A 115,343-nucleotide genomic window follows, 5' to 3' on the forward strand; every position below is an offset into this window, starting at 1 on the left:
CGCTCAATCAATTAGAGTGGGGTAAAAATAAAAACGACCTCAACCTTATTTTTATAGCTGGTAATGAACCTTTTGACCAAGGCCCAATACGTTATCAAGATGCAGCCAGCAATGCTTGTGGAAAGGATGTGACAATAAACACAATTTTTTGCGGTAATTACAATGAAGGATTGCAAACCAAATGGAAGGATGGCGCATCCCTTACACAAGGAGATTATATTGCTATAAATAGCGACAAAACAACAGTGCACATCCCGTCGCCTTATGATGAGATGATACTAAAGAAAAATAAAGAACTTAATAAGACCTATGTAGGTTATGGAAGCCTAGCCTCTTCTAAAATGGCCTTACAAAATAGTCAAGACAGTAATGCACAATCTTATGGAAATGCAAATGCTGTAAAAAGAGCAGTAAGCAAGAGCTCTAGGCTGTATAAGAATACCAGCTGGGACCTTGTAGATGCCATGGAAGAAAATGAAGAAATAATAGTAGAACTTGAGGAAACTAGCTTACCTGAAGAACTCAAAGGAAAAAACGAAAAAGAGATTAAGAAATATGTTTCTGAGAAAAAGATACAGCGAACAAGAATACAAGAGGAAATCGCTAAGCTCAACATAAAGCGTAAAGAATTTCTTGAATCTAAAACCAATACTAAAGACAATGAATTGCGCAATGCACTAGTAGATGCTATAAAAAAGCAAGGTCATGCAAAAAACTATAGCTGGGAATAATTACCGCAAAATACTCATTATAAACACCTTGCACAGCACATCGTCTGCAAGGTGTTTGACTTTGTGATATTCTTAACGTCTATATAAAAACCTCCCACCGTATAACTAAGAAGTAAACACTAAACTAAACACTTATGATTATTTCAAGAGTTACAAAGAATACCCTACTTATTGCAATGACTGCTGGAGCACTTACCTCTTGCGTCTCAAAAAAGAAATACACTCAGCTTCAGTCTGAGTACGACACTACAAAAGTTACTTTGACTAAAACTAAAGTAGAAAAAGAAGAAATAGAAGCAAAATATGCGGCTATAGAGCAACGTGTAGATGATTACAATACTAAAATTAATTCTTTACGTGATTCTAACGTTGATTTACAAGCATCTAATGACGCTAAATTTGAAATTACTGCTAAGGGTACAGTAATGTCAGAAAACACAAAGCAAAAGCTACGTGCTGCACTGGCAAATGTAGATCCAAGTGAGCTTGCTCTAGCTCAAACGCTAGAAGACTCAATGAATCTTGCCGTTTCTCATAAACTTAAACGTAACCTTGATAAAGATGTTTACGGAGCAAATGCACTAGATGACATTAATATAGATATAGATGATACTGTAGTACAGATTTCTATTTCAGACAAGATGTTATTTCGCTCTGGAAGCTATAGAGTAAGTAAGGAAGCAGATGCTCTTTTAAGACGTATTGCTGCCGTAGTAAATTCTGAACCCGCTGTAGAAGTTATGGTAGAAGGTCATACAGATAGTCGTACTGTAAAGAAAGGCTCATACCTTAAAGACAACTGGGATCTAAGTGTACAACGCGCTACAGCAATTGTACGTGAGCTACAAAATAATCATAATGTAGATCCATCTAAACTTATTGCTTCTGGACGTAGTAGTTATGTTCCTTTAGTAGAAAATGATACTAAAGAGAATATGTCAAGAAATAGAAGAACTAGAATTTTAATTCTACCTAATCTTGATAAATTTTTAGCCCTAATGGCATCAAATGAATAAGAGCTATAATCCCTTATATTTATAAAACTAAAAATCCCTCGCCAGTTAAGGCGAGGGATTTTTTATATTTTAAACTAAGTATCTAACCGAATGCTAGTTGATAGCAGGGCAGTTACAGTCATAAGGTTCTTTATTTTTACCTAGGTTGATACCAAGTGTAATCTGATGAAAACCTCCGTTAGTTAGCACCACTGAATTGCTTTGGTATGAATAGGTATATCCTATCATAAAACGATCATACATACCACCTACAAACGGTGTTACATACTGTAGCTTTTGAGACTCAATAGATTCTCCGTTTGTGGTAAACTCTGCTCCATCAAAACTTCTCCTATAAGAAAGTCCTCCCCATAGTCTTCCCCAATCTGTTTTGTAATATGCCTTACCGTTTACATCAAAAGTAGACTCGCCTGTGGTATCAGTTGCTTGAAATAACACAGATGGCTCAAAACTCCAATTAGAAAAATTAGGAGAGATTGTATAAGCCATAGATATTAAATAACGTCGTTGATTGCTAGACTCAAAATCTTCACTAAAGATGTCACGCTTTACTGGAATAGCATTTTTTACAGCAAAATGAGCAGAGAAGTCTAAAAAGTTATAAGACACTCCGAAGTCAATGTTTACATAAGAATCGCTTTGCTCAATGCCAGCTATAATAGGGTCAAAATCTGTAAGATCAAAGCTAGTTTCGTCAAGTTTTCCTTGAATTATACCTGCACTTATACCAAAGGACAATTGATTTAAATCTATATAATTTCTACCTAATAATAAATGATATGCAAAAGTTGCATAAGCTCCTTGTTGAGAAAAGTAACCATTACTATCGTTAAATAATATCCCTCCTACTCCTATATTATCTCCTAAGCGACCATTAATACTTATAGTTTGTAATGCTGGCGCATCCTCTAGTCCGGCCCATTGTGAGCGAGCTGTTCCTCTCAATTTAGTAGTTTGTGAAGCACCTGCCATCGATGGATGTAATAAATACAAATTGTCTTGTAGATAATCAAGATATACCGGAATACCTTCTTGAGCTATGGCAAACTGCGTAAAAAACAACGCTATTAGAAAGTAGGATTTCTTTAGACTCATGGACTTTTCTTTTTCTATACGGCTACAAATCGAAGGATTATTGCCCCATACGACTGTATACTTTTAACTTGAGTAAGATCTATAAAAGACAATACTTCCATAGCTCTCAAATATAGGACTTTTTACAATACATCACGCCATATAACTACCCAACTACAATAGACATTCCTTTAATAGCAACGATTATTTGTTAGTGTTTTAGCTATATAATGAAGTACATTAACAATAAAAATCTATAAACCCATTACCCGCACTTTATATACCAAGTACGCTCTATCTTCCCTACCTTTGTAAAAAAAATTATCAATGTCAACATATAGTATATCTGTAGAAGGAACTTCTAACCCTGCTATTAAAAAATTTCAGGCAGATCAATTTCTAGTTAATCATAACAGCTACGAATTTAAAAATATAGATGAAGCTGCAAATTCGCCGCTTGCTCAACAGTTGTTTTATCTTCCATTTGTAAAAACAGTATATATTACTCAGAACTTTGTTGCTATAGAAAAGTACAACATTGTAGAGTGGATTGATGTTCAACAAGAAGTTGCAAATCAAATAGAAGATTATCTTAACGATAATGGACTTGTTATCATAGAAGATGTTGCCGCAAAGAAAATACCGGTAACAGTTTATGCCGAGTCCACACCTAACCCATCAACACTTAAGTTTGTAGCAAATAAAAAGCTGGTTACTACAGCTTTTGAGTTTAAAAGTATAGATGACACGGCAAATGCTCCTATGGCAAAGGCTTTGTTTCACCTTCCTTATGTAAAGGAAGTTTTCTTTGATGAAAACTACATATCTGTTCAAAAGTATGATGTTGCAGAGTGGGATGAAGTTGTAACTGAAACTAGAGAGTTTATACGTGACTACATTCAAGATGGAAAAGAAATTGTAACAGCGGCTCAACTTAAAACGCCACAGCAAGCAGAAGCAATCGCCGAAGAAAAGTTTGAGAGCCTCGATGATATCTCTAAGGAAATAGTAAACATTATTGAAGAGTATGTAAAACCAGCAGTTGCAAGTGACGGTGGAAATATCATGTTCAAGGGATATGATCCAAAAACACAAAATGTTTCTGTAATTCTTCAAGGAGCTTGTAGTGGTTGTCCTTCTAGTACGTTTACACTTAAAAACGGAATAGAAAATATGCTTAAGCAAATGCTACCAGGTAAGATTAATATGGTAGAAGCTATTAACGGCTAGATTTATAATCTCACAAAATTAAAAAAGCCTCATTACATAAAAATGTAATGAGGCTTTTTCTGTTAGAGTAACGTTTACTATTTAAAAGCATTCTCTCCTGTAATATCAAGCCCTGTTATAAGCAAGTGTATGTCGTGCGTACCTTCATACGTGATTACACTCTCTAGGTTCATCATATGGCGCATTATACTATACTCTCCTGTAATACCCATACCACCTAGCATCTGGCGTGCCTCACGAGCAATTTTTATAGCCATCTCAACATTATTACGCTTTGCCATAGATATTTGTGCAGACGTAGCTCTATCTTCATTTTTGAGCTGTCCTAGTCTAAAAGCTAATAATTGTGCCTTTGTAATCTCTGTAATCATTTCTGCAAGCTTCTTTTGCTGCAATTGGAAAGCAGCAATAGGCTTTCCAAATTGGATACGCTCTTTTGCATAACGCAATGCAGTATCATAACAGTCCATTGCAGCTCCTATCGCTCCCCAAGCAATACCAAATCGTGCCGAATCAAGACAACCTAATGGCGCTCCTAATCCAGATTTGTTTGGCAATAAATTTTCTTTAGGCACTTTTACATCTTGAAAGATGAGCTCTCCTGTGGCACTTGCTCTAAGTGACCATTTATTGTGAGTCTCTGGAGTAGAAAATCCTTCCATTCCTCTTTCTACTATAAGACCGTGTATACGTCCTTCTTCATTTTTTGCCCACACAACAGCCACATCACAAAATGGGCTATTTGAGATCCAAAGTTTTGCCCCGTTTAAAAGATAATGGTCTCCCATATCTTTAAAGTTTGTGACCATCCCACTAGGATTAGACCCGTGATCTGGTTCTGTAAGTCCAAAAGACCCCATAAACTCACCAGAGGCTAGTTTTGGTAAAAACTTGCTACGTTGCTCTTCAGAGCCATATTTCCATATAGGATACATCACTAGTGAAGATTGTACAGAGGCAGTAGATCGCACACCAGAGTCACCACGCTCTATCTCTTGCATTATAAGTCCGTAAGAAATTTGATCTAAGCCGGCTCCGCCATATTGCTCAGGGATATATGGTCCAAAAGCACCTATTTCTGCTAGGCCTGGAATGATAGACTTTGGAAACTTTGCATCTTGCGCTGCTTGCTCTATTATAGGTGATACGTCACGCTTTACCCAAGCACGGGCAGCATCACGTATTAATTTATGTTCTTCGGTAAGAAGGTCGTCTAGATTATAATAATCTGGAGCCTCAAAAAGATCTGGTTTCATAGCTTAGTTTTTTGCATCGTAAAAGTAGCGAAAACGTTTTCAATGCCCAAAACCCAGCTTACATTTTGATATAGAAGTCTTTAACTAGTGAGACATATGCGTCAGTATAATCGTGACGTGACTTTTCGATAATAAGCGTTGTTATCTCTGCGGGACTTTGCGGGGTTACGCTTTCGCGAAAGCGGTCTTCTCCATCTACCACTTCTTCATCTTGAACAGCAAATGAGAAAGACATAAGACTGCGCTTTACTGGTGCGTCTGGGGTTCCTTTTACTCTGGTAATTCTTGTAGGCACAAGTTGTGCTCTAGAACATAGCAAAATAAAATCCTCTTCACGCTCATAAGGGATTATCACGTTAAATGTACCTTCTGGCGAAAGCAGCTTTGCTACCGCTCCCACAAGTAATTCAAAAGGCATCGCAGACTCAAACCTTGCTTGTTCTCTTGCATCTTGGGCTGCACCATCATTTTGCGACTTTTCTTTTAATGCGTCTTGCGAGGCTTGTGTGAGATCTTCTGTATAAAATGGCGGGTTACAAACTATAAGGTCATACTCATCATCTACCTCTGCCGCAAACTCGTATAAATGTGCGTGGTAACAAAACAAACGATCGCCCCAGTCACTGTTTTCAAAATTTTCGGTAGCCTGCTCATAGGCATTATCATCTAGCTCTACAGCATCTATAGTTTGTGCATCGCAGCGTTGTGCAAGCATAAGTGCTATCACACCTGTGCCTGTCCCTATATCAAGTATACTATCTGGGTAAGCCTCTGTAGACGTCCAAGCACCTAGCAAGACACCATCTGTGCCTATTTTCATCGCACAGCGATCTTGAGCGATGGTAAACTGTTTGAATTTAAAGGGTTTTGATGACATTATATGTATAAATCTATCAAGCCTTCAGGTAGTTCAAAATGCATTTGCTTGTTCTCGCGGTCTAGCTTTTTGATAAAGTCATCTACCATAGGGATGAGTACTTGAGAGCCATCACGATCTATCTCAAAAATAGCCTGTGTGTTACTATCATTTACATAAGTGATGGTACCTATCTCACCAAAAGCTTTGTCTACCGCAGTAAAGCCTACTACCTCGTGGAAGTAAAATTGATCTCCCTTTAACTCAGGAAGCAAATCTAGAGGCAAATATAAACCTGCGCCTATCATATCATCTGCATCTTCTTCCGTATCTATATCTTCAAATTTCACACGAAGCAAACTAGATTTATGTAACTGTGAGGTCTCTACAAAATAAGGTACAAGACTAGGCCCAAAATCAATAAACACGGAGTCCATGTCTACATACATTTCTGGTTCGTCAGTATCAAGTTTAGCCAGAAGTTCACCTTTAAAACTATACTTTCTAACTATTTTTCCGAGGTAGAAACAATCTTCTTTTTTCATAGGGTGTAAAAATACGGGATATCTTATAAAAAGTCTTAAAAGTTAATTGATAAGCAATATCAAGCATCGCGTTTGACCTCAATAGAGCAGCAATAAATTTAAGCCATAAAAAAAGCCCCAATAATTAAATCAGGGCATTTTCAAAATGTTGCGAAAGCATAACTGCTTCCACGAGTTTTTTACTCTTCAGAATCTGAAGCTGCTGCTTCACCTTCTGCAGGTGCATCTTCAGCGTCTGCAACCACTTCTGGTTGAGCTGCTGCGATACGAGCCTCGTTTACAGCTTTTTCAGCTGCAAGAGCTTCTGCTTTTGCTTTTTCTTCTGCTTGAGAAAGACTTCCTTTCTTAGCTTCTACTTTACTAGCTTTCTCCGCTACCCAAGCATTAAATTTCTCTTCTGCTTGCTCTTCAGTAAGTGCACCTTTACGCACACCACCAGCTAGGTGATTTTTAAGCATTGCTCCTTTATAAGAAAGAAGACGCTTTGCAGTTTCTGTAGGCTGCGCTCCGTTTTGTAACCATGTTACAGCAAGATCAACATCAAGGTCGATGATTGCTGGGTTACTGTTAGGATTGTAAGTACCTATTTTTTCTAAGTATTTACCATCTCTCTTTGCGCGAGCATCTGCTGCTACAACCCAGTAAAAAGGTTTACCTTTCTTACCGTGTCTTTGTAATCTAATTTTAACTGACATAAAAGTTAATTTGTGGGGTACCCGACCCCGTTTTTTAAATAAGTGTGCAAATATACTATAATTTTTCTGGCACTCATCACGTTATATCTTTAATATAAAGTACTTTTGCCCTCTATTATTGATTTTTTATTATGCGTAATTTACTGTTTGCTCTCATCTCTATTGTCACTTTTATTTCTTGTAGTACTATAGAAGATAATACACCTGCACTTCAAGGTGTGCGTGATACTGTATTACTACGCACTACAGACAGTAGAGCTATTCTTGATGAAAATGGTGATTTATTTTTAAAAGGAGAGCGCGGTGAAGAGGTAATAAGCTTCCAAATACAAAATCAAGCGCAGACTCAAATCACCTTCGGTGGTCAGAACAATCCTAACATTGCAACATATATTGATAAAGACGGAAAGGTATTTACAACCGAATCTTCAAAAGCCAGCGGCTTACTAGACTTCTCATTTAACGGGAGTAGTTCGATTTCTGGTGATTTTAAGTTTACTGCGTTTACACCTTTTCTTGCAGATACTGTCGTATTTAGCAGAGGTGTCGTTTATAGAGTTCCTATACTTACTCCTACAGTAATTGAACCAGAAATTGAAGATGTAGATGACAATTTTGAAGCTCTCATTAATACTACGGTTTTCAATTCTATAGTCATTAATCACATTATCTCTGGTAATGTTATCACGGTTCTAGGCCGTACATCTTCTACCAATATAGCTATAAGCTTCCCTATAAACAGCACAGCTGGAACATACACTATTGGTTCAAATCCTGACTTCTCTGCCGCTTACACCACTCCTTCAGGAATCTCAAATGCCATATCTGGTGAGATTACGATAATTGCTAATGATCAAGAAAATAACATAGCCTTAGGTACATTTAACTTTATGACTGCGCAAGGTTTTTCAATTACTGATGGTGCGTTCACCATTAATTACTAGTGAACTTAACATTACACTTCCCATTTAATGCATCACTAAGTTTATAGGCATCAGCATTGACCTCTTAACCTCTCGTTTAAAAAATTTACAAACGACATTCTCAAATAGGTAGTTCTCACAATTACCTAGCAACTACCCTTGTCTTAGGTTAAGATACTTGATCTATCAAGAAAAGTTGTTTATTGACTTTTAACCGCTCTGTTTTACCAGTACTATCTTCCATTGCCTCCCGTCTTATCATACTATTAAGACAATTAACATCCTTTTACGTTAAAAGAAGCCAATTATAATCACTTTGGGTTAAAGGTAGTTAAACCCTTTATGTATAGTGTTTTAAGCCCATATCTTTACACCAATACTAACAACAAAAACAGACATTATGAACTATACAGAGGAAGTAGCAGATAAATTAAACAACCTATTAACGAAGTCATATGATGCAGAGGCTGGCTACAAGAAAGCAGCTGAAAATGTAAAAAATACTGGCTTAAAAAACTTTTTTCAGAACCGTGCACAAGACAGATACAACTTTGGGCATGAAATTAAAGAAGAGGTAAGAAGTTTTGGACAAGAAGTAGATAAGGGAACAAGTTTCCAAGCAGATATGCACAGAGCATGGATGGACGTTAAAACAGCATTCTCTACAGATGATGATGAGTCAACACTAGAAGAAGCAATTCGTGGAGAGAAAGCATCAGTAGAAGCATATAATGAAGTACTCGCAGAGACATCACTTCCAAGTTCTACAAGAAATGTATTAGAGAAACAACGCAATAGCATCCAGAATGCATTGAATGAAGTAAAGACTTTAGAAGAGTGGGCATAAGCACATTAAGCACACCAGATAAAATTAAAAATCCAGCCATAATGGCTGGATTTTTTTTGTGCATAAAAGTTGATAACTCATAGCTGTAATTTCATGTAAAAAGCACTAAAATGTAGTACTTTTCATATCCACTTTTTCTACGCCTATGTACCTTATTTTTGATACCGAAACCACCGGACTTCCTAAAAACTGGAACGCTCCACTTACAGACTCAGATAACTGGCCTAGAGCGATACAGATCGCATGGCAGTTGCATGATGAGATGGGTAACGTCATAGAGCATCAGGATTATCTTATCAAGCCAGATGGATTTGACATTCCTTATGATGCAGAGCGCATACACGGTATCTCTACAGCACTTGCCGAAAGAGATGGGATTGAACTCTCTGAAGTACTCTCAAAATTTAATATTGCACTTTCAAAATCAAAGTATGTTGTAGGTCAGAATGTGGGCTTTGATACTAATATTATGGGTGCCGAGTTCCACAGACTCAATGTAGGTAATAACCTTCAAGAACTACCCGTACTAGATACCTGTACAGAAAAGACCGCCACTCTATGCCAGCTACCTGGAGGACGTGGTGGCAAGTTTAAACTACCTACGCTTACAGAGCTTCACAATCATCTTTTTGGCGAAGGTTTTGGCGAGGCGCACAATGCCACGGCAGATGTGGAGGCAACTACTCGTTGCTTTTTAGAACTGATACGCCAGCGTGTTTACACAAAAGAGGAACTTGATGTTGCACCAGATTATTTTGATAGATTCTCTCAATCTAATCCACAGCCTATTGAGTTCATTGGACTCAAACACATAAATCTCAAAAAGGCTTCGGCAAAAATTGCCCAAGCACTAGCTGCCCAAGATGATACTCCAGAGATTTCTAAGGCAGAGATAGAGGAAAATAAAGAACAACTTTCTGATGTAAAGTTTGCTCACCTTCATAACCACTCACAATTCTCCATATTACAATCTACCGCAAGCGTTCAAGATATTGTAAAAGCTGCCACACTACACAAAATGCCCGCTGTTGCTATGACAGATATGGGTAATATGATGGGTGCTTTTCACTTTACAAAAGCGGTAAAGTCACATAACGCAGGCGTAAAAAAAGCAAATGCCGCAGCCGTAGAGGCGGGAGAAGAACCGGAGGGAGTACCTCTTAAAGCCATTATTGGTTGTGAGTTTAACGTATGTGTAGACCACAAAAACAAAAGCCAGAAGGACAATGGGTACCAAATAGTGATACTCGCCAAAAACAAAAACGGATATCAAAATCTCTGTAAAATGGCCTCTATAGCCTATACAGATGGGTTTTACTACGTTCCTAGAATAGACAAACAAGTAATTGAGCAATACAAAGAAGATCTCATTGTACTCACGGGAAATTTATATGGTGAAGTGCCAAGTAAGATTCTTAATGTAGGAGAAAAACAAGCCGAGGAATCTCTTATTTGGTGGAAAGAACAATTTGGTGACGACCTCTATGTCGAGCTCATGCGTCACGGTCAAGAAGATGAAGATCGTGTGATGCCTGTTTTAATTACGCTTTCGCGAAAGCATAACGTAAAACTTATTGCTTCTAATAACACCTTCTACATTGATAAATCTGATGCAGATGCGCATGATGTTTTACTTTGTGTAAAAGATGGTGAGAAAGTAGCAACACCAAAGGGTCGAGGTAGAGGATATCGTTTTGGTTTACCAAACGACGAATACTACTTTAAGAGTGCAGATGAGATGAAAACGCTTTTTGCAGATGTGCCAGAAGCTATCTTAAATGTACAAGAGGTTGTTGATAAAATTGAACCTTACGAACTAGCAAGAGATGTATTACTTCCAGCATTTGACATACCACAAGAATTTGTATCTCCAGAAGATGCCATAGATGGTGGAAAACGCGGTGAAAATGCTTTCTTAAAACATCTTGTTTACGAGGGAGCAAAAAAACGATACGGACAGGATCTCTCTGAAGAAGTTATAGAACGCTTAGACTTTGAGCTAGATGTAATTGAAAAAACAGGTTACCCAGGATACTTCTTGATTGTAGAAGACTTTATAAGAGAAGCTCGTAACATGGACGTTTCGGTAGGTCCCGGACGTGGATCTGCAGCGGGATCTGTTGCAGCATACTGTTTATGGATTACAAACATAGACCCGATGAAGTATGATTTGCTTTTTGAGCGTTTCTTAAATCCGGATCGTGTGAGTATGCCCGATATTGATATTGACTTTGATGATGAAGGTCGTGGGCGTGTAATGCAATATGTGATTGATAAGTATGGTGCAAATCAAGTAGCACAAATCATCACTTACGGTACAATGGCTGCAAAGTCATCCATAAGAGACACTTCTAGAGCGCTAGATTTATCACTAGGAGATGCAGACCGTATTGCAAAGCTCATACCTACTATGAGTAAGCTACGCAAGATCTTTGGTAAGACAGATGCAGAGTTGCGTAGTTCTTTTAGATCTGATGATTTGCCTAAGGTACAAGAGCTTATAAATATAGAGACTCAAGACAACCTGGAAGGGCAAATGCTACGTCAAGCAAGACAGTTAGAAGGATCTGTACGTAATACAGGAATACATGCTTGTGGTGTGATTATCACACCTAGTGACATTACAAACTTTGTACCTGTTGCACTAGCCAAAGATTCTGATCTTTACGTAACCCAATTTGATAACTCTGTAGTAGAGGAAGCTGGGCTACTTAAAATGGATTTCTTGGGTCTGAAGACCCTTACACTTATAAAAGATACTGTTAAGCTTGTTAAGTATCGTCATGATATAGATCTCGACCCAGAGAACTTCCCCCTTGATGACGAAAAAACGTATGAGTTATTCCAGCGCGGTGATACCGTAGGGATATTTCAGTATGAATCTCCAGGAATGCAAAAGCACATGCAATCGCTCAAACCTACCGTGTTTGAAGATCTTATTGCAATGAATGCCTTGTATCGCCCTGGACCGATGGAATACATACCGTCATTCGTAAGAAGAAAACACGGAGAAGAAGAGATAGAATATGACCTTCCAGCCATGGAAGAATACCTTAAGGAAACGTACGGTATTACTGTCTACCAGGAGCAAGTAATGCTTCTTTCTCAAAAGCTTGCAGATTTTACAAAAGGTGAGGCCGATGTACTTCGTAAGGCAATGGGTAAAAAGCAAATTGCCGTTCTTGATAAAATGAAGCCTAAGTTTATAGAGCAGGCTTCTGCCAAAGGACATGACCCAGAAAAACTAGAGAAAATCTGGAAAGACTGGGAAGCATTTGCCGCATATGCATTTAACAAGTCACACTCTACATGTTACGCATGGATTGCTTACCAAACAGCATATTTAAAAGCACACTACCCAGCAGAGTATCTTGCCGCTGTACTGTCTAACAACATGAATGACATAAAGCAAGTAACATTCTTTATGGAAGAGGCAAAACGTATGGGACTAGAAGTACTAGGGCCAGATGTAAATGAATCTTTTAGAAAATTTACGGTAAATGATAATGGCGCTGTACGTTTTGGTATGGGTGCGGTAAAAGGCGTAGGTACAGGAGCTGTTGCCACTATTGTAGAAAATAGAAAAGAAGGAAAATACAAATCTGTTTTTGACTTTGCTCGTCGTGTAGACTTACGTGCAGCAAACAAAAAAGCTTTTGAAAGTCTTGCTCTAGCGGGTGGGTTTGATGAACTAGATGGTGATACTCATCGCGCTCAATTTTTTAATCATGACGGAGATGGTATTACTTTCTTAGAAAAAGCCGTAAAATATGGTGCTCGTTATCAAGAAAATGAAAACAGCTCACAGGTAAGTCTCTTTGGAGAGTCTAGCGAAGTCCAAATACCAGAACCAGAAGTTCCTCCATGTGAAGAATGGGGAACTATGGAAAAACTCAAACGCGAGAAGGAGGTTGTAGGAGTATATATCTCTGGCCATCCGCTAGATGATTTTAAGACAGAAATGGAAACATTTTGTAATGCAACGGTGTCTAATTTTCACCAGATGGAGGCTTACGTCAATAGAGAGCTCACCTTTGGTGGCGTAATATCTGACGTACAACATCGCGTATCAAAAAATGGAAAAGGATGGGCAGCTTTTACTGTTGAAGATTTTACAGATTCCTTTGAGTTTAGAATGTTTGGAGAGGAGTATCTCAAGATGCGTCACTTTTTGATCCCTAATAGCTTCATACATGCAAAAGTGTTTATTAAGGATGGGTTTACAAACAGAGAAACAGGTAGAAAAGGTGATCCAAGAACGCAGTTTAATAGTATCCAGCAATTGCAGGATGTGATGGAAACAAACGCAAAGAAACTCACCATAAATATTGACATCAACGAGGTTGCGGAAGCCCGCATAGAAGAAATAAAGAATATTCTTGATCTCCATGTAGGCGATGCAAAGCTCCACTTTCAAGTATTTGAACCACTTGAAAAACTCTTTGTAAAAATGCCTAGTAAACGCATGAAAGTAAGAATTTGTCAAGAACTTCTAGACACCTTAGAAGAGAACAGTGTTCACTATAAATTAAACTAGCTACGCCACATTACGAGGATTTAACAACTTCCTTCGCACTAAGATAGTTACTTCTTCCATGTAACTATCTGTCTCTAGTGTGTAGGTGAATTTTTGTGAATGCTCGTTACTTTTTACACTCTGTATACTAGCCTGATGCAAAATGAATGCTCCATAATTTGGGTAACCTAGGTATTTGCAAAGCTTTTCTATCATCCTCGCATTAGGCGATAATTCTTTTGCTTCTACATCTTCTATATAATTATTATAGTAATTGAGAAGTGTTCTTCTTGAAATTTGGTAATTAAACTCACACCAGAGACTATTTGCTAGGTGATCTGCCCATTGTGTTTTTGTGTTTCCGGGGGTTTCTGTTTGCGCTTTCGCGAAAGCGGACAAAACAATTTTTCTAAACATCATAATGGTCGTTTTTGTTTCTAAATCATTCCTACATTTTTTCTATTAAGGACTGGAAAGTATTTTCCATCGGTTTTCCATCTAGCGCTCTTAATAAGCTAGATATTTACGTATCTAAAAGATAATCAGCACACAAAGAACGATAAATAGCACTTAGTTCTATAAAGGAAATCCGTAAAACGAGCTATTTTTATTTGTTAAGTATGATTTTTCTTACATGAAATTCAACCCTAAACCATTTAAATTATGAAAGCAACAACTTACATTTTAGCATTTTTATTTATTGGAGTTACATTTACTGCCTGTACTCCAGACATCGTTATTGAAGAAAGTGATCGCATAGAAAGCACTTGGGGAGAGGATGACAACAATGAGGAAGAAAAAAAAGGAGAAGATGAGGAAGACGAGAGTAATTAGACTATCTGCATCTTAATATTTTTTCCTTATTCGTATCTTAGAGGGATGAAACAGCTTGTTCTGTCATCCCTCTTTTTACTGTATAGCTTTACTGTTTACAGCGCCTTACCACCTCAAAAAAATAAAGCTGAGGATAGTTTACTGTACTACAAAAAATTAAGTCGCCAAAAGAAAAATACTTACGAGGATAGACTGATTGCAAATGAAAAAGCCATTTACTGGGCAAAACAAGTATCAGACTCTGTATATCTTGGTCAGCTAGACTATAGATGTGACTTGTATTACTACGACGATCAATACGACCAAGCTATAACCCAAAGCAAAAAGCTATTATATGAAGCTAGACGGTTAAAAAACAAAAGATTTATTGGTAAAGCCTATTTTCAAACAGGAGATTTCTTTCAAAAAAAGAAAAACTCATCCGATGCTTTTTCTAACTATGTACGGGCAATAGAATCTTATAGTGAGATAAACGATAGCTTACAGGTTATACGTATTTCAAAAAAGGCAAGCTACATACAAGCCAGTCTGGGGGATATAGACGGAGCAGAATATACTATCGTAAATGCTCTTGATTACAGTGATGCATTAAAAGATCTTTCTCAAATTTCTTGGTTTTATGACATTTTAGGTAGAGTATATAGAGAGCGTGGCTTGTGGCTAGAAGCTATACGATATCATAGGAAGGCATTACAAATTGCAAATAACACAAGCAGCAAGGCTTCACTTATTAATAATTATGCCATTACCCTTCTAAAATCTGGTGATAATGATGGCGCTATACAGCAACTAGAAGTAGGTCTTGCTTATAAAGACAGCCTGTCACTTAAAACATTATATAGACTAAAAGATAATTATGGCTTTGCAAAATCTCGGGCTGGGCATAAAGACGCCATATTTTTACTAGAAGAAGCTTTATCATTGAGAAGTGATATAAATGACATACCTGGAGCATATGCAAGCCACATACATCTTGCTGAGGCTTACATGACATTAGAAAACACTAAAAAAACTGCATATCACGCCCAGCAAGCTTATAATATTTCTTCTAAAGCTAAAAATACAGAAGCTGTTATAAAGGCCTTGGACTATTTAATACCTGTAACTATAGAATCCAATGTACTTTTTGAAGAATATACTTCTTTATCTGATTCGCTGACTAAAGCTCAAAATAATGCTAAGTTTGAGTTTGCAAAACTGCGTTACGATGTAGAAAAAGCTGAAGAACGAGAGAGTAGAGCCTTAGAACAAATTACAGCCTCACAACTGCGAGAAGATATAGCACGCAGAAAGATAAACTGGGCCCTTGCAGGCATAGGAACTCTTGTAGTAATTGCTGTCATATTTATATTGTACCAACGTGAGCGATCAAAAAAACAGCGACTACTAGACCGTTATGAAACAGAAAAGCGCATTGCAAAAAAACTTCATGATGAGCTAGCAAACGAAATATACTTAGTTATGAATGAGGTTGAAAATGAAGCCTATTCTCCAGCAGTAGCAGATAGGCTTGAAGATATTTACAAACTAAGTAGAGATCTTTCAAGAGACACAAAACCTATACAAACAGATGGGAACTTTCCAACAGAGCTTGCAATGAATTTACAAACATACACCTCATCAGAACGCAAACTCATATTGAGAGGCCTTGAATCTATAGACTGGAACGTTGTTAAACCAGAAGTAAAAATTGAGATTTACAGAGTACTACAAGAGTTAATGACAAATATGAGAAAGCACAGTAAAGCTTCACTTGTTGCACTTGTTTTTAAAACTGCAGATAAACTCTTGGAAATAAATTACAGTGATAACGGTAAAGGAGTATCACTATCCAAAGGTAATCGCGGCAGCGGTTTATTAAATACACAAAATCGAATCAAAAGCTTAGGAGGACACATACAATTTGAATCTGCAGTAGATGAAGGCTTTAGAGCAGAATTATCCATTCCAATTTAATTTACGGCAACATGTTTAAAAAAATACTAGCAGCGGAAGACATAGATAATATTAAACTAGGAGTCTCTTCTATTCTCAAACAACTCAAGATACCAGAAATCGTACACGTCGAATACTGTGATGAGGCTTTTTTAGAGTTCAAAATGGCAATTCAAGATAATGCTCCCTTTGATCTTTTAATAACAGATCTTTCTTTTAAAGAATCATATCGAAAAGAGCGCCTTACCTCTGGAGAGCATCTTTTTAGAGCATTAAAAGAAGTAGACCCCACTATTAAAGTAATCGTTTACACCATGGAAGATCACCCTCAACGCTTTGATAGTATCTGGAAATCGGGTTTACTAGATGGTTATGTATGTAAAGATAGAAGAGGTCTAGAAAATCTCAAAGAAGCAATAGAACAAGTCGCAAAAGGCGAGAAATACATCTCTCAACATCTTGCAGATAATGTTAAGCAAAAAAATCTAGTAGAACTTAACAACTACGACATCGAATTATTGAGTCTACTAGCAGATGGTGCAACACAAGATGAAATACAGCACTATTTCAAATCTAAAAATATCAAACCCTATAGTAGAAGTAGTATTGAGAAGCGACTGCGCGAATTACGTACAGAGTTTGGCGCAAAAACGACCATACATCTCATACGACTACTAGCTGATTTACGTCTAATTTGAAATAAATTTTAAATAAAAACACGTAAATAAAGGAAATACGTAAAATTTTACCTCAATCCACTCCTATCTTTATAATACTTTATTAAGTTCTTGTAAATTATTTTTTTGAAGAAACTTCATAGCATATTATACACAGTGTAATAGTGCCATGATCAATATTCTACGGTCCCCCAACCTAAAAACACCTTATCGAAGTACCGATGGGTGTTTTTTTTGTAAAACAAAAAAGTCTGCTCGAGAGCAGACTTTTTTTAGAATTAAGATAAATATCAAATTACATTTCTAATGCTTTCTTGATATCTCCATCCATAAGAATGTTAATAGGATCTTCTAGTGCTTCTTTTACAGCTACTAAGAATCCTACAGACTCTTTACCATCGATAATTCTGTGATCATAAGATAATGCTACAAACATTATAGGTGCGATTACAATCTCACCATCTTTTACGATAGGGCGCTCTACGATATTGTGCATTCCTAAGATACCAGATTGAGGTGGGTTTATGATAGGTGTAGATAACATAGATCCAAATACACCTCCATTTGAGATTGTAAAGGTTCCTCCTGTCATCTCATCTACCGTAATTTTACCATCTCTAGCTCTTATTGCAAGGCGTTTTACCTCGCTCTCAACCCCTCTAAAAGAAAGGTTTTCTGCATTTCTAATAACTGGTACCATAAGTCCTTTAGGACCTGATACAGCAATTGAGATATCTTTATAATCAAAAGTAAGCATCTCCTTACCATCTATCATACTGTTTACAGCAGGATACATCTCAAGAGCTCTCACTACAGCTAATGTAAAGAAAGACATAAAACCTAGACCTACACCGTGCTTTGCCTTAAAGTCCTCTTTGTATTGCTTACGCAAGTCAAATATAGGCTGCATATTTACCTCGTTAAAGGTAGTAAGCATTGCTGTTGTGTTTTTTGCTTCTACTAGACGTTCTGCAACTTTACGACGTAGCATAGATAACTTAGTACGTGAGTCACCTCTAGAACCTGGTCCTGGAGTTCCCATAGAAGGTGTTGCTTTTACAGCATCTTCTTTAGTCACGCGACCAGCTCTACCTGTACCCGTAACCTGGCTAGCAGTCATTCCTTTTTCATCAAGAATTTTTCTTGCTGCTGGGCTTGGAGTTCCAGATGCGTATGTCTTTTCAGTTTCGGCAGGAGCTTTTTCTCCTGTGTTAGGAGTTGCTGCCTGCTCTTTTTTAAGGTTTTCTTCTACTTTACCATCTCCACCACCTTCATCTCCACCTTCATAGGTGTCTGTAGCTGGCGCCTCTGCAGCAGTATCAATAAGGCACACAACTGCACCTACCTCAACAGCATCACCTTCTTCTGCTTTAAGTGTAATGACTCCACTCATCTCTGCTGGAAGCTCGAGCGTTGCTTTATCACTGTCTACCTCGGCAATGGCCTGGTCTTTTTCTACATAATCGCCGTCTTCAACGAGCCATTGTGCGATTTCAACTTCTGTGATGGATTCTCCCGGTGAAGGGACTTTCATTTCTAAAACCATAATGTTTCTGGTTACGCCAGTATTACTAAACCTACTTAGATGAAGGACGCTGGCGGCTATTAATTGTTACTATTTTACAGGCGCTTCAAAAACGCTATCTATTACTTTTTTGTGTCTTGCTTTTGATCTTGTACTACTTCCCGCAGCTGGAGATGCATAAACACGTCGCGATGCTACTCTAAGTTTTACTTGATCAAAATTCATAAGCATATAACCCCAAGCTCCCATATTTCTAGGCTCTTCTTGTGCCCAGACATAATCTGTTACATTAGGATAAGTTGCTATAATATCTTCTAACTGCTTTTGTGGCAGCGGGAATAATTGTTCTATACGTACAAGGGCTACATCATCACGTCCATTTTCCTTACGACGCTCTAAGAGATCATAATAAAATTTACCTGTACAGAATACAAGTGATGTAACTTTCTTCTTATCTACCTCAGTGTCATCAAGAACTTCTAGAAAAGACCCTGTGGTAAGCTCCTCTTTAGTACTCACTACAAGAGGGTGCCTTAATAAGGATTTAGGTGTAAAAACTACAAGCGGCTTTCTGAAATTCCACTTCATCTGGCGACGTAGTAGGTGAAAGAAGTTTGCTGGCGTCGTTACATCTGCCATTATAAGGTTATCTGTAGCACAAAGCTGCAGGTAACGTTCCATACGTGCACTAGAGTGCTCAGAACCTTGACCTTCATACCCGTGAGGTAATAACATCACAAGTCCGTTTTGTGTTTTCCACTTAGACTCTGCTGCGCTTATGTATTGGTCTAACATTATCTGTGCACCATTTGAAAAATCTCCAAATTGAGCCTCCCAGATAGTAAGTGTCTTAGGAGCAGCCATCGCATACCCGTAGTCAAAACCTACCACTCCATACTCAGAAAGTAGTGAGTTATAGATATCCATCTTACCAGCTACGTCTAAACGGTTGTGTAGATTGATCTCTTCTACATCATCTTCTGTTTTGATAATGGCGTGACGGTGAGAAAATGTTCCTCTCTCTACGTCTTGTCCAGATATACGTACATTAAATCCTTCTTCCATAAGAGAACCGTAAGCAAGAAGCTCACCCATTCCCCAGTCTAATTGGTTCTTTTCTGTATACTGCTTATTTCTATCTGCAACAATACGCTGTATCTTGCGTATGAACTTTTTATCTTCTGGTAACTTCGTAATACCATCTGCTATAACATCTAGCTTACTTATATCATAGGTAGTATCTACAGGAGTAAGAATATCTTCTCTACTTCCTATCTCATACCCTTCCCAGTCATCTGCAAGAATCTCGGTAATTACCGTTTTATCTCTCTTACGAGATTCTTCAAGATCTTCTTCAAGATCATCTTTATATTCTTTTTCGAGCTGCTTAACGTATCCCTTTTCTATAATTCCTTCCTTAAGAAGTCTTTCTGCATAGATATCACGTGGGTTTGCGTGTTTTGAGATTGCTTTATATAGTAAAGGCTGTGTAAACCTAGGCTCATCACCTTCATTATGTCCATACTTTCTATAACCTAGTATATCTATAAATACATCACGACCAAATTGCATTCTAAAATCAAGTGCAAAAGCAAATGCGTGACATACAGACTCTACATCATCTGCATTTACGTGTAGTACTGGAGACAAGGTAACCTTACCCACATCTGTACTATAAGTAGATGATCTCGCGTCGAGATAGTTTGTAGTAAAACCTACTTGGTTATTTGCTACGATATGTATCGTACCACCCGTGCGATATCCTTCTAACTGTGCCATTTGCACAATTTCATATACAATACCTTGACCAGCTACGGCAGCATCTCCGTGTATAGCAATAGGAAGAATTTTCTTCTCATCTCCTCCTAACTGATTATCAATTTTTGCACGAGACATCCCCTCTATTACTGCTCCTACAGTCTCGAGGTGCGATGGGTTAGGTGCTAGGTCCATACGTATTTTGTGTCCCTTATCGCTTTCGCGAAAGCTAGTCCACCCCATATGGTATTTTACATCTCCATCAAAAAGTTCATCCTCATCATACTCTTTTCCATCAAACTCAGAAAAGATTGCCTCTGGTGATTTTCCGAAGATATTTGCTAGAACATTAAGACGACCACGGTGTGCCATCCCTACTACAAATTGCTCAACACCTTTATCAGACCCTCTCTCGATAAGCGTATCAAGTCCCGGAATCATAGCGTCAAGACCTTCTACAGAAAAACGTTTTTGCCCTACATACTTAGAGTGCAAGAAACCTTCAAAAGAAGCTGTTTGATTTAATTTTTTGAGAATATGCCTTTTTTCCTCTTTTGAAAAAGAAGGATGGTTATCATTTTTATTGAGCCAGTTCTGTATCCAAGCAATCTCTTCTGGATTACGAATGTACATATACTCAATACCTATGTGGTCACAATATATGGCCTCAAGGTGATTTACAATCTCTTGTAACGTCTTCTTCCCAATACCTAAAATTGAACCAGCTTCAAACTCTGTACTAAGATCAGACTTAGAGAGTCCAAAGTTTTCTATCTCTAGTGTAGGTGCATATTTACGACGTGCACGTACAGGGTTAGTCTTTGTAAAGAGGTGACCTCTGTTACGGTATCCGTCTATTAATTTTACTATTTGAAATTCTTTTTGAATTCCTTCAGGAATAACCACAGTCTCTCCCCCTACATCACCAGTAACCTCTTCTGCACTTTCTAGTCCAAAGTCAAAACCTTGAAAAAAAGCGCGCCAGCTAGCTTCTACACTATCTGGGTTAAGTAAATATTGATCGTAAAGCTCAGCAAAGTAAGCGGTATGTGCGGCATTCAGAAATGAAAATCTATCCATTTGATATTTAAGTTCTGCGTCTTGCGACTTTAGAAAAGCAAAAATACGATAATTAACATTTTTGGACATATAATACCTATATTTATAACAGAGAATTAAGACACTACAGCTATGAAATGCAATTTTTTAGGGATTATACTACTTACAGGCCTCTTTTTTACAATGACAACAACAACTCAAGCGCAAGAGATTGCTACAAAACCTAAAAGTGAGTTTTGGAGCAAGGTGCGTTTTGGTGGTGGATTAGGCTTAAATTTTGGCCGAAACAATACTAACATCACGGTTGCACCAAGTGCATTGTACCAACCCAATCAATATGTCGCATTTGGTCCAGGGCTTAATTACACTTATCAAAAATTTGGAGATTTTAAAACAACTCTTGTAGGGGCAAGTGCTATTGTCATTTCAAATCCGCTTGATTTCTTACAGCTATCTGGAGAGTTTGAGCAACTTCGCGTTTTTCAATCGGTTTCTGGACTACCAGACATTCCAAATTCTTGGAACACTGCACTCTTTCTGGGCGCGGGATACCGTCTCAACGTAGGAGGCAATAGCCTAGGCGCAATCGGGATACGTTACAATGTACTCTTTGACGATAATGATTCTGTTTATGCAGATGCGTGGCAGCCTTTTGTGAGGGTTTATTTTTAAGGAAACATTTATAACAAGTGGTTTTTGTTAAGTTTGCTAGACATCTTATCAAGCCTTACAATGACACAAAAACTTCGTTATCTACTTATATTAGTAGCATTATGCACTCTTAATTCTTGTGGTTTCTCATCAGAAACAAAAAGTCCAATTATAGAACTGAGTGACACAAATGAACCTTTTGTGGGAAAAATTGTTCTTGAAAATATTGAGGACAATACTAAAACCGAAGTTACTTTTCATGTAGATGTAAATAGTATACGTAGAGAGCAAACTCATCAAGGAGGTGAAGGCCTTCTAGGCGATAAAGCTGGTATAATTGTAAACTATGACAAGGATCAAGTTATCTTATACAACACATCTGGAGGAGCAAAATGGACAGAATATACTATAGAAGAGTATAAAAACACACTGGCCAAAGTCACCTTTCCATACGCATCTATTGTAACGCCGTATGATTACACTTATAGTTTCTTAAACGATTATACTGCTATAGTGGCAAAAGAAAATGCTCTAGAGATTGAATCTCTCCAACTCGATTATAAACTCTATAGCAATCTTAGCTTACGTCAAGAAAATTTTGACACGGATGAGATTAAAGTAAAGCGAGAAATGATAGCACTCGTCTTTCCAAATATGCCAAAAGATGTACATTTTCCATTACTTTTTAAAATCTCAAAAAACACAGGAGATAACAACTTAAAAAACGAAACTAATCTATCAGAAAAGGGATGGAAAGACAAGATAACTCAAGTGCTTAATGAACTAACCACCAAAGAAAACAAAGTAAAAAGTATCCAACGTGGTGAGGTACACCCTTCCTTATTTGAGTTTAAAGAGGAAGATTTTATCAAAACGCGTCCAGAGTACCTTTTCAACTCCTACAATAATGGAAGCTCTTGGGGTGATGATTAATAAAGATTACACCTCCAGCATACTTCCTAAAACCACATTCCACTCTTTAATTTCCCAAGAAGAAACAATACCGTTTTTCACATAAGGGTCTTGTGCCGCAAATGTCTCAACTTGCGATTTGTCTTTTACTTGAAAGATTAACACACCTGTTTCACCAGGACCTTCTGTAGCACCACCTAGTAGAAGACTGCCCGCAGCTACAGCTGTTTTTGCAACCTCAAAATGATCTTTGCGATAGGGCGTTCTTTTCTCTAAATAATTTTCTACAAAAGTATATGTAAGGATATAATATTTCATCTAGTCCATCATAATCTCTAGAAGACCTATCGCCGCCTCACTTATTTTTGTTCCAGGCCCAAAAACTGCTGCGGCTCCAGCCTCAAATAAAAATTGATAATCTTGCTGTGGAATCACTCCTCCTACAATCACCATAATATCTGGTCTTCCTAGCGCCTTTAGTTCTTCAATTACTTGAGGAACTAATGTTTTGTGACCAGCAGCAAGTGATGAGACTCCTAGTATATGCACATCATTTTCTACTGCTTGTTTTGCTGCCTCTTTAGGTGTTTGAAATAGCGGCCCTATATCCACATCAAAACCTATATCTGCGTAGCCAGTTGCTACTACTTTGGCTCCACGGTCGTGACCGTCTTGCCCCATTTTGGCAATCATAATTCTAGGACGACGCCCGTCTTGCGTTGCAAATTGGTTTGCGAGTTGTTGCGCTTTCGCGAAAGCGGAATCTTCTTTCATCTCTTTGCTATATACACCACTAAAGGATTGTATCTGCGCTTTGTGACGCCCATAAACCTCCTCTAGTGCATCTGAAATTTCTCCTAGGGTTGCTCTTTCTCTAGCTGCTATAACCGCAAGTGATAATAAATTACCATTGCCCTCTCTAGCTGCGTTTGTAAGCGCCTCTAAAGCTTGAGAAACTTTAGCTGAGTCTCTGTCATTTTTGATTTGATCCAGACGCTTAAGCTGGCCATCACGCACCTTTGTATTATCTACATCAAGTATATCTAGGTGCTCATCTTCTGTAGGTCTGTATTTATTTACTCCCACAATAATATCTTGACCACTATCTATGCGGGCTTGCTTTCTAGCAGCTGCCTCTTCAATACGCAATTTAGGAATACCAGCTTCTATAGCTTTAGTCATTCCGCCTAGCTCCTCTACTTCTTGAATAAGCTCCCAGGCTTTATGAGCAATATCATTTGTGAGAGACTCTACATAATAACTACCCGCCCACGGGTCTACAGTTTTTGTAATATGTGTTTCTTGCTGTAAGAAAATTTGTGTGTTACGAGCAATACGAGCAGAAAAATCTGTAGGTAAGGCAATGGCCTCATCTAGTGCGTTTGTGTGCAAACTCTGCGTCCCTCCAAAAGCCGCTGCAGCGGCTTCTATGGTAGTACGAGCTACATTATTAAATGGATCTTGCTCTGTAAGACTCCAACCACTAGTCTGGCAGTGGGTTCTCAAGGCAAGAGACTTTGGGTTTTTAGGGTTAAATTGTTTTACAATTTTTGCCCAAAGCATACGTGCTGCACGCATTTTGGCAACTTCCATAAAGTGATTCATCCCTATTGCCCAAAAGAAAGATAATCTTGGCGCAAAGCTGTCTATATCCATCCCGGCAGCAAGCCCAGTTTTTATGTACTCCAGTCCATCTGCTAGGGTGTATGCGAGTTCTATATCGCAAGTTGCTCCAGCTTCTTGCATATGATATCCAGAGATTGAGATACTATTAAATTTAGGCATCTCCTTTGCTGTATATTCAAAGATATCTGAGATAATTCTCATAGACGGTGTAGGAGGATATATGTACGTGTTACGCACCATGAATTCCTTAAGAATATCATTTTGGATTGTACCCGAAAGTAGCGCCGTATCTACTCCTTGCTCTTGTGCTGCGACTATATAAAATGCCATAATAGGCAGTACAGCACCATTCATAGTCATAGAGACAGACATCTTATCTAGCGGTATCTGGTCAAAAAGGATTTTCATATCCTCTACCGAGTCTATCGCCACACCTGCCTTACCCACATCTCCCACTACGCGTTCGTGATCACTATCATAACCACGGTGTGTTGCGAGATCAAAAGCTACCGAGAGTCCCTTTTGGCCTGCAGCAAGGTTTCTACGATAGAATGCGTTACTATCTTCTGCAGTAGAAAAACCTGCATACTGGCGTATCGTCCAAGGCCTTCTTACGTACATTGTGCTGTAAGGCCCGCGTAAGTTAGGAGCTATACCTGCGATAAAATCAAGATGCTCCAGACCTTCTAGGTCATCCTTTGTATAATACGACTTTACGTCAATCTTTTCTGCAGTAGTAGTCACCTTAGCTTCTACCACTGACGATGTGTTTTCTTCTAGAGAGGAAAGTGTGATATGTTGAATATTTCTTCTACTCATTACTTTCTTGTATAGGAAGCTCAGTCATTGTAAGCTGTTGATAATATGTATCTAAAGCGACATACAAAGCTGTGTATCTGCTTTTTGAAGCTTTACGGCCAAAATTGCGCATTCTAGTGCTAAATAATTTTGGATCCATTGTATTTGAATCAACAAGCGCTTCTATCATAAGAGCAAGCTGCGGATCCTCTATATTTTTGAGAATACATGAAATATTACTGTATGCTAGATTACTTTTAAACCCGCCATCTTTAATAATTCCCGCTTTTACGAGTTCTTTTCTTATTGCTAAAGTGTGAGGTGTAGCTAGTCGCTCATATTCCGCTTCTCCTGAAAAACCAACGTATAAAAAATTTGCATATGCCTTATTAACCAATTGAGATTCTGGATCATATGCATTTGTAATATCCTGCTCAAATTGATATAAAGCCTCATTAAGCAATGTATTATTTGCATTTACACAATTAATTACTTGTTCCTTATCTGCGTGTTTAAACTCAAGTGAAGCTTCATTATCACATGAAATAACCCCAATTACAATAGATACAGCAACAATAAGATTATAGACTTTTTTCATAGGACTATTTTTCTGTTTTGATACGTTCTTGTTCTATGGCCTCAGCTAGGCGTTTTGATATTATAGGCTCCAGTAATGTTTTACGTGGATTAATTTTTACAAAAGGATAAATTTCTAACTCACCCTTCATCAAATCTTTCGGGTTAGGATGCTTATTTGTTCCTAACAGAACCAACTCACCCTCATCAAATTTGGCTTGCTCCTTTGCAGCGCTTTCTTTTATTTTACGCTGGATTGTACCTTCTTTAAGTTGCTTTAAAAAACCTCCTTGTGCCTCTATATCTTTATAAAGTGTAAGCGCTTTTTCTGCAAGTTGAGAGGTAAGTTCCTCTACATAATAAGAACCATCTGCTGGATTTTGAACCACGTCAAAATAGCTTTCTTCTTTAAGTACAATAAGCTGATTACGAGATATACGCTGTCCAAAATTATTGGTTTTGTGATATAACGCATCATATGGCATGTTTACTACCCAGTTTGCCCCACCTAATACGGCACTCATACACTCCGTAGTGGTACGTAGCATATTTGTATTATAATCGTAAATAGTTTTATTTCTGCGTGATGGATGAGCTATTATATTAATGACTGTGTCCTCAAAATCAAATGCAAAGAGCACTACAGTCGCAAGCTTTCTAAGGGCTCTTAACTTTGCAATTTCAAAAAAATAGTTTGTTCCTACTGCGACTTCAAAAGTGACCTGATTAAGGCTAAGCTCTTCTTTCTCGCAATGATTTAAGTACTCTGTAAGATGAGCGATACCGTAAGCCAACTGCTGCACCATAGTAGCGCCAGCATTTTGATATAACGTGGTATCAACGGTAAGCTTATTCTCCCTTCCTTGCAGTAAGCCACTTACAATACTATGATCTTTTTGTAGGTTGTGATACCAGTTACCATCAAGTGCAAGATGATTAATGATATCGAGCTTTATGGTGATATGATACGCTTTCGCGAAAGCGTGAAAACCATTATAAAATTCTTCATCAAGAAAATTAAGCTCAAAATAAAGAGGAATATCTTTGCTCTTTAAATCTTGAAATAACAGCTCTATATCAAAAGGAGTGTTTGCTTGAAAGTAAATAGCTTCTACACCGCTTTCTATAGCTTTATTTGCTGTTTGTGCAGATTGCGCCGCATCTACAATAAAAATTTTCTCACCTATGAACCACTGTTCAGGAGCTTGAACAGCTACAGTTTCTTTTATTTCATCACTGTGATAAAAGGGTTTTACATGTATTCCTTCTAGACTTTGCCATACAAGCGTCTCATTATAGTCTGCACCCTTGAGGTCAAACTGTATTTTTTGCTTGAAAGCCTTTGCAGAAACTGCGTCAAATTCTGAAAATAAATTAGTCTTCATTCTCTGTAGATAAACTATCTTGATATTCAATTATATAAATTTCCTCGTTGTCCTTTTTCATAAGGTATTCTTCACGAGCAAATCTTTCTAAACCTGCACTATCCTTAAGTTGTAAGATTTGTGCATTATCCTTTGCTATTTCTTTTTTAAAGTATGCTCTATTACCTTCCAACTTATCGTATTCCTGATTAAGCTCTCTATGTAATAGATAAGAACTACCATCAAAAAACAACATCCACACTAGAAAAATGAAAAAAATGAGCAAGTATTTATTGCTCATTATTCTAAACCATTTTTTCTGTTTTAGTTCCTTGATGTTCATCATTGTAAATATAGCAAAACCTTAATGTAATCGTTCATTTATGATACTACGAACGATATCTACAGCCACTGTATTGTATCTGTTATTAGGTATAATAATATCTGCAAATTCCTTTGTAGGCTCTATAAACTGCTGGTGCATAGGCTTCAATGTAGTTTGATATCTATTCAACACTTCATCTAGATCGCGACCACGCTCTGCGATATCTCTCTTGAGACGACGTATTAAGCGCTCATCACTATCTGCATGCACAAATACTTTAATATCAAAGAGATTGCGAATATTAGGATCTGTCAAGATAAGAATTCCCTCTACCACAAGCACATTTGTAGGACTCGTAAGCACAGTCTCATCAATACGGTTATGCGCAACAAATGAGTACATAGGTTGCAAAATATTTCTACCCTCTTTAAGCTCAACAAGATGCTGGCATAGCAAAGGAAAATCTATTGCATTAGGGTGATCAAAGTTCACCTTCTTACGATCTTCCATCGATAATGCAGAGAGATCTTTATAATATGAATCTTGAGAAATTACTGTTACTTGTCCTTCTGGCAGATCTGACACAATCTGATCTACAACGGTTGTCTTACCACTTCCAGTACCACCACCTATTCCTATAATAAGCATAAATTAAAGCTATTAAATTTTACATCACTTATTCCAGTGATAATTAGATTATTCTTCTTCGCTATTTCCTACTTGCCCTTCGTATTCTGGGTACAAAAAAGCATTATAAGGAAATCTTGTAACGTGAATTTCTCTTACACGCTCGTACACTTTCTTTCTAAACTCTTCAAAATTATTCTTATTAAGAGCAGATATAAAGATAGCATCACCATTTGTACGTGACATCCAGGTTTCTTTCCACTCATCTAGAGAATAATGAACTCCTGTACGCTCCACCATAAGGTCATCATCATCGTAAGCTTCGGCTTTATAAGCATCAATCTTATTAAAAACCATAAGCGTAGGCTTATCCATACTTTTTATCTCATCCAGAATTTTATTTACAGCATTGATATGATCTTCAAATTGTGGATGAGAAATATCTACTACATGCAGTAACAAGTCTGCCTCGCGAACTTCATCTAGCGTACTTTTAAAAGAATCTACAAGTTGTGTAGGCAATTTACGTATAAACCCTACTGTGTCTGAGAGTAGAAAAGGAAGGTTACCTATAACAACTTTACGTACCGTTGTATCTAAGGTTGCAAAAAGTTTATTTTCGGCAAAAACTTTACTCTTACTTATCACATTCATGAGCGTACTTTTACCCACATTTGTATATCCTACAAGAGCAACTCTCACAAGAGCACCACGATTGCCACGTTGTGTAGCCATTTGCTTATCTATACTAAGCATCTTTTTCTTAAGCAAGGTAATACGGTCACGCACAATACGTCTATCTGTCTCAATCTCTGTCTCACCAGGACCGCGCATACCTATACCTCCACGCTGGCGCTCCAAGTGTGTCCATAAACCTGTAAGTCTAGGTAGTAAGTACTCATATTGAGCAAGCTCCACTTGCGTGCGCGCATAACTCGTTTGAGCTCTCTGAGCAAAAATATCGAGGATTAAATAAGTGCGATCTACAATCTTACATTTTAAGATTGCTTCAATATTACGTTGTTGTCCAGGAGTAAGCTCGTCATCAAAGATAACAGTACCTACCTCATGCTGCTCTACATATGCAGCCACATCTTCCATCTTCCCGGTCCCTATAAAAGTTTTAGGATTAGGACGTTCTAATTTTTGAGAGAAACGCTTTAACACTTCGCCTCCTGCCGTATAAGCAAGAAACTCAAGTTCGTCAAGGTACTCTGTCATTTTATCGTGCGTTTGCTTTTGGGTAACTAGCCCAATCAGTACACACTTTTCGTAATCTATTTTTTCTGTTTCGAGCATATTAACAAAGGTAGCAAATGGATTGCAGTCTTTTTGACTAAATTGTAACACTCATAGACACTATTCAATATGGAGGATGATTACGCTTTCGCGAAAGCGCAACAAGAAAAAATACAATGTGCAGTAGGCTTTTATAACCTAGAAAATCTTTTTGACACGACAAACAACCCAGAAACGCTAGATGACGACTTTACTCCGAACGGTTTTAAGGAGTGGAATAGCTATAAGTATAATAAGAAAATAGCCAAACTATCCAAAGTCATATCAAACATAGGGAAGGATGACACAAATACTTCGCCATCCCTACTAGGTGTTGCCGAGGTAGAAAATAGAGATGTACTAGAAGCTCTTATTGCCACAGACCATCTCAAAAATGAAGGTTATGATATTGTTCATTATGACTCTCCAGATGAGCGAGGTATTGATGTTGCTTTATTATACAAAAAAGCAGATTTCAAAGTTACTGCAAGTAAGCCCATCACGCTCTACCTAGAAGCCGACGAAGGTGGGAGGGACTATACACGTGACATTCTTTATGTACAAGGAGAACTTTTAGGAAATCCAATGCACATCTTAGTGAATCACTGGCCTTCCCGAAGATCTGGTGAGAATGAAACTTCTCAAAAACGCATAGCAGCAGCTAGTCGCAACAGGGAGATTATAGACAAACTCATGAATGATGATCCTAAAGTGAAGATTATCATCATGGGTGACTTTAACGACGGCCCACACAGTGAAAGCGTAAAAAACAACCTCGTTAAAACTGAGTTTTACAACCCAATGCTCTATTTAGGAACAAGGTATGAAGGAAGCTTAAATTATAGATTTGAGTGGTTCATTTTTGACCAGATTATCTTTTCAAACAATTTTGTACAGCTACACGAAAACACACTTCTTTATGAGAAGTCAGATATTTACAATGACTTTTTTCTTACCGAGTATGAAGGTAAATTTAAAGGCACACCCTTTCGCACCTATGCAGGAAAAAGATATTTAGGCGGCTATAGCGACCACTTTCCTGTGTATAGCATTCTATCTACAAGACCTGAATAAAAAGATTTTTAATTTGCTTTAATTTCAATCTCATCGAGCTCATATGTACCGTCAAAGTTGGAATTTCCAGAGCCATTGTATTTAAAACCTATATAACCCGTATCTGTAACACAAGAGAGATCTACAATACCAGAGTCAATCCAGCTTCCGAAGAAGTCATTATCTGCAACAACATCTGCTGCGGCTAGCACATCCCAAGTAGAAGCAGCAATTGTTGTGACATCGCCATCCCAGTCGTTAGAAAAAAGTATGGTCAACCTACTACCATCTGCAAAACTGTTTGAGGTTCTAAAACGTAAGGTTTCTCCTGTATTTGATGTAAAATCTATGGGAGGAGTGATTAACCAAGATACCGTTCTTGCATCTCCAGAAAAAGCAGAAGCAATTCTCGCAGATCTACCTAATGACGCATTCTGACCAGTACTCCTGTATGCTTCCCAAGCTTGAGTGCCTTCCTGCTGGTAATTAGTCCAACCATTACCCACAATAGGATCATTATTAGTTTGCGTCTCAAAAAACTCTTCAAATAATATATTTTCTCCCATTCCACTAGCTGGACCACAATCTATTTCTACAGGATCACAACGGTCTGTCTCCTCAAAAATGACGGCTTCTGGATTATTAATAGCAAGATTATAGGTGTCTCCAAAAAAGTTACGGGTGAGTACTCCCGATATACTGCCAACTCCATCTGGCAGCAATATAGATTTAAAATTTGCAAACGTACTTGTACTTACAAGGGTGGATTGCCCAGTGGTGCAATGTACTAGTTCACGTTCTCCATCAAATTCATCAAGAGGCTCTCCGGCATAGGTAACACTCCCATCAATGACATCCTCCTTTATAAACTGAACATCCGAGAGCTTGACGAATATATTTTCTAACTCATTACTAAAATCTTCTATTATAACCTCAAGCGGTACTATTTCTTCAATAATGGATGACCTCTGCATAAAGCTAAACTGAGCTGGCGCTGGAATTTTATCTAGATTTTCTGTCATGCCTAGCGTTAATATTCCGTTGCTATCTCCTATCCACAAACCTCCTATAGCTTGATTGTCTAGTGTTGCATTACCTAGCTTTACAAAAACCTTGCGACCCACTTCATAATACGTATACAGCGGACTCTCATCTATAAGCACACGTACACCTGCTGTAGGATTACTTGCTGCATCTTGTATGATGATCTCCTCAAACCAGTTTCCAGAGGCATCACTACTTATCACAAAACCTTCTACATAACGATTAGTGTCAGAAAGATCAAGTCTAAATGTGCTGCGCAGGGCTGTGACATCTGTTTGGCTAGTAGCATTGATGCCAAGATTATCTGCCTCGATTAGAACGGCCTGTTCATAGAGGTTTGCTAGCTGTGCGATGGTGATGATTTCTCCGTCTAGAGCTGGCTCAGTGATTTCAAGCAGTGGTGTTGTGAACTCATCATCATTCACACAGCTCATAGCTAATACAAGCATGGCAGCGATTGATAGTTTCTGGATTAATTTCATCATCTTAATATTAAAGTTTAAAATCGAACGTAAGCATTTGCGTAGTATGTAGTTCCTCTCCCAAAGAATAACTTATCTCCAAAAATGGGAGTCGCACGCTCAGATTCCTCAAGTTTAGATCTATAATTTACTCTACGAGAATCCTCAAAGCCTCCTGTAATATAATTTTCATTGAGTACATTATTTACTGTTGCAAAAAAGCCCACAAAGTACCTTCCTATTCTCCATGACTTTCCCCCTATAATATTTACGAGATGGTAATCATCTATTTGTGTTTGTCTTAGTAAACCCTTAGCTACATCCACATCAAAGTCGTTAAAGGGTTGGCCATCTATATCTTGATTGAAATTTGGTGTACGCGCTAGGTTACTAAAATCTATGTAAGCATTAGAAAAGCGATTTACCGTAATTCCAAAATTCCAGAATTCTGGGTCTCTATATTCAAGGCCTAGTTGATAGGCTCTTTCTGGCCCGCCAGCAACATGCAAATTATTGAGTACAACTTTACCATCTCCAAAAGTCTGAGGACCATCAAAATCATCTGAGGTATAGTAGATATCTGGATTATTTGCATACGTATATTGACCTACAGATGCAGCCGCTTTTAACTTAAGCGTAGGTAATACCTGCGCCTCTATTCCTACTTCTACGCCTATATTTTGTCGCGCAATATTAGTAAGTACTTCTTGTACAAAAGACGCCTCTGTTTGCGCTATCGAGTTTTGAGTAAAGAAGAATCCCAAATCAGTCCCGTTTTGAAACCCAGTATAAAATCCTGTGAGACGTCCTTTTACAATAGGAGATCTATAAATATAGCTAGCATCCACACTTTGTATTTGTTCTGAAGTTAAGTTATTAACTACATCATTATTTTGTCGAGCATTACTAAAACTATTTCTAATAGAAGGAGCAGTAGTATAGTAAGCTCCGTTTACTGTAACTATATGTCTACCGGTAAATTTATATGTCGCGCCCGCTTTTAGACCTACATCTGTAAATGAAAGTTTCTCACTAAGCCCAAAGGAATTTTCACCTACAAAATTTCCGTTCTCATATAATCCCTCACGCTGATAACTTGTAGTACTTGCCGTGCCAGAAATAAAAAACTCTGAATTCTTAAAAATAAATTGTCCTTGAGCAAATCCGCTTATTGTACTTGAATTGATATTATAGTTATACTTATATCGATCTCCTACTTGAACAATGCGGTTAGGATTACGCACATCGCTTTGTGCAAGATCGCCTTCTTGACCATCTTGACTCTCGCTTACGGAGAAGTTATCTATATCAAGAAATCCCTCTCCTCCTAGCAAATCCCTAACTTGCGCATAATTTTCACTTCTCAAATCTCTGTAAGATAAATTTCCATTTATAGTAATTGCATCAGTAAGCTGTGAGTTCAAAATAATATTTGCAGTTAATTGTGTATCTGCCACCACATCATCTTGAAGGATTACTTTTGAGTTCCCTCCATCTGCATTCGCCTGATAGATAGACTCCCAATCTAGCTGACCATCACTAATAAAGTCTTGCTGCAGCAGATAAGCTCTTTGAAAATCTCCCGCAGTTGGACTTGGGTCTTGAAGTGCAAAACTGGGCAAGAGTTGATAATAGTTTGGCGCCGGATTCCTCAAACTTCCATTATCTATCCTACCACTTTTTATGGCACCCATTTGATATCCCAAGTTTATATTAACACTAGTATTATCACTTATATCCCAATAATGATTGATCATGAATACTGGCTCTTGAATCTCGCGTAATCTAGCATTGCGCTGTTGCCCGTTTTGAAAACCCCAATATGGATTATAGGTACGTCCTTTGAGATCAACCTGTTCTTGAGTTAAAGCAGAAGCACGACCGCGACGATTAGGCGTATAAAAAGCAGAAAAATTAAGACTGCTGTTACTATTTATTTTCTTTTCTATAGATAAATATATCGAGTTAGCATCGTATAAGGTGCCATCTTGAAAACCCTCTTTACCAAAACGACGAGACAACAACACACTGTAAGCCCACCCTTTCTGAGATAATCCACTATTATAGCTACCCATTATTCTGCCTTGGTAAGAAGCACTAGCTGCGGCATATGAAACCCTACCGCCTTTTCGCTCCTGGGATGCTCGCATGATAATATTTGTTACACCAGCTAGTCCTCCAAAGCTATATTCACTCGCTTTTAATCCTTGTGTAAACTCACGATTGCGCTGTGCATCGTTAAGTCCGCCCCAACTTCCCCACTGCGGCCGACCGTTAAACTGCATATTCATTTCTATCCCGTTGATGAGAAGCTTGCCATTTGCATTATCTAACCCTCTTGGTCTAAAAAAAGTAGCACTCCAATCAAATGCTGCTGCACTCAAAAAAGCATCTCGTCCAGCAGACAATAATCCAGAGGTATTAAAACTTTCTTGAGTATCGCCGCTATTCAAATCATTTTCTGATAATGAGATTAACCCCATCTGTCGTTGTTCTTCTGAGATATCAATATCAATGGTTATGATTGGAAGTTCTAATATTTCATTGACTGTTATAATGACGGGCAGCCTCTTGGTAATGAAGCCATTTTTTTCTACAATTAGAATTTGATCTCCATACGACTCGATACTAGTCAACACAAATACACCAAGTGCATCTGTTTTTACAGTGTCATTATCACCTTGAATTTTAATACTCACATCTGGAATCGGCTGTGAAGTGACGGCATCTATAACCGTTCCTTTAAGTTGCGCTTGAGACCACAATACACCGCCAAATAATAAGAAAGCGTAACGTAATAAATTTTTGTTCATAGCTCCTAGTTCATGTGATATCTCAGTTTTAAATATTAACACACGAAAGTTTTAAAATCGCAAAGCGCTGAAATTCATTACATTTGACTTGCATATTACGAAAAATCTTACATAAAACACACATACATTCTATAAATCACAAAACCATGAGATCTACAATACTTGCGATATTGTTATTTTTTTACGCTTTCGCGAAAGCGCAACAAACCGATAAATATAGAGCTCACACTATAGCATTTTATAACGTAGAAAATCTATTTGACACCATCAATGACCCCATCACTTATGATGATGATCGCACACCTGAGGGAAAGGATCATTGGACCGAGACGATATATCAAGACAAGGTGAGAAACATCGCCAGAGTAATTGCCGATATAGGAAAGGACTTCACAAAAAACAGCCCAGCAATTGTAGGCCTCGCCGAAATCGAAAACCGAAAAACTGTAGAAGCACTAGCAAATGACCCCCTATTATTGTCTAATGATTATGGCATTGTCCATTACGATTCTCCAGACAGGAGAGGTATAGACGTAGCGCTGTTGTATCAAAAGAGGTTATTTAAGCCAGTATCTACTAGCAAGCATGAGTTGCTCATTTATGAGATTGACAATCCATCAAAACGCAAGTTTACAAGAGATCAGCTTCTTGTATCTGGCTTACTCGATGGCGATATGGTTCACATCATTGTAAACCACTGGCCATCTAGATCTGGAGGAGAAGCAAAGAGCAGAAAAAAGCGTATGGACGCAGCTTCACTGACGAAGAAAATTACAGACAGCTTACAAAGTAATGACCCTTATGCCAAGATTATTATCATGGGAGACCTCAATGATGACCCTACAAATGTTAGTGTAAAAAAAGTGTTACAAACGCAGCGCAAGATTAAAAAAGTAAGAGATAAGAAACTTTACAACCCCATGGAATCCATGTTTAAAAAAGGCATAGGCACGCTAGCATATCGCGATGGATGGAACCTCTTTGACCAGATAATTATAAGTGCACCACTACTAGATAATGACTACACCTCTTTCAGATATTATAAAGCCGGTATTTACAACAAAAGCTACTTGAGTAACCCTAAGGGTCGTTATAAAGGATATCCTTACAGAAGCTTTGCAAATGGTATATATACAGGTGGCTATAGCGACCACTTTCCGGTTTATATTTATGTGATTAAGAAAGAACACGTAGATTAATAATACAAAATCAATAAAAAACCCAAAATCAAAACTGATTCTGAGCTTTATGTTTTCTAGTACGCTTTCGCGCAAGCATACTAATAAGCTTTACAAATATTTAATCAATGGATATTAAAACCATTGATTCCATGGTATAATGGCGAGCACTGCGATAAGTGCAAGCGTATAAAAGATGGCTATCTTCTTAAATTTAGGCGTAGATAGGCGTTGTTTTTTATGTTTAGAATAACCAATAGTTACAAGTACTACTGCGATAATCATTAAAAATGGATGCTCTACCGCAAGTTGTCTTGCTTGGCTAGAGAGTCCTCCCATTCCATTTGCTTTTATAGCTTGCAAACCATTAGGTGATACAACCCACAGTACAAGACCTATAAGCAGTTGTATGTGCATCGTTATAAGGGTGAATAAAGCTAAGCTCATATCCTTCCCGCCATATTCTTTTTTTCCAAAGAATTTTACAAGTGCATTAAATGTGGCTACCACAAGAACAATAACTACAAGGTAAGCCCAGTACGAATGGACAAATTGAACAACTGAGTACATAAATAAATGGTTTAATAAGTTTGAGTTTCAAAGATAATCCATAAAAACAAAAGCCGCTACTGTTTCCAGTAGCGGCTTTATTATTGCGATTGCAATTATGTGATAATAGTTCTTAGTTAAAGATATAACGAAGACCTATTTGCATTTGCCATCTTGAAGAGTTAAATCCTGCATCATCAATCTGATCAAGACCTCTTTCTACACCATCGTTAAATGTGAATTCTGGAGTAGTACCATCATCAGCAAATCCTTCAAAGTTAACAAGAGTAGCAGTATCAAATCCACTTGTAAAGTATCTTCTTCCCCAATCCTTGTTGATTAAGTTTGTGAAGTTAAATACATCTGCAGATAATTGGAAAGCATGTTTCTTCTCACCGAACTGAAGTGCAAAATCTTGAGTAAACTTTAAATCTACTACGTGACTCCATCTTGCTCTGTTTCTGTTACGTTGAGCAAATTCTCCTCTACGTGTGCTTAAGTAATCATCGCCTTCGATAAAAGCATTAAGTGCTACCCACTGCTCCTCTGCAGTTGCAGTTACGTTACCATCTCTATCTGTATCATCAATTAAGTTTGCATCTGCAAAATTAGCTGGTACAAATGGTAATGGAGTAAATCCTTCACCTGTATCGTTAATTAAGCGGTTACTGTTACCTCCACCTACAACATAGCTATATGGAGTTCCTTCTGCTCCTTCATAGAAAAGACCAATAGATGTTTTTACGTTTTCTGACCATTTAATATCAACAACTGCGTTTGCAAGCGTTCTATGTCCTTGGCTAAAGTCAGAAACTGAAGTTCCAAGTTGGTTAGACCCATTTACACTTTCATTAAACGCCCAGTTAGATATATTCTGAGAAGACGTACCTTCAAATACAGTAGTAGAACGACCATAAGAATAAGTTGCACTAGCTCTTACGTCTACCATTGTAGAGTAAAAATTCTTAGATAACGTAGCAGAAGTATTAAATGCTTCTCCATCATTAGTATTAGATATCAAGAAGATTCCTCCATAAGTACCATCAACATCTTGTCCTCCATAGTTTGCACGGCTTCCAGCCCCTGTTGTCATAAACTGTGGTCCTTCTAGGTTTAAGTTTTCAAGTTGAAGACCTGTAATTACACTACTGTGAGAAACCTCAGCAGATACAGTAAATCCATTTCCTAATTTCTGATCAACCGCTAAACTCTTTTTAAACACCTGTGGTAATTTAAGATCTTCGGCAAGTAAATCTATATTTCCTTGGAATTCTCCATCTTGTCTGAATTGACTGTTTACATCAGGGTTGAAATCTGGAACTCCGTCTCCAAATATTCTTGTGTTTGCTACAACAGTACCTGTATTGTTGTAAGCTCCACCTGGCCACACTAATGGTATTCTAGAAGTAAATAAACCTAGACCTCCACGTATTTGTGTTGTCTTATCTCCTTTTACATCCCAGTTAAATCCTAAACGCGGAGAGATGTGTGCAGTTGTTTTAGGTCCTTGACCTACACGTGCACCTTGTAAATCTTTTCCAGCAGCTTCTAATAAACCAACAGTTCTTGTGTTGAAGTCAGAGTTTCCTCTTCCATCATCCCAAACCGGTAAATCTACTCTTAAACCAGCAGTCATTTTAAAAGTCTCAGACATTTGTACTTCGTCTTGAGCATAAAATCCTAATTGGAATAAATCAAATTCAGCAGCTCCAACAGAATCATCACCTACTCCACCTAGAAGTGAGTAACTACTACGGAATTCATTTGCATCATCATTATAGAAATCCTCTAATGAGTTATAAGTGTACTCTCCAAAGTTACGTCCAAAAAACACATTCTTAACTTTACTGTACTCGTTGTGAGTTCCTAAAGTAACTGTATGACGTCCAGAGAAAATCTGGAAGTTGTTTGTAAGTGTGAAGATATCTTGTTCAAGTAAGTTAGCTGTTGAGAAAGGCTCTGAACCAGCAAATATTCTTGCATCCCCATCGTTGATTTCAATTCTTGGGAAAGGATCTCCATTAACACCTCTATCATCACGTACTCTTGTGTATCCAAGGATAAATCTGTTTGCATACTTATTACCAAACGTAGAGTTAAGTTCTAAAGATGCTGTGTTTGTATTAGACTCAAAGTTCTGAGCACCTCCAGTAAAGTTAATTGTTCTTGAACTAGAACGACCTATTCCAAAGAAATCTGCCTTTACTAAGTTGTTACGGAAAGATAATTTGTGATTCTCGTTAATATTCCAATCTAATTTGAAAAGGATTTTATTACTTTCTAAAGTTCTAGTATTGTTATCAAAAGTTCCTGGGTTGTAACCATACTCATCAATCAAGAACTGTCTGAATGTAGACACACCGTCTAAACCTGAATCTCCAGCATAGTTACCATCAAATGGCTGAGGAGTTTCATCGTTTTGACCTTCATAATTTACAAAGAAGAATAATTTATCCTTGATAATAGGACCTCCTACACGTACACCAAAAGTCTTTGCAGAGAAATCAGCAAGCTTTTCTCTATCACTATCATCTTCGAAATCACCAGGAGTTTTTCCTGCAAGCGACTCGTTTCTGAATAGGTAATAAGCAGAACCTTCAACCTCGTTAGTTCCAGATTTTGTTACGGCACTAATCGCACCACCAGCAAAACCTCCAATAGTTACATCATAAGGAGCAACATTAACTTGGAAAGATTCAATTGCATCAATAGAGATTGGGTTTACACCAGTCTGACCTCCATTTGTTCCTGATCCAGAAAGACCAAAAGCATCATTATTTACAGCTCCATCAACATAAAGAGCGTTATAGCGATTGTTTTGACCACCAATAGATAATTGATTATCACCTCTCACCTGTGCTTCAGGAGTAAGACGTGCAAAATCTGAAATAGATCTAGAAATATTAGGCAACGCTTCTACTTGACGTTGACTAATAGCCGTTTCAGATCCCGTTTTGTTTGCATCAAAAACACTGTTAGGTTGAGCAGTAATTACAATCTCGTCAAGCGCATTTGCGTTCTCAGCCATTGTTGTACTAACTCTCTTAGTCTCTCCAAGAGTAAGTGAAAAACCATTAAGTGCATAATCCTCAAATCCTACGTAAGTAATCGTAACATTGTAAGGTCCACCTGGTCTTAAGTTTGTTAGACGGTAAAAACCATCAAAATCTGTTACTGCTCCATACACAGAACCTGTAGGTACGTGTGTTGCAACAATGTTTGCTCCAGGCAATGGACCTTCTGTGTTGTCTAACACACGTCCAGAGATAGAACTTGTCGTTACCCCTTGTGCTAATGACGATACCGTCACTAGAAACATGGCGATCAATGATAAAAATGTAATTTTCTTCATGATATTTGTTAATAATTAGCGTTGCAAAATTACTCTAAATTTGTGGAGTGCCAATATTAACTTAACGTTAACTTATCCAAGCAAGTTCATTCACTAGCGGACGCACAAAAAAACCTTTCAAACATTAGCCTGAAAGGTTTCTTAATAAAATACTAATAATCAACTACTTGTTATATTTCCTTATAGTAGTTCATCAAGTTTTTAGTAGAACCATCATGATTTTCACTTGTACCTGAACTAAACTCATTAAGCACTTTTTTTGCAAGTTGCTTCCCTAACTCAACTCCCCATTGATCATAAGAGTATATATTCCATACCACTCCTTGTACAAAAATTTTATGTTCATACATTGCCACCAGTGACCCTAAGCTCTCTGGAGTGAGTTTTTCACCTAGAATTGTTGTTGTAGGCTTATTTCCTTCAAAAACTTTAAAAGGTATGAGTTCTTCTATACGCTTTCGCGAAAGCGTACTTCCCTCAAAATCTTGCTCCACTTGAGATACAGTCTTACCATTCATGAGTGCTTCTGTTTGTGCAAAGAAATTTGCCATAAGCTTATCATGGTGGTCTTGATTACCGTGAAGTGACTTTTTGAAACCAATAAAATCTGCCGGAATTAATTTTGTTCCTTGATGAATCAATTGGAAAAATGCGTGTTGTGAGTTGGTTCCTGGTTCGCCCCAAATAATATTTCCAGTTTCATACGAAACGCGGTCACCGTTGCGATCTACGCTTTTTCCGTTACTTTCCATAATTGCTTGTTGCAAGTATGCTGGAAGTCTATGTAAATATTGAGAATAAGGAATTACAGCTTCTGTCTCTGCTCCATAAAAATTATTATACCACACACTTAAAAGTGCCGTAATCACTGGAATGTTTTGATCAAACGACGTGTTTTTAAAATGTTCATCCATCTTAAAAGCTCCGTGAAGTAAGCCTTCAAAGTTTTTATAACCCACAGCTAGCGCTATAGATAAACCTACTGAGCTCCAAAGAGAAAAGCGCCCTCCCACCCAGTTCCACATGGGGAATACATTATCTGAAGAAATACCAAAGTTAGCTATAGCCTCCTCGTTAGTAGAAACTGCAACAAAATGGCTACCCACCGCCTCTTCTCCTAGTTGATTTACAAACCACTTTCTTACTGTTGTGGCGTTACTCAATGTCTCTTGAGTTGTAAATGTCTTTGATACTATTACAAAAAGCGTTGTTTCTGGATTAAGATCTTTAATAGTCTCCATTACATGGTCACCATCTACATTTGATATAAAATGAGTAGTCAGGTGGTTTTTGTAATACTGTAATGCCTCAACAACCATCACTGGCCCAAGATCTGATCCACCTATACCTATATTTACAACATCTGTAATCTCTTTACCGGTAGCGCCTTTATGCTTACCAGAAATAACTTTTTCAGTAAAAATTTCGATTGACTTTTTTACATCATCTACTTCTTCCTTTGCAAAAGCGTCACTCTTTTCATCACGCAATGCGGTATGCATCACTGCTCTATCTTCTGTAGCGTTTATTGCATCCCCACCAAAATAACTGTCAATTGCCTCTTTTAATCCAACCTCTTCTGCTAGTTGTATAAGAAGATCACGAGTTTCGGTTGTGATTCTATTTTTACTATAATCTACATATAATGAATCCCAAATAATTGTAAAATCGCTTGCACGAGTGCTATCCTTAAAAAGATCTACCAGCAAGGTATCTTTAGTTTCCTTGTAATGCGTTTCTAATGCTTTCCAAGCTGCCGTTGTGGTTGGGTTAATATTTTTCATTAGGTAGGTTCTTAAGATTGTTGTTGTTTTTCTTCTGCTTGCTGTTGTGCAAACTCCATTTCAGCTTCAGACATAAACGGAATGTTATCTAATTGAAGTCTTAGAGGTTTGCGTATACTATCATAAATGGGTCTTAATCGCTCATCTAATGGTTTTGATGCTGGCAGGTCCTCTTTAAAAGGGTCAACTTGTTTTCCATTTTTCCAAAAACGATAACACACATGAGGTCCACCAGAATTTCCAGTCATACCTATAGTTCCTATTACATCTCCTTGACGTACAGACTGACCTACCTTTACAGCTCGTCTTTGCATGTGTAGATATTGCGTATCATAAGTAGCATTGTGGCGTATTTTTACATAATTACCGTTACCTCCACGACGCTCTGACTTTGTAACTACTCCATCTGCCGTAGCAAGGATAGGTGTGCCTATAGCTCCTGCAAAATCAGTTCCTTTATGTGGGCGCAACTTGTAACCATAGTACTTTATACGTCTTTTAAGGTTATACCTTGACGATATTCTATTAAACTTGAGTGGTCCTTTTAAAAAAGCACGACGTAAGTTATCTCCATTTTCATCAAAGTAATCAAAACCACCAGCCAGAGAGTCATTTGCAAATCTAAATGCATATATCTCACGCCCGGCATGTTCAAAAAGAACTGCCTTAATTTTACCTATACCAGCAGGGATTGTATCATTTACAAAGCGCTCTTCATAAATCGCCTTGAAGCGATCACCTTTTTGAAGTTTAAAAAAATCAATAGTCCATGCGTAAATATCTGCCATTTTATAAGCGACATTTACACTCACCCCAAGATCGTCAAAAGTAGAAGATAGGTTACTATTTATTACTCCAGAGATTTCGCGTTCATAAGTGGTTGTAGGATGCTTTTTTGCTGCAGCTTTTACATTTTCTTCAAAATCAACTACAACATAATCTTCTCTGTTTTGCTCATAAATAAATACTTGCGCAGCTTCTATAGAGTCTTTAGACTTAAGTAAGACATAAGGTTTTCCTTTTCTTATACGGCGCGTATCAAAAACTGATTTTACAGAATCAGAAATCTCTTCTATCGTTGCATAATCTACATTTGCATCAAAAAGAATCTTTCCAAAGCTATCCCCAGATTGCACGGTATCTCGTTCTACAATATAATCATCAAGCACGTATCCGTACTCTTTGACTACCTCAGGTGGCGCAGTATAAATTTCTTCGGCATCTGTCTCGTCTGAGCTGGTGTTTCCGCAGGCATAAATAAAAAGGCTTAAAAAAACTAAAAGATATAGGTGGTTATATTTCACAAAAAGTAAGTTGTAATTCATTATACATCATGCCCCCAGTTTGCTAGCTCTTCTGCCGTCCAGACATCTGGAAAGAAAATACGTCGCTGGTATTTAGGGTGCATATATTTTGTCCATTCGCTTCCGCCTGTTGCCTCCACTACTTTCTCACCATTATTTAAATAATGATTTGCAGCATGATAATGAGACATAACCCAAGTGACATTTACTGTGTAATCGTAGTGACGCATGGCATCACGTAACTTTTGATTCTCACGGACTTCTTGAGGTAAACTTTTAAAGCGGGCGTACAAATTTATAGTATTATATTCTTTTGTAAACGCTACAAAGTCGTTTTTATACTTCTCTTCAAAGGCTGTGAGCAAATAAGATTTTTTACCAGTATGATAATCCTTGCCGGCGGCTTGCCAATATAGATGTTCTAACGCATGTTCGTACGGAGTATTGCGGTCTATGCTTTCGCGAAAGCGATTATCTATAAGATTTATTAAATCTGTACTTGCAAACTCGATTTTTCTGTATTGCGCACTTTGAAAACCACTAGCTGGAGTCAGCGTTTTTCTGAATTTCATATACTGCTCAACATCCATTCCTTCCTGCATAATCGAGAAAGAACTTGTGAGCATATCAAAATACCGACTTATACGTCCTAAGCGAGAGCTAAAAAAGTCTACGGTAAGCTCAGGGTGGTGTGCTACTTGCTCAATCTCCCATAATACCATTTTAAAAAGCAGCTCATTAACCTGATGATACATGATAAACACATTTTCATCTGGCATGCTCGTGCGTGGCAACTGCAAACTTAATAATGCATCTGTATGGATATAGTCCCAATAAGTAATAGGCTTACTTTGCAGTAATCCTTCAAGATGATCATCAAGATCTTGATCTATCTTCTCATACTTATCATCAAGCTGATTGATGATTTTTTCTATGTCTGGTTGAATGGGCTTTTTCATGAGTAGTTATTGGACCGTCGATAATGCGTTTATCAAACACTTCGTATTTCACAAACATCAACGCTGTGTTGCCTAATTTATTAAGTGGCAATTTACAAAATCCTTAATCAAACACGATCTCAAAAGGATGCTTAAGTCCTTTATATGCATCTAGATCTGCTTTAAGCGAACCTACTGACAAATCAGCCTTAATACGAAGCGGTATTTTATTATCATCGTCACTCACCCATATCGTAAGACTTTCTTTTTCTTGAAAAACACGACCAGACTGTACGAGTGGTCTAAATACTAATGTCTTTACCTTTCCAAACTTAGTGCGAATGGTTTCTCTTTCCAGAAAACGCATTTTAAATGGATAGTTTTCTCCATCAAAAAACATGGTAAGCTTAATTTCGTCTCCAGCCTTTAACTCGTCTGTAGTAAGATTATTACGCAAGTAATACATTGCAGAGACCATATCTTGAATACCTGGCTCTGTATCAATGGTGGTTTTCTTATTACGCTTTATATCGTTTATATGCGCTTTATTTGACACTTGATCAAATTCTATCACCTTGTTTTTAGTGTGACCACCTTCGTCTATCTTTCGAAGAAATTTATAAGGTAAATCGGTCTTTTTATCTACCCAACTCTCATAATAATCCTCTACCCCAAAGGCCAGACCCACAATACCTGTAGTCTCTCCAAAACCTTTAATGTGATGCACTGGCTTTCCTTTATAAGTAGCATCTTTAATATCTATAGTAGCATAACCCCCAGTAAGCAGCCCGTAATGCACTCTAAATTTAAGCCACTCTCCAGCCTGATAAGTATCCCTATGTTTCATCACACCATTACTTACTGGCGCCTGCATGAAGGCAGTACTTACAAGAAGCACTATCATTATTAATAAGGCAGGTATGTATTTGTTATGTGACTTCATCTTAGGTCGTTATTTGGTTGTATAAAGCATATAATACAATTGTTATTCCAAAAATATAATAACAAAAAACTCCGTCCTATTTCTAAGACGAAGTTTTAGTTAAATAATTGTAATTGTGCAAATAACAGCGTTACGCTTTCGCGAAAGCGCACTTGGAACCCTACAGAGTACCTCTCTGTGCTTGCTCTCTTTCTATGGACTCAAAAAGTGCCTTAAAGTTTCCTGCTCCAAATCCTTTTGCCCCCATACGTTGTATGATTTCAAAAAATAAGGTTGGTCTATCTTCTAGTGGCTTAGTAAATATCTGAAGTAAATATCCATCTTCATCTGCATCTACAAGAATAGAAAGCTCTTGCAAACGTTCTATGTCTTCCTTCATCACTTTCATGTGCTCACCCAGTCTTTGTGGGATATCGTCATAATACGTTTGTGGCGGTGGTGGTAAAAACTCGATACCACGAGCCTTAAGCTGTGCTACCGTCTTAATAATATCATCTGTTGCAAGGGCGAGGTGCTGTACACCAGCTCCTTCATAAAAATCTAAATATTCTTCTATTTGAGATTTCTTTGCTGCCTCTGCTGGTTCGTTTATCGGGAATTTAATGCGACCGTTCCCGTTACTCATTACCTTACTCATAAGTGCCGAGTATTCTGTGTGAATTTGTTTATCATCAAAAGACAAGAAGTTTACAAACCCCATTACCTCTTCATAAAACTTCACCCATGTATTCATCTGGTTCCAGCCCACATTACCCACCATGTGATCTACATATTTTAAACCTGTAGGTTCTGGATTATAATCAGACTCCCATTTTCTAAAACCTGGCAAGAACACTCCTTTATAATTTTTACGCTCTACAAACATGTGTACTGTCTCTCCATAGGTGTAAATCCCTGCGCGCACAGTCTCTCCATGCTCATCTGTTTCTACAAAAGGCTCGCAATATGATTTTGCACCACGTTTTGTAGTTTCCTCATAAGCACTTCTTGCATCTTCTACCCATAATGCAACCACCTTTACACCATCACCATGCTTTACAATGTGATCGTTTATAGGTGACTTACTGTTAAGCGGTGTAGTAAGTACAATGCGTATTTTATCTTGCTTAAGCACATAACTTACCTCATCTCGAGATCCAGTCTCAAGACCTTTATAAGCATATGATTGAAAACCAAAAGCAGTTTTATAAAAGTGTGCTGCTTGTTTTGCATTACCCACATAAAACTCCACATAATCTGTCCCTAGAAGCGGAAGAAAATCTTGCGCTCCTTCAAATATTTTTTCTAATCCGTAGTCTACAGATTTTAAGTCCTTGCTCATAGTTGTTACTTTTCAGCGAAGTTAGTTTAAGCTATTACTTCACTATTAATACTAATTTATAAGTCTTCTGCTTGCGCAGATTGTTATGTTGTTTTTGTTACGCTTTCGCGAAAGCGTAATTAATCAATACTATCTCTTTCTGGAAACACCTCGTTTAAGAAAATAGAATCTGTACTTATAGAGTCTACTTCCTCCTCCATAAAAACATCATCATTAAAATCATCTTCGTACTCCCAGTTGTTATCTGTGCTATACGCATCATTTGTAAGATCATCAAATGCTCCAGTCATACCAGCAACTCCTAAAAACGCAAGCGCTCCTATCACGATAAGTAAGAATAATCCATTTAAAATGATGGAAATAATATTAAGAGTTCGTGCTATGGAAACGTTGCTCCTGCTTGACTCAGAAAACTCATCTGGGTTTAAGCGATAGAGTTTCATGCTCTTATTTGCCATCACAAGTCCTGCGATACTCAGTCCTAGTGGAATGATTGCTGTAAATCCATAACAGCAGCAACCAGCAACACCTATCACGAGGCCAACGATTCCTAATATTAATGCAGACGGATCTGCGGGTAATTTATTTTGCATATTGATGTTTAGTGGTCTAGCCAGCTTTGATAATAACTCTCGTCTGCAATTGCCATGGCGTCTTTACAAACCATAAGTGGTTTAAAAGTATCTACCATCACTGCAAGCTCTTCTGTTCCCTCTTTCCCTATACTTTTCTCTGCAGTTCCTGGGTGCGGACCGTGAGGAATACCTGCTGGGTGTAAAGAAATATGTCCAGCCTCTACATCTGTACGGCTCATAAAATCACCATCTACATAATACAACACCTCATCACTATCTATATTACTATGATTGTATGGTGCTGGAATACTGAGCGGGTGATAATCGTATTTTCTAGGCACAAAACTACAGATTACAAAAGCATCTGTTTCAAATGTTTGGTGCACTGGTGGCGGCTGGTGGATGCGACCAGTTATAGGTTCAAAATCATGAATTGAGAATGCGTATGGATAGTTATAGCCGTCATATCCTACCACATCAAAAGGATGAGAAGCATATACCATCTCAAAAATATCGTCTTGCTTTTTAACCTTGATTAGAAACTCTCCTTTCTCATCGTTAGTTTCTAGCTCATACGGCTGTCTTAAGTCACGCTCACAAAATGGAGAGTGCTCCAGCAGTTGACCAAAATAATTTCGGTAACGCTTAGGAGTATAAATAGGTCTGCGCGACTCTACGATAAAGAGTCTATTATCATCCGTATCAAAATCTATCTTGTAGATAACTCCTCTAGGAATGAGTAAGTAATCTCCATATTTAAAATCAAGATTTCCTAAGTGTGTACGCAGTTTTCCAGTGCCTTTATGAACAAATATAAGTTCATCTGCATCTGTGTTTTTGTAAAAATAATCTTGTGTGCGTTCTTGAGGAGCTGCAAGTATGATGGTACAATCACTATTAGTAAGTACGGCTTTCCTACTTTCTAAATAATCCTTTTCTGGTTTTATTTGAAAACCACGAAAACGATACGATTGCATGTTATTTTCCTTTGCAATTTCTGGTTTTACAGAGTATTGCTTACGTATTTCCTTTACTTGCGTAGGTCTGTGTACGTGATAGCTATTTGTGCTCATCCCGTCAAAACCTATGGTACCAAACAATTGTTCGGAATATAAGGAACCATCTGGTTTACGAAACTGAGTGTGACGCTTATGAGGGATATCTCCCAACTTATGATAAAAAGGCATTGTTGTGTTTTTAGATTGTCTTAAAGTTACTCAAAATCAAGTAAAGCAATCTATTCTGGGTTCCTCTTTATGAGGAAATTAAGAAGTATAGGTAAGTTTATCCAGCCTTGTGCGTTCATGAGCGTAAATATAGGGGATTTTTACCGTGTTGTAAAAATGGAATTTAGAAAGTTCTATCTGGATGAAACATAGCCATATCCATACTAGGTGTTACCTCATCTACAATTTCTTGCACTAGTTTACCTGTACTAGGTCCTAACGTCCACCCCATCATTGCGTGACCCGTAGCGATAGTGAGGTTTTTACATTTTGAGCTTTTACCTATATATGGCATCCCATCTGCAGATACTGGTCGCAAGCCACAGGTAGCACCAGCTTTTTCTTCTGCTGTAATATGTACTTCTGAAAAATACTTATTGACACCATCTGCAATAGCGTCTACTCGAGCCTTACTAATTGTGTGATTTATTCCAGCAATTTCCATCGTTCCTGCAAAACGTGTAAATCCATTCATTGGAGTTATCGCCACTTTTGCTTCTGCAAGTATAGATGGGTAGGTAATTCCTGTCTCTTTTGTGGTCTGGATGCGATATCCTTTTCCAGCTTGAAGGAGTAGGTTTATGTTTAGCTTTCGCGAAAGCGTACTTGTCCAACTTCCAGCTGCCATCACAACCTCATCTGTTTTAAGAACTTCTTTATCTGTCTTTACACTGGTGATTTTACCATTATTAATCTCTAAATCAATCACTTTCTCCTCTTGTCGAATGACAACACCTTTTGATAAAAGATGCGCTTTCATTTCTGCCATGAATTCGCCAGGAGTGCTGTGATGATCACACTCAAAATACGAGGCGCCCACGATATCAAGCGTAGCATCTGGCATCATCTTCTTAACATCTTGCGCAGTAATGACTCTTGCACTTAGCCCTTCTTTTATTGCAATTTGCACAAGTTCGTCCTCGTGATGAAGTGTTTCTTCTGTCTGGCAAAGCATAAGCAAACCCTTTTTTTCTAAGTGAAAAGAAAATCCTTCTTCTTGCTTGATCTGATGATATAAATCTCGGCCCAATACCGCAATTTCTTTCATTACGGGAACAGCTCTATTTACGTGTTTCTGAGTACACGACTTATTAAAAGCTAGCGACCATTTTAAGAAATCTGCTTCAAGACGTGGCTTAATATACAGCGGACTCTTTTTATTAAACATCCACTTTATCCCTTGCCTCATGACTCCGGGAGCTGCCAGTGGTACGAGATGACTAGGAGACATATACCCAGCATTTACATAACTCGCGCCGCCATCCATTTTAGATTGATCTATAACCGTGACTTGATGTCCAGACTTTTGTAGAAAGTATGCACAACTTAACCCTATAATCCCTCCACCTATGATGATAACATTTTTTGCCATAAATACTTCTTTTATCCAATGCTATATTACAGAAAACCCTAAAGCATAGGGATCTTCCTCGTCTATGGTAATGGTATTATGTCCATATATTCTTGCCCATCCTTGTATGCTAGGTACAATGGCTTTTTGATCACCTATCATTGTTTCTTTTGTTACACGACCTATAAATTTTGAACCTATAAAACTTTCGTGTACAAAAGGTTCTCCTACTTTCAATTTCCCTTTTGCATATAATTGTGCAAGCCGAGCCGAAGTTCCCGTACCACAAGGGCTGCGATCAATTGCTTTATCTCCATAAAAAACAGCATTGCGCCCATCAGATGTTGCATCTATAGGATTACCTGTCCATAACATATGGGTTACATCCCTTATGGTATCATTTTCTGGATGGATAAACTGATTAGGATATTTCTCATTAATACGCTCACGCACTACTTGACTCATTTGTATAATCTGACCAGCCGTAAACTCGTGTACGCCAGCAAAATTCTTTTGTGAATCTACAATTGCGTAGTAATTCCCTCCATAAGCAACGTCAAACGAAATTTCGCCGAGATCTGGGCAATCGACGGTTAGATTTTCGGCAGCTAGAAAAGAGGCTACATTAGTGAGACGTACCCAATCTACTTTATCACCAGTTTGTTGGTATTCAATTTCAACTAATCCTGCTGGGGCTTCCATTTTAATAATACCAGGCACTCTAGGTGTGATGATTCCTTCTTCTATTGCGATTGTTATCGTCCCGATAGTTCCGTGACCACACATAGGCAGACATCCTGAAGTCTCTATAAAAAGAATAGAAAAATCATTTTCAGGATCATGCGGAGGAAACAAGATGCTCCCGCTCATCATATCATGACCGCGTGGTTCAAACATCAATCCTTTGCGTATCCAGTCATACTCTTTAAGAAAATGCTGTCGCTTCTCGCTCATAGTTGCTCCCTTTAGATCTGGCCCACCATGAGCGACGAGTCTTACGGGATTTCCGCAGGTGTGTGCGTCTATACAACTAAAAGTGTGCTTCATATTAAACAGGTGCTAACTATTTTTCTCAATCCAGTGTTTCACTCGTCTATCAAGTATAGCGAGTGTCACCGTTCCTTGCTCTAAGATAATCTCATGGAATTCTCTAATATCAAACTTAGCACCTAGCTCTTTTTCTGCTAGCGTTCTCAATTCTCTTATTTTGAGTTCGCCCATTTTATAAGCAAGCGCTTGTCCCGGCCATGAGATATATCTATCGGTCTCCGTATTAATTTCATGTATGGAAAGCGCTGTGTTTTCAGACATATAATCTACCACTTGCTCCCTTGTCCAGCCTTTTGCGTGTAATCCAGTATCTACTACAAGTCTGCAAGCACGCCACATTTCATAGGTCAATTGTCCAAAACGTTCGTACGGTGTTGTATACATTCCCATTTCGGCAGCGAGGTATTCGCAGTATAATCCCCATCCCTCACCATATGCATTTACATACATATTTTTTCTAAATGTTGGAATACTATCTCCCAACTCTTGATTAAGCGATCCTTGTAAGTGATGCCCAGGAACGGCCTCATGAACTGTAAGTGATGGCAGCACATACACCGGACGACTAGGTAAATCATAGGTGTTTACCCAGTAGTATCCAGGATTTGTACTTCCCTTTGCACTACCTACATATCGCCCTGTCGTGTATTTAGGAGCAATAGCATCTGGTACTGGAGCCACTCCGTATGGTTTGCGAGGTAAAGTCTTAAAAAATCGAGGTAACTGAGCATCTGCTCTTTTTGCCATGTCGCGAGCAATCATAAGTAATTGCTCTGGAGAAGTGGCGTAAAACTGTTTGTCTGTGCGCAAAAATTGTAAAAAGTCTGCAAAAGAGCCTTCAAAGTTTATTTCCTTAATAATTTTCTGCATTTCGGCTTTGATGCGGGCAACTTCAGCGAGTCCTTTATTATGCACCTCGTCTGCGGTGATATCTAGGGTAGTGTAATAGTTTATTCTGTTTTGATAATATGCTTTTCCATTTGGTGTTTCTGAAACTCCAAGGGTAGTGCGAGTTTTCGGGAGATATTCTGTTTCAAAGAATGTTTTTACACGCTCAAAAGACGGAACAACCTGTTGTTCTATTGCGCTTCTAGCAGCTACCAATAGTGAATCTCTTTGCGCTCCCGATATTGAACTTGGTAAGTTTAAGAATGGCTCATAATAGAAGCTGTCTTTATAATCGCCTACAATTTGTGAATCATACGTACTCTCATATCCATTAAAAATCACATGCGGCTGCGAGACACCTTTTTTTACTCCTTCTCTCAATAATGGTAAATATTGATCTACTACGTCTGGTAACGCTTTCAGCTTATTGAGGTATGAAACAGCTTGCTTATACGTACTTATGGGACGCACCATATAATTCCAACTACTGTGGAAACCCGAGTCTGACAACAGCGGATTTAGATAGCGTTCGTATTCATAATAATCTACCGTTTCTTGATGCTTAAACATGAGTAACTCTAGAGATATGAGCTCCGTTTCAGACAACGTTGATGGTGTTATAGCCTGTAGTTTTTTAAGTTGCGCTTTCGCGAAAGCGGACTCCTTTTCAAACCGTTCTTTTGAAAACACACCCATAGGATGCTCATCTGCCAAATCATCTTGCCACTTGAACTCCTGACTATCTTCTATAATTTTTGCAAGCTGCGCCGAAGAATTCTGAGCGCAAACATTCATTGAAATACAGAAAACGAGCAGTATAATTATATGCTTCATAAGGTTCTATTTTAGATAATCTGGCAACAGCGCCGAAGGAAAGTCTTGGAAACTAAAAGGCCTTACCCAACGCAAAATACTATGATTCCCTACCGCCGTAAAGCGACTATCTGTACTTGCTGGATATGGTCCTCCGTGTGTCATGCCATCTTCTACCGCAACTCCTGTGGGAACTCCGTTATAAATGATGCGACCTACCTTGTCTTGTAAAGCTAGTGTAATATCTTGTAATGTGGCAACCTCTTCATCTTGAGCGATAAGAGTTGCCGTAAGCTGCCCTTCTAGATTTTTTATAATCGCTAACTGTTCTGCTTCATCTTTTGCAAGCACAACCATAGAAAAGGGACCAAAAACTTCTTTGTGCAACTGAGAATTATTGATAAAATCTACACCTTTTACAACTGCTAGTGTGGGAGCTGCATGGTTTTCTTTACTGCTATTAGTACTCATCACAAAAGTAACTTCAGGTACTTTTGCCATTTCTTTCCCTCCGCTAGTAAATCCAGATTGTATACGTGGATGCAACATGCATCCTTCCTCTACCTTGCTCAGATTATTTGCTAGATCATTTACAAAAGCTTGAGCTTCATCACTAGCAACGGTAATAATTAGTCCTGGATTTGTACAAAACTGCCCTACACCTTGAGTGATAGAACCTGCATATGTTTCGGCTATTTGAGAGCCTCTATTACTTAAAGCCTCCTGCGTTATAATCACAGGATTTATACTTCCCATCTCTGCAAAAACTGGAATAGGAGTATCTCTTTGTGCAGCGAGATTATACAGTGCACGACCACCAGTATGACTACCCGTAAATCCAACGGCTTTTATTACCGTGTGTTTTACGAGTTGCTCTCCTACATCAATACCTGCACTATTAAGATTAGAAAAAACACCCTCTGGCATTCCTGTTTTTTGTGCAGCTTTTATAATTGCTGTTGCCACCATCTCTCCCGTACCTGAATGCATAGGATGTGACTTTACAATAACAGGACAACCGGCTGCAAGCGCACTAGCGGTATCACCACCAGCCGTAGAAAAAGCCAGCGGAAAATTACTTGCCCCATAAACAACTACAGGCCCTATAGCAATCAATGCTTTTTTAAGTCCGCTGGTGTTACCAACTCCTATAGGATTACGCCACTTGTCTTGTGACACTAACTCTGCAAACATTCTAAGCTGTCCTAATGTTCGACCTAGTTCTCCTTGTGCTCTACCTTCTGGCAAACCACTCTCTTGCGTGTACATATCCGTAAGATCTGAGCCAAGAGCCTCTATCTCGTCTGCAATATTATTTAAAAAGCTTGCGCGTTTACTTCCTTTTATTTGACTGTAGGGATGAAAAGCGTTGTGAGCAAGCGCGCAAGCTGTGTCTATTTCTTGTTGAGTAGCCTCGTAAAATGCGGTTGGATTTTCCTTATTTAATTGAGGATTTATAGTTTTATAGGTAACGGCGCCCTTAGCACTCTGTGTAAAACCTATTTGATTCTTTCCTGTAATCATAATGCTTTAATTTTTTGCTGATGCAATGCTACGTTTACTGGTTTATGCACTGTAATTGTAGATGCCGGATACTTTTGTAATAGATGTTCTGGTCGTATTGGTCTCTTCTCAAAACCACCTCCGCAGTTAGGACATACTTTTAATAATATATCATCTACACATTCTTTGCAAAAGGTACATTCAAAAGTGCATATCATTGCATCACTAGCATTATACGGCAATTGCTTATTGCAATGTTCACATGATGGTCTTATCTGTAACATTATAAGTTTTTATAGGCAGGTAAACTAGGTCTGCTAGCCAATCCACTTTTAATTATTTGTAAGACATGTTCTCTCTCATCTCCAGAAAGTGGCAGTCTAGGTTTACGCACATCTTCTGTCCCTATACCAGTATGTACTTCTGCAAGTTTTATGTTTTGTACCAGTTTAGGATTTATATCTAATTCTAGTAGTGGTAAGAACCAGCGATAAATCTCAATTGCTTCTTTAATTCTACCAGCCTTTTGTAGCTCGTATATTGCTACAGTCTCTGCTGGAAAAGCACATACTAAACCTGCGACCCAGCCATCTGCTCCCATCACCAATGACTCTAGCGCTAGAGTATCAACACCAGTCATTATTTTAAGTCTATCTCCAAAGTTGTTTTTAATGCGTGTCACATTAGAAATGTCACGAGTACTTTCTTTTACAGCTTCAATATTATCCTGTTTTAACAAGGTCTCAAACATATTGAGCGTGACCTCTATTTTATAATCTATAGGGTTATTATAAATCATAATAGGTAAGCTAGTACTACTGGCTACGTCTTGAAAATAAGTAACCACCTCTGCGTCTCCTGCATTATATCGCATAGGAGGAAGCATCATAAGACCACTTGCTCCGTCTTCTTCGGCTTTGTGTGCAGCAGCTATAGCGCCTTTTGTAGATTGCTCGGCGATGTTTATCATGACGGGTACACTACCTTTTACAAGTTTTACCGTCTCCGTAGTAAGTGTGCGCTTTTCATGATCTTCCAGAGTGCTCGCCTCCCCTAGCGTTCCACCTAGCACAATACCATGAACTCCCGCATCAAGTTGGGCTTTGATGTTTACAGCAAACATGTCAAGATCTAGCTCATCTTTTTTTGTGAATTTTGTCGTTACCGCAGGCATGACACCTTTCCATTCTATGCTCATAATGATGTTATTTTGGTCAAAGATAATGGCGCCATAAGCTTAAGATTAAATACTGTTTTATCCATCTATAATAGTATATTATCCAAATTAACGTGACTTGCTAATTAATTAAAACAAAAAAGTACCTTTATGCATGCGTGTACTTCCTTTTAAAATTCCGAAGCCTAGCAATGCTGCTATTCTATTTCAAGTAGATCAAGGTGTATTATACAATGCACTCCATCATCATGAGGAAATCCAAATAAGCTACATTAAGAAAGGAACGGGAACTCTAGTGGCAGGAGACACTGTTCATTCATTTTCGGCTGGAGAGGTAATTGTTTTAGGTAGCTTTCAGCCCCATGTATTTAATAGTGACACCGCAGATTGCTTGATGTATTCTGTGTTCTTTAGTGCAGCATCTTTTGGCGATATATTTTTACAACTAGAAGAAGGGAAAGGTATTGCAGATTTTAACGCTTTCGCGAAAGCGGGATTTAAAACATCCGTAACTCCTGAAATTGACTCTTTGTTCCAACATATAAACACGGCTCAAGGAATGCATAGACTAGGGCATTTTATAGACCTAATTACTGTCTTGAAAATCAAGAAAAGCATCTCGCTCTCGACGTTTATCTATAAACGTCATATTTCTGAAAAAGATGGAAAACGCATGAGTGCAATCTTTGACTTTACACTAGCAAACTACAAGCAAGAGGTGCATTTAAATGATCTCGCATCACTCACATCTATGACGCCTCATAGCTTTTGCAAATACTTTAAACAGCGCACAAACAAGTCATATTTTAGTTTTCTTACTGAAGTTCGCATTGCACATGCCTGCTCCTTACTAGAAGCCCAACAAGAAATTTCTATAGCAGATGTTGCAGATCGCTGCGGTTATAAGACTTTATCGCATTTTAATAAAAACTTTAAGAAATTGAAGAAAATCACTCCAAGCGCCTTTAGAGACAAGGATAGGACGTAATTATTTAAGTTTTTCTTTTCTTAGATTTTTATAAAAATGTTAAGAAAGCTACGATATAATATCTCATATCTTTACATAAACAACCTAGACTAACCAAAATGATTGATACTCCACTACGCATACTTATTGTAGAAGACCTAGTATCTGATGCTTTTCTCGTACAAAAACAGATTAAACGTTTTTGTAATAATGTTGAGATCAGCATTTCAGACAAAGAGCTTTCACTTGCTGTGGCTCTCAAACAGTTTTTACCAGATATCGTGGTAAGTGACTTCAACCTTGAAGGATTTACCGGATTTGACGTTATTAAACAAGTCAAGGAATTTAATAGTGAGATCCCGGTAATTATTATTACAGGAAACCTCAACAATGAAGAGAAAGCAGCAGAGCTTATCTTACAAGGAGCCTCTGGATTTTTCTTGAAAGAAAACCTTCAAAATTTACAACAAAAACTACAACCTCTTTTTGAAAAATTTATTTCAGAAAAGCAGGAACTTATCACACGTTTAGAAAGACAACGTGAAAAAGATGCTAGAGAGCGAGAGCTTACAGATTACTTGCGCCATCATGACTTTGAAGCTTACGAGCACAAAGAAGCGATTGAATCTCTTAAAGACAAAGTGCTCAAATTTTTATCCATAAAATAACCCATGGATACTACCGAATCTAAAAATATAGTCAGGTCACTTTACTTAAGTTTTTTTTCGACGCTTACTGTAATAGTTTTAGTTACACTGTTATATCTAGCATCACAATACTCTCAAAAGTGGATTGTTCATACTAATGAAACAACTACTCAAATTCATAATGTATCTGAGACTCTATTAAAAGCTGAGAGCATGCTACGGGGTTACTTAATAAGTAAAGACCCTGAATATCGCATTGATTATAAAGTCCAAATAGCAAAATTGAGGGGTGAGATCAATCAGCTTAAAACAAAAACTCAAGATAACCCCTCACAACAAGAAAACTTAAGAAAGTTTGAAGCGCTAGTAAATGAGCGTATACAGGGCATGGATAATAACATGGAGAACTACGTCCTACGTACTCCAGAAGAAAATAGAAAACGTACCGGAAGAGTAGAAACCTTGCGCCTCATAGATGCTATTGATAATATGCGAGACATCATGCTTATTGAGGAAAACGCACTACTACTAGAGCGTAAATCTACCTACGACACGATTTATGTTTTAAGTCTTATTGCATTATCAATAGCCTTATTATTGATGCTTTTTAATGTGTATGCCGTTAGAAAAAGACTTATTCCGCTCTTTACAAAACTTGCAGAAAATAATGATGCTCTTATTGAGCTAGTACACTCTCGAGATCAAGAAATTGCTCTTAAAGAAGCACAAATGGAAATGAATGAAGATCTCATTCACCAGATGGAAGATAAGAACAAACAGCTTAACCAGTTTGCTTACATAGCTTCTCACGATTTGCAAGAACCTCTGCGCACGGTAGATAACTTTATTGCACTCTTTGAAGAAGATTATGGAGAAAAATTAGACGGTGAGGCTGGCACTTATTTTGACTTTATAAAAGGAGCTACAGCACGTATGAAAAGTCTGATTACCGGCTTACTCAATTACAGTAGATTGGGCCGCTCTGGAACGCGTTCAAAAATTGATCTCAACAAACTTTTAAACGATATAAATGTAGACCTAGGCACTCGCATAGAAGAGAGCGGGACAGTTATCACTAAGGACACACTTCCTACTGTATCTGGTTATCCAGTAGAATTACGACAGCTTTTTGTAAACTTAATTACAAATGCCATCAAGTTTACTCCACCGGAACGAGCTCCAAAGATCCATATAGGTGTAAGCGACTCGAGACTTTACTACACGTTTAAAGTTTCTGATAATGGATTAGGAATTAAAAAAGAACACCTAGACAAAGTCTTTAACATGTTTACACGCCTTCACAGTGCAAAGGAATATGAAGGTACAGGTATAGGTCTTGCCTTCTGTCAAAAAATAGTTGAATTACATAAGGGAAAAATAAGTGTTGCATCTACCGTAGGTGAAGGCAGCACATTCACATTTACTTTAAAAAAATAAGAGCATGCAACCACTAAGAGAGATATTACTGATAGATGATTCTGAGTCTGATAACTTTGTACATTCACGTGTAATTAAAAAGGCACAGGTAACTGCAAAAGTAACCATCAAGTATTCTGGCGAGGAGGGGCTTACCTATCTCAAAACTCTCATTAATGAAGATTATCCACGCCCTGACCTAATTTTCTTAGACATCAACATGCCTGGAATGGATGGATTTGAGTTTTTAGAGCATTATGAAGAATTAGAAGATGTGCAAAAAGCAGGAGTGGTGATTGCGATGCTTACGACCTCTACATCTCCAGTAGATAAAAAGAAGGCCGAAAAGTATGACTTATTGCAGCATTTTGATAACAAACCGCTTACTCAAGAAAATCTTTTTAAAATTCTAAAAGAGCAATTTCCAGGACGTTTTGATGATTAATTGCCTTTAATCCTTGTCCATAGATTACCCAAGACGGCATTCATATTTGAAGGGTCAGGGCGATCTTCTGTGGCGGTGATAGTACCGTTATTTTCCTCTAGCTTGTATCTAAAAACAAACTGAGGATTATCTGGATCTATAGCGATAAGTCCAAAACGGAGGTCATTATATATCCACTTATCTTGAATTTTCTCAAGAATATACCATCCTTCAGAAATGGTAATGAGTCGTTGTACTTCTGACCTATTAATAAGCGCTTCACTTTCTGAGCGCTTTTTGGGATATGCCTTAAAAGAAATAGGCTGCGTGTCGAGTAAAGAGTAATCTCCTATAAGATAATTTTCGCCTGCATCTACGTTTATATTCCACAGCACAGTATTCATAGGGGCTGGACGCGTTGAGATTTGGGTATATGTTATGCCCTGCTGCTCAAGATTCTGAACCACCTTTTGATGGGCTACATATTTTATCACAACTGTGAGTAATAAATATGAGCTACTTATGTAAAGGCCAAGGTTGTTAGTACGCTTTCGCGAAAGCGAACCACGTTTTCTAGTAGCTGCTATGAGGACACATATTAAGAAAGGAACTGTGTATAATGGATCTATGACAAAGATGCTATTAAAAGCAACCCTCCAATTAAATGGCCAAAATATTTGCGTTCCCCAAGTCGTAAAAGCATCTAACAATGGATGTGTAAAAAAACCCCAGAAAAATAGCTTTGACCATCCTTGCCAGCCTACATCTGGTCGTTTTTTAAGCTGATGGACGAGCCATCCAAACAAGGGTGCTGCGAGAATAGAAAATACAATACTGTGGCTAAAACCACGGTGCATCTCGGTGGCTGTGATAGTATCTGTAAGATATCTCCACACAATGTCAAGATCTGGTATGGTACCCGCAACCGCTCCCCAGATCATTGCTCTATTACCTATCTTTTTACCAAGTACTGCCTCGCCTACTGCAGCGCCAAGAACTATCTGAGTTAAACTATCCATACTATTTTATTAAATAATGCTATGATACAATCCCCATTTTCTTTAGTAAGAAACTAGCATTCATATTCTGGCAAATACCTTCTTTAAAAGTGTAATCAAAAAAGAGTTCGTCGTTTATTATTTGTGCGTCAAAGTAATAGTTCTTCACCTCCTTGAGATCATTTGCAGCCTCACATAAACTTAAATCGTGTGTAGCTATAATACCAGTCGCTCCTGCACCTACAAGCTTATCTATAAACTTACGAGAACCCTCTGCCTTATCCGTACTGTTAGTTCCTTTTAAAATTTCATCTAGGATGATAAAGTAACGATCTGTTTCTATCTGATCCACTATAAACTTAAGACGTTTGAGTTCGCTGAAGAAGTAACTCTCATCATCTGTAAGACTATCTGTGGTGCGCATACTAGTAATTAACTTTATAGGCGTATATGAAGCGCTCGTTGCAAATATGGGCAAGCCTACGTTACCCATCACAATCTGTAAAGCCACCGTTCTTAAGAAGGTACTTTTACCAGCCATATTTGCTCCTGTGATGATAAAGAACTCATCGTTTTTTATAGTGATATCATTGCGCACAGCAGTTGTAGGATCAAGAAGAGGATGCGCTGCTCCTGTAGTAACTAGTGTAGTTCCAGTTTCGGTAATCTCAGGAAATACATGAGCTTGATGATTAAAAGCATAATTACCCAAACTGTTATAAGCATCAAAAAAGGCGATTACTTCAAACCAATCTTCTACTGCATCGCGATGTGTTGCAATCCATCCTTCAATGTTGTGTACAATACTTAAATCTCTAAGAAAAAACCCATTAGATATGAGTCCAATTATAAAATTGTTACGCTGATCAAGTGCGTCTAGATGTTTTGAAAAAGCTCTTAAAATGGACGAACTTGATTGCTCTGACGTGATGACCATTTTACGCTTATTTACTAGCAAATCACTTGCAAATTCTTGCTCTTCTATTCTAGATAACAAGCTCGCATATTGTGTAAATGTGGTTTGAATTTTCCCCGTATGTGCAGAGAGCATATTTATTCTCCCAAAGAATCTGCCGCTTATTAACAAACCTATCCCAAATACTATGAACACCCACCATCCAGCAATGAAACCTATAAAATAAGATCCAAGCGTAAGCAATGAGATTACAGAAAATATACGTGAGATAAGTTTCATTTGTTTAGGTACAAATGAGGAGTAATCTTTTAACCAAAGCAGTACACTATCTGCAGATAAATCTGTGCTAACTAATGATGCAATAGCACTAAATAACTGCCTCCACTCTGGCAGCTCGCCTAACTCTTTTACAGCTTCTTGCTTTTGTGATATTCCTTCAATATTATTTGAAAGAAGCATGGAAACTAGTTTTAAAGAACCACTATCAAGAGCCGTTCTATTAAAGTACTGAAAGAAAGAGCCACGACCAAAAAGATCTATATCTTGACTAAAAACATGCTCCGGATTATGAAATTCACTCCCATCTGGCAGATCATAAAAATCCCTATTAAGAACTTTTAATTCTGTCTCATTGCGCTCCAGAAGTGCCTTAGTAAGATCACGCTTGTGCTGCAACTGGCTGTGGCGACTCACTAGTAATAAAAAAGCAATAACACCTGCGATTATACACCCCATAAGCAATTGCGTATTACCTAGAGTGAAATACACACTCGCTGCTGTAGCTAAGAAAACAACAAGCCTAATAGTACTTGAGATATTGAGTTTCCTTTTAATCTCAGATACTTCTTTCTGATATGTTTTGATTTGTCCTTCGTAAAAGGCAGTTGGTTCTGTCATAATTATAGAGCCGCAAGTTCGGCTTGTTGTTTTTTTGTCATTTTTGATACGACCAGATTGTAAGAATGGTCAATAAGCTCTGCTAGTAATTGTGGTGGCAACTCTTCCAGAACACAGGTATTCCAGTGAGTTTTATTCATATGCCATCCAGGAATAATAGCTCCATCGTGAGTCTCTCTCAAAATGACAGCTCGATCTGGATCACATTTTAAATTTGCCGAAAGTGGAATTCGTTTTAAAGAGCAAAGCGCAAACATTTTACCCATCACCTTAAAAACTAGGGTGTCTGCATCAAAAGGAAACTCCTCTGTCACTCCTTTTTTATCAAGGCAATATGTTCTAAATGCTTCTATATTCACTTGGCAATTATTGTTGCTTCTATGAGTTCATCTTCCAAAGGTGGTTCAAACCAAGTTTCCATAAATTCAAAATCTTCTTCCGAAACGTCAAATTCGTAGGTGGCTCCTTGCTCTTTATTACGCTGTTGTACTCGTTCTTTTCTCATTTCCTTAGCTATATCTAAAAAATGAAGCTGATAGGGTATTTGATGCGCTTTCGCGAAAGCGTAAAAACGTTCTCTTCTATATCGCTTTGCAAATCCTAGATCTAAAATTGCGGGGGTATCCGCCTCTTCCAGCTGTAACACTAGGGATAGAATCATCTGGTCGTTACGCGCGATGCGTTCTAAAAACCAGTCAACTCCGTCTGTATCTTGTTTATCATCTAGAAATAATGTTTTATTCCAATGATCAATGGAAAATAAGATACCATTAACGCTTTTTTTAAGATCTAATGAATATGTAGTTTTTCCTGCTCCTGTATTTCCAGTAATGAGATATATCACTAAGATTCAATTTTCTTAGGCTCCTTACTCGCAGGTATTTCTAGTGATGAGTAGTCTAGTTTCCAGCCTATAGTTTCTACAAGTTTTTGCATTAACTGTACGGTTTCTAGCGCCTGCGACTTTGCTTCCTCATAAAGTCCGCTCTGCGGGATTTTATCGCGTATGTGCTGCTTTGCCTCTCTGTTTATCTCTGTAAGATCTGTGCTAGTAAATGGATTTGCCCACCCTTCTTTCTTATCATAATACTTAAAATCTGTCTCTACAGAAAGTAGCTCTGGTTCTGGAAAGTTAAACAGCTTGATGGTTCTATTCTTATCATCTGCCTCCATTTTAATCTTAGTAAGATCAAAACCTATATGCGCTTTTGCATCGATAAGTACAATTGCTTTTTTTGAACCTAAGAGTAGGTTCATCCATTTATTTTTTAAGCCTTCGTAATGATATATCTCTGCAAAGTCGCCCTCTACGGTGATAAATTTACACACTGTTCTTATGCGCTCCATAAGCACCACAGATTGTGCTTGAGCATCTGGCGCCTTAGATTTTCCAGAGATCCAGTTAAATATAAAATAAGAGAGTATCGCTCCTATGGCGAGCCCTATAAATACTAATTCCATAAAGTAAAGATACTAAAAGCCCTCAAAGACTTCACCATATAAAATGCCAGTAACCACAATGGGATATGGGTATCATAATCTCATCGTACAATCTATATGCCAGTCAATTATTTACTCTCAGACTTAAAACTTTGTATAGCCGCATTAGGCTCCATAATAGTATACCCTTTCCAGAAATTAGGATCATACTCAGATAAGTATGTTGCCTCCATCTCTTTAATTTCTTCTACTGCATCATACGTACTTTGGTCAATGCTAGTAGTGCTAAAAACAACGAGCTCCTTTTTTGAATAACTAGTGTTTGCTATTTCAATCTCCATCGCTACTTCATTTTGCTTTCGGCGACCTCCTACATTTTTGTTTTTCTCAATGATTTTTAAAGGCCTATCTATACCAACGCGTTCTCCGTTTTCTAGCTCCATAAATCGCAAGGAATAGCCACCATTATCATCTTTTGCATAGATGCTTTTACCCTTATACAAGTACTTCTTGTAGCTTATGCCAAACATCCCAAAACTTGACAGCTTACGTACATTTTCATATTCTAGTCGCATTACTGCAAAGTCATCAGTATTTATATATAAGGTCCCTTTAAAATCTTTTCTTCCTTTAGGCTCAAAGTCTATTACGTAAACTATATCATCACCTATTGCAGTAAATTCTCTCTTAGTAAATCGATAACGATTGGATTTTGTTAAGAAGTCAAGCTTTGTATCCTCTTTATAAAACATAGCCTCAAACAGATCAGAAAGGTCAGATTTGATACTTTCTGTAATGGCTTTCTCCTTGTCATTTTCTTCTTGCTCTGTATCTACCTCTATTTTAAGTCCGCCATTTGAGCTGCCCATTTTTGTAGAGTCATCTACTTCAATAGTGGTACCTACGATTCCAGATTTTATTTTAAAGTAAGAATCTGCTTTTACGTTTTTCTCAATAATTTCTTCAAGCCTTTTTCCAAAACTCTCCACCCCTACATCTTTTTTAGTTTTGTCATAGAGCTTTGCTGCTTTGTCTATAACGAGCTTTTGATTGTCATAATTTCCAGAAAGTGTCCCAACAGACTCACTGTAGTAATCACTCTTCTTTGCTACAGATCCCACTAGACTATCCATAAAGACCTGGTTAAATTCTGGAATAGTCGTTTTTTCTACTTCGATATCCATTTTATCAATACGATCAGACTCAGACTGTCTGAAGAATATTTTTTTCTCAGTAAGCGCATTAGGATAGTTAACAGCTATGTTTTCTTTAACGCGCTCTATGATTTCCTCTGCATCCAGCGGATTATTTGTGAGAAATACATTATCTAGTTCGTTTGTTTTTACACGCAGCGATATAATAGTGTCCATCACTTTCTTAGGAAAAATAGCAACCTCTTCATATCCCATAGACGAGATATACACAGAGTCCCTAAGTGCAGATAGCTTATGCTCTCCTAGGGTAAAGATGCCTTCTTCATTTGTGATTGCACCTGTATTTTCAGATAACTTTACAGTTGCAAAAGGAATGGGTTCTTTAGTCCTTTCGTCAATTACGGTTACACTATAAGATTGTGCTACCGCCGTAGCAGCGCAGGTTATTGTAAGTAACGTGAGAATGAATTTTATAAGTGTCGTCATAAGATGGTTATTTACTATATAGACGCTAGAAAATTTAAAATAGTTGCCTAAACTATTAAAATGACGTCTTTATAGTCAACATGTTACGCTCTAAAACAAAAAAAAGCGTCCATCGGGACGCTTTTGTTATTCTTCTTCTTTCTCTTTAAGAGCTTTCATCTTTTCTTTTGCTTCGAGTAATCGCGCTTCACTAGCGTCTCTCTTCTCGCGCTCTTTCTTTTTCTTACGATCCATAAGCTTAGAATGCTTTGCTTTATTTTTCGTGTTCTTAGGAGTTCCTCTCTTTGCCATGGTGCAAATATAGTAAAGGTTAGGTATTCGCTTTCGCGAAAGCGTTTTTCATCTCAATAAATGCTGCTACGGGATCATCTGCATTCCATATGCCGCCTAGCGCTCCTACTCCTTTAAAACCAAGCTTTAGTGCTTCTGGAGTTGTGGTTGCATTGATTCCTCCCATACCAACAATATCTTTTTTGATGTGACGCACATCAAAACCTCTTCCTTGCATATCACTCTTAGAAATTGCCGAAAAAACAGGACTTAATAACGTATACTCAAAACGTACTGCTTGCGACGCTAGATCTTCTGGCTCATGATAAGAGGAAGACACGATATTATCTTTACTAGTAAATGAATTTACGTAGGCTTCTAAACCATCACCTTGCGCTCTCCACATCGCTTCTTCTAGATGCACGCCCTTAATATTAAACTGACCACACAGCTCTTTATGAAAGTTATGCGTCATTATACGATTATGATATGCACTATCAACCTTTTTCAGGTATGCTATGTGATCATCAAGACTCGCATTTGGTTTTCTAAGATGAAAATGAGATAGCCCAGCTTCAAATAGATGATGCAGCGTGGCAATCTCGTATTCACTCGTTTCCTCAGGAGAAATTAATATGATCATCTATGCAGTTTTTACCACTTCAACAATCGCACTTTTCTCTAGCACTCCAGATTGTCTCCACACTTGCTTACCACCTTTATAAAGGATCATAGTAGGTACTCCGCGCACATTATACTGTGCAGCAAGCGGCTGATTTTTATCTACGTCTATTTTTACAATTTTTACTTGGTCACCTAGCTCGTCTTTTACTTGTTCTAGAATAGGCCCGAGTGTTTTACAAGGTCCACACCATGTTGCATAAAAGTCTACTAAGACAGGAGTTTCAGATTGGATTATATCAAAAAAAGATGATTTCATCGTTGTGTATATTTTAGATTTTTTGAAATATAATGAAATACCTCTGTACCACTAATGGCTTTAAGAGATTTATAACCTTAGTCGTTTTTGATGTTTGTTCCTTAATATATAAACTAGCACATTTTTGAACCAGTAAATACCCTCAAAACTACTCGCATTTACAGCTCTAATTCTCAAACATCTCTCTTCACATTTTTTAACAATGGACGGTTAAGGTTTATTAATTGCTTTTACAAAAAGGTAGTTTCAAATTATCTTTAAGTAAACATTTAAAAATTAAAATCATGAGTAATACAACACCTAATCCAGAGAAAACTAGCAAGAAAGAACAGGCGATTAATCTAGAGGCAACTCACGGCAAAGAGATTAATAATCAGGTAAAAGATAAAAAAGAGTTTACCCAGCCACGAGATAATCTAAAGAGTTAATCACTCACTGTATATAAGAAACCCCGAAGAAATAATCTTCGGGGTTTTTTATGTTATAATAGTGCGTTGTCCTTTACACTCTGTACAACTTCAGGATTAAGAAGTGTACTTATATCCCCTAGATTATCTCCTTCCCCAGAGGCAATCTTGCGCAGTATACGTCGCATGATTTTACCAGATCGTGTTTTAGGTAATCCATTTGTAAATTGAATTTTATCCAGCTTTGCTATCGGGCCTATTTTTTCTGTGATAAGCTGATTAATTTCCTTGCGTAAATTATCATGATCACGTCCTTCACCAGTCTCCTTTAAAGTTACATAACCGTACAAAGCATTTCCTTTAATAGTATGAGGAAAACCTACAATTGCACTTTCGGCAACAGCTGGATGTTCATTAATAGCATCTTCTATAGGTGCTGTACCCAGGTTGTGACCAGAAACGATAATGACATCATCTACACGTCCCGTGATTCTATAATAACCCGTTGCATCTCTTAAAGCGCCATCTCCAGTAAAATACATATTATCAAATGCCGAAAAATACGTGTCTTTATACCTTTTGTGATCACCCCATATCGTTCTAGCTATACTAGGCCATGGAAATTTAATACACAACCTTCCTTCTACTTGGTTTCCTTTTATTTCTTTCCCTTGTTCATCCATTAAACAGGGTTGTATCCCTGGTAAAGGCAAAGTTGCAAATGTGGGAATTGTAGGCGTTGCAAAAGGGATAGGACTAATCATAATTCCACCGTTTTCCGTTTGAAACCAGCTATCAACAATTGGACATTTTTTCTTCCCTATATTATCATTATACCAGTGCCAAGCTTCCTCATTTATGGGTTCGCCTACGGTTCCTAAAACCTTGAGAGATGACAAATCATACTTCTCTACATAACTCAAGTTCTCCTTGGCAAGTGCTCTTATCGCTGTGGGTGCTGTATAAAATTGGTTTACTTGATGTTTATCTATTATTTCCCAAAAGCGTCCCCAGTCTGGAAAACTTGGAACTCCTTCATAAAGTACAGAGGTGGCACCATTTGCAAGTGGCCCGTAGACAATATAACTATGCCCAGTAATCCATCCTATATCTGCACTACACCAGTACACATCATCCTCTCTATATTGGAATACATTTTTAAATGTATATGCACTATACACCATATATCCCGCGGTAGTGTGCAACATTCCCTTAGGTTGCCCTGTAGAACCAGAAGTGTATAATATAAAAAGAGAATCCTCTGCTTCCATAGTTTCGGCAGGGCATTCTGTTGATGCCTCCTTTAACAGTGGTGCTACCCACTCATCACGCCCCTCTTTCATTACTACATCACCACCAGTGCGCTTAACAACAAGCACGCTCTCCACAGATGGCGTATTTTCTAATGCATCATCTACAATACATTTAAGGTCAATTGTTTTATTACCACGATAGGAGCCATCACTTGTAATCACCATCTTACAGCTTGCATCATTGATACGCGTGCTCAATGCAGTACTAGAAAAGCCAGCAAATACTACCGAATGTACTGCTCCTATACGCGCACAGGCAAGCATAGATACCGCAAGTTCTGGTATCATGGGTACATAAATACACACACGATCACCGCGCGTCACACCTTTACCCTTAAGCACATTTGCAAACTTGCACACGCGTTCATGGAGGTCTTTATAAGTAATATGTTCGGCAGGATCTTCAGGGTTATTGGGCTCAAAGAGCAATGCGGTTTTATTACCACGAGTATAGAGATGCCTATCGAGACAATTTTCTGTAATATTTAATTGGGCTCCATCAAACCACTTTACTTCTGGCTTTTTAAAATCCCATTCTAATACGGTATCCCAGCGCTTTCGCCAAACAAAATTTTCTTCGGCAATTTCTTCCCAGAACTGCTCAGGCTTATCTACAGACTTTTGGTAGACTTGAAAATACTCTTGTAGACCTTTTATGTGGTAATTACTCATTATGTATCTATTTGATTGATAAAAGATATAGAGTATGACGCTAATAATGAAAACATTTAACGCTTTCGCGAAAGCGTACTAAAGACAAACCACCTTAATATTATCATAAATGCAAAATCTCAACTAGTTAAGGCTCAAATATGCAACAGAACACCTTTTTATAACATCAAAATTATTCATTACTGATAATTAGCGGCTTACAAAAAATTTAAAATCAATCTTAATAAATAAAAAAACTCATCAAACATCTCAAACAATCGGTGAAAAGCAGTATTTTTTAGATTAAAAGAATATTATTAGTTAATTAAATACATTTTCTGATGTAACAACTGCTCTAGGGGCAATTGCTTAAATTTTAATTCCCAAATCAATATTTATGACTAGACTAACCATACTACTGCTAGTTGTTTTAAGCACTGTATACTCTTTTAAATCCTACAGTCAAGAGACAATCTCTCAAGAAGAAATTCTTTTAATTAAAGAAAAGCAATTTACCGTAACAGAGATAGACTCTTTGATGCCCGCCATACTTACTTTATTTAATGAGTCTAGTTATGAAAAAGTTATTGAGGTTGTACCACACCTTCTAGATAACGCTAAGAGACTCAAAGCTCCTCTTACTACATCTCGTTTAAGAAGCATTCTAGGTAATGCATTTATACAAGTAGATGATATCCAGGGCGCCGAAGATCTTTTTAATAATGCCATAGAGGAAAATAAAAAGGCTAATGACACCTTCAATCTTGCTAGAAATCTTACCAATCTCGGGAATACTTTTTTTGAAGAAGATCCAGACAAAGCCATCACTTATTTTGAAGAGGCACTTGCTATAAGCCCAGAAATTGAAAATAGTATACTAGTTGACTTTATATCAAATAACAACCTAGCTGAGTTATATGTCATAAAAAAACAGCCCAATGAAGCGCAATACTACCTAGATCAAGCAAAGGAATTACTAACGAAAGGTGATTTTAATGGAAGGAAAAACAACTTTGAAGGAACCGTCTATCACGTTCAAAGTTCCATCTATCTATTACAAAACAGACCTAAAGAGGCGATTGAAGCAATTAATTACTCTATGGAGGTAGCTGGTGATGAACAAGATGACAACTACAAGATTGATAATTATAAAAACCTAATGAAGGCCTATGAAAGCTTAGGCAACTACGAGCAAGTAAATAGCATACGTAAAACCTATGATGTACTCGTCGAAAAGAGATACGAAGCAAACAAGATAAAACAGCAAAAAAATGCTACCTCTCGCTTTAACCTCAATAAATTCAAACAAGAACTACGAGCCTCAAAATTAGAAAATGAGCTCGCACTTCAAAAAGCTGGTGAGAACAAATTATTTTTAAAAACTTCACTCGCACTAGCCGCCATACTGCTCTTATTTATCGGGACTTTATTACATGGTAGAAAAAAACGAAAAAGACTCCTTGATAATTTAAAATCAAAGAACAAACAATATCTTCAAGCCAAAAAGAAATCTCAAAAACTAGCTAGAAGTAATACTAAATTTCTTTCTACAGTAAGCCATGAGTTAAGAACTCCGCTTTATGGAATTATAGGGCTTTCTTCTGTGTTTCTTGAAGACCCAGCGCTCAAAAACCATACGGAAGATTTAAAATCTTTAAAATTCTCTGCAGATTATCTACTGGCGCTTGTAAATGATATATTAAGCTTAAATAAATTTGACTCAAAAGAAGGCGAGCGTATCCAGAAGACTAACTTTAGACTACATAAATTACTACCTCACATTGTACAAACTCTTGAGTTTATAAATAAGAAAAACAATAACACCACAAAGGTGATTATTGATCCTAATATTCCAGACACCTTACTGGGCGATAAGACTAAAATCTCTCAAGTCCTCATGAACTTATCGAGCAATGCCAGCAAGTTTACCGAGGATGGCACAATCACCATAAAGGCCACACTCCAAGAAAAGAATAAAGATGTAAACACCATACTCTTTAGTATAGCAGACACAGGACAAGGCATTGCCAAAGAAGAACAAGCAAAAATCTTTACTGAATTTGCTCAAGTAGGAGCTATGTCAAACCATCAAGGTACAGGCTTAGGTCTTCCCATTGTCAAGAAGATTTTGCACATTCTTGGTAGTAAACTATCCCTAGTAAGCAGGCCAAATAAAGGTTCTACTTTTTCATTTACAATTGATCTAGAAACTGGATCCGACTCCTACCTAGAAGTCCAATCAGATATTTCAAGCTATGAACGTCTCAAAGGTAAAAAAGTACTTATTGTGGACGACAATAGCATTAACCAACTAGTAACTAAAAAGGTACTTGAACAATACGGTATAAAAAACGAAAGTGCCAGTAATGGACAACAAGCTGTGAGCGCCGTAAAGAATAATGCCTATGATTTCATATTGATGGATATTAACATGCCTATTATGAATGGTATTGACGCAAGTATTGTTATAAGAAAGTTTGACAGTATAACTCCTATCATTGCTCTTACAGCCACAAGCTATAAAGAGGGAGATAAAGAACTAACAAAACACGGCATTAACAATAGCATACTCAAACCCTATAAGACAGAGATTCTTTTAGACATGCTCTTAATGTATAGCTCGACCTAAATGGTCACATATACATTTTACTTGACTTTCTTATTTACTTCTTATCGAAACTGACCTATTTGTGATGAGGGTTAACTTATTCTTTACGCTTTCGCGAAAATGGCTCTTTCAGTTAAGTTTTCTTCTAGCCTGAATGTTGTTAGAAAGAGAGTGTTTTTTAACATCTAATCCTCTAAAAGGCTCTAAAAATCTTTAAGTTTTTAAGAATATTCAAGTCTATTCCTCACTCTACACCAAGCAATTAACCTCTATTCTTATAAAAATTCTCTAAAAAAAAGGAGTTCTAACTCAATAGACGCTAAAAACCACAACACACTCTAATTCAGAAAATTAAAACGTTTTCAAACGTTTACAAATACTTATAAACGACTATAAACGTAAGTAAACGTTTAAAAGTCGGCTAGGGATTATAAGCTGTCGCATATTTGCAGTGTTCTTATTTACAGGTTGTTATTATAATTTACTTATTAGGAACAAACGATTTTCTCGAGAACGGCTCGAGAAAGAAATATAACTCAATTTGGTAGGCTTAACCTACTCAAGAAAAACACATTATTATGAACGCATTACGCAACAAGGTACAGTTAATTGGAAGACTAGGTCAAGAACCAGAAATCACAACATTTCCAGATGGAAATAAAATTGCCAAATTCTCCATGGCAACAGATGATTCTTATAAAGACAAGAATGGACAGAAAGTAGAACGTGCATACTGGCACAACATCGTAGTACGCGGTGGTCTTGTTAAAGTAGTAGAAAGCTATGTCCAGAAGGGACAAGAAATCGCGATAGAAGGAAAACTGACCAATCGCTCTTGGGAAGATAAAGATGGTGTAAAAAGATATATGACAGAGATTGTTTGTAACGAGTTATTGATGCTTAGCAAAAACAATTAATATTACATTTTTGACAATAAAGGCGCTCTCACGAGCGCCTTTTCTTATTTTATTTGCTCTAGGATAACAATATCGTAATTACGTATATTTATATCTTAAAATACAAGCGATGAGCAACACCTATAAAACCACCGTAAACGAGGAGCATGAGTTCGAGGTTTCTCGTGACCAACTATCTCAACTAGATGCGGTACACACCTCTCAGAATTCTTACCATATTCTGGAGGATAATTCTTCTTTTAAAGCAACTGTAGTCTCCTCAGATTTCAGCAAAAAGACATACAACATTCAGGTAAATAGTAACAATTATGAAGTTGTTATCAAAGACGAAATTGACATTCTTATTAAAGAGATGGGCTTCACGGTAGGAGGTTCAAAGCAGCTCAACAATCTCATTTCTCCTATGCCAGGTCTTATTATTGATGTACAGGTCTCTGCTGGTCAAGAAGTAAAAGAAGGTGACACGCTAGTGATTCTAAGCGCCATGAAAATGGAAAACAGCTTTGTATCTCATACAGACGGAGTTATCAAGGCCGTGCATGTTGTAAAAGATGACGCGGTAGATAAAGGGCAATTACTTGTAGAATTTGAAGAAGAGAAATAGATGAAAACTATAAAGAAAATATTAATTGCAAACCGTGGTGAGATAGCCATTAGGGTAATTCGTACGGCTAAGAAAATGGGTATTAAAACAGTAGCCATTTATTCTACTGTAGACCGTAATGCACCACACGTGCGCTATGCAGACGAGGCCGTTTGCGTGGGTAATGCGCCTTCATCAGAGTCCTATTTACTAGGAGATAAAATCATAAAAGTTGCTCAAGAACTTAACGTAGATGCAATCCACCCTGGCTACGGATTTTTAAGTGAGAATTCCGCTTTCGCGAAAGCGGTAACAGAAGCACAAATGATCTTCATAGGCCCAGAGGCACACGCAATAGAAATCATGGGAAGTAAGCTCGCAGCCAAAGAAGCTGTAAAAGCATATGATATCCCGATGGTACCAGGTATTGATGAAGCCATCACAGATGTAGAGAAAGCAAAAGCAATTGCTGCCGAAATAGGATACCCTATTCTCATAAAAGCCTCTGCCGGAGGTGGCGGAAAAGGTATGCGCGTGGTAGAAAAAGACAGCGAACTAGCATCACAAATGAGTACGGCTATTAGTGAAGCGACTGCAGCCTTTGGCGATGGATCTGTTTTTATAGAAAAATATGTTGCATCACCTAGACACATTGAGATTCAAGTAATGGCAGATAATCATGGTAATGTGATTCATCTCTTTGAACGTGAATGTAGCATCCAGCGTCGTCACCAGAAAGTGGTAGAGGAAGCTCCATCTGTAGTCCTTACTCCGCAACTACGAGAAGAAATGGGGCAAGCTGCAATAAAGGTGGCAAAAGCATGTAACTATCGCGGCGCAGGTACCGTAGAGTTCTTGCTAGACGATCAACACAATTTCTATTTCTTAGAAATGAATACTCGTTTACAAGTAGAACACCCAGTTACCGAACTTATCTCAGGTACAGATCTTGTAGAATTACAGATACGCGTTGCTCGAGGTGAGAAGCTATCTATCGCTCAAGAAGACCTCAGCATTAAAGGACATGCACTAGAATTACGTGTATATGCAGAGGATCCTCTTAATGACTTCTTACCTAGTGTCGGAAATCTATCTACTTACATACTCCCAGAAGGAGAAGGTATACGTATAGATAATGGTTTTGAACAAGGCATGGATATTCCTATCTATTATGACCCAATGCTCTCTAAGCTTATTGTCTACGCTCCTACGCGTGAAGAAGCTATAGAGTTACTCTCTAAAGCCATAGATGATTATAAAATAGAGGGTGCACAAACCACCTTACCTTTTGGAAAATTTGTTTGTGAGCACGAAGCTTTCCGTTCTGGAAATTTTGACACGCATTTTGTAAAAAAATACTATTCACCAGAAGCTTTAAAAGAAGGCTTTAAAGAAGAAGCACGTATTGCTGCTCTTATTGCGCTCAAACAACATATAAAAGAACAAAATATCTTACGCCTACCAACTGTATAACCTATGGACGCTAATATAAAAACGCTCAACGAAAAAATTGAACTCGCACACCTAGGTGGCGGTCAGAAACGTATAGACAAGCAGCATGAAAAAAAGAAACTTACTGCTAGAGAACGCATACACTACTTACTAGACGATGGCTCTTTTGAAGAAATAGGTATTCTTGTTACACACCGTACTACAGATTTTGGTATGGAAAAAGAAATCTATTATGGAGATGGTGTGGTTACTGGTTATGGTACAGTAAATGGTCGTTTGATTTATTTATTTGCTCAAGACTTTACAGTTTTTGGAGGTGCACTCTCTGAGACACACGCCGAGAAAATTTGTAAAATAATGGATCTAGCTATGAAAACCGGAGCTCCATTAATAGGACTTAACGATTCTGGTGGTGCACGTATACAAGAAGGTGTACGCTCACTAGGAGGTTATGCAGATATCTTTTACCGCAATGTACAGGCATCTGGTGTGATCCCGCAAATCTCGGCTATTATGGGGCCTTGTGCGGGTGGAGCAGTATACTCTCCAGCAATGACAGACTTTACTATGATGGTAGAGAACACCAGCTACATGTTTGTAACGGGACCTAATGTTGTAAAAACGGTAACTAATGAAGAAGTAACCTCAGAAGAACTAGGAGGCGCAAGCACACACAGTTCAAAGTCTGGTGTGGCACATATAACCTCTTCAAATGACGCACAATGTCTTGAAGATCTTAAATCTTTATTGAGCTACTTGCCGCAAAATAATACGGAAACACCTGAGAATTTACCGTTTACACTTAAGGATGAAGTGCGTGACCAACTGGCAACCATTATCCCAAATAGTGCAAACAAGCCTTATGATATGCACGAGGTAATAACGGGTATCATAGATGAGGATTCTTTTTATGAAATCCATAAAGATTATGCTGAGAATATCATCGTAGGTTTTGCTCGTTTAGGAGGTCGTAGTGTGGGTATCGTTGCAAATCAGCCTATGTTCCTTGCCGGAGTGCTAGATGTAGATAGCTCAAAGAAAGCTGCTCGTTTTACAAGATTCTGTGACTGTTTCAATATTCCTTTGCTCGTTCTTGTAGATGTTCCAGGTTTCCTTCCAGGTACAGATCAAGAATGGAATGGAATTATTACAAACGGAGCCAAGTTATTATACGCACTTAGTGAAGCTACCGTACCAAGAGTAACAGTGATTACAAGAAAAGCATACGGAGGCGCTTATGATGTGATGAACTCTAAGCACATAGGTGCAGATCTCAACTATGCATGGCCTAGTGCTGAGATTGCTGTAATGGGAGCAAAAGGAGCCAGCGAGATCATCTTTAGAAAAGAAATAAGCGCAGCAGATAATCCTGAAGAAAAACTATTTGAAAAAGAAAGTGAATATGCAGAGAAGTTTGCAAATCCTTATCGCGCAGCACAACGTGGCTTTATAGACGAAGTGATTATGCCGCAAGACACGAGACGTAAGCTCATAAAAGCATTTAGCATGCTAGAAAACAAGAAGGTAGAGCTTCCTAAAAAGAAGCATGGAAATATTCCTTTATAGTTCCTTGTTTTAAGAAAAATAAATACATCATTGCTTTATAAAGAGGCGCTCATAAGAGCGCCTCTTTTAATTGGTATTAATAACTTTGTAAGATGGTTGCGACACAAGAACTACACTCCCTTTTAAAAACTCACTTTGGTTATGATGGCTTTAGACCTAACCAGCAAGAGATTATTGAGTCCATTTGTAATGGGCAAGATGCACTAGTCATAATGCCTACAGGTGGTGGTAAATCTATGTGTTTTCAACTGCCAGCTCTGGCGCTTGACGGGGTTGCCCTCGTGATCTCACCGCTTATTGCATTAATGAAAGATCAGGTAGATGCTTTGCGAGCAAATGGTATTAAAGCAGCCTATTATAACAGTACACAACCACCAGAAGAGACGCAAAAGGTACTGTTAGACCTACAGCACAATGCGCTAGATCTTATTTATGTGGCTCCAGAAAGTTTACAACTATTAGACCCCGTGCTTTCTACAATAAAGATATCACTCATTGCCATAGATGAGGCGCACTGTATCTCATCTTGGGGACACGATTTTAGACCCGCTTACACACAACTAGGCTACTTAAAAAGACGTTACCCAGAAACCCCACTTGTAGCACTCACGGCAACTGCAGATAGATCTACGCAAGATGACATTGCACAACAACTTAGTATCCCACAAGCAAAAAAATACATCTCCTCTTTTGACAGACCTAACCTCTATCTGGACGTGCGACCAGGTCAAAAAAGAAACGAGCAAATTCTTGACTTTCTAGAAGATCACCCTTTTGAGAGTGGTATCATTTACTGTCTATCAAGAAAAAGCACAGAAAATCTCGCGGCCAAACTTAAGAGCAACGGGCACAACGCTGCCGCCTACCACGCAGGTATGAGTGCAGAGCAACGCTCAAAAGTGCAAGAAGATTTTATAAACGACACCACACCTATAATTTGTGCCACTATTGCCTTTGGGATGGGTATTGACAAGAGTAACGTGCGCTGGGTGATACACTATAATATGCCTAAAAATCTTGAAGGATATTATCAAGAAATAGGTAGAGCAGGCCGTGATGGCTTACCCTCACACACCGTGCTTTTTTACAGCTATGCAGACACGATGCAGCTACGCCAGTTTATAGATGGAGCAAAAAATGCCGACTACCAGATGGCTAAGCTTGACCGTATGCAGCAATATGCAGAGGCCCTAAGCTGTAGGCGTAAGGTTCTTATAAATTACTTTGGCGAGTTTTTATCGCAAGACTGTGGCAACTGTGACATTTGTAAAAATGCACCCGCATATTTTGACGGCACCGTACTTACTCAAAAAGTACTTTCCGGGGTGGCACGTATGCAACAAAAGGAAGCAATGGGTACCGTGATAGACGTTTTACGAGGTTCTCAAAACGCCCAAGTGTATGACAAAGGGTATCAGAATATAAAAACTTACGGCGCTGCAAAAGATGTCTCCTGGCGAGATCTTCAGCAGTATGTGATACAAATGATTAATCAAGGGTTGTTAGAAATACGCTTTCGCGAAAGCGGAAGACTTCTCCTCACACCGCTTTCTAAAGAAGTTTTATACGACGGTAAAAAGATCCAACTCGCAAAACCTAGTAAGGAGAAAGCCAAACCGATTACTAAAGAACGTAAGCCTAAAAAACCAAAAGGTTCTCTTTTTGAAAAACTACGAGAGCTAAGAGCCGAACTAGCTAGAGAGGCAAATGTTGCGGCTTATATTGTATTCTCAGATGCGTCTCTTAAAGCTATGGAAGACCAAGAGCCTGTGACTCAAAAACAGTTTTTAGACATACAAGGTGTAGGGCAAGCCAAAATGGAAAAATATGGCGCCGACTTTTTAAAACTCATCAAAGAGCACCTCAAAAAACCAAAACCTAAAAGCGGTAGCAAAACGTATCTTGAGACTAAAAACCTCATCCAGCAAGGCCTCTCACTTGAAGAAATTGCAGAGGCTCGCAAGCTCACCATAGGCTCTGTGTACAATCACCTCATAAAGCTGCACGAAGAGGGTATGGAGATAGATTTTTACCAGTTTATACAGCCCGCAGAGGTCAAGCAAGTACACGACGCTATCTTAAAAGTGGCAGATCCAGATAAGCTTAAATCTTTTTATGAATACTTCAAGGAGGAGATGCCGTACTGGAAAATAAGGCTTGCGCTATTCTTAAAAGGTAGGTAGTTTTCTTTTTTACCTACTTTTAGGGCTATGAAAGAATTTACGCTTTCGCGAAAAATAGGTTTTATTACAGGCCCGTTACTTTGCATTCTCATACTAGCATTACCTTTTGATATTATCAACCCAGCGATAGATAAAGTGGTTGCCATTGCCGTATGGATGATTATCTGGTGGATTACAGAAGCTGTTTCTATTTCTGTAACCGCGTTAATCCCGTTAGCACTATTTCCACTACTTGGTATAGGTACTATAAAAGAAGTTGCAAGCAACTATGCAAACCCTATTGTGTATCTGTTTTTTGGAGGATTTGTCATCGCGCTAGCACTAGAAAAAGTACAACTGCACAAGCGTATTGCGTTATCTATTCTCAAAATCACAGGCACTAAAGCAAATGGTATTATCTTAGGTTTTATGATTGCCACTGGCCTTATGAGTATGTGGATTTCAAACACGGCAAGTACGGTCGTGATGCTGCCCATAGCTGTATCTGTCATTCAACTTCTCATAGATGACGAAGATGGATTTACAAAAAACGACCGCAACTTTGCGCTTAGTATTATGCTAGGCATCGCCTTTGGCGCAAATATAGGTGGGATGGCGACCTTGATAGGCACACCACCTAACTCTGTAATGCTTGCCTTTTTAAATGAAAGTTATAATGTAGATATAGGCTTTTTTCAATGGATGAAAATGGGTGTTCCCTTTTCTATCTTATTGATGACTATTACCTACTTTATGATTACCCGCGTCTTTTATCGCAACGGCTTAGGCACGATAGGGAAGTCTGCAAATATTATACAAACCGAACTTGACAAACTAGGTCCTATCTCAATGGGTGAGAAAGTGGTTTTAGCAATATTCCTCATTACAGCAATCTCGTGGATTTTGCGCTCGTATTTAAACAACCTGCTACCAGATATTACCCTTACAGACACGACCATTTCTGTCATTGCCGCACTACTTATGTTTATAGTACCTATTGATTACAAGAAAGGTTCTTTTCCGCTCAATTGGGAAGATACTTCGCGATTACCTTGGGGGATTCTCATTCTCTTTGGCGGCGGTCTCGCACTTGCTTCTGGACTAGCACAATCTGGTTTTATAGATATGATAGGTTCCTACATATCACAGCAGGAAGACTGGAGTATGTGGGTGGTGACTGCCGTTCTTATTTTCTTAATGCTCTTTATGACCGAGTTAATGAGTAATGTAGCCCTCGTGACCATACTCGTACCTCTTGTGGTAGGTATTGCCATCGGGATGGATGTGCCTATGCTACAGATGGTCATTCCCGTAACCCTTGCTTCTAGTTGTGCTTTTATGCTCCCTATGGCTACACCGCCTAATGCGATTGTATTTGCTAGTGGTCACGTACGCGTAGACCAGATGGCGCGTGTGGGTGTGGTTTTAAATCTCATCTCTGTAGGGTTGCTATTTGCACTGGCGTATTATGTAATACCGGTATTGTTTTAAAGTTACGCTTTCGCGAAAGCGTACTCGTATCATAGCTCCGTAGGTTGAATACCACTTACACGTATGCCGAGGTCTGTGAGTGTTTTGGTTTTCTTTTCATTACCAGTAATCATCGTGATGGAATTTACCTCTAGATGTTTCAAAATCTTTGCTGCTGCCGAAAAGTCTCTATTGTCTTTATGAAAACCTACGGCCTCGTACGCATCTGCCTGCGGCATACCTTGTTTTTTGAGCGGTAAGGTATTGAGGAGTGCATAATGACCATTTCCTTTTCCTTCTTGCTCTAGCCAGATTACAATGCCCTTTCCTGCTCGTTCTATAAGTTGCTGTGATATTTCCATTTGCTCACGACAATCACACTCTATACTATTAAAATGGTGAGCAAAAATGCACGAGGAATGTACCCTACAAAGCACATCTTCTGCTCCGCTCACATCTCCCATCACTAGCGCGTGAGACTCCTTGATACCGTCATAAAAGAGTATCTCTTTATAGGTGCCATATTTGGTTTTAATAGTTCCTTCGGCGAGTTGTACAATCATTGTGTTGTGGTATTTACTAGTTTACTTTTTTACCATTTTGATAAATAACTCCTTACCTGCACGAGCAGCTACTGAGTTATAGGCAGTCTCCATTTTTTGAATATCAAAGTGTTCTGAAAACAAGCTTTCATATTCTGTAGTGCTTCCTCCGTATGGTGGTCCTTTCTCAGTAAGAGGAAAGTTAAAAAGTAAGCCTACGAGCTTCCCTTTAGTTTTAAGCAATGTATGCATATGTGCAACATAAGCAGTTCTCAAGTCTGGCTGCAATGCGCAGAAAAACGTCTGCTCTAGGATTACATCAAACTGACCGTCATACGTAAAGAAATCTTCTTGTATGAGTTGCGAACTAGGAAAATCTGGCACTCGCTGTTTCAAATTTTCTAATGCAAGTTGAGAAAAGTCTACTACATACACATTTTTAAACCCCTGCTCCCAGCAGTACTGGGCCTCATAGCTATAACCGCCACCAGGGATTAAAATTTTAAGCTCCTTATTTTCTAATTGATCGAGGTAGGCTTTGATAGATGGAGAGACCTCTTTTAAGTCCCAACCTGCACTTCCCTCAGCATAGCGATTATTCCAATAGGTTGACGTGAGTTCCATCATTTAGGCTTTAGTTTGAATACAACATCTAGTGCATAGCAATTTAAGTAAATTACTGGTAGTAGGTTTTAAATGTAGTGTGTTTTGCTTGTGGTTACGCTTTCGCGAAAGCGTAAATAATCCATTACAAAAGCTCTGGAGTCATAGGAATTGTAAAATAAAAAGTACTTCCTTCGTTAATTTTCGAATTCACCCATATGGTACCTTTGTGTATCCCGACGATCTTCTTACAATGCGCTAGGCCTATTCCCGTTCCTTTATATTGATCTTTAGTGTGTAGTCGCTGGAAGATAGAGAAAATACGTTCTTGATGATCTTTCTGTATACCGATACCATTGTCTGAAAAGGCAAATTGCCACATTTTTTCATTAGGATTTTCTGAGCTTACAGTCTCACTCACTTCGATAGCTAGAGTGGGCGAAATATCTTCTGCACAAAACTTTAAAGCGTTTGTAATTAGATTTTGAAACAATAAGCGTAGCTCAATCTCTGACCCCATCACTGTAGGCAGATTTTTATATGTAATGGATGCTTTTTTTCTATGTATGAGGGCATAAATATCCTTCTCTAAGTCATGCACGATTTTATTACAATCTACTTGTGTAAAACTTCTAGTCTTGCCTATACGTGAGTATTCTAACAAAACATTTATAAGCTTATTCATCCTCTGACTTGCCTCTTCTATAAATTCAAGACTCTGATTACCTAAATCATCAAATTGTGCACTATAATCATTTTTTATAAGCCCAATGAAACTAGATATAGTATTAAGAGGTTCTTGTAAATCATGACTCGCGATATATGCAAATTGCTCTAAGTCTTCATTTTTCTGACTGAGTTCTTCTGCTTGGGCTAGTATTTTTGCATTTTGCAATGCAAGTTGTTTTGCTAGTTTGCTTTTACTTTTATAATTCTTATAAATTATAAACCCTGCAACTAGAAATAAGAAGGCGATTATCCCTAAAAGCCAGTTGATATTTTTTCTAAGAGATAACGCTACGGATTGCTCATCAAGCACTTTTTTCTGGGCACTTAAACTTAATTTTTGACGATCAATACTATCCTGATTACGTTCTATTTCTTTTGCATTTTCTACTAGAATACGCTGCCTTCTTTCAAGTTCTTCTAGTTGAGATTCATTTTCTACTTCAAGCTCGTTTGCAATTTCTTGTTTTTCTTCTATAGTTTGCTTTTGTAACTCATCCTCATCAAGTAAACTCTGAATAGAGTTATTCTTTAGTTTTACAATTTCTTGAATCGTGTCTATGATTTCGTTTTGACTATTAATCTCTCTTTGATGGGCTATAATTAAAGAATCTTTTCTCTTTGCATTTTGCCTAACTAATTCAAGAGAATCTTGTGCTTCTATAAAAAGTGATTGCCATTTTTGCGAAGTTTTAATAGCATAAAATTTTAAGGAAGGAGCTATAACAAAGCTATTATTGCGCAGTAGTTCCTCATTAATTTGATGCCTAAATGTATTTCCAACTCTAATAATATTTATCATAGAGTCATTAAAGGCATAACCTTCAGATATTACTAATATGCCCTTTCCCTCGACAGACTGTAGGATATAAGACATTTGAAAATTGTACTTTTTATTGACATACAATATATCTACATCTGCTATATCTTTTACTGCAAGGAAATTAATAATCTCAACTGATTTTGATTGTATTTGTCTTTTTTGAGCTATAGACTTAAAATCAATAATGGTTCTATCAGGACCCAGAACTCCTATTTTAAAGGTGTCTCCAGATTGAGGCGACCAGTTTACTTGTTGGGCAGTATTAAAAACATAGATAGCTCGCTGAACCCTAGAAACTTGTTCAACATTAGCTTGTGCTTGAACTTGAATAGAAGACCCAAAGATTATTAAGGCAACTACAATCCTAAGCGCCGTTAATAGTTTGAAATCTTTCATGAACAAAATATCCTTATTATAAGCTTAAAGATAAACTCACAAAATAGTTTCTACCTTGTACACCAAACTGCCCTACTCGTCTACTATAAGTAAAATTACCGTTACTAGTATTAGACGAATGTGTATGCTTATCTGGATATACATTAAAAATATTATTACCACCTATAGCCGCACTCACTCGTGAGTGAAGCTGATAATGAAGTGAGAAATCTGTGAGAACCTTAGCCGAAAACTTTTGATCTCGGGACTCTATATTTCCTGTAAAGTCATTTAAAACCCAATTATCGCTATTTCCATCATCTGGATGGAAATATTCTACAGGTCCAAACAAGGTGTTATTGAAGTGAATTTTAAATTTTTCAATATCATAAAAGCTTCTCCAACTCAGTTTATACTTAGGCTGTCCTTTCTCCAGCCTGCCAATTTCTTCTCTACTAAAAATGACTTCTTCCGCTCCCTCAAAAGCGATGGGTACTCTTATATCTTCACCTACGGTCGTGCTATTGATATTGAAACCTAAAGAACTTTCTAGATTACCATTGCCTATATTGTTCTTATAAACTAATGCAACGTCTACACCTTGAGTGTCTGTATCAATTGCATTTGTAAAAAACTGAGCCGCCCCAACTCCAAACGGCTCAAGAATTTCTTCATATCCATCAGATATGAGTCCTGAGAGTACGATTCTATCCTTAATGGCTATATAGTAATAGTCAAGCGCAAGCGAAAAATTTGAACTAATCTTACTGCTTAAACCTATGCTGTAGTGATTTGATAATTCTGGACTTAGCCTATCTACATTAAAAGCTTGAGCGGTAAGAGCACTTTCATTATTAAAGGTACCTACCTGCAAAATGTTGCCGTCAATAAACTGCGTACTTATATTTTGAAAAAACACCTGATGTAAGGATGGGGCTCTAAATCCTGTAGCAATACCACCTCGCAAACTTGTATTATCATTTAACTTATAGCGAGAAGCCACTTTCCAAATCACTTGACTCCCAAAATCATTGTAAAGTTCATTTCTAGCGGCAAGTTGTAAAAGCCATTTATCATTAATGTTTGCCTCAATATCTACATAGAAAGAGCTGTTTGTTCTAAATTTATTAAGTTCATTTTCTGGTTGAATTCCAGGAAACACTTGTGCCCCTGCAATTCTAGGTTCCTCAAGCCCATCACTACTCGTAAAGACACTACCTCCATTAACGTATGACGCCTCTTCACCTGCGCCTATCTGATAATTCTCTACTCTTAACTCGGCTCCGAAAGAGAAATTAAGACCTGACCTCCAATCGAAAGATTTTGAAAGATCTAAGTTTGATGTATTCTGACTATACAAAAAGCCTCCTGCATAAAAAGTGGTAGGTGATGCAATTCCTAAAGACGCATTATTCGAGTTATTAATAGTATAATCAAGAGCATTCATCCCGATGGTGTGGCTAAAATCTATACCCCAATTATGCTTGCTTCCTTTAAGACCAAGTGTGACTGCGTCATCTTGAATATCTGTTAAGATCTCTGGAGAAAATCCATTAGGAAATAAATCTGTAATTACGCGGTCTTCATCTTTAGGAAATCTATAAAAACCAGCTGATTTTCCTTCTCGATAATTTCTTCCACCATGAAGATACACCTGAGCACTATCTGAAACCTTAATTTCCCCATTAAAATGGATAGCTAGATTCTGAGTTTCGGCATTACCTATCTGCATTACTTGCCTATCTGAATAGCCTGTTTGATCAAAAAAATTATTCTGAGCTATAAGTGCATTATCCTCTTCTTCGTTATCCACATAAACACGTCCCGTATAATTACCTGCTCTATTGGTAGCTTCTCGTTTTCTGTATTCACCCGTAATATTTAAAAATCCCTCCTTACCTAGCTTCATGCCAAAATTTGCACCTGCAAATTGAGTTAGCCCATCACCCTCCTCATTAATTTTTAATAAATTATTTAAGGTGACAGCATTAGTTTGGTTTTTAAGGATGATGTTAATAACTCCTGCAATCGCATCAGATCCGTATTGAGAAGTCGCTCCATCTCTTAGTATCTCAATACGTTCTATAGCACTTAAGGGAATAGCATTAAAATCTGTACCTACGGCACCTCGACCTATGGTACCATTTACATTTAATAACGAGCTATTGTGTCTTCTTTTTCCATTGATAAGCACAAGAACTTGATCTGTACCTAATCCTCGTAAAGTAGCTGGATCAATGTGGTCTGTACCATCTGAAATTGTTTGTCTAGTCGAATAAAATGATGGTGAGAGGTAGTGTAAAATTTGACTTAACTCTATTTGAGAAGAGTTTGTAATTTGCTGTGGTGATATAATATCAACAGAAGCCGTGTTCTGAAATGAAGAAACAGGATCAGATCTTGTACCTAATGATATAGGCTCATCTACAGAGAAACCGGTTTCAAGTTTAAAATTTACTTTTTGTGTTTCACCAGCTTTTACCACGACTGTTTTATAAAGTACATTGTACATTACAAAACTCGCCGATAAGACGTATTCTCCTTCATCTACTTGAAATGAGAATGCTCCATTAATATCTGTTTGTGTGGACTTATTATAACCCTCTATACTTATGGTTGTACCTGGCAATACCCCAAAATTATCCGTAACCACTCCTTCTATAGTTGCTCTAGATTGAGCAACACAAAAAGATGATATTATAAGCGCAACAAACAAGGTAATCTTTGATAAGAAAGACATTAACTGGGGGTAATTTACGGTTTTAGCTCAACGGCTAATGTGTTATTGATTATTTCTTCTAGGGTAGTATTAGAAAGCATCTTTGCTCTTATTCCTTTAACGCAATCATAATTATTCAATCTATCCTGATCTTCATGTGATAACGTAGTTCCTAAAAGCATTATAATTTGACTAGCTCTGCTATTAACTTGATGGTACTTATCTAAAAATTCCCAACCATTCATAATAGGCATATTAAGATCTAAAAAAATAATATCGGGATTAAATCCAGTTTCTAATATCTCTATTGCCTCTTGACCATTTACAGCTACTAAAATTTCAGAAAAACGTAAAGACCTCTCTAAAATTATTTTATTGAAGAAGGTTATTGGTTTGCTGTCATCTATTATTAAAGCTTTATAAGTCAAATGAGTGGATTATTCTGGACACAGCTAGATAGTAGATTGTTATAGACTTTCAATACATTATCTAGTATGTCGAAGGATAATGGTTTATTAATAAAATCAATAACCTTATAATTTTGAATTGTTTTATTTACGTGCTCTGGGTTTGAGGAACTGGAGAGAATAATTACTTTAATATCTTTTCGAAAATCTGAGCACATCTTCTCGTATTCGTCTAAGAATTCCCAGCCGTTCATTGCCGGCATGTTTATGTCTAAGAAAATGAGATCTGGCTTAGGTGCTTCGCCTAGTTTAACTTTAGATAGAAATGCGAGCCCTTCTTGACCGCTTTGTACAGTTTTAATGTGCTCAAAGGAGTTATGCTTAATAACGACGTGCTGATTAAAGAAATTAACGGCTTTATCGTCGTCTATAAGGAGGACTTTCATCATGTTATTGCTAGGGGGTATTTGAATTGCTCACAAATAACAAAAAGTTGAGCATTATTTTAAATCTGAATCGTAAAATTTTAATTTATTCGATAAAAAATGAATTTTAAACGACAAAGAACCTGCACTGTTGACTATTCATATGAGAATTAAGAATAAAAGTTAATAATTGTCACACCATCATGGCTTTTAATGATTATAACATTGCTCGCTCATTTTTTTCATCTATCCACGCCTGTCCTTTTCGGCGTCTCATAAAGTTATCATAGTGACGCATATAGAACACATTGTATAATGCTTTCCTAAGGTTAGACATTTTTCGCGGAAGCGCACGTAAACTCATACTAAATCCAGGAGTTTCATATTTCATATAGTGCCAGTATCCTTCTGGCATATACAGTGTCTCGCCGTGATTAAGATGGCAAATAAAACCTTTTGCTTTTTTGAGATTTGGAAACTTATCATAATCTGGATCGTCAAAGTTGATATCCTCGCGGGTGATGAGGGAATAAGGTACTTTGTAAAGATGTGGCGTCTCACTAGGAGGAAATAACACACATTGCTTTTTACCCTCAAAGTGAAAGTGTAAGATATTTGCCCAGTCTATATCGTGATGCATAAAGACTTTGCTCCCCTCTCCACCAAAAAACAGCATAGGTATTTGCTTGAGTAACCTTAAACCTATTTTTGGAAACTTAAAATCATCTTTTAATGAAGGAACTTCTTTCATTAAGTTATACAGAAAAATGCGATAGTTAGTAGGCTCCTTTTTGAGTAAGTCTACATATGCACTCATACTCATTGTAGCGTGCGCCTGGTTAAAACCCTCGTCGTGTTTTACGGGTCTATCATCATAGAGCGGCACCTCCTTATCTCCAGCTATATCTTTTATATAGGCGAGGTTCCATTTATCATAAGCCTTCCAGTCATCTATAAGGTGCTCTATAACCACGGGTTTTTGCGGCTTTACGTAATCACGTAAAAATTCCTTTTTGGTTATAGTATGTACTCTTGTGATTTCTTGTAACTGCATATAAGATGACCTTAAATTATGTAAAGCTATAGTACCACAAAACACTAACTCCCAGAAGGGAGTTAGTGTTTTGTGATATACTCTCGCGTATATCTACGATATTACTTCAAATATGGTTCTGCCTACTTAAGCGCTTTTCCGGCAAGTTTTGCCTCTTCGTTGCGCTCTATTTTGTGTCCTGGGCGTGACCATTTTGGTTTTTCTCCAAGTGATTCAAATTTAGAATCTACTGCTTCTACAGATTCTGGCTGTGCTTTTTTAACAAAAGGCTTTTGAGGAGTAAGACCTAATAGATCAAACATTTTCATATCCTCATTTACATCTGGATTAGGTGTAGTAAGTAGTTTATCACCAGCAAAGATGGAGTTTGCTCCTGCAAAGAAGCACATAGCCTGTCCTTCTCTACTCATCTCTGTTCTTCCTGCAGATAGTCTCACCTGCGTTTGTGGTAATACTATTCTTGTAGTTGCAACCATACGTATCATCTCCCAGATAGATATAGGGTCTATATCTTCCATAGGTGTACCTGGTACTGCCACAAGTGCATTAATAGGTGTAGACTCTGGCTGTGGGTCAAGCTTTGCAAGTGCTGCAAGCATTCCTGCTCTATCTTCTACAGCTTCTCCCATACCTATGATTCCTCCAGAACATACGGTCACATTAGTTTTACGCACGTTAGAAATCGTATCTAGACGATCTTCAAAAGCTCTCGTAGAAATGACATCTTTATAATAATCTTCTGAGGTGTCAAGGTTGTGATTGTATGCATATAATCCAGCCTCAGCTAGACGCTCTGCTTGATTTTCTGTCACCATACCTAAGGTACAGCACACTTCCATATCTAGCTTGTTTATGGTACGTACCATCTCTAGTACGTTATCAAATTCTGGTCCGTCTTTTACATTACGCCAGGCTGCTCCCATACATACGCGTGAACTTCCAGACGCCTTTGCACGTAAAGCCTGTGCTTTTACTTGTTGTACAGACATAAGGTCATTACCTTCTATATCTGTATGGTATCTTGCCGCTTGCGGGCAGTACCCACAGTCTTCTGGACATCCACCAGTTTTTATAGATAAAAGGGTAGAAACTTGTACCGTATTTGGATCGTGATGCTCGCGATGGGTAGTTGCCGCTTCATATAAAAGCGTCATCATAGGTTTATTATAAATAGCGAGTATTTCCTCTTTGGTCCAGTTGTGTCTTATTTCTGTCATAACGTAAAAATATGAAATAGTCTTAAGCAAGTAAATGGCTATTACTAAGTTTTTAAAAAAATGTAGCCAGTACTGGTATAATTTTATGTGTTAAAAGTTCTTTTGGTACGCTTTCGCGAAAGCGTAATACTACCCTAAGCTTTCTCTACGATAATACTCACGGCATTACCTCCAAAACCTACAGCGTTTACAAGAATCTTGTTAAGAGCTTGATCTTTTGTTTTATCCTTGAGGTATGGAACACCTATAAAACGTTGCTCTTGCAACATATTTATAGCGAGCTCTAAACTTAACAAACCACTTGCGCCAAAGGTGTGGCCTATTTTCCACTTGTTTGTAGTAAGCATAGGTAACTCTTCACCAAAAACGGCTTTTACAGCGCCCATTTCAGAGGTATCGCCTTTAAGTGTACCTGGTGCGTGCATAACAATAGCATCTATCTCAGAAAGATCTGTTTTGCCCAGTGCCATTTTCATAGATTTCTGGAAGCAAAGACCCTCGTCAGATATAGACACCGCGTGGTCTAGCATCTCTGTAGCATACCCTACTGCAGTTACATATGCAAGTGCATTTTTCTTTTTTCCTAACTCGAGACAAGCTACTGCTGCAGCTTCTCCTAACACCATTGTGTTTTTCTTTTTAAAGAGGTTAAGCGCCATATTAGGATATGCACTCGTACCCTCTTCTGTAGGTGTGAGTTTCATTGCTCTTATTTGTGCAATGGTAAACGGTGTAAGTGCCGCCTCAGAACCTCCTACTAAGAATTTTTTTGCCATTCCAGATTGTAACCACGCCACGCCATTTAATAAAGCGTGCAAAGCAGTACTGCACGTTATAGAGTGCGATATGTCTGGTCCAGTAGATTTTAAATCATTTGCTAGCCAAGATGAAATATTACCTAGCGTAGTAGATGGTGATGCCTGTGTAGGAACGATGTTTCGTTCTTTATATGTTTCAAAAAACTTTTCAAAAAGTTGTGTTGCACCTCTTGAAGAACCTACGTTTATACCAAAATCTCCATCTTTCCACCCTGCTTGCGCTACAGCAATTCTACCTGCATAAAGAGCATATAGTACAGATGGATCAATTCTTAAATAGTTTTTATCTTCTCGACGTATAGCCTGAATAGCTTTTTGGCCCTCTGGTGTTAACCTTGCAGTAAATGCTTCTAGCTCTTCTTCCCAAGCAATTTTTGTAGTTGTTTCTTGGTATGCGTTCCACTGCTCTTCAGCATTTGAACCTAATGGAGAGATAGAACCTAGACCGGTTATAGCTATAGGAGTTTTCAAAGTATAAGTTTGTTTAAAATTGGATTTACAAAAGTACAATTTCGCGAAAGCGTACCCCATCTATTTTTGAGTTTTCTTAAAAAGAAGTGTAACTTTTACCTCATAACTGTTACCTATCTAAAAATCAATCATAATGGATAATCAAAATGAACTTATAGAGAAGCCTAGCTGGTGGAAACGCAACTGGAAATGGGCTGTACCCGTAGGAGGATGCCTCTCTATAGTCGTAATAGGAGTCATATTAATAGTAGGTGGCGTATTTGCTTTTGCAAATAAAATCAAAACAGCTTCTGGAAGTGATGAGGCGCTAGCTCAAGTACAATCTAACCAAGAAGTGATTGCTGTACTAGGGGAACCTATAGAAAGTGACGGTTTTGGGAGTTTTAATATCTCTTTTAACAATGGAGAAAAAAGAACTAATGCGACAACTCCCATAAAAGGCCCTAACGGAACTGGCGTCATACATATCATCACTAGTGGTGAGGATGATGAGAAAGTGTATGAGGTTTATAATGTCACTATAGATGACAGTGACCAAGTGATTGACCTAGCGCCACTACTGCTAGAAGACAACTAGAAATGATCTAGCGCTTCTTGTATTGCGCTATACACTTTGGCCAGCTCTTTATCTGTAATTACATAAGGCGGTAGCACATAAATGGTATTACCTAGCGGCCTAAGTGCTACGCCTCGTTGCATAAAAAACTGGTAGAGCTCGTCACGCAGGTTGCCATAGCGTGCCATCTCTATAGTAAGATCTATGGCAATTACAACACCCTTTACTCGAACATTATTTACTTTATGATGTGCTTTTACCGTTTGTGCAAATGCCGTATGAGCAGCGTTAATACGCTCTCTACTTTTTGTGATTTCTTCGGTTTGCAGCACTTCAATTCCTGCAATAGCGGCAGCGCAACCTACGGGATGCGCACTAAAGGTATGTGCGTGAAAAAATCCTTTATGTACTTCCTCACTTAAAAAGCCTTCAAAGATTTCTTGAGTACAACTTGTGATACTAAGCGGAAACATTCCCGCAGTAAGTGCCTTACTGAGACACATTATCTCTGGCTTATTATCTAACTGGTCACAGGCAAAGACGGTTCCAGTCTTTCCAAAACCGGTCATAATCTCATCTGCAATGGTGAGTACATTTGCCTCACGGCATTTTTTTACAAGCGCATCAAGACCCGCAACCGAGTGGAACTTCATCCCAGCAGCACCTTGCACTAAGGGCTCAAAAATAAAAGCCGCACATTTATTTGATGCAAGTATCCGCTCTAGCATAGCCATTACTTCGTCCAGATTATCTTCTTGCGGAGTTGGGATACGTTTTACTTTAAGTAAAAAATCTTCAAAAGGACCGTTATACGAACTCAAACCCGAAGCGCTCATCGCCCCAAAGGTATCGCCGTGAAAACCGTCTTCAAAAGCGATAAGCGTGTCTCTCTTATCTCCTTTGTTGTGATAATACTGTAGCGACATTTTGATAGCTGCCTCTACTGCTGTAGAGCCGTTATCATTAAAAAACACCTTCTCTTGGTTTCCTGGTAAAATTTCTACCAACTTTTCGGCAAGGGTAACTGCTGGAGGATGCGTAAACCCGCTGAACATTACAAAATCCAACTGCTGCATTTGTTTATGCATCGCGCTAGTGATGTACTCATTACCGTGACCATACATTGCGGTATACCAAGATGCAATACCATCTATATACTCATTACCAGCATCATCATACATCACGGCTCCTTTTGCGCGTGTAATTACAATAGGATTTCGAGCCGTTTGATGTTGCGTGAGTGGGTGCCAGAGGTGCTTGCTGTCTTTTTCTAGTATAGTCACAATTATAAGTTTAGTGCAAAGTTAGTTAAGGTAATTGCCTTCTTAGTTAGAATGGGTTTAAAAATAGTCTAGAGACTTATTACGCTTTCGCGAAAGCGCTCTGCATACTCTGCAATAACATTTTCATCAAAGTAAGGCTCTTCATCAATACGACCTATTACGCTTGCGCCACTCATTTTTTTAATAATAGCCTCTGTGGTAGGATGCTCATCTCCAGAAAATATAATACCACCTATCTCAAGATTACGTGCCTTGAGTAATTCAATAGTCATCAGTGTGTGATTAATACTCCCTAGGTAATGACGCGATACTACAATCACTTTATCTGTTGGCCTTATTACATCTGCAATGGTTTCGGTTTCATTTATAGGGACTAGTAAGCCGCCTGCACCCTCAATTACAAGTGAATTTGTAGTTTCTGGTCTTTTGATTTTATCTACGGTAACGGCTACATTATCTATAGCAGCAGCCGCGTGTGGACTCATAGGTGTCTGTAAAGCAAAACTGTTATCGTGATATTGCGATATTTCATTTTTAACTAATCGCTTGACTTTGTGAGTATCACTATTATCAAGATCTCCTGCCTGTACTGGCTTCCAGTAATCTGCCTGTAAGGCCTCTGTAACAATGGCTGCAGCAACTGTCTTCCCCACATCTGTAGAAATCCCTGTAATGAAATATGTAGCTTGTTTATCTTTCATCCTATATTCTTTTGTAATTCAACAAAGCTCTTTAATGACCGAACTTGTTTAATACTATAATTGGCTTTTTATTAATTCTAGAAGTTCAGTAACTTCATCTTTACTGTTATATGCGTGCAAACAAATACGCAGGCGCTCTTGACCTTGAGGCACTGTGGGCGATAAAATAGGCTTGACGTTAAAGTTGTTTTCTTTTAGCTTTCGCGAAAGCGTCTTTACCGCATCATTACCACGTATCACACCACAATGTATGGCAGAGTCACTATCTATAAAGAGCTTACCTAGAGCTAGTCTTTGTACTTCGGCCTTAAAATGATTTATAAGCTTGCGCAAGTTCACAACCTCTGGCGCATCCTCATTTGTAGGTTCTAACAATTGCTCATAAGCACTTAATATAATCGCAAGTGAATGTGGAGGCAGCCCAGTAGTATAAATAAAAGACCGTGCAAAATTTACCAGATAGCTCCTCAAAGCCTCACTACCTAAAATCGCGGCTCCGTGCGCACCCATCCCTTTACCAAAGGTTATAATGCGTGCAAAAACTTTATCTTCTAGATGGAGTTCTTGTACGAGTCCGGCGCCTTGAGGCCCCAGCACAGCGGTTGCGTGTGCTTCATCTATAATGAGGTGTATGCCATTTTTCATACAGATGTCTGCAATAGCAAGAAGGTCTGGCGTATCACCATCCATAGAAAAAACAGACTCGGTCACAAGGTATAGTTCGATGGCACCTTCTTGATCATCTAGGTGATGCATCTCTCGCAACCTAGAGACCAGCTTTTTTATACTGGCGATATCGTTATGCTTAAACTTATAGCCTCTAGCTGGGCTCATCTGTATACCATCTCGTATACTAGCGTGTATATACTCATCGTAGAGTATAAGATCTCCGCGCTGTGGCACACTCTGAAAGAAGCCCACGTTTGCATCATACCCGCTATTAAAAACAAGTGCGCTCTCAGCTTTATGAAAATCTGCTAGCATCTCCTCCGTGCGAGCATATAGCTTGTGATTACCAGACAGCAATCTGCTCCCTGTGGCTCCATTTGCACTAAGCTGCTCTTCTTGCAATATAGCCTGAGCGCGTGCTGTAATTTTCTGGGCGATGCTACTATTACTAGAAAACCCTAAATAATCGTTTGACGAGAAGTCAACGAGATTTGCTGGAGGCGTGAGCACTCGTAGTGCTTGCGTAGCTTTTCGAGCATCTAGTTTTTTCTGTAATTTTTTTGGTAACATATGGTAAAGATACTTCACCAATGTGACATTTTGTAGGGATAGAAGTGCCGTTAGTTTCTTACTTTTAAAATCTAAACTTTCCTTTATGAGATTACTTCTTATTGCATTGCTCTTAAGCTCCTTTTGTATCGCTCAAACTAATGAGTATAGCATCTCCTTTGAGAATGCCGTACATCACGAGGCTAGCATTGCTATCACCTTCCCAGAACTTAAACAGAAGATCGTTACCGTACGTATGAGTAGATCATCACCGGGACGTTACGCCATACACGAGTTTGCAAAAAATGTATTTGACTTTAAGGCAACAAATAGTAAAGGAGAAATACTAGAGGCAACCAGACCAGATCCATACTCTTGGGAGATTAAAAATCACGATGGAGAAATAAACGTATCCTACACACTCTTTGCAAATAGGGCAGATGGTACGTACTCACAAATAGATGAGTCACACGCACACCTCAATATGCCTGCTACATTTATGTTTATGGAGGGAGAAGAGGATCGCCCTATCAAGATAGACTTTAATGTAAGGAAAGACTTAAACTGGAAAGTTGCTAGCCAACTCAAAAAAGTCTCACAAACAACATTTACAGCACCAGATTTACAATACTTTTTTGACAGCCCTACAGAGGTAAGTGATTACCAGTTGCGAGAGTTTATGGTAGACGGTAAAAACATACGCTTTGCATTGCATAGTGATGACAGTGCAGAAGATTTTGACGCCTACTGGAAAAAGGTAAAAGCCATTGTACTTGCACAAAAAGAAGTGTTTGGAGAGTTGCCTGCCTATGATTTTGGCGAGTACACCTTCCTTGCCTGTTATGCTCCTCACGTATCTGGTGATGGAATGGAACACCGCAACAGTACGATACTTACCGATAGAGAATCACTAGCAGCTGGTGGTATGGAAGGCAATATAGGAACGGTTTCTCACGAATTTTTTCACTCGTGGAATGTCGAGCGCATACGCCCAGCAGATCTCGAGCCCTTTGACTTTACCGCAGCAAATATGAGTGGCTCTCTATGGTTTGCCGAAGGTTTTACAAGTTACTACACTAACTTAATTCTTGCTCGCGCAGGCGTTATCACCAGTGAAGATTATGTAAAAGGACTCAACCGAACGTTCAACTATGTATGGAACTCACCTGCCCGCGATTATTTTAACCCGATTGAGATGAGTTACCAGGCACCTTTTGTAGATGCCGCGACCTCTGTAGATCCTGTAAATAGAAACAATACCTTTATCTCATACTACTCTTATGGAAGTGTGCTGGGTCTTGCGCTTGACCTCTCACTGCGCCAGCAAGGGCTTAATCTAGATGACTATTTTAAAGCGGTGTGGAATCAGTTTGGAAAAAAGGAGGTCTCATACAGTATTCGAGATCTTGAAAATGTGTTAGCTGGGTATGCGGGTGACGCTTTCGCGAAAGCGTTCTTCTCTCAATACATTTATGATAGTCAGATGCCAGATTATCAAAACCTACTATCAAATGCGGGACTTACAATAACACAAGACAAAAACAAGCCTTATCTAGGACTACGTGTAAACGCCTCTGAAAGCGGATTACGTATTGCTAGCCCAACTTCAAAAGGCTCGCCTGCTTATGCTGCAAAGCTTAATAAAGGAGATCTTATAACTGCAGTAGATGGAGAAGCGATAACGACTGTAGATGCCTACAATGAGCTAGTTAAAAAGCTCACTGTAGGCCAAACGATTGCAGTGACTTATAAACGTTTTGGTAGCGAGGCAACCACAAATCTAACAGTAAGCGCAGATCCTACCTACACCATCGCCACAGATAAAAATGCAGGTAAAAAAGCCCGTAAGCTCAAAAAATACTGGCTACAAGAAAAGTAAAGCCCATCTTTCAGGGTTATATCCCCAGTACTAAAAATAGTGCTGGGGATTTTTTATGTGTGATTTTTAAATAAAATTATTGTTTTTCAATAATTTTTATATATTTGTTATTGTAAAACGATAATAAAATGAAAACTATTTAAATAAATCTGATGAATAAACTTAAAATATTATTTGGCATAATTGCACTACTACTTTTTGGTTACACCATAGGAATTATACAGAGTATTATTCTATTAGATAATTATCAATTAATAGTAGATGCTAGAAAAAGTGAAATGATCTTTGGTGAATTTGATTACTTCATAGATAAGTTATTGATTATATCCATTTGTGCCGGCCTCATCATTTGCCTTAAGTGTATTTATGAAATTTTGAAGAAGGGTTTTTTTACAACTATTTCTAAAAAGCATATGAAATATGCAGGTTATATCTTTTTAATTGTTGGAACTATTTCTGCCATTCTTGACAGTATACGGTTCTTTGCTGGTAACCTGAGAGGAGTACTACTAAACAATATTTTAATAGGATTGCTAGTAGGACTACTTGGCTTCATAGTACTTATCATAGCAGATATGGCTCGAACGGGCTACCAACTCAAGTCTGAAAATGATTTAACAATATAATTTTCTATTATGAAAAACATAAAATTACTTCTGGGTGTAATTGTAGGTTTACTTATTTTAAATCTTGCTAAGGTCATCTTCAATATCACTTTTTATAACTCCTTAGATGATCTTCTCAATGCAGATGGTGAAGGTCATTTACTCATCATAACTTATGTAGCAACTATCATTGTGCTATGTGCAGCTCACTTACTTGTCGCTAAGGGACTGTGGTTTATGATACAATATGGATACTTTAATTTGAGAAGTATAAAGGTGCTCAATTTTGGAGCTGTAGCCTTTATCGCATACGGTATTATTTCGCTTTGCTGGAGATTATATCTAATGAGCTATTTTAACCAAACTGAAACTAACGAAGCGCCTCAAATGGTCATTAATGCCTTTGAGAATAGCTACACGATCATATTGGGGCTAGCCATCATAACAATCACTACGGTATTAAAGGATGCACACGTCCTCAAATCTGAAAACGATTTAACCATATAACCTATGCCTATAACGATAAATTTAGACAAGGTGCTTGCAGATCGTGAGATGAAGAGCAAAGAACTCGCAGAAATCATAGGCATCACCACAGCAAACCTTTCTATACTCAAATCTGGTAAGGCAAAGGCAGTGCGCTTCTCTACGCTTGAGGCTATCTGTAAGGCCTTAGATTGTCAACCTGGCGATATACTAGAGTATTCCACATAAAAAGCTCTTATAGCTATTTCCAAAACAATAAAAAAGCCCAAATTCTCATAAGAATTTGGGCTTTTAATAATGTATGTTAATGCGCTTTAATCTGCTAGCACAATCACTTTATTGTTGTTCATCTCTACAGTACCACTAGTAATTACAAGTGACCACTTACCGTCTGGTGTTTTGGTAAATTTACCCTCTTGGCCATCGGCTATAGTAGGATTTCCTTCAAATTTTACAGTACCTGCTACTAGTAAAGAAACAGTTGCTGCGTGATTATCTAACATTTGGTATTCACCATTAACACCTGGTACGGTAACCGATGATACTTCACCGCTTACTAGAGATGCCTCTGGAGTTACAATTTCTAAATGCATAGTTTATAATTTATAGTACGCTTTCGCGAAAGCGTAATTAAAAATCTCTTAAGCCTCTTGAAGCATTTTTTCTCCTGCTTCGATTGCCTCTTCGATAGTTCCTTTAAGGTTAAATGCTGCTTCTGGAAGGTGATCTAACTCTCCGTCCATAATCATATTAAATCCTTTGATAGTTTCTTTAATATCTACCAGTACTCCTGGGATACCTGTAAACTGCTCTGCTACGTGGAATGGCTGAGAAAGGAAACGTTGTACACGACGTGCACGTCCTACTGCCATTTTATCTTCTTCAGATAATTCTTCCATACCTAAGATGGCAATAATATCTTGAAGTTCTTTATAACGCTGTAAAAGCTCTTTTACGTTTTGTGCACACTCATAGTGCTCATTACCTAAGATATCTGCAGTAAGGATACGTGATGTAGAGTCTAGTGGATCTACCGCTGGGTAAATACCAAGCTCTGCAATCTTACGTGAAAGTACTGTAGTTGCATCAAGGTGAGCAAAGGTTGTTGCTGGTGCTGGATCGGTAAGGTCATCTGCAGGTACGTAAACCGCTTGTACAGATGTAATAGATCCTCTCTTTGTAGAAGTAATACGCTCTTGCATCGCACCCATCTCTGTTGCTAGTGTAGGCTGGTAACCTACGGCAGATGGCATACGTCCAAGAAGTGCAGATACTTCTGATCCTGCTTGAGTAAAACGGAAGATGTTATCTACGAAGAAAAGTACATCTTTTCCTTGTCCTTCTCCTGCTCCATCACGGAAGTACTCAGCTATAGTAAGTCCAGAAAGTGCAACACGTGCACGTGCTCCTGGTGGTTCGTTCATTTGTCCGAATACGAAAGTTGCTTTTGAGTCTCTCATCGCAGTTTTATCTACTTTAGAAAGATCCCATCCACCTTCTTCCATAGAGTGCATAAAGTCATCTCCGTATTTGATAATACCAGACTCAAGCATCTCTCTTAAAAGGTCATTTCCTTCACGTGTACGTTCTCCTACTCCTGCAAATACAGAAAGACCACCGTGACCTTTTGCAATATTGTTAATCAACTCCTGAATAAGTACTGTTTTACCTACTCCTGCTCCTCCAAATAATCCAATCTTACCTCCTTTTGCATAAGGCTCAATAAGGTCAATTACTTTAATACCTGTAAAAAGTACTTCTGTAGATGTTGATAGGTCTTCAAATTTTGGTGCGCTACGGTGTATAGGTAAACCTGCATCTCCAGTTTTAGGAAGATCATCCATACCATCAATAGCATCACCTATTACATTAAATAGACGACCATAAATATCTGCCCCAATAGGCATTTGTATAGCAGATCCTGTTGCAACAGCATCCACCCCACGGCTTAATCCGTCTGTAGAGTCCATTGAGATTGTACGTACTGTATTCTCTCCAATGTGTGACTGTACTTCAAGAACTAATTTTGTTCCGTTTGAGTTTGTAACTTCTAGTGAATCGTAAATTTTAGGTAACTCAGTTCCGCTCTCAAAAGCGACATCTACTACTGGGCCTATAATTTGTGCAACTTTACCTGTAACTTGTGACATTAGTCTCTATATTAATGTTTAGCAAAATAATAGCGAAAAACTTGTCGTTTTTCGTCGTGCAAAGATACTGTTTAATTTTTTATGCAAAAGTGTAAAGTGTAAGTTTTTGAAGTGCTTTTTTTAGTGATGATTACGCTTTCGCGAAAGCGCACTAAAAACTAGGGGTTACGGTTATTACCTGTGATAATTTCTATGACAAAAACTATTTCGCTCAGCCAAAATGTAGTGTATAAAAAAAGGATATTTTAAACTTGAGTTTAAAATATCCTTCTAAAAAATTCTAATTATTTACTACCTACTCTACCGTAACTGACTTTGCAAGGTTACGTGGCTGGTCTACGTTTTTATCAAGCATCAAAGCGATGTGATAAGACAGTAATTGCAGCGGTATGGTTGCAAGTATAGGTGTGAGTGGCTCAAGTGTTTCTGGTATTTCGATAATGTGATCTGCAAGGCGTTTTACCTCTGTATCACCTTCTGTAACAATACCTATTATTTTACCACTACGTGCTTTAATCTCTTCAATATTACTAACCACTTTCTCATAATGGCCTTTTCTCATAGCGATTACAAAAACTGGCATCATCTCATCAATAAGAGCGATAGGCCCGTGCTTCATCTCTGCAGCTGGGTATCCCTCTGCGTGTATGTATGAGATTTCCTTGAGCTTTAATGCTCCTTCTAGCGCTACTGGGAAGTTGTATCCACGACCTAGGTAAAGTGCATTAGGCGCATCTTTATATTGTGCTGCTACGAGCTCTGCTTGATCATTACACTTAAGAGCTTTCTCTACCTTCCCAGGTATTCTCTCTAGTTCTTGAAGGTAACTTCTAAACTCTGACTCTGCCATCTTACCTGTAGCTTGCGCTAGCCTAAGTGCGATAAGCGTAAGTATGGTAATCTGTGTTGTAAATGCCTTTGTAGATGCAACCCCAATTTCTGGACCTGCGTGTGTATAGGCCCCAGCATCTGTAATTCTAGATATAGATGAACCTACTACGTTACAAATTCCAAATACAAATGCTCCTTGTTTTTTGGCAAGTTTAATAGCCGCCATTGTATCTGCTGTTTCACCACTTTGTGAGATAGCAATTACCACATCATCTTTAAAGACAACCGGGTTACGATATCTAAACTCTGAAGCATACTCAACCTCTACAGGAACGCGAGCAAATTCTTCAAAAATATACTCCGCCACAAGACCTGCGTGCCAAGAAGTACCACAGGCAATAATGATAATACGACGAGCGTTTTTAAACTTCTCGATATTATCATCAATACCTGCCATTTTAATTATACCTTCTTTTACAAGCATACGCCCACGGAAGGTATCTTTAATAGCTTGAGGCTGCTCATAAATTTCCTTAAGCATAAAGTGATCATAACCACCTTTTTCTATTTGCTCAAGATTAAGCTGAAGCTCCTCTATATACGGATCAACTAAAGAATCATCTTTAATCTTACGTACTTTTAATTTTTTATGATTGCGTATTACCGCCATCTCACCATCTTTAAGATAGATGGTTTTCTTTGTATACTCGATAAAAGGAGTCGCATCTGATGCAATAAAAAACTCATCTTCTCCCACACCAATCGCAAGCGGACTTCCTAATCTTGCCACAACAATCTCGTCTGGCTTCGTCTTATCAAAAACTGCAATTGCATAGGCACCTATAGTTTGATTAAGTGCTATTTGCACAGCCTTACCAAGCTTTACACCTTCGTTTTTCTTGACATCCTCTATTAAGTTAACAAGAACTTCTGTATCAGTATCAGACTCAAAAGTATAGCCACGCTTAATAAGCTCTTGACGTAGTGGGTCGTAATTTTCAATAATACCATTATGGATTATTACTAAATCTCCAGAATTTGAAAAGTGAGGGTGGGAGTTAACATCGTTAGGCACTCCGTGAGTGGCCCATCTTGTATGACCTATTCCTATACCACCAGTTGTAGTAATATCTGCTTCGAGCTTAGCTCGTAAGTCTGCAACTTTCCCTTTTGTTTTAGAAAACTTCACATCCGTTCCGTCATATAATGCTATACCTGCACTATCATAACCCCTGTACTCAAGCCTTTCTAAACCTTGAACAACTACAGGATAAGCTTCTCTATGACCTATGTAACCTACAATTCCGCACATATGTGATTTTATTTTTTAAAGTCCTAATGCTATACCACAAGGGCTAGTAGGATCAATTTCTTCTGTTATTGTGTAATACAATCTCAATTTTAATTTCTTTTCTTCATCAGAACTTGCACTTCCATGTAATATAGTCCCCTCCGGTGAAATCACTCCAGAGAATGGAACTCGCTGTCCATCTTGGACACCTCCCGTACCACCGATAAGCGCAGTGTTATCAATTGTTACATTTTGTGAGACAGATAAAGCTAATCTTACATTTGTGGAGTCATTCTTAATAATATTGTTGATGTGTTGTGTAAGTCGTATTCTATAACTAACACCGTTACTTGAAAGATCACCATCAACCTCTCTAGAAAGCCTACCTAAGTGGTTTGTTCTAGTATTTACAGCTCCACCCTCTCCTGTTGAGTTATCTATAAGAGCATCTAGCAACGTAGCATTATTATCATAGTCATAAATAAATAATCGCTCAGGCTCTAGCTCGCCACTACTTCCAGCATTTAATTCATCTTGCTGAACGTAAAATTGCAAATTGGCTTCATTTACAATAATATTACACGCTCTTAAAGCCTCTAACTGATCTGCAACACCGTTATCGTCCTCATCTGCACCAAATAAATCAATTAAGGCAATACTACCATCCCCACCTTTTACATATAAATTTTCTTCACCGTCAACAATGTTTTGAGACTCATTAAAACTCGTAGACCCTATAGGGCTCTGACTAAAATCATTTTCATATGCGATTGCACGTACACCAGAAGATCTTAAGGATATATTTCCCGTTCCGGTTGATACTACTTCTCCAGAATCATCTATAGTAGAGTCCTCATTAGTAAAAGAATAATATATAGTTACATTTAAGTTTGCCACATCAAATAGGATAGCACTTCCCTTATCATCAATAGCTTCTGCTTTTAAATATAAACCTCTAAAATAATCGTTAACCGTATTTTGATTTAACAAAGTACCTTGACCTTCTTGGTCTATGATTGCTTGTTTCCAATAATCTAAGACAGCCGCATCGTCAGCATTTCCACTTGTGTATGAAAGTCTAATTCTTGGACTCAATCTATCTATCTCATTAGTTCCATCTGGATCACCAGCATCGTCAAGATTTGGCGTAGTTAATACGATTTCGCTATCATCTAGAACAAAACCTTCTGCTTGCGTTCCATTAGGCAGCGAATCACGCACTTCAAATAGCAAATCTCCTTCTACTCCTTGAAATTCAGAAACCTCATTAGAATAATAAATTGCTGAGCTTTCGAAATCTTCGGCTGGATCTAAACTATTTAAAAAGAAATTTGATCTGTAAACAGACAATTTCATTTGACCTGGAGTGTTCCCAAAAATAGAGTCTAATGAATACGTAGAATTTCCATCTGTATCGGTTTCTTCTAATGTAGAATAATATGGAAGTGAGAAAACAACAGAATCAATTTCAGTATCATCACCAAAATCTGGATCATTACTAGACAGAGAAACCTGTGTTAGTAATGAACTCGTTGTCGATCCATAAGTAGGGTCTTTATAAAAACCAATAACTCCCACTGATGTACCACTAGTTTGCACCCCATTAAAACCTGAAGCATCAGCATAATTACGACTGTAAGCTGCAATTTTTAAATCTTGAGCAAGCTCTGTATCAAAATTAACCTCTCCTACAATACTTGTTCCAATAGAACCAAAATCGTCCTCACAGGAAATAATCAACAGCGCAAGCCCCATAACCATGGCTGCTTGCTTAAGCATTTTATTCAATCTCATAATTAGTCTATTCTTCTAAAACTTGAGTAGTGTAAAAATCTTCGTAAGCCTGAGGGAACTCCTCTTTCTTCTTATACGGCAAAACAGGAATTTTGGTCGTATTAAGAATTTTCATCAAGTCCTCATTTAATTCTTGAGAACCTACTATTGCAGCATCACTATTCTTGATAGTAACTTTCATAAGGTTTTCGTAAGTAGGATTTTCTAACTCTTGTATAGACTCTGGATCAATACCATCAAAAGCTACTTTATTAAGAAGCTCTTCATTTAAAGCTCCTTCAAAACCTTGGTTGTAAATAGAAGTTACAATTTTACTTTGCGCAAATAAAGGCTCACTCGCATAGTAATGCTTTAAGTATAGAGGCAATAGAGATGCTAGCCACCCTTGTACATGTATAATATCTGGAGCCCAGTTTAATTTCTTTACCGTCTCCACAACTCCTTTTGCAAAGAAAATGGCGCGCTCATCATTATCAGGGAAAAGATTTCCCTCTTCATCTGTAAAAGTCGCTTTACGCTTAAAATACTCTTCGTTATCTATAAAGTACACTTGAATACGCTCCTTCGGTATTGAGGCGACCTTAATTATAAGAGGCATATCAAAATCATTGATAACCAAGTTCATTCCAGATAATCTAATTACTTCGTGTAGTTGATGTCTACGCTCATTAATATTACCATAACGTGGCATAAAAATGCGTATTTGCCCACCCTTGGAATTAACCATTTGAGGGGCTTCAAACGACATAGAGGCAATCTCGGTCTCTGGGAGGTATGGAATCACTTCAGATGACACGTACAATATCCTCTTATCTTTCATATATGTAAAAATTAGGTTGTTAATCTATTCAAAAAACACGCAAAAGTACAAATTTTTACGCACTTAGTCTTAATATTAGTAAGTTTGCATCCCGTTAAAATTTTAATAAATTGCAAGCAATAACAGCTCATAAACAGATTTCTAAGATCGTCCATCAAGCAAAAAGCAATGGCAAATCCGTAGGTTTTGTCCCTACAATGGGCGCCCTACATCATGGACATGCATCACTTATTGATTATGCACTCAAAGATTGTGCCCTAATTGTAGTAAGCATTTTTGTTAATCCTACACAATTCAATAACGCCTCAGATTTAGACAAGTATCCTCGCACTCTCGATAAAGATCTAGACTTTCTAGCCCATTATGGAGATAAAGTGGTGGTCTATGCACCAACAGCTACAGAGGTTTACGGTAATGAAGTCTCCTCTACCCCTTATAATTTTGGAGCCATAGAAAAGGTTATGGAGGGAGAGCACAGGCCAGGACATTTTGATGGTGTAGGCACTGTTTTAAACCTGCTTTTTAGACAAATAAATCCGGACAAAGCATATTTTGGAGAGAAAGATTATCAACAACTTGCTATTGTACGCAAGCTGGTAGAAAAAGAAAAACTACCTCTAGAAATTATAGGCTGCCCTATTCACAGACAAGAAGACGGCCTTGCCATGAGCAGTCGTAATGCACGACTTACTGAGAACCAACTTGCTATTGCACCTTTTATTTATGAGGTACTCCAGTATGTGAAGAATAATTTTGACACACACTCTGCGCTACAATTGAGGAAGTATGTTTCAGCGGCTTTTGAGAAAAAAGAAGGCCTCGACCTTGAATACTTTGAGATTGCAAATATTAAAAATTTAAGTACGCTTTCGCGAAAGCGTAAAAATCAACAATACCGAGCTTTTCTTGCCGTTTATGCTGGTGAGATTAGACTCATAGATAATATAGCCCTAAATTAAACTTATTATTACCTTTGTACTATGCTAGTAAATGTTGTAAAATCAAAAATACACCGCGTTAAAGTAACGGGTGCCGAGTTACATTATATTGGAAGTATTACCATTGATGAAGACTTGATGGACGCTTCAAATATAATTGAAGGAGAACGTGTACAAATTGTAAACGTAACAAACGGAGAGCGTCTTGAGACATATGCAATCCCTGGACCAAGAAAGAGTGGAGAAATCACCTTAAACGGTGCTGCTGCTCGTAAAGTTGCAAAAGGAGATACGCTTATCTTAATTGTATATGCTTTTATGGAAGTAGAAGAAGCAAAAAAGTTTAAACCTACTTTATGCTTCCCTAATGAAGAAACAAACTTGCTCAACTAACGTTGATAAGTAACAAACATAAAAGTCTCGCACTTAAAATTATACTCCCACTTGTGGGAGTTTTTTTGGTTTGGTACCAACTTAGTAAAATGACTGCGGTAGAGCGCAGTGATATGTGGGAAGCGATAAAAATGGTAAATCCTTTATGGATTGTCATCTCGCTGCTATTTGGTTTATTTAGTCATTTTTCTCGAGCTTACCGCTGGAAATATTTACTAGAACCTTTAGGGTACAAGCCTAAGTTCATCACCAGCTTTATGGCTATTATGATTGGCTATTTTGCAAATACATTTATTATTAGATCAGGCGAGGTTTTAAGAGGGGTGAGTCTTTCAAATACAGATAATATTCCTTTTGAAAAAGCCTTTGGAACTATTGTAGCAGAGCGCATTGCAGATCTCATCGTACTGCTACTCATCATGACTACCGCCGTAATATTACAATCTACAGCGCTCGTAGCTTATTTTCAAGAGAATGCAAATCCCACTGGTTTTATCATACTACTTGCTGTAGGTCTTACTGCTGGAATTTTTGGTTTACGATTACTCAAAAAGTCTTCACATCCCTTGATTCAGAAAATTAGAAACTTTGGACTCGGACTTCTTGATGGGGTAAAAAGTATTTTAAACATGCAGCACAACACTTCATTTATACTACATACTTTATTTATATGGGGTATGTATATAGGTATGTTTTGGATCATGAAATATACGGTACCTGGCACTGCAGAGGCTCCACTAGGGGTTATTCTAGCTTCCTTTGTAATAGGTGCATTTGCAATGAGTGCTACAAATGCTGGAATGGGTCTATATCCTATAGCTATGGCTGCAATATTTACCTTTTTTGGATACGAAGATGGCGCAACCTTTGGCTGGCTCCTTTGGGGAACCCAAACTATTTTTAATGTAATTATAGGAGGTATTTGCGCACTTATCTTACTGCTTATTAAAAGACGGTAATTTTTCATATTTTAGGACTATCCAAATAACTAAAAAGTTATTCCCACATGAAAATAAACCTACTTACTCTAATACTCTGTGTTTACAGTGTACTAGCTTCTTCTCAAATTGACTACAAAGAGATTCAATCAGAAATTCTAGGCACATCCAGACAGCTTAAAATACAGTTACCTCGCAATTATGATGAGAATATAGAAAAATCATATCCTGTAATTGTAGTTATGGATGGCGATTACTTATTTGAGCCCGTAGCTGGTAATGTAGATTATTATAGCTACTGGGAAGAAATGCCACAAGTAATTGTAGTAGGTATTAATCAAGTAGACAGTAGAGATGATGATACATTTTATGATGATGTAAGCAACCTTCCATCTGATACTGGGGCTTCATTCTTTGAATTTTTAGGCTTAGAAGTAATGCCTTATCTTGATGAAAATTACAGAACTAGTACGTTTAGAATTGCAGTAGGGCATGACATGACCGCAAATTTTATGAATTACTACTTAATGAAAGATCCTGCGCTTTTTCAAGGATACATTTCTTTAAGTCCAGATCTCGCACCACAAATGGAAGAACGCCTTGTTGCTAGATTAGGACAAGCAAAGCAAAAAATATTCTATTACCTAGCAACAGCAAGTGACGATATAAGTGTACTACGCGATCCTATTATTCAACTAGACGCTCAGATGAAACAGGTTCAAAATGAGAATGTTCAATATAATTTTGACAATTTTGACGGAGCAACGCACTACTCACTTGTGGGTCGCGCTATACCAAAGGCATTAGAAAACATGTTTTCTATATATCGCCCTATTAGCAAAAAGGAGTATAAGGAGAAGATACTACCTAGCGAGTCTCCTTATAACTACCTTATAGATAAGTATGCAACGGTAAAAACACTTTTTGGCTTAGATGATGCTATACGCATTAATGATTTTATAGCAACATCTACAGCGCTGGAGAAAAAAGGAGATTGGGAAGGTCTTGAAGAGCTTGGAAAACTTGCTCGCAAGCAATACCCACAAACTATGCTAGGGAACTACTACCTCGCACTATCACTAGAGAAGTCTGGAGAACCTAAGAAGGCAATGCGCGCATATCAAAATGCTTTTTTACTAGAAGAAGTATCATTTCTTACTAAAGATTTAATGCTAGAAAGAGCAGACCAAATCAAACAAGACTTTGGCTATTAACCACCTACAACATTTGTTTTTTTATAGCGTTTGCTTATACTTTAGTTTAGACATTATTTAAATCAAAATAATTTTAAAAGGAGGTTTGATTCCCTAATTTTGCAAGTACATTACTCATTTTATGGCCAAAATAAAAACTACCTTTTTCTGTCAAAACTGTGGCACACAGCATGCCAAATGGCAAGGCCAGTGTAATGCTTGTAAACAATGGAATACCATTGTTGAGGAGGTTGTACAAAAAGCAGACAAAAAGGATTGGAAGTCTGAAACCGCAAAGGTTTCTGGACTTACTCGCACAAGCAAACCACTTAAGATTGCCGATATTTCTACAGCTTCTGAGGCTAGAATGAATACTAAAAATGGCGAACTTAACCGTGTTCTAGGTGGTGGACTAGTACCTGGGTCTCTTACTCTTCTAGGTGGAGAACCTGGAATAGGAAAAAGTACTTTACTACTACAGATATCACTAGCGCTACCTTACAAAACACTCTACGTCTCTGGAGAGGAAAGTCAGCAGCAAATAAAAATGCGTGCTGAGCGCATTAATCCAGAAAGCGACCAGTGTTATATTCTTACAGAGACAAAGACTCAAAATATCTTTAGGCACATAGAAGAGATGCAGCCAGATATTGTAATTATAGACTCTATACAAACGCTACATTCTGATCATATAGAAAGTACCGCTGGGAGTATCTCACAAATACGTGAAACCACTTCAGAGCTGATACGATTTGCTAAGGAAACAGCAACACCTGTGATCCTTATAGGTCATATTACAAAAGATGGGAATATTGCTGGTCCAAAAATTCTTGAACACATGGTAGATACCGTTCTCCAGTTTGAAGGAGATCGCAACCACGTTTATAGAATTTTAAGAGCTCATAAAAACCGTTTTGGGAGCACTAGCGAACTAGGCATCTATGAGATGCAAGGCTCAGGATTGAGAGAAGTGAGTAATCCAAGTGAGATTCTCATTTCAAAGAATGATGAAGACTTGAGCGGGACAGCAATCGCAACCACAATGGAAGGGATGCGACCGCTTATGATAGAGATTCAAGCGCTTGTGAGTACCGCCGTCTATGGAACACCACAACGTAGCTCAACAGGATACAATGTAAAGCGACTCAATATGCTTCTCGCTGTATTAGAAAAACGAGCAGGTTTCAAACTAGGCGCAAAAGATGTTTTTCTCAACGTGACTGGAGGAATCACTGTAGATGATCCTGCTATAGATCTGGCAGTGGTAGCGGCAGTGCTATCGAGCAACGTAGATATCCCCGTAGATAAGTCCATGTGTTTTGCAGCAGAGATAGGTCTCGCAGGAGAAGTACGCCCCGTAAACCGTATTGAACAACGTATTGTAGAGGCAGAAAAACTAGGCTTTACAAGTATTGTGATTTCAAAATATTGCAAGATACCTGATACTAATTATCACATCAATGTGATTAAAGTAGCCAAAGTTCATGATGTCGTGAGACATCTTTTTGGATAAGCCACTAGATAAACGAGCATCATTTTACAGAAGTATTTAAAAACGTTCACATATCATCAATTGCGTCAATATCTGACTAATTCTTGTATGCACATGGCACCTTTTCTGCATATTGGCTGCTATGCTTAAAAAGATTCTATACGCCTTATTACTTCTTGCCATCGTAAGTTGTAATCAAATTCAAAAAGTCACAGACGCCATCACGCAACCTACGGCTCGCGAAGTTTACGCTCGTGGTTTTGAGAAAGATGATAGTATTTACAACTCTTGGAATTACGCTTTCGCGAAAGCGTGAAAAGAAAAAGGCACGCTTTACAGCGCACCTTTTTTACATACTACAATTCTATTTTATTATGGCGCAGGGTTTGGTATTGCTGCGTGCACCTCGTCTATCGCTTTTAAAACCTCTTCAGATAGTGTGATATTTGCACTACCGATGTTTTCTTTAAGTTGCTCCATACTTGTAGCCCCTATAATATTACCAGTCACAAAAGGTCTATCTGTCACAAACGCAAGTGCCATTTGTGTAAGACTCAATCCATGCTCATCTGCAATCTTTTTGTAACGACGTGTTGCTTCAAATGCGTTGTCGTTATGGTAACGATTGTAGTTAGGGAACAAAGTCACACGTGCATCTTCTGGATAACCGTCTAGATATTTTCCTGTAAGCTGTCCAAAACCAAGAGGAGAATATGGTAGTAAACCTACATTCTCGCGATGTAAGCCTTCTGTAAGACCTATCTCATCCTTTCTATTAAGAAGGTTATAAGGATTTTGAACGGTTACAACCTTTGGCGCACCTTTTCTAGCTTCCTCTACAAAACGCATCAAGCCAAAAGGAGATTCGTTAGAAAGTCCTATATTTCTAATTTTCCCTTGCTTGACATAGGTGTTTAGTGATTCAAGAATCTCTGCAATGTTATCATTCCACTGCTCATCTGGATTGTGAGTGTACCCTCGTTTTCCAAAGAAATTTGTGTTACGCTCTGGCCAGTGTAATTGGTATAAATCAAGATAATCCGTCTGGAGACGTTTTAAGCTCTTATGCAATGCATCATCTATAGCTTCTTTAGAAAAACCGAGGTTATCTCTTACAGAAGCAAATGTTGGGCTAGGGCCAGTAATCTTTGAGGCAAGAACAATCTGATCTCGATTCTTATTTTTGGCTAGCCAATTTCCTATCACTTTTTCTGTTGCGCCGTACGTTTTCTCTTGAAAAGGCACGCTATACATCTCTGCAGTATCAATAAAGTTGACACCCTGAGTAAGTGCATAATCCATTTGCTCATGACCTTCGGCCTCCGTATTCTGGCGCCCCCATGTCATTGATCCCAAACAAATTTTTGAGACTTTTATATCTGTATTTGGTATTGTTGTGTATTTCATAAGTCCGCTTTAATCTTTTTCAATAAGTTGGTTCATTCTCACTACGACCGTCTTTCCCCACATATCACCTAGACGTTGTCGCTTTTCTGTATTACCTATTACAATAATTGCAACAAGACCAAATAAGAACATATCTATAGGATCCATCAAATGTCTTTTTAATGATTCTCCAAACGTAAGGTTCCTTTGCAATCCACTAACTGGAAGAACCTTTAACCTGACAATAGAATTACCTAATGTGCCACCTAAAAAGACTTCAAAACCTACAGTAAATACTAGCCAAAACAACATAGGTACTAAAGCTGGCAAACCGTTGAGATGATACGTCCCATCTAAATCTGGCTTTCCCAATAAGAAAATTAGAAAAAAAGCAATTAAATAGATTATCACATAATCAATTAGGCCAGCGCAAAAACGTCGTTTTAAATTAGTATCGTATTTCAAATTCCTTCTTTATCTAATCAATATCATTAAGTAAAGCAGTCACCTCATCAAGTTTAGGCGTTAGGATTACTTCTATACGCCTATTTTTTGCTTTGTTCTCTGCAGTGTCATTTTCAGCTACGGGAGCATATTCTCCACGGCCCGCTGCTGTTAGATTCTTAGGGTCTATATCTCTGTTTGTGCGTAAAATTTCAACAATAGCTGTTGCTCTTTTTGCAGAGAGGTCCCAGTTTCCAGCTAGATTTCCGCTACCTCCGTAAGGCACATTATCTGTATGTCCCTCGATAAGAACAGCGATGTCGGGATTATCTGCTAGCACGCTACCTAATTGCTTTACCGCCTTTGTTCCGTTTGCGCCTACGGTCCAGCTACCAGAATCAAATAAAAGTTTATTCTCAAGTGATACATATACTTTACCATCACGCTGCTCTACGGTAAGCCCTTTTCCTTCAAAGTCTGTAAGTGCCTTTGAGATAGATTCTTTAAGCGCTCTCATTGTGGCATCTTTTGCTGCAATTACACCTTCTAGCTCATCTACTCTCGCAGAGCGATCTGCAAGATCTTTTTCTAACTTCTCAAGACGATTACGTTCTGCTTCAAGAGCAGCAGTTTTTTCTGCAAGATCGTTTTGTTTTGTCTCTAGTTCGGCTAGAAGTTGTCTGTTTTTCTGAGAATTTTCGGCTATAGTCGCACTACTATTGGATTCTAGTGCGTTATAACTTGCTTGTAGTTGTTCTAGATTAGCTTTCGCGGAAGCGTACTCACCTTCTAACTCCTCTACTCTAATCATACTTGAGGCTAGATCTTTTGACACCTTATCATAAATCTCATTCCTTTTCTTGAGCTCGGCTTTTAAGTCCTTTACATTATCCTCAAGGCTACGGTTATCCTTGCGCAGCCTACTATAGCTTGCTTCAAGATCTTTAAATTTTTTTGCAGGAACACAAGAAGCAAGTGTACTTACTGCAAGCAGTATGAGAAGAGATTTTTTAAACATTGTATTCATATATTTTAAGATAATTTTAGTTCTACCATATGAGGGCAGTGGTCACTGTGCACAGCATCAGAGAGAATCACAGCTCGTTCAATATTATTTCTTAGCGGCTCGCTTACCATATTATAATCTATGCGCCATCCTTTGTTATTTGCTCGCGCATTTGCACGATAACTCCACCAAGTATAATTGTCTGGCTCCTTGTTAAGATGACGAAAAGAGTCTATAAAACCACTGTCCATAAAATTACTTATCCACTCACGCTCTACGGGTAAAAAGCCACTCACGTTTTTATTACGCACGGGATCATGAATATCGATAGCTTCGTGACAAATATTATAATCGCCACCTATCACAAGATTAGGCACATCCAGCTTGATCTCGTTTACATAATCTTGTAATAACGACATGTATTCCAGTTTATGCTCTAAACGAGCACTATTTGTACCTGAAGGTAAATACATGCTCATCACAGAAACATCATCAAAGTCTACTCTTATGTTTCTACCTTCAAAATCCATGGATTCGATTCCCGTTCCATAAACTACATTTTTAGGCGTTTTCTTCGTGAGAATAGCCACGCCACTGTATCCTTTTTTTTGTGCACTAAACCAGTAATGCTCATAACCTAGGCTTTCAAAAACTGCTGTATCTACTTGGTCTGGCGTTGCTTTTGTCTCTTGCAACAGCACCACATCTGGATCTGTGTGTTGCAACCAGGTGGCAAAATCTTTGCGCAAAGCTGCACGGATACCGTTTACGTTATAAGAGATAATTTTCATAGTATGCTGTATTGGACTGCTAAGTTATAAATTAGGTTTTTCCACTCCTCGTAAAAAACTTATAAAGTTTACCTTTGAGTCATTGTAATATTTACCTCAGCCTAGAGTTTTACTATTGATGCGCGTATTTTACACAGTTCTTTTATTATTATGCACCAGTGCTGTTCTAGCACAACAGACGCGTACCAAAAGAATTGCAGTAAGAGACTCAATACTTTTAGACTCTGTAAGTATTAATCCATCCTTATTTAGAATTACTACGCTACAAGGCACAAGTATAGACAGTACAGCTTATAGTGTTGATTATGGAAAAAGTATCCTTACGCTTAGCGCGAAAAATGGAGCACTTCCAGATTCTCTCATTGTAACTTACAACGTTTATCCAGATTTTCTCACGCGTGCTTACTCACAGTATGACTCTAGCCAAATTGTGACGAGTACTGGGAGCCTTAATAAGGTAATAAGCCTAGGTGAGGACAGGAGAACAAATACTGTCACTCCATTTTCTGGCCTTAACGTGAGCGGAAGTATACTGAGAGGAGTCGCTTTAGGTAATAGCCAGAACAGCACTTTAAACTCAGAGCTAGACTTACAAATAAGCGGAAAGCTAAGTGAGCGCGTTACCTTACGCGCTTCTATACAAGATGCAAATATACCCAGCCAGCAAGGCGGATACTCTCAAAACCTGGATGAGTTTGACCAAGTGTTTATCGAGCTATTTTCTGACAATTGGAATATAAGAGCTGGTGATATCAATCTAGAAAACAAGGACACCTACTTCGGCAGATTTACAAAAAAAATCCAAGGCTTATCCCTAGGTGGCACCTTGAATCACTCAGATGATAAACAAACAGACTTACATGCTTCTGGAGCTTTAGTGCGAGGTGTTTTTACACAAAGTACATTTATAGGGCAAGAAGGAAATCAAGGCCCTTATAAACTTACGGGACCTAATGGTGAGCTATTTGTACTCGTAGTCTCAGGAAGTGAGACCGTTTATGTAAATGGCATCCCGCTTACACGTGGAGAAAATGAAGATTACATTATCGATTATAATGCTGGGGAGATTCGATTTAATGCCACCTACCCCATCACTAGTGAGATGCGTATTAATGTTGCTTATCAATTTTCTGAGCGACGTTACACGCGCTTTCTGGCGTATGGAGGAGGAAGCTTTCGCGAAAGCGATAAACTCAAAATATCTGCTCACGTATACTCAGAAAGTGATGCTAAGAACCAACCACTACAACAAAATCTCACCTCCGAACAGGTTTCTATTTTACAAGAAGCTGGTGATGATATGCAAGAAATGATTGCTCCTAGCGCAATCACAGACACCTTTGATGAAAATAAGATTCTCTACAGACAGATTATTGTAAATGGAGTCGAGGTTTTTGAATTTAGCGCTAATCCTGAAGAAGAACTATTTCAAGTACGTTTTACTAATGTAGGAGAAAACCAAGGAGACTACATTTTAAGCACAACAAATACTTTACAGCGTACTTTTGAATATGTTGCCCCTATAAATGGTATTTCGCAAGGTTCTTTTGCTCCTCAAGTACAACTTTTTGCTCCTACGGTCTTACAATTAGGCGTAGTAAATGGAAGCTACACACCTTCAGAAAAAACTACAATAAACTTTGAAGCTGCAGGAAGTAATAATGACACAAATACATTCTCTACGCTAGATGATGACGACAATAATGGTTATGCTGCACATGTAGACGTAAATCAGCTGCTTTATAAAAAGGATAGTTTATCTAGCTTTCGTGCTTTTGGAAGTTGGGATTTTATACAAGAAGATTTTAGAAGTATTGAAGGGCTTTACAATATAGAATTTAACCGAGATTGGAATGTCGAGAACTCACTAGCACAAGCTGGAGGAACCTTATTAGGAACTCAACATTTTACTACGGTAGGACTCAATTATGCTCATGCAAAACAGGGTGCAATTACCTATCAATTTCAACATCTAAATTTTCAAGATGCTTATAATGGTTACAGACACAGCTTAAATGCCTACTGGGAACTTGGCAATTTGAGGACTGCGATTAATGCAAGTACGCTTAGTACAGATGATGTACAACTCAATACAGACTTTACACGAGCAGACGTAAATGCAATTTATGGTTTCAAAAAATCATGGATAGGCGCTTCATTTAATATGGAGGACAACGTTAGAATCACAAAGAGGAATGACTCTATAACGGCAAATAGTCAGCGATTTAGTGCTTACAAAGCTTTTGCCGGTGTGGGAGACAGCACAAACGTCTATATGGAAGCTGGATATAAATATCGTATAAATGATAGTGTGCGACTCAATCGTATAACACGAGTAAATACATCTAACACCTATTACTTAAAATCTCAATTGATAAAAAATGAGAAAACAAACATCTCACTCTTTCTAAATTATCGTAATCTTAGTTATGAAGATCAACAAGAAGATGAAAACTCGCTCAACTCAAGACTACTTTATAATCAGCGATTTGCAAATGATATCATCCGACTTAACACTGTTTTTGAAACTAATAGCGGCACCCAACCTCAGCAAGAATTTACTTTTATTCAAGTAGACGAAGGTCAAGGAACCCATACATGGAATGATTACAACGGAGATGGCATACAAGAGCTAGATGAATTTGAGATAGCTCAGTTTCAAGATGAAGCAGATTATGTGAGAATACTACTCCCAAACCAAGTATTTGTAAGAACTCACCAAAACAGATTAAGCCAGCAACTCACACTACAGCCTGGGCAGTGGTCAGGACTCAAGGGAATAAAAAAGTTTCTTTCCCACTTTTACAATCAGTCTAGCTATATCTTAGATAAAAGAGTATTGCGCACTGATAACAATTTTAGCCTGAACCCATTTAATGAGGATGACGATGAAATAGGCGCTACGGTCAACTTTAGAAATACGTTATTTTTTAATAGAGGAAAGCAGCGTTATACTACCTCCTATTCATTTCTGTCAAATACATCTAAAATTCTTCTCTCTACAGGATTACAGGAAAGTGTAGTACAAAGTCATCAACTCAACTTTCTACACAAAGTAAAAGAGAGCTGGCTCTTTAATGCCAGAGGAGAACTAGGCTCTACCGAAAGTAGCGCAGAGAATTTTAGCTCTCGTAATTTTAGTATAGATAACTTTGGTGTTAATCCTAAACTCTCATATCTCTTTGGCAAACAATCGAGGGTTTCACTGTTTTATGAATATCAAAATAAAAACAACACGACTGGAGAGCAAGAACAACTTGACCAACAGAATCTTGGTATCTCATTTGCATTAGCAGATTTAGAAAAAGTATCATTAACTGGGGAGTTTAAGTATATCAATAACGATTTTCGCGGAAGCGCATTTAGTCCAGTTGCATATCAGATTCTAGAAGGGCTACAACCAGGAACAAACTTTACTTGGAATGCAATTGCACAGAAGAGGATAACTAAATTTTTAGATTTGAACGTCTCTTATTTTGGTCGTAAAAGTGAAGAAACACGAACTATCCATACAGGTAACATTCAGATTAAGGCTTTCTTCTAAATTTTAACGACCTTTAAGGAAACAAAAACTACCTAAATATGAAAACAAGATTATACATTACAGGTATGTCTCTAGTGGGAATCATGGCTTTTTCTTGCTGTGGGCAAAAGCCGGTTGCTGTAGAAGACACTAAAACAGCACTTATGGATTTTGACACTAAAGGATACACTTCGGGAACTATTGTACAGTCTAAAGCAGAAGGCGATTGCGAGTGGACAATTAAGCTTCAAGATGGCCGTCATCTAGACCCTATGACTATCGATAAAGACTTTATGCAGAATGGCGCCACTGTTTGGTTTAAGTACACTCCACAACGTCGCATGAGTAGATGCGATAAAGCTAGCCCTGTAGGGATTACAGAAATGAAGATGAATAAATAACACTGGATATACCACTAAATAAAAAGCCCATTGCTAGTGCAATGGGCTTTTTTATGAAAATCTAATTCATGCTTATTGAACAATGATGCGTTTTACCTTCCCTACATCTCCTGTTCCAACTTTTACAAGATAGACACCTTTTGCAGCGTAAGACATATCTAAGTCGTAATAATAGCCACTTCCTGTGTTAAAGAGCCTATGGTTAAGCATTCGTTGACCCAATAGGTTATATACATTAAGATCTAAACGTTGATTAAATTCTGTTGTATTTAAAGTCACATTAAACTGGTTCTTCCCTTTTGACACTACTACTAAATCTGTTTCTTCTAAGAAAGGATTTGGAACAGAAAGCGCCTCTGCAGCACATAGTTGGATAGACCAATTATTAAGGGACCCGCCATCT

At 38.1% G+C, this 115,343-nt stretch carries 102 protein-coding genes (2 of these 102 cut by a window edge); 38 read left to right on the forward strand and 64 right to left on the reverse strand.

What is annotated here, in order from left to right; genetic code table 11:
• Positions 1–731: the 3' portion of a vWA domain-containing protein gene (locus tag D017_RS03765; RefSeq protein ID WP_035334730.1), read on the forward strand. 439 nt of this gene lie to the left of the window's left edge; 731 of the gene's 1,170 nt are visible here — the last part of the coding sequence; its start codon lies off the left edge, out of view; its stop codon occupies positions 729–731.
• 134 nt (positions 732–865) lie between these two features.
• Positions 866–1,747, forward strand: coding sequence for an OmpA family protein (locus D017_RS03770; protein ID WP_035334731.1), 882 nt, complete (start codon positions 866–868; stop codon positions 1,745–1,747).
• A gap of 93 nt (positions 1,748–1,840) precedes the next feature.
• Here D017_RS03770 and D017_RS03775 read toward each other — a convergent pair whose 3' ends face one another.
• The gene (locus D017_RS03775; RefSeq protein ID WP_035334733.1) at positions 1,841–2,842 is read right to left on the reverse strand and encodes a type IX secretion system membrane protein PorP/SprF; all 1,002 of its coding nucleotides are present in this window, start codon (positions 2,840–2,842) and stop codon (positions 1,841–1,843) included.
• Positions 2,843–3,148: 306 nt separating this feature from the next.
• On the opposite strand from D017_RS03775, the gene D017_RS03780 reads away from it, so the two are divergent.
• Entirely contained in the window at positions 3,149–4,051 is a 903-nt protein-coding gene (locus D017_RS03780) for a NifU family protein (RefSeq protein WP_035334734.1), read from the forward strand.
• A gap of 77 nt (positions 4,052–4,128) precedes the next feature.
• Here D017_RS03780 and D017_RS03785 read toward each other — a convergent pair whose 3' ends face one another.
• The 4 genes from D017_RS03785 to D017_RS03800 form a co-directional block, all read right to left on the reverse strand.
• Positions 4,129–5,307 (reverse strand): acyl-CoA dehydrogenase family protein, encoded by a 1,179-nt coding sequence (locus D017_RS03785; protein WP_035334735.1) that lies wholly within the window; start codon positions 5,305–5,307, stop codon positions 4,129–4,131.
• Positions 5,308–5,365: 58 nt separating this feature from the next.
• Entirely contained in the window at positions 5,366–6,184 is an 819-nt protein-coding gene (locus D017_RS03790) for a methyltransferase (protein WP_035334736.1), read from the reverse strand.
• A complete protein-coding gene (gene rimM / locus D017_RS03795; protein WP_035334737.1) occupies positions 6,184–6,708 on the reverse strand; it encodes a ribosome maturation factor RimM in 525 nt (174 codons plus the stop codon). The genes D017_RS03790 and rimM overlap by 1 nt, the downstream gene beginning before the upstream one ends.
• Before the next feature lie 179 nt (positions 6,709–6,887).
• On the reverse strand, positions 6,888–7,403 hold the full coding sequence (locus D017_RS03800; RefSeq protein ID WP_035334738.1) for a 30S ribosomal protein S16: 516 nt from the start codon (positions 7,401–7,403) through the stop codon (positions 6,888–6,890).
• Positions 7,404–7,534: 131 nt separating this feature from the next.
• Between D017_RS03800 and D017_RS03805 the strand changes: the two genes are divergently transcribed.
• The 3 genes from D017_RS03805 to dnaE all read left to right on the forward strand — a co-directional run bounded on the left by D017_RS03805 (position 7,535) and on the right by dnaE (position 13,710).
• On the forward strand, positions 7,535–8,347 hold the full coding sequence (locus D017_RS03805) for a DUF6252 family protein (RefSeq protein WP_035334739.1): 813 nt from the start codon (positions 7,535–7,537) through the stop codon (positions 8,345–8,347).
• Positions 8,348–8,726: 379 nt separating this feature from the next.
• Positions 8,727–9,173 (forward strand): PA2169 family four-helix-bundle protein, encoded by a 447-nt coding sequence (locus tag D017_RS03810; RefSeq protein WP_035334740.1) that lies wholly within the window; start codon positions 8,727–8,729, stop codon positions 9,171–9,173.
• A gap of 145 nt (positions 9,174–9,318) precedes the next feature.
• Entirely contained in the window at positions 9,319–13,710 is a 4,392-nt protein-coding gene (gene dnaE / locus D017_RS03815; protein WP_035334741.1) for a DNA polymerase III subunit alpha, read from the forward strand.
• Here the strand turns inward: dnaE and D017_RS03820 are convergent, their stop codons facing one another.
• Positions 13,711–14,109 (reverse strand): hypothetical protein, encoded by a 399-nt coding sequence (locus D017_RS03820; protein ID WP_035334742.1) that lies wholly within the window; start codon positions 14,107–14,109, stop codon positions 13,711–13,713. It lies immediately after the preceding gene.
• Between the two features lie 243 nt (positions 14,110–14,352).
• On the opposite strand from D017_RS03820, the gene D017_RS15325 reads away from it, so the two are divergent.
• From D017_RS15325 to D017_RS03830, 3 genes are read left to right on the forward strand one after another with little or no spacing between them, the layout of a single operon-like run.
• Positions 14,353–14,523: a hypothetical protein gene (locus tag D017_RS15325; RefSeq protein ID WP_160164955.1), complete on the forward strand. Its 171-nt coding sequence runs from the start codon at positions 14,353–14,355 to the stop codon at positions 14,521–14,523.
• Between the two features lie 45 nt (positions 14,524–14,568).
• Positions 14,569–16,479, forward strand: coding sequence for a tetratricopeptide repeat-containing sensor histidine kinase (locus D017_RS03825; RefSeq protein WP_035334743.1), 1,911 nt, complete (start codon positions 14,569–14,571; stop codon positions 16,477–16,479).
• A gap of 11 nt (positions 16,480–16,490) precedes the next feature.
• Positions 16,491–17,156, forward strand: a complete 666-nt coding sequence (locus D017_RS03830) for a response regulator transcription factor (protein ID WP_035334744.1) — start codon at positions 16,491–16,493, stop codon at positions 17,154–17,156.
• A gap of 274 nt (positions 17,157–17,430) precedes the next feature.
• On the opposite strand, the gene odhB is transcribed toward D017_RS03830, so the two are convergent.
• On the reverse strand, positions 17,431–18,681 hold the full coding sequence (gene odhB, locus D017_RS03835; RefSeq protein WP_035334745.1) for a 2-oxoglutarate dehydrogenase complex dihydrolipoyllysine-residue succinyltransferase: 1,251 nt from the start codon (positions 18,679–18,681) through the stop codon (positions 17,431–17,433).
• 69 nt (positions 18,682–18,750) lie between these two features.
• Positions 18,751–21,498 (reverse strand): 2-oxoglutarate dehydrogenase E1 component, encoded by a 2,748-nt coding sequence (locus D017_RS03840; protein WP_035337935.1) that lies wholly within the window; start codon positions 21,496–21,498, stop codon positions 18,751–18,753.
• Positions 21,499–21,609: 111 nt separating this feature from the next.
• Between D017_RS03840 and D017_RS03845 the strand changes: the two genes are divergently transcribed.
• On the forward strand, positions 21,610–22,149 hold the full coding sequence (locus D017_RS03845; RefSeq protein WP_035334746.1) for a hypothetical protein: 540 nt from the start codon (positions 21,610–21,612) through the stop codon (positions 22,147–22,149).
• Between the two features lie 60 nt (positions 22,150–22,209).
• Entirely contained in the window at positions 22,210–23,061 is an 852-nt protein-coding gene (locus D017_RS03850; RefSeq protein ID WP_035334747.1) for a hypothetical protein, read from the forward strand.
• A 6-nt stretch (positions 23,062–23,067) separates the two neighbouring features.
• Here the strand turns inward: D017_RS03850 and D017_RS03855 are convergent, their stop codons facing one another.
• The 7 genes from D017_RS03855 to hflX form a co-directional block, all read right to left on the reverse strand.
• Positions 23,068–23,358, reverse strand: coding sequence for a YciI-like protein (locus D017_RS03855; RefSeq protein WP_035334748.1), 291 nt, complete (start codon positions 23,356–23,358; stop codon positions 23,068–23,070).
• Positions 23,359–25,485 (reverse strand): methylmalonyl-CoA mutase, encoded by a 2,127-nt coding sequence (scpA, locus tag D017_RS03860; protein WP_035334749.1) that lies wholly within the window; start codon positions 25,483–25,485, stop codon positions 23,359–23,361.
• Complete coding sequence (locus tag D017_RS03865; protein ID WP_035334750.1) at positions 25,478–26,062, reverse strand: hypothetical protein; 585 nt, start codon at positions 26,060–26,062, stop codon at positions 25,478–25,480. Before D017_RS03865 ends, scpA begins: the two co-directional genes overlap by 8 nt.
• A gap of 4 nt (positions 26,063–26,066) precedes the next feature.
• Positions 26,067–27,425 (reverse strand): methylmalonyl-CoA mutase subunit beta, encoded by a 1,359-nt coding sequence (locus D017_RS03870; RefSeq protein WP_035334752.1) that lies wholly within the window; start codon positions 27,423–27,425, stop codon positions 26,067–26,069.
• Positions 27,415–27,705: a septum formation initiator family protein gene (locus D017_RS03875; RefSeq protein WP_343215428.1), complete on the reverse strand. Its 291-nt coding sequence runs from the start codon at positions 27,703–27,705 to the stop codon at positions 27,415–27,417. The genes D017_RS03870 and D017_RS03875 overlap by 11 nt, the downstream gene beginning before the upstream one ends.
• Before the next feature lie 63 nt (positions 27,706–27,768).
• Entirely contained in the window at positions 27,769–28,377 is a 609-nt protein-coding gene (udk, locus tag D017_RS03880) for a uridine kinase (RefSeq protein ID WP_013750357.1), read from the reverse strand.
• Between the two features lie 48 nt (positions 28,378–28,425).
• Positions 28,426–29,655, reverse strand: a complete 1,230-nt coding sequence (gene hflX / locus D017_RS03885) for a GTPase HflX (protein ID WP_035337941.1) — start codon at positions 29,653–29,655, stop codon at positions 28,426–28,428.
• Positions 29,656–29,724: 69 nt separating this feature from the next.
• On the opposite strand from hflX, the gene D017_RS03890 reads away from it, so the two are divergent.
• The gene (locus D017_RS03890) at positions 29,725–30,708 is read left to right on the forward strand and encodes an endonuclease (RefSeq protein WP_035334753.1); all 984 of its coding nucleotides are present in this window, start codon (positions 29,725–29,727) and stop codon (positions 30,706–30,708) included.
• Positions 30,709–30,716: 8 nt separating this feature from the next.
• Here the strand turns inward: D017_RS03890 and D017_RS03895 are convergent, their stop codons facing one another.
• Positions 30,717–32,216 (reverse strand): DUF5689 domain-containing protein, encoded by a 1,500-nt coding sequence (locus D017_RS03895; protein ID WP_152023859.1) that lies wholly within the window; start codon positions 32,214–32,216, stop codon positions 30,717–30,719.
• Between the two features lie 14 nt (positions 32,217–32,230).
• Positions 32,231–35,005 (reverse strand): TonB-dependent receptor, encoded by a 2,775-nt coding sequence (locus D017_RS03900; RefSeq protein WP_035334756.1) that lies wholly within the window; start codon positions 35,003–35,005, stop codon positions 32,231–32,233.
• Between the two features lie 146 nt (positions 35,006–35,151).
• On the opposite strand from D017_RS03900, the gene D017_RS03905 reads away from it, so the two are divergent.
• The gene (locus tag D017_RS03905; RefSeq protein ID WP_051583792.1) at positions 35,152–36,204 is read left to right on the forward strand and encodes an endonuclease; all 1,053 of its coding nucleotides are present in this window, start codon (positions 35,152–35,154) and stop codon (positions 36,202–36,204) included.
• A 114-nt stretch (positions 36,205–36,318) separates the two neighbouring features.
• Here D017_RS03905 and D017_RS03910 read toward each other — a convergent pair whose 3' ends face one another.
• The 15 genes from D017_RS03910 to D017_RS03980 all read right to left on the reverse strand — a co-directional run bounded on the left by D017_RS03910 (position 36,319) and on the right by D017_RS03980 (position 54,978).
• Positions 36,319–36,753 (reverse strand): hypothetical protein, encoded by a 435-nt coding sequence (locus D017_RS03910; protein ID WP_035334758.1) that lies wholly within the window; start codon positions 36,751–36,753, stop codon positions 36,319–36,321.
• Positions 36,754–36,865: 112 nt separating this feature from the next.
• Positions 36,866–40,084, reverse strand: coding sequence for a carboxypeptidase regulatory-like domain-containing protein (locus tag D017_RS03915; RefSeq protein WP_035334760.1), 3,219 nt, complete (start codon positions 40,082–40,084; stop codon positions 36,866–36,868).
• Between the two features lie 170 nt (positions 40,085–40,254).
• A complete protein-coding gene (gene pgi, locus D017_RS03920) occupies positions 40,255–41,868 on the reverse strand; it encodes a glucose-6-phosphate isomerase (RefSeq protein WP_035334761.1) in 1,614 nt (537 codons plus the stop codon).
• An 11-nt stretch (positions 41,869–41,879) separates the two neighbouring features.
• Positions 41,880–43,172, reverse strand: coding sequence for a peptidoglycan DD-metalloendopeptidase family protein (locus tag D017_RS03925; protein ID WP_225969330.1), 1,293 nt, complete (start codon positions 43,170–43,172; stop codon positions 41,880–41,882).
• A gap of 20 nt (positions 43,173–43,192) precedes the next feature.
• Positions 43,193–44,131, reverse strand: coding sequence for a tryptophan 2,3-dioxygenase family protein (locus D017_RS03930; RefSeq protein WP_035334763.1), 939 nt, complete (start codon positions 44,129–44,131; stop codon positions 43,193–43,195).
• 103 nt (positions 44,132–44,234) lie between these two features.
• Positions 44,235–45,053 (reverse strand): DUF3108 domain-containing protein, encoded by an 819-nt coding sequence (locus D017_RS03935; RefSeq protein WP_035334765.1) that lies wholly within the window; start codon positions 45,051–45,053, stop codon positions 44,235–44,237.
• A 160-nt stretch (positions 45,054–45,213) separates the two neighbouring features.
• On the reverse strand, positions 45,214–46,374 hold the full coding sequence (gene hppD / locus D017_RS03940; protein WP_035334766.1) for a 4-hydroxyphenylpyruvate dioxygenase: 1,161 nt from the start codon (positions 46,372–46,374) through the stop codon (positions 45,214–45,216).
• A gap of 119 nt (positions 46,375–46,493) precedes the next feature.
• Positions 46,494–46,967 (reverse strand): CCC motif membrane protein, encoded by a 474-nt coding sequence (locus tag D017_RS03945; protein ID WP_035334767.1) that lies wholly within the window; start codon positions 46,965–46,967, stop codon positions 46,494–46,496.
• A gap of 8 nt (positions 46,968–46,975) precedes the next feature.
• Positions 46,976–48,136, reverse strand: coding sequence for a homogentisate 1,2-dioxygenase (locus D017_RS03950; protein ID WP_035334769.1), 1,161 nt, complete (start codon positions 48,134–48,136; stop codon positions 46,976–46,978).
• A 163-nt stretch (positions 48,137–48,299) separates the two neighbouring features.
• Positions 48,300–49,547, reverse strand: coding sequence for an FAD-dependent oxidoreductase (locus tag D017_RS03955; protein WP_035334771.1), 1,248 nt, complete (start codon positions 49,545–49,547; stop codon positions 48,300–48,302).
• A gap of 21 nt (positions 49,548–49,568) precedes the next feature.
• Positions 49,569–50,573: a 4-hydroxyproline epimerase gene (locus D017_RS03960; protein ID WP_035334772.1), complete on the reverse strand. Its 1,005-nt coding sequence runs from the start codon at positions 50,571–50,573 to the stop codon at positions 49,569–49,571.
• Between the two features lie 12 nt (positions 50,574–50,585).
• Positions 50,586–52,298, reverse strand: a complete 1,713-nt coding sequence (locus D017_RS03965; protein ID WP_035334773.1) for a DUF885 domain-containing protein — start codon at positions 52,296–52,298, stop codon at positions 50,586–50,588.
• A gap of 6 nt (positions 52,299–52,304) precedes the next feature.
• Complete coding sequence (locus D017_RS03970) at positions 52,305–53,801, reverse strand: aldehyde dehydrogenase (NADP(+)) (RefSeq protein ID WP_035334774.1); 1,497 nt, start codon at positions 53,799–53,801, stop codon at positions 52,305–52,307.
• Positions 53,798–54,064 carry a DUF1272 domain-containing protein gene (locus tag D017_RS03975; RefSeq protein WP_035334775.1) on the reverse strand — a complete coding sequence of 89 codons (267 nt, stop codon included), beginning with the start codon at positions 54,062–54,064 and terminating at the stop codon, positions 53,798–53,800. The genes D017_RS03970 and D017_RS03975 overlap by 4 nt, the downstream gene beginning before the upstream one ends.
• Entirely contained in the window at positions 54,064–54,978 is a 915-nt protein-coding gene (locus tag D017_RS03980; protein ID WP_035334777.1) for a dihydrodipicolinate synthase family protein, read from the reverse strand. Before D017_RS03980 ends, D017_RS03975 begins: the two co-directional genes overlap by 1 nt.
• A gap of 133 nt (positions 54,979–55,111) precedes the next feature.
• On the opposite strand from D017_RS03980, the gene D017_RS03985 reads away from it, so the two are divergent.
• The 4 genes from D017_RS03985 (at position 55,112) to D017_RS04000 (ending at position 58,432) form a co-directional block, all read left to right on the forward strand.
• Positions 55,112–55,945: an AraC family transcriptional regulator gene (locus tag D017_RS03985; RefSeq protein WP_035334778.1), complete on the forward strand. Its 834-nt coding sequence runs from the start codon at positions 55,112–55,114 to the stop codon at positions 55,943–55,945.
• A 98-nt stretch (positions 55,946–56,043) separates the two neighbouring features.
• Entirely contained in the window at positions 56,044–56,592 is a 549-nt protein-coding gene (locus tag D017_RS03990; RefSeq protein ID WP_013750379.1) for a response regulator, read from the forward strand.
• A gap of 3 nt (positions 56,593–56,595) precedes the next feature.
• Positions 56,596–58,008, forward strand: a complete 1,413-nt coding sequence (locus D017_RS14910) for a sensor histidine kinase (protein WP_051583793.1) — start codon at positions 56,596–56,598, stop codon at positions 58,006–58,008.
• Between the two features lie 4 nt (positions 58,009–58,012).
• Complete coding sequence (locus D017_RS04000; protein ID WP_035334779.1) at positions 58,013–58,432, forward strand: response regulator; 420 nt, start codon at positions 58,013–58,015, stop codon at positions 58,430–58,432.
• Here the strand turns inward: D017_RS04000 and D017_RS04005 are convergent.
• From D017_RS04005 to trxA, 9 genes are all read right to left on the reverse strand, one after another.
• Positions 58,429–59,430 carry a metal-dependent hydrolase gene (locus tag D017_RS04005; RefSeq protein ID WP_035334781.1) on the reverse strand — a complete coding sequence of 334 codons (1,002 nt, stop codon included), beginning with the start codon at positions 59,428–59,430 and terminating at the stop codon, positions 58,429–58,431. The genes D017_RS04000 and D017_RS04005 overlap by 4 nt on opposite strands.
• Positions 59,431–59,449: 19 nt before the next feature.
• Positions 59,450–61,222, reverse strand: a complete 1,773-nt coding sequence (locus D017_RS04010) for a DNA mismatch repair protein MutS (protein WP_035334782.1) — start codon at positions 61,220–61,222, stop codon at positions 59,450–59,452.
• Positions 61,223–61,224: 2 nt separating this feature from the next.
• Positions 61,225–61,581, reverse strand: coding sequence for an MmcQ/YjbR family DNA-binding protein (locus D017_RS04015; RefSeq protein ID WP_035334783.1), 357 nt, complete (start codon positions 61,579–61,581; stop codon positions 61,225–61,227).
• Positions 61,578–62,066: an ATP-binding protein gene (locus D017_RS04020; RefSeq protein ID WP_035334784.1), complete on the reverse strand. Its 489-nt coding sequence runs from the start codon at positions 62,064–62,066 to the stop codon at positions 61,578–61,580. The genes D017_RS04015 and D017_RS04020 overlap by 4 nt, the downstream gene beginning before the upstream one ends.
• Positions 62,066–62,683, reverse strand: coding sequence for a DUF4230 domain-containing protein (locus D017_RS04025; protein ID WP_035334785.1), 618 nt, complete (start codon positions 62,681–62,683; stop codon positions 62,066–62,068). Before D017_RS04025 ends, D017_RS04020 begins: the two co-directional genes overlap by 1 nt.
• Positions 62,684–62,790: 107 nt before the next feature.
• Positions 62,791–64,302 (reverse strand): carboxypeptidase-like regulatory domain-containing protein, encoded by a 1,512-nt coding sequence (locus D017_RS04030; protein ID WP_035334786.1) that lies wholly within the window; start codon positions 64,300–64,302, stop codon positions 62,791–62,793.
• Positions 64,303–64,428: 126 nt separating this feature from the next.
• A complete protein-coding gene (locus D017_RS15415; RefSeq protein WP_013750388.1) occupies positions 64,429–64,593 on the reverse strand; it encodes a hypothetical protein in 165 nt (54 codons plus the stop codon).
• A gap of 19 nt (positions 64,594–64,612) precedes the next feature.
• Positions 64,613–65,215 (reverse strand): thiamine phosphate synthase, encoded by a 603-nt coding sequence (locus D017_RS04035; RefSeq protein WP_035334787.1) that lies wholly within the window; start codon positions 65,213–65,215, stop codon positions 64,613–64,615.
• Entirely contained in the window at positions 65,216–65,512 is a 297-nt protein-coding gene (trxA, locus tag D017_RS04040) for a thioredoxin (RefSeq protein ID WP_035334788.1), read from the reverse strand.
• A 284-nt stretch (positions 65,513–65,796) separates the two neighbouring features.
• On the opposite strand from trxA, the gene D017_RS15420 reads away from it, so the two are divergent.
• The gene (locus D017_RS15420; RefSeq protein ID WP_013750391.1) at positions 65,797–65,940 is read left to right on the forward strand and encodes a hypothetical protein; all 144 of its coding nucleotides are present in this window, start codon (positions 65,797–65,799) and stop codon (positions 65,938–65,940) included.
• Positions 65,941–65,993: 53 nt separating this feature from the next.
• On the opposite strand, the gene acs is transcribed toward D017_RS15420, so the two are convergent.
• A complete protein-coding gene (gene acs, locus D017_RS04045; protein WP_262485448.1) occupies positions 65,994–67,907 on the reverse strand; it encodes an acetate--CoA ligase in 1,914 nt (637 codons plus the stop codon).
• A gap of 373 nt (positions 67,908–68,280) precedes the next feature.
• On the opposite strand from acs, the gene D017_RS04050 reads away from it, so the two are divergent.
• The 7 genes from D017_RS04050 (at position 68,281) to D017_RS04080 (ending at position 78,662) form a co-directional block, all read left to right on the forward strand.
• On the forward strand, positions 68,281–70,512 hold the full coding sequence (locus D017_RS04050; protein ID WP_035334792.1) for an ATP-binding protein: 2,232 nt from the start codon (positions 68,281–68,283) through the stop codon (positions 70,510–70,512).
• 557 nt (positions 70,513–71,069) lie between these two features.
• On the forward strand, positions 71,070–71,408 hold the full coding sequence (gene ssb, locus D017_RS04055) for a single-stranded DNA-binding protein (RefSeq protein WP_035334793.1): 339 nt from the start codon (positions 71,070–71,072) through the stop codon (positions 71,406–71,408).
• A 109-nt stretch (positions 71,409–71,517) separates the two neighbouring features.
• Positions 71,518–72,012, forward strand: a complete 495-nt coding sequence (locus D017_RS04060) for a biotin/lipoyl-containing protein (RefSeq protein ID WP_035334794.1) — start codon at positions 71,518–71,520, stop codon at positions 72,010–72,012.
• On the forward strand, positions 72,013–73,464 hold the full coding sequence (gene accC / locus D017_RS04065) for an acetyl-CoA carboxylase biotin carboxylase subunit (RefSeq protein ID WP_192816524.1): 1,452 nt from the start codon (positions 72,013–72,015) through the stop codon (positions 73,462–73,464).
• A 3-nt stretch (positions 73,465–73,467) separates the two neighbouring features.
• A complete protein-coding gene (locus D017_RS04070; RefSeq protein ID WP_035334795.1) occupies positions 73,468–75,009 on the forward strand; it encodes an acyl-CoA carboxylase subunit beta in 1,542 nt (513 codons plus the stop codon).
• Positions 75,010–75,101: 92 nt separating this feature from the next.
• The gene (recQ, locus tag D017_RS04075) at positions 75,102–77,192 is read left to right on the forward strand and encodes a DNA helicase RecQ (RefSeq protein WP_035334796.1); all 2,091 of its coding nucleotides are present in this window, start codon (positions 75,102–75,104) and stop codon (positions 77,190–77,192) included.
• 27 nt (positions 77,193–77,219) lie between these two features.
• Positions 77,220–78,662, forward strand: a complete 1,443-nt coding sequence (locus D017_RS04080) for a DASS family sodium-coupled anion symporter (protein WP_035334797.1) — start codon at positions 77,220–77,222, stop codon at positions 78,660–78,662.
• A gap of 29 nt (positions 78,663–78,691) precedes the next feature.
• On the opposite strand, the gene D017_RS04085 is transcribed toward D017_RS04080, so the two are convergent.
• From D017_RS04085 to D017_RS04125, 9 genes are all read right to left on the reverse strand, one after another.
• Complete coding sequence (locus D017_RS04085) at positions 78,692–79,204, reverse strand: GTP cyclohydrolase (RefSeq protein WP_035334799.1); 513 nt, start codon at positions 79,202–79,204, stop codon at positions 78,692–78,694.
• 21 nt (positions 79,205–79,225) lie between these two features.
• Positions 79,226–79,807, reverse strand: coding sequence for a methyltransferase domain-containing protein (locus D017_RS04090; RefSeq protein ID WP_035334800.1), 582 nt, complete (start codon positions 79,805–79,807; stop codon positions 79,226–79,228).
• A gap of 124 nt (positions 79,808–79,931) precedes the next feature.
• Positions 79,932–81,731 carry a YfiR/HmsC family protein gene (locus D017_RS14915; RefSeq protein ID WP_051583794.1) on the reverse strand — a complete coding sequence of 600 codons (1,800 nt, stop codon included), beginning with the start codon at positions 81,729–81,731 and terminating at the stop codon, positions 79,932–79,934.
• A 16-nt stretch (positions 81,732–81,747) separates the two neighbouring features.
• Positions 81,748–84,450, reverse strand: coding sequence for a TonB-dependent receptor (locus D017_RS04100; protein WP_035334801.1), 2,703 nt, complete (start codon positions 84,448–84,450; stop codon positions 81,748–81,750).
• A 14-nt stretch (positions 84,451–84,464) separates the two neighbouring features.
• Positions 84,465–84,857 (reverse strand): response regulator, encoded by a 393-nt coding sequence (locus tag D017_RS04105; protein WP_051583795.1) that lies wholly within the window; start codon positions 84,855–84,857, stop codon positions 84,465–84,467.
• Complete coding sequence (locus tag D017_RS04110; protein ID WP_051583796.1) at positions 84,854–85,285, reverse strand: response regulator; 432 nt, start codon at positions 85,283–85,285, stop codon at positions 84,854–84,856. The genes D017_RS04105 and D017_RS04110 overlap by 4 nt, the downstream gene beginning before the upstream one ends.
• Before the next feature lie 193 nt (positions 85,286–85,478).
• Positions 85,479–86,315 (reverse strand): cupin-like domain-containing protein, encoded by an 837-nt coding sequence (locus tag D017_RS04115; protein ID WP_035334802.1) that lies wholly within the window; start codon positions 86,313–86,315, stop codon positions 85,479–85,481.
• A 122-nt stretch (positions 86,316–86,437) separates the two neighbouring features.
• On the reverse strand, positions 86,438–87,532 hold the full coding sequence (gene bioB / locus D017_RS04120) for a biotin synthase BioB (RefSeq protein WP_035334803.1): 1,095 nt from the start codon (positions 87,530–87,532) through the stop codon (positions 86,438–86,440).
• A gap of 134 nt (positions 87,533–87,666) precedes the next feature.
• Positions 87,667–88,821, reverse strand: a complete 1,155-nt coding sequence (locus D017_RS04125) for a beta-ketoacyl synthase N-terminal-like domain-containing protein (protein WP_035334804.1) — start codon at positions 88,819–88,821, stop codon at positions 87,667–87,669.
• Positions 88,822–88,954: 133 nt separating this feature from the next.
• Between D017_RS04125 and D017_RS04130 the strand changes: the two genes are divergently transcribed.
• Positions 88,955–89,398 carry a cytochrome c oxidase assembly factor Coa1 family protein gene (locus tag D017_RS04130; RefSeq protein ID WP_035334805.1) on the forward strand — a complete coding sequence of 148 codons (444 nt, stop codon included), beginning with the start codon at positions 88,955–88,957 and terminating at the stop codon, positions 89,396–89,398.
• On the opposite strand, the gene bioA is transcribed toward D017_RS04130, so the two are convergent.
• From bioA to D017_RS04145, 3 genes are all read right to left on the reverse strand, one after another.
• Positions 89,395–90,660 (reverse strand): adenosylmethionine--8-amino-7-oxononanoate transaminase, encoded by a 1,266-nt coding sequence (bioA, locus tag D017_RS04135; protein WP_035334806.1) that lies wholly within the window; start codon positions 90,658–90,660, stop codon positions 89,395–89,397. The genes D017_RS04130 and bioA overlap by 4 nt on opposite strands.
• A 68-nt stretch (positions 90,661–90,728) precedes the next feature.
• On the reverse strand, positions 90,729–91,361 hold the full coding sequence (bioD, locus tag D017_RS04140; RefSeq protein ID WP_035334807.1) for a dethiobiotin synthase: 633 nt from the start codon (positions 91,359–91,361) through the stop codon (positions 90,729–90,731).
• Between the two features lie 54 nt (positions 91,362–91,415).
• On the reverse strand, positions 91,416–92,600 hold the full coding sequence (locus tag D017_RS04145) for an aminotransferase class I/II-fold pyridoxal phosphate-dependent enzyme (RefSeq protein ID WP_035334809.1): 1,185 nt from the start codon (positions 92,598–92,600) through the stop codon (positions 91,416–91,418).
• An 85-nt stretch (positions 92,601–92,685) separates the two neighbouring features.
• Here D017_RS04145 and D017_RS04150 point away from each other — a divergent pair, with 85 nt between their 5' ends.
• From D017_RS04150 to D017_RS04165, 4 genes are all read left to right on the forward strand, one after another.
• Positions 92,686–94,458, forward strand: coding sequence for a PDZ domain-containing protein (locus D017_RS04150; protein ID WP_035334810.1), 1,773 nt, complete (start codon positions 92,686–92,688; stop codon positions 94,456–94,458).
• 152 nt (positions 94,459–94,610) lie between these two features.
• The gene (locus tag D017_RS04155; protein ID WP_035334811.1) at positions 94,611–95,084 is read left to right on the forward strand and encodes a DUF2975 domain-containing protein; all 474 of its coding nucleotides are present in this window, start codon (positions 94,611–94,613) and stop codon (positions 95,082–95,084) included.
• Between the two features lie 9 nt (positions 95,085–95,093).
• Positions 95,094–95,570, forward strand: a complete 477-nt coding sequence (locus D017_RS04160; RefSeq protein ID WP_035334813.1) for a DUF2975 domain-containing protein — start codon at positions 95,094–95,096, stop codon at positions 95,568–95,570.
• A 3-nt stretch (positions 95,571–95,573) separates the two neighbouring features.
• Positions 95,574–95,777, forward strand: coding sequence for a helix-turn-helix transcriptional regulator (locus D017_RS04165; protein ID WP_035334814.1), 204 nt, complete (start codon positions 95,574–95,576; stop codon positions 95,775–95,777).
• 86 nt (positions 95,778–95,863) lie between these two features.
• Here the strand turns inward: D017_RS04165 and D017_RS04170 are convergent, their stop codons facing one another.
• From D017_RS04170 to D017_RS04190, 5 genes are all read right to left on the reverse strand, one after another.
• On the reverse strand, positions 95,864–96,142 hold the full coding sequence (locus tag D017_RS04170; protein WP_035334815.1) for a F0F1 ATP synthase subunit epsilon: 279 nt from the start codon (positions 96,140–96,142) through the stop codon (positions 95,864–95,866).
• 48 nt (positions 96,143–96,190) lie between these two features.
• The gene (gene atpD / locus D017_RS04175) at positions 96,191–97,699 is read right to left on the reverse strand and encodes a F0F1 ATP synthase subunit beta (RefSeq protein WP_035334816.1); all 1,509 of its coding nucleotides are present in this window, start codon (positions 97,697–97,699) and stop codon (positions 96,191–96,193) included.
• Between the two features lie 295 nt (positions 97,700–97,994).
• Positions 97,995–99,842 carry a glutamine--fructose-6-phosphate transaminase (isomerizing) gene (gene glmS, locus D017_RS04180; RefSeq protein ID WP_035334817.1) on the reverse strand — a complete coding sequence of 616 codons (1,848 nt, stop codon included), beginning with the start codon at positions 99,840–99,842 and terminating at the stop codon, positions 97,995–97,997.
• 15 nt (positions 99,843–99,857) lie between these two features.
• Positions 99,858–101,615 (reverse strand): DUF4270 domain-containing protein, encoded by a 1,758-nt coding sequence (locus tag D017_RS04185; RefSeq protein WP_081804629.1) that lies wholly within the window; start codon positions 101,613–101,615, stop codon positions 99,858–99,860.
• A 7-nt stretch (positions 101,616–101,622) separates the two neighbouring features.
• Complete coding sequence (locus D017_RS04190; RefSeq protein ID WP_035334819.1) at positions 101,623–102,435, reverse strand: glycogen/starch synthase; 813 nt, start codon at positions 102,433–102,435, stop codon at positions 101,623–101,625.
• 110 nt (positions 102,436–102,545) lie between these two features.
• Here D017_RS04190 and panC point away from each other — a divergent pair, with 110 nt between their 5' ends.
• The 6 genes from panC (at position 102,546) to D017_RS15330 (ending at position 107,705) form a co-directional block, all read left to right on the forward strand.
• Entirely contained in the window at positions 102,546–103,394 is an 849-nt protein-coding gene (gene panC, locus D017_RS04195; RefSeq protein WP_035334820.1) for a pantoate--beta-alanine ligase, read from the forward strand.
• A 21-nt stretch (positions 103,395–103,415) separates the two neighbouring features.
• Complete coding sequence (gene panD, locus D017_RS04200; RefSeq protein ID WP_013750424.1) at positions 103,416–103,766, forward strand: aspartate 1-decarboxylase; 351 nt, start codon at positions 103,416–103,418, stop codon at positions 103,764–103,766.
• A 53-nt stretch (positions 103,767–103,819) separates the two neighbouring features.
• Complete coding sequence (locus D017_RS04205; protein ID WP_051583944.1) at positions 103,820–104,725, forward strand: lysylphosphatidylglycerol synthase transmembrane domain-containing protein; 906 nt, start codon at positions 103,820–103,822, stop codon at positions 104,723–104,725.
• A 47-nt stretch (positions 104,726–104,772) separates the two neighbouring features.
• Complete coding sequence (locus D017_RS04210) at positions 104,773–105,918, forward strand: alpha/beta hydrolase-fold protein (RefSeq protein ID WP_035334821.1); 1,146 nt, start codon at positions 104,773–104,775, stop codon at positions 105,916–105,918.
• 121 nt (positions 105,919–106,039) lie between these two features.
• Positions 106,040–107,410 carry a DNA repair protein RadA gene (radA, locus tag D017_RS04215; protein WP_035334822.1) on the forward strand — a complete coding sequence of 457 codons (1,371 nt, stop codon included), beginning with the start codon at positions 106,040–106,042 and terminating at the stop codon, positions 107,408–107,410.
• Between the two features lie 121 nt (positions 107,411–107,531).
• The gene (locus D017_RS15330; RefSeq protein WP_160164956.1) at positions 107,532–107,705 is read left to right on the forward strand and encodes a hypothetical protein; all 174 of its coding nucleotides are present in this window, start codon (positions 107,532–107,534) and stop codon (positions 107,703–107,705) included.
• A 56-nt stretch (positions 107,706–107,761) separates the two neighbouring features.
• Here the strand turns inward: D017_RS15330 and D017_RS04220 are convergent, their stop codons facing one another.
• Genes D017_RS04220 through D017_RS04235 form a run of 4 tightly spaced genes read right to left on the reverse strand, consistent with a single transcriptional unit; the run spans position 107,762 to position 111,016 of the window.
• A complete protein-coding gene (locus tag D017_RS04220; RefSeq protein WP_035334824.1) occupies positions 107,762–108,796 on the reverse strand; it encodes an aldo/keto reductase in 1,035 nt (344 codons plus the stop codon).
• 9 nt (positions 108,797–108,805) lie between these two features.
• Entirely contained in the window at positions 108,806–109,240 is a 435-nt protein-coding gene (locus D017_RS04225) for an RDD family protein (protein ID WP_035334826.1), read from the reverse strand.
• A gap of 13 nt (positions 109,241–109,253) precedes the next feature.
• The gene (locus D017_RS04230; protein ID WP_035334827.1) at positions 109,254–110,237 is read right to left on the reverse strand and encodes an OmpA family protein; all 984 of its coding nucleotides are present in this window, start codon (positions 110,235–110,237) and stop codon (positions 109,254–109,256) included.
• 14 nt (positions 110,238–110,251) lie between these two features.
• Entirely contained in the window at positions 110,252–111,016 is a 765-nt protein-coding gene (locus D017_RS04235) for an exodeoxyribonuclease III (protein WP_035334829.1), read from the reverse strand.
• A 118-nt stretch (positions 111,017–111,134) separates the two neighbouring features.
• Between D017_RS04235 and D017_RS04240 the strand changes: the two genes are divergently transcribed.
• Together D017_RS04240 and D017_RS04245 are read left to right on the forward strand one after the other, a co-directional pair.
• On the forward strand, positions 111,135–114,560 hold the full coding sequence (locus tag D017_RS04240) for a hypothetical protein (protein ID WP_035334831.1): 3,426 nt from the start codon (positions 111,135–111,137) through the stop codon (positions 114,558–114,560).
• Positions 114,561–114,598: 38 nt separating this feature from the next.
• Positions 114,599–114,940 carry a hypothetical protein gene (locus D017_RS04245; protein WP_035334832.1) on the forward strand — a complete coding sequence of 114 codons (342 nt, stop codon included), beginning with the start codon at positions 114,599–114,601 and terminating at the stop codon, positions 114,938–114,940.
• Positions 114,941–115,012: 72 nt separating this feature from the next.
• On the opposite strand, the gene D017_RS04250 is transcribed toward D017_RS04245, so the two are convergent.
• Positions 115,013–115,343, reverse strand: partial view of a proprotein convertase P-domain-containing protein gene (locus D017_RS04250; protein ID WP_081804630.1) — the 3' portion only. Its footprint extends 2,606 nt past the window's final position; the window shows 331 of its 2,937 coding nt (coding positions 2,607–2,937); its start codon lies off the right edge, out of view — the gene reads right to left on this strand; it ends in the stop codon at positions 115,013–115,015.

Source organism: Dokdonia sp. PRO95 (assembly GCF_000355805.1).
Lineage (GTDB): Bacteria > Bacteroidota > Bacteroidia > Flavobacteriales > Flavobacteriaceae > Dokdonia.

Bases quoted from the DNA above. Each gene is read 5' to 3' on its own strand.
- D017_RS03770 (WP_035334731.1), top strand. From the start codon at position 866: ATGATTATTTCAAGAGTTACAAAGAATACCCTACTTATTGCAATGACT.
- D017_RS03775 (WP_035334733.1), bottom strand. From the start codon at position 2,842: ATGAGTCTAAAGAAATCCTACTTTCTAATAGCGTTGTTTTTTACGCAG.
- D017_RS03780 (WP_035334734.1), top strand. From the start codon at position 3,149: ATGTCAACATATAGTATATCTGTAGAAGGAACTTCTAACCCTGCTATT.
- D017_RS03785 (WP_035334735.1), bottom strand. From the start codon at position 5,307: ATGAAACCAGATCTTTTTGAGGCTCCAGATTATTATAATCTAGACGAC.
- D017_RS03790 (WP_035334736.1), bottom strand. From the start codon at position 6,184: ATGTCATCAAAACCCTTTAAATTCAAACAGTTTACCATCGCTCAAGAT.
- rimM (WP_035334737.1), bottom strand. From the start codon at position 6,708: ATGAAAAAAGAAGATTGTTTCTACCTCGGAAAAATAGTTAGAAAGTAT.
- D017_RS03800 (WP_035334738.1), bottom strand. From the start codon at position 7,403: ATGTCAGTTAAAATTAGATTACAAAGACACGGTAAGAAAGGTAAACCT.
- D017_RS03805 (WP_035334739.1), top strand. From the start codon at position 7,535: ATGCGTAATTTACTGTTTGCTCTCATCTCTATTGTCACTTTTATTTCT.
- D017_RS03810 (WP_035334740.1), top strand. From the start codon at position 8,727: ATGAACTATACAGAGGAAGTAGCAGATAAATTAAACAACCTATTAACG.
- dnaE (WP_035334741.1), top strand. From the start codon at position 9,319: ATGTACCTTATTTTTGATACCGAAACCACCGGACTTCCTAAAAACTGG.
- D017_RS03820 (WP_035334742.1), bottom strand. From the start codon at position 14,109: ATGATGTTTAGAAAAATTGTTTTGTCCGCTTTCGCGAAAGCGCAAACA.
- D017_RS15325 (WP_160164955.1), top strand. From the start codon at position 14,353: ATGAAAGCAACAACTTACATTTTAGCATTTTTATTTATTGGAGTTACA.
- D017_RS03825 (WP_035334743.1), top strand. From the start codon at position 14,569: ATGAAACAGCTTGTTCTGTCATCCCTCTTTTTACTGTATAGCTTTACT.
- D017_RS03830 (WP_035334744.1), top strand. From the start codon at position 16,491: ATGTTTAAAAAAATACTAGCAGCGGAAGACATAGATAATATTAAACTA.
- odhB (WP_035334745.1), bottom strand. From the start codon at position 18,681: ATGGTTTTAGAAATGAAAGTCCCTTCACCGGGAGAATCCATCACAGAA.
- D017_RS03840 (WP_035337935.1), bottom strand. From the start codon at position 21,498: ATGGATAGATTTTCATTTCTGAATGCCGCACATACCGCTTACTTTGCT.
- D017_RS03845 (WP_035334746.1), top strand. From the start codon at position 21,610: ATGAAATGCAATTTTTTAGGGATTATACTACTTACAGGCCTCTTTTTT.
- D017_RS03850 (WP_035334747.1), top strand. From the start codon at position 22,210: ATGACACAAAAACTTCGTTATCTACTTATATTAGTAGCATTATGCACT.
- D017_RS03855 (WP_035334748.1), bottom strand. From the start codon at position 23,358: ATGAAATATTATATCCTTACATATACTTTTGTAGAAAATTATTTAGAG.
- scpA (WP_035334749.1), bottom strand. From the start codon at position 25,485: ATGAGTAGAAGAAATATTCAACATATCACACTTTCCTCTCTAGAAGAA.
- D017_RS03865 (WP_035334750.1), bottom strand. From the start codon at position 26,062: ATGAAAAAAGTCTATAATCTTATTGTTGCTGTATCTATTGTAATTGGG.
- D017_RS03870 (WP_035334752.1), bottom strand. From the start codon at position 27,425: ATGAAGACTAATTTATTTTCAGAATTTGACGCAGTTTCTGCAAAGGCT.
- D017_RS03875 (WP_343215428.1), bottom strand. From the start codon at position 27,705: ATGAGCAATAAATACTTGCTCATTTTTTTCATTTTTCTAGTGTGGATG.
- udk (WP_013750357.1), bottom strand. From the start codon at position 28,377: ATGCTTATTATAGGAATAGGTGGTGGTACTGGAAGTGGTAAGACAACC.
- hflX (WP_035337941.1), bottom strand. From the start codon at position 29,655: ATGCTCGAAACAGAAAAAATAGATTACGAAAAGTGTGTACTGATTGGG.
- D017_RS03890 (WP_035334753.1), top strand. From the start codon at position 29,725: ATGGAGGATGATTACGCTTTCGCGAAAGCGCAACAAGAAAAAATACAA.
- D017_RS03895 (WP_152023859.1), bottom strand. From the start codon at position 32,216: ATGATGAAATTAATCCAGAAACTATCAATCGCTGCCATGCTTGTATTA.
- D017_RS03900 (WP_035334756.1), bottom strand. From the start codon at position 35,005: ATGAACAAAAATTTATTACGTTACGCTTTCTTATTATTTGGCGGTGTA.
- D017_RS03905 (WP_051583792.1), top strand. From the start codon at position 35,152: ATGAGATCTACAATACTTGCGATATTGTTATTTTTTTACGCTTTCGCG.
- D017_RS03910 (WP_035334758.1), bottom strand. From the start codon at position 36,753: ATGTACTCAGTTGTTCAATTTGTCCATTCGTACTGGGCTTACCTTGTA.
- D017_RS03915 (WP_035334760.1), bottom strand. From the start codon at position 40,084: ATGAAGAAAATTACATTTTTATCATTGATCGCCATGTTTCTAGTGACG.
- pgi (WP_035334761.1), bottom strand. From the start codon at position 41,868: ATGAAAAATATTAACCCAACCACAACGGCAGCTTGGAAAGCATTAGAA.
- D017_RS03930 (WP_035334763.1), bottom strand. From the start codon at position 44,131: ATGAAAAAGCCCATTCAACCAGACATAGAAAAAATCATCAATCAGCTT.
- D017_RS03935 (WP_035334765.1), bottom strand. From the start codon at position 45,053: ATGAAGTCACATAACAAATACATACCTGCCTTATTAATAATGATAGTG.
- hppD (WP_035334766.1), bottom strand. From the start codon at position 46,374: ATGAGCAAGGACTTAAAATCTGTAGACTACGGATTAGAAAAAATATTT.
- D017_RS03945 (WP_035334767.1), bottom strand. From the start codon at position 46,967: ATGCAAAATAAATTACCCGCAGATCCGTCTGCATTAATATTAGGAATC.
- D017_RS03950 (WP_035334769.1), bottom strand. From the start codon at position 48,136: ATGCCTTTTTATCATAAGTTGGGAGATATCCCTCATAAGCGTCACACT.
- D017_RS03955 (WP_035334771.1), bottom strand. From the start codon at position 49,547: ATGGCAAAAAATGTTATCATCATAGGTGGAGGGATTATAGGGTTAAGT.
- D017_RS03960 (WP_035334772.1), bottom strand. From the start codon at position 50,573: ATGAAGCACACTTTTAGTTGTATAGACGCACACACCTGCGGAAATCCC.
- D017_RS03965 (WP_035334773.1), bottom strand. From the start codon at position 52,298: ATGAAGCATATAATTATACTGCTCGTTTTCTGTATTTCAATGAATGTT.
- D017_RS03970 (WP_035334774.1), bottom strand. From the start codon at position 53,801: ATGATTACAGGAAAGAATCAAATAGGTTTTACACAGAGTGCTAAGGGC.
- D017_RS03975 (WP_035334775.1), bottom strand. From the start codon at position 54,064: ATGTTACAGATAAGACCATCATGTGAACATTGCAATAAGCAATTGCCG.
- D017_RS03980 (WP_035334777.1), bottom strand. From the start codon at position 54,978: ATGAGCATAGAATGGAAAGGTGTCATGCCTGCGGTAACGACAAAATTC.
- D017_RS03985 (WP_035334778.1), top strand. From the start codon at position 55,112: ATGCGTGTACTTCCTTTTAAAATTCCGAAGCCTAGCAATGCTGCTATT.
- D017_RS03990 (WP_013750379.1), top strand. From the start codon at position 56,044: ATGATTGATACTCCACTACGCATACTTATTGTAGAAGACCTAGTATCT.
- D017_RS14910 (WP_051583793.1), top strand. From the start codon at position 56,596: ATGGATACTACCGAATCTAAAAATATAGTCAGGTCACTTTACTTAAGT.
- D017_RS04000 (WP_035334779.1), top strand. From the start codon at position 58,013: ATGCAACCACTAAGAGAGATATTACTGATAGATGATTCTGAGTCTGAT.
- D017_RS04005 (WP_035334781.1), bottom strand. From the start codon at position 59,430: ATGGATAGTTTAACTCAGATAGTTCTTGGCGCTGCAGTAGGCGAGGCA.
- D017_RS04010 (WP_035334782.1), bottom strand. From the start codon at position 61,222: ATGACAGAACCAACTGCCTTTTACGAAGGACAAATCAAAACATATCAG.
- D017_RS04025 (WP_035334785.1), bottom strand. From the start codon at position 62,683: ATGGAATTAGTATTTATAGGGCTCGCCATAGGAGCGATACTCTCTTAT.
- D017_RS04030 (WP_035334786.1), bottom strand. From the start codon at position 64,302: ATGACGACACTTATAAAATTCATTCTCACGTTACTTACAATAACCTGC.
- D017_RS15415 (WP_013750388.1), bottom strand. From the start codon at position 64,593: ATGGCAAAGAGAGGAACTCCTAAGAACACGAAAAATAAAGCAAAGCAT.
- D017_RS04035 (WP_035334787.1), bottom strand. From the start codon at position 65,215: ATGATCATATTAATTTCTCCTGAGGAAACGAGTGAATACGAGATTGCC.
- trxA (WP_035334788.1), bottom strand. From the start codon at position 65,512: ATGAAATCATCTTTTTTTGATATAATCCAATCTGAAACTCCTGTCTTA.
- D017_RS15420 (WP_013750391.1), top strand. From the start codon at position 65,797: ATGAGTAATACAACACCTAATCCAGAGAAAACTAGCAAGAAAGAACAG.
- D017_RS04050 (WP_035334792.1), top strand. From the start codon at position 68,281: ATGACTAGACTAACCATACTACTGCTAGTTGTTTTAAGCACTGTATAC.
- ssb (WP_035334793.1), top strand. From the start codon at position 71,070: ATGAACGCATTACGCAACAAGGTACAGTTAATTGGAAGACTAGGTCAA.
- D017_RS04060 (WP_035334794.1), top strand. From the start codon at position 71,518: ATGAGCAACACCTATAAAACCACCGTAAACGAGGAGCATGAGTTCGAG.
- accC (WP_192816524.1), top strand. From the start codon at position 72,013: ATGAAAACTATAAAGAAAATATTAATTGCAAACCGTGGTGAGATAGCC.
- D017_RS04070 (WP_035334795.1), top strand. From the start codon at position 73,468: ATGGACGCTAATATAAAAACGCTCAACGAAAAAATTGAACTCGCACAC.
- recQ (WP_035334796.1), top strand. From the start codon at position 75,102: ATGGTTGCGACACAAGAACTACACTCCCTTTTAAAAACTCACTTTGGT.
- D017_RS04080 (WP_035334797.1), top strand. From the start codon at position 77,220: ATGAAAGAATTTACGCTTTCGCGAAAAATAGGTTTTATTACAGGCCCG.
- D017_RS04085 (WP_035334799.1), bottom strand. From the start codon at position 79,204: ATGATTGTACAACTCGCCGAAGGAACTATTAAAACCAAATATGGCACC.
- D017_RS04090 (WP_035334800.1), bottom strand. From the start codon at position 79,807: ATGGAACTCACGTCAACCTATTGGAATAATCGCTATGCTGAGGGAAGT.
- D017_RS14915 (WP_051583794.1), bottom strand. From the start codon at position 81,731: ATGAAAGATTTCAAACTATTAACGGCGCTTAGGATTGTAGTTGCCTTA.
- D017_RS04100 (WP_035334801.1), bottom strand. From the start codon at position 84,450: ATGTCTTTCTTATCAAAGATTACCTTGTTTGTTGCGCTTATAATATCA.
- D017_RS04110 (WP_051583796.1), bottom strand. From the start codon at position 85,285: ATGATGAAAGTCCTCCTTATAGACGACGATAAAGCCGTTAATTTCTTT.
- D017_RS04115 (WP_035334802.1), bottom strand. From the start codon at position 86,315: ATGCAGTTACAAGAAATCACAAGAGTACATACTATAACCAAAAAGGAA.
- bioB (WP_035334803.1), bottom strand. From the start codon at position 87,532: ATGACAGAAATAAGACACAACTGGACCAAAGAGGAAATACTCGCTATT.
- D017_RS04130 (WP_035334805.1), top strand. From the start codon at position 88,955: ATGGATAATCAAAATGAACTTATAGAGAAGCCTAGCTGGTGGAAACGC.
- bioD (WP_035334807.1), bottom strand. From the start codon at position 91,361: ATGAAAGATAAACAAGCTACATATTTCATTACAGGGATTTCTACAGAT.
- D017_RS04145 (WP_035334809.1), bottom strand. From the start codon at position 92,600: ATGTTACCAAAAAAATTACAGAAAAAACTAGATGCTCGAAAAGCTACG.
- D017_RS04150 (WP_035334810.1), top strand. From the start codon at position 92,686: ATGAGATTACTTCTTATTGCATTGCTCTTAAGCTCCTTTTGTATCGCT.
- D017_RS04155 (WP_035334811.1), top strand. From the start codon at position 94,611: ATGAATAAACTTAAAATATTATTTGGCATAATTGCACTACTACTTTTT.
- D017_RS04160 (WP_035334813.1), top strand. From the start codon at position 95,094: ATGAAAAACATAAAATTACTTCTGGGTGTAATTGTAGGTTTACTTATT.
- D017_RS04165 (WP_035334814.1), top strand. From the start codon at position 95,574: ATGCCTATAACGATAAATTTAGACAAGGTGCTTGCAGATCGTGAGATG.
- D017_RS04170 (WP_035334815.1), bottom strand. From the start codon at position 96,142: ATGCATTTAGAAATTGTAACTCCAGAGGCATCTCTAGTAAGCGGTGAA.
- atpD (WP_035334816.1), bottom strand. From the start codon at position 97,699: ATGTCACAAGTTACAGGTAAAGTTGCACAAATTATAGGCCCAGTAGTA.
- glmS (WP_035334817.1), bottom strand. From the start codon at position 99,842: ATGTGCGGAATTGTAGGTTACATAGGTCATAGAGAAGCTTATCCTGTA.
- D017_RS04185 (WP_081804629.1), bottom strand. From the start codon at position 101,615: ATGAGATTGAATAAAATGCTTAAGCAAGCAGCCATGGTTATGGGGCTT.
- D017_RS04190 (WP_035334819.1), bottom strand. From the start codon at position 102,435: ATGAAAGATAAGAGGATATTGTACGTGTCATCTGAAGTGATTCCATAC.
- panD (WP_013750424.1), top strand. From the start codon at position 103,416: ATGCTAGTAAATGTTGTAAAATCAAAAATACACCGCGTTAAAGTAACG.
- D017_RS04210 (WP_035334821.1), top strand. From the start codon at position 104,773: ATGAAAATAAACCTACTTACTCTAATACTCTGTGTTTACAGTGTACTA.
- radA (WP_035334822.1), top strand. From the start codon at position 106,040: ATGGCCAAAATAAAAACTACCTTTTTCTGTCAAAACTGTGGCACACAG.
- D017_RS15330 (WP_160164956.1), top strand. From the start codon at position 107,532: ATGCTTAAAAAGATTCTATACGCCTTATTACTTCTTGCCATCGTAAGT.
- D017_RS04220 (WP_035334824.1), bottom strand. From the start codon at position 108,796: ATGAAATACACAACAATACCAAATACAGATATAAAAGTCTCAAAAATT.
- D017_RS04230 (WP_035334827.1), bottom strand. From the start codon at position 110,237: ATGTTTAAAAAATCTCTTCTCATACTGCTTGCAGTAAGTACACTTGCT.
- D017_RS04235 (WP_035334829.1), bottom strand. From the start codon at position 111,016: ATGAAAATTATCTCTTATAACGTAAACGGTATCCGTGCAGCTTTGCGC.
- D017_RS04240 (WP_035334831.1), top strand. From the start codon at position 111,135: ATGCGCGTATTTTACACAGTTCTTTTATTATTATGCACCAGTGCTGTT.
- D017_RS04245 (WP_035334832.1), top strand. From the start codon at position 114,599: ATGAAAACAAGATTATACATTACAGGTATGTCTCTAGTGGGAATCATG.